The sequence below is a fragment of the Streptomyces xanthochromogenes genome (assembly GCF_014650455.1).
In the GTDB taxonomy this organism is placed as follows: Bacteria; Actinomycetota; Actinomycetes; order Streptomycetales; family Streptomycetaceae; genus Streptomyces; species Streptomyces xanthochromogenes.
The window spans coordinates 1-85,996 of record NZ_BMUZ01000021.1; the positions used below are offsets into that span (position 1 = coordinate 1).

At 72.3% G+C, this 85,996-nt stretch carries 72 protein-coding genes; 37 read left to right on the forward strand and 35 right to left on the reverse strand.

Annotated elements, in window-relative coordinates:
• Positions 1–142: 142 nt before the first annotated feature.
• Complete coding sequence (locus tag IE267_RS36825) at positions 143–535, reverse strand: VOC family protein (protein ID WP_189766244.1); 393 nt, start codon at positions 533–535, stop codon at positions 143–145.
• Positions 536–616: 81 nt separating this feature from the next.
• Between IE267_RS36825 and IE267_RS36830 the strand changes: the two genes are divergently transcribed.
• From IE267_RS36830 to IE267_RS36840, 3 genes are all read left to right on the forward strand, one after another.
• Positions 617–1,249, forward strand: coding sequence for a nucleoside/nucleotide kinase family protein (locus IE267_RS36830; protein WP_189766245.1), 633 nt, complete (start codon positions 617–619; stop codon positions 1,247–1,249).
• Between the two features lie 41 nt (positions 1,250–1,290).
• The gene (locus IE267_RS36835) at positions 1,291–2,244 is read left to right on the forward strand and encodes a DUF1444 domain-containing protein (protein WP_161245678.1); all 954 of its coding nucleotides are present in this window, start codon (positions 1,291–1,293) and stop codon (positions 2,242–2,244) included.
• Positions 2,245–2,331: 87 nt separating this feature from the next.
• A complete protein-coding gene (locus tag IE267_RS36840) occupies positions 2,332–3,462 on the forward strand; it encodes an aminopeptidase P family protein (RefSeq protein ID WP_189766246.1) in 1,131 nt (376 codons plus the stop codon).
• 66 nt (positions 3,463–3,528) lie between these two features.
• Here IE267_RS36840 and treZ read toward each other — a convergent pair whose 3' ends face one another.
• Positions 3,529–5,268: a malto-oligosyltrehalose trehalohydrolase gene (gene treZ, locus IE267_RS36845; RefSeq protein ID WP_189766247.1), complete on the reverse strand. Its 1,740-nt coding sequence runs from the start codon at positions 5,266–5,268 to the stop codon at positions 3,529–3,531.
• A 73-nt stretch (positions 5,269–5,341) separates the two neighbouring features.
• On the reverse strand, positions 5,342–6,295 hold the full coding sequence (locus tag IE267_RS36850) for a GNAT family N-acetyltransferase (protein ID WP_189766248.1): 954 nt from the start codon (positions 6,293–6,295) through the stop codon (positions 5,342–5,344).
• A 190-nt stretch (positions 6,296–6,485) separates the two neighbouring features.
• On the opposite strand from IE267_RS36850, the gene IE267_RS36855 reads away from it, so the two are divergent.
• From IE267_RS36855 to IE267_RS36865, 3 genes are all read left to right on the forward strand, one after another.
• Complete coding sequence (locus IE267_RS36855; protein ID WP_189766249.1) at positions 6,486–7,043, forward strand: DUF1707 and FHA domain-containing protein; 558 nt, start codon at positions 6,486–6,488, stop codon at positions 7,041–7,043.
• Positions 7,044–7,124: 81 nt separating this feature from the next.
• Entirely contained in the window at positions 7,125–7,388 is a 264-nt protein-coding gene (locus IE267_RS36860; protein WP_189766250.1) for a hypothetical protein, read from the forward strand.
• 79 nt (positions 7,389–7,467) lie between these two features.
• Positions 7,468–8,508: a cytochrome P450 gene (locus IE267_RS36865; RefSeq protein ID WP_189766251.1), complete on the forward strand. Its 1,041-nt coding sequence runs from the start codon at positions 7,468–7,470 to the stop codon at positions 8,506–8,508.
• Here the strand turns inward: IE267_RS36865 and treY are convergent.
• Positions 8,468–10,837 (reverse strand): malto-oligosyltrehalose synthase, encoded by a 2,370-nt coding sequence (gene treY / locus IE267_RS36870; protein ID WP_189766252.1) that lies wholly within the window; start codon positions 10,835–10,837, stop codon positions 8,468–8,470. The two genes, IE267_RS36865 and treY, sit on opposite strands and share 41 nt — an antisense overlap.
• Before the next feature lie 81 nt (positions 10,838–10,918).
• Here treY and IE267_RS36875 point away from each other — a divergent pair, with 81 nt between their 5' ends.
• Positions 10,919–12,184, forward strand: a complete 1,266-nt coding sequence (locus IE267_RS36875; RefSeq protein WP_229861641.1) for an MFS transporter — start codon at positions 10,919–10,921, stop codon at positions 12,182–12,184.
• Between the two features lie 99 nt (positions 12,185–12,283).
• Here IE267_RS36875 and glgX read toward each other — a convergent pair whose 3' ends face one another.
• Positions 12,284–14,404, reverse strand: a complete 2,121-nt coding sequence (gene glgX / locus IE267_RS36880; protein ID WP_167152687.1) for a glycogen debranching protein GlgX — start codon at positions 14,402–14,404, stop codon at positions 12,284–12,286.
• Between the two features lie 325 nt (positions 14,405–14,729).
• Between glgX and IE267_RS36885 the strand changes: the two genes are divergently transcribed.
• Positions 14,730–15,965, forward strand: a complete 1,236-nt coding sequence (locus IE267_RS36885; RefSeq protein WP_167152686.1) for a DUF5919 domain-containing protein — start codon at positions 14,730–14,732, stop codon at positions 15,963–15,965.
• 109 nt (positions 15,966–16,074) lie between these two features.
• Entirely contained in the window at positions 16,075–16,797 is a 723-nt protein-coding gene (locus IE267_RS36890; RefSeq protein WP_189766253.1) for a 3'-5' exonuclease, read from the forward strand.
• Positions 16,798–16,837: 40 nt separating this feature from the next.
• On the opposite strand, the gene IE267_RS36895 is transcribed toward IE267_RS36890, so the two are convergent.
• The gene (locus tag IE267_RS36895; protein ID WP_189766254.1) at positions 16,838–17,767 is read right to left on the reverse strand and encodes a phosphotransferase enzyme family protein; all 930 of its coding nucleotides are present in this window, start codon (positions 17,765–17,767) and stop codon (positions 16,838–16,840) included.
• Between the two features lie 127 nt (positions 17,768–17,894).
• On the opposite strand from IE267_RS36895, the gene IE267_RS36900 reads away from it, so the two are divergent.
• The 5 genes from IE267_RS36900 (at position 17,895) to IE267_RS36920 (ending at position 23,168) form a co-directional block, all read left to right on the forward strand.
• Positions 17,895–18,854 (forward strand): carbohydrate ABC transporter permease, encoded by a 960-nt coding sequence (locus IE267_RS36900; protein WP_189766255.1) that lies wholly within the window; start codon positions 17,895–17,897, stop codon positions 18,852–18,854.
• The gene (locus tag IE267_RS36905; protein WP_189766256.1) at positions 18,851–19,690 is read left to right on the forward strand and encodes a carbohydrate ABC transporter permease; all 840 of its coding nucleotides are present in this window, start codon (positions 18,851–18,853) and stop codon (positions 19,688–19,690) included. The genes IE267_RS36900 and IE267_RS36905 overlap by 4 nt, the downstream gene beginning before the upstream one ends.
• Entirely contained in the window at positions 19,690–21,000 is a 1,311-nt protein-coding gene (locus IE267_RS36910; RefSeq protein ID WP_189766257.1) for an ABC transporter substrate-binding protein, read from the forward strand. Before IE267_RS36905 ends, IE267_RS36910 begins: the two co-directional genes overlap by 1 nt.
• Before the next feature lie 300 nt (positions 21,001–21,300).
• Positions 21,301–22,506, forward strand: coding sequence for a S8 family peptidase (locus IE267_RS36915; RefSeq protein ID WP_167152680.1), 1,206 nt, complete (start codon positions 21,301–21,303; stop codon positions 22,504–22,506).
• Positions 22,507–22,595: 89 nt separating this feature from the next.
• On the forward strand, positions 22,596–23,168 hold the full coding sequence (locus IE267_RS36920) for a DUF1697 domain-containing protein (RefSeq protein ID WP_189766258.1): 573 nt from the start codon (positions 22,596–22,598) through the stop codon (positions 23,166–23,168).
• Here the strand turns inward: IE267_RS36920 and IE267_RS36925 are convergent.
• Positions 23,156–24,007 carry an aldo/keto reductase gene (locus IE267_RS36925; RefSeq protein WP_189766259.1) on the reverse strand — a complete coding sequence of 284 codons (852 nt, stop codon included), beginning with the start codon at positions 24,005–24,007 and terminating at the stop codon, positions 23,156–23,158. The genes IE267_RS36920 and IE267_RS36925 overlap by 13 nt on opposite strands.
• Before the next feature lie 124 nt (positions 24,008–24,131).
• On the opposite strand from IE267_RS36925, the gene IE267_RS36930 reads away from it, so the two are divergent.
• Positions 24,132–24,764, forward strand: a complete 633-nt coding sequence (locus tag IE267_RS36930; RefSeq protein ID WP_189766260.1) for a mycothiol-dependent nitroreductase Rv2466c family protein — start codon at positions 24,132–24,134, stop codon at positions 24,762–24,764.
• A 268-nt stretch (positions 24,765–25,032) separates the two neighbouring features.
• On the opposite strand, the gene IE267_RS36935 is transcribed toward IE267_RS36930, so the two are convergent.
• From IE267_RS36935 to IE267_RS37000, 14 genes are all read right to left on the reverse strand, one after another.
• The gene (locus IE267_RS36935; RefSeq protein WP_189766261.1) at positions 25,033–25,773 is read right to left on the reverse strand and encodes a sirohydrochlorin chelatase; all 741 of its coding nucleotides are present in this window, start codon (positions 25,771–25,773) and stop codon (positions 25,033–25,035) included.
• A 6-nt stretch (positions 25,774–25,779) separates the two neighbouring features.
• Positions 25,780–26,706, reverse strand: coding sequence for an ABC transporter permease (locus IE267_RS36940; protein WP_189766262.1), 927 nt, complete (start codon positions 26,704–26,706; stop codon positions 25,780–25,782).
• On the reverse strand, positions 26,693–27,511 hold the full coding sequence (locus IE267_RS36945) for an ABC transporter ATP-binding protein (protein WP_189766263.1): 819 nt from the start codon (positions 27,509–27,511) through the stop codon (positions 26,693–26,695). Before IE267_RS36945 ends, IE267_RS36940 begins: the two co-directional genes overlap by 14 nt.
• 44 nt (positions 27,512–27,555) lie before the next feature.
• Entirely contained in the window at positions 27,556–28,668 is a 1,113-nt protein-coding gene (locus IE267_RS36950) for an ABC transporter substrate-binding protein (protein WP_161256201.1), read from the reverse strand.
• A 236-nt stretch (positions 28,669–28,904) separates the two neighbouring features.
• Entirely contained in the window at positions 28,905–30,254 is a 1,350-nt protein-coding gene (locus IE267_RS36960) for a sulfate adenylyltransferase subunit 1 (RefSeq protein ID WP_189766264.1), read from the reverse strand.
• Position 30,255: 1 nt separating this feature from the next.
• Positions 30,256–31,191 carry a sulfate adenylyltransferase subunit CysD gene (cysD, locus tag IE267_RS36965; protein ID WP_189766265.1) on the reverse strand — a complete coding sequence of 312 codons (936 nt, stop codon included), beginning with the start codon at positions 31,189–31,191 and terminating at the stop codon, positions 30,256–30,258.
• A gap of 118 nt (positions 31,192–31,309) precedes the next feature.
• Entirely contained in the window at positions 31,310–31,855 is a 546-nt protein-coding gene (gene cysC / locus IE267_RS36970) for an adenylyl-sulfate kinase (protein WP_189766266.1), read from the reverse strand.
• 32 nt (positions 31,856–31,887) lie between these two features.
• A complete protein-coding gene (locus tag IE267_RS36975; protein WP_189766267.1) occupies positions 31,888–32,658 on the reverse strand; it encodes a phosphoadenylyl-sulfate reductase in 771 nt (256 codons plus the stop codon).
• Positions 32,655–32,834 (reverse strand): hypothetical protein, encoded by a 180-nt coding sequence (locus IE267_RS36980; RefSeq protein WP_161256214.1) that lies wholly within the window; start codon positions 32,832–32,834, stop codon positions 32,655–32,657. Before IE267_RS36980 ends, IE267_RS36975 begins: the two co-directional genes overlap by 4 nt.
• Positions 32,831–34,528, reverse strand: a complete 1,698-nt coding sequence (locus IE267_RS36985) for a nitrite/sulfite reductase (protein WP_189766268.1) — start codon at positions 34,526–34,528, stop codon at positions 32,831–32,833. The genes IE267_RS36980 and IE267_RS36985 overlap by 4 nt, the downstream gene beginning before the upstream one ends.
• Before the next feature lie 114 nt (positions 34,529–34,642).
• A complete protein-coding gene (locus tag IE267_RS40560) occupies positions 34,643–34,726 on the reverse strand; it encodes a putative leader peptide (RefSeq protein ID WP_310591794.1) in 84 nt (27 codons plus the stop codon).
• Between the two features lie 92 nt (positions 34,727–34,818).
• Positions 34,819–35,385 (reverse strand): GNAT family N-acetyltransferase, encoded by a 567-nt coding sequence (locus IE267_RS36990; RefSeq protein WP_189766269.1) that lies wholly within the window; start codon positions 35,383–35,385, stop codon positions 34,819–34,821.
• Between the two features lie 43 nt (positions 35,386–35,428).
• Positions 35,429–36,682, reverse strand: coding sequence for a helix-turn-helix domain-containing protein (locus IE267_RS36995; RefSeq protein WP_167156066.1), 1,254 nt, complete (start codon positions 36,680–36,682; stop codon positions 35,429–35,431).
• Positions 36,683–37,013: 331 nt separating this feature from the next.
• Positions 37,014–38,660 carry an acyl-CoA dehydrogenase family protein gene (locus tag IE267_RS37000; protein ID WP_189766270.1) on the reverse strand — a complete coding sequence of 549 codons (1,647 nt, stop codon included), beginning with the start codon at positions 38,658–38,660 and terminating at the stop codon, positions 37,014–37,016.
• A gap of 17 nt (positions 38,661–38,677) precedes the next feature.
• On the opposite strand from IE267_RS37000, the gene IE267_RS37005 reads away from it, so the two are divergent.
• Both IE267_RS37005 and IE267_RS37010 read left to right on the forward strand, forming a co-directional pair.
• Positions 38,678–39,904 carry a YihY/virulence factor BrkB family protein gene (locus tag IE267_RS37005; protein ID WP_189766271.1) on the forward strand — a complete coding sequence of 409 codons (1,227 nt, stop codon included), beginning with the start codon at positions 38,678–38,680 and terminating at the stop codon, positions 39,902–39,904.
• A gap of 37 nt (positions 39,905–39,941) precedes the next feature.
• Positions 39,942–40,664 (forward strand): helix-turn-helix domain-containing protein, encoded by a 723-nt coding sequence (locus tag IE267_RS37010; protein ID WP_167152666.1) that lies wholly within the window; start codon positions 39,942–39,944, stop codon positions 40,662–40,664.
• On the opposite strand, the gene IE267_RS37015 is transcribed toward IE267_RS37010, so the two are convergent.
• On the reverse strand, positions 40,604–40,996 hold the full coding sequence (locus IE267_RS37015; protein WP_189766272.1) for a VOC family protein: 393 nt from the start codon (positions 40,994–40,996) through the stop codon (positions 40,604–40,606). The two genes, IE267_RS37010 and IE267_RS37015, sit on opposite strands and share 61 nt — an antisense overlap.
• Before the next feature lie 98 nt (positions 40,997–41,094).
• Here IE267_RS37015 and IE267_RS37020 point away from each other — a divergent pair, with 98 nt between their 5' ends.
• The gene (locus IE267_RS37020; protein ID WP_167152664.1) at positions 41,095–41,499 is read left to right on the forward strand and encodes an ArsR/SmtB family transcription factor; all 405 of its coding nucleotides are present in this window, start codon (positions 41,095–41,097) and stop codon (positions 41,497–41,499) included.
• 54 nt (positions 41,500–41,553) lie between these two features.
• Here IE267_RS37020 and IE267_RS37025 read toward each other — a convergent pair whose 3' ends face one another.
• Together IE267_RS37025 and IE267_RS37030 are read right to left on the reverse strand one after the other, a co-directional pair.
• Complete coding sequence (locus IE267_RS37025) at positions 41,554–42,972, reverse strand: ABC transporter ATP-binding protein (protein WP_189766273.1); 1,419 nt, start codon at positions 42,970–42,972, stop codon at positions 41,554–41,556.
• Between the two features lie 27 nt (positions 42,973–42,999).
• The gene (locus tag IE267_RS37030) at positions 43,000–44,748 is read right to left on the reverse strand and encodes an ABC transporter permease (RefSeq protein ID WP_189766274.1); all 1,749 of its coding nucleotides are present in this window, start codon (positions 44,746–44,748) and stop codon (positions 43,000–43,002) included.
• Positions 44,749–45,273: 525 nt separating this feature from the next.
• On the opposite strand from IE267_RS37030, the gene rsgA reads away from it, so the two are divergent.
• From rsgA to asnB, 4 genes are all read left to right on the forward strand, one after another.
• On the forward strand, positions 45,274–46,419 hold the full coding sequence (gene rsgA, locus IE267_RS37035) for a ribosome small subunit-dependent GTPase A (protein ID WP_189766275.1): 1,146 nt from the start codon (positions 45,274–45,276) through the stop codon (positions 46,417–46,419).
• A gap of 388 nt (positions 46,420–46,807) precedes the next feature.
• Positions 46,808–48,199 carry a bifunctional transcriptional activator/DNA repair enzyme AdaA gene (locus IE267_RS37040; RefSeq protein ID WP_189766288.1) on the forward strand — a complete coding sequence of 464 codons (1,392 nt, stop codon included), beginning with the start codon at positions 46,808–46,810 and terminating at the stop codon, positions 48,197–48,199.
• Between the two features lie 42 nt (positions 48,200–48,241).
• Entirely contained in the window at positions 48,242–49,342 is a 1,101-nt protein-coding gene (locus tag IE267_RS37045; protein ID WP_161246771.1) for a calcium:cation antiporter, read from the forward strand.
• A 284-nt stretch (positions 49,343–49,626) separates the two neighbouring features.
• Positions 49,627–51,468 carry an asparagine synthase (glutamine-hydrolyzing) gene (asnB, locus tag IE267_RS37050; RefSeq protein WP_161246769.1) on the forward strand — a complete coding sequence of 614 codons (1,842 nt, stop codon included), beginning with the start codon at positions 49,627–49,629 and terminating at the stop codon, positions 51,466–51,468.
• Positions 51,469–51,539: 71 nt separating this feature from the next.
• Here the strand turns inward: asnB and IE267_RS37055 are convergent, their stop codons facing one another.
• The 3 genes from IE267_RS37055 to IE267_RS37065 all read right to left on the reverse strand — a co-directional run bounded on the left by IE267_RS37055 (position 51,540) and on the right by IE267_RS37065 (position 53,627).
• Positions 51,540–51,923: a PPOX class F420-dependent oxidoreductase gene (locus tag IE267_RS37055; protein ID WP_167152659.1), complete on the reverse strand. Its 384-nt coding sequence runs from the start codon at positions 51,921–51,923 to the stop codon at positions 51,540–51,542.
• 78 nt (positions 51,924–52,001) lie between these two features.
• Positions 52,002–52,484 (reverse strand): DUF456 domain-containing protein, encoded by a 483-nt coding sequence (locus IE267_RS37060; RefSeq protein ID WP_189766276.1) that lies wholly within the window; start codon positions 52,482–52,484, stop codon positions 52,002–52,004.
• Positions 52,485–52,646: 162 nt separating this feature from the next.
• Entirely contained in the window at positions 52,647–53,627 is a 981-nt protein-coding gene (locus tag IE267_RS37065) for a helix-turn-helix domain-containing protein (RefSeq protein WP_167156062.1), read from the reverse strand.
• 213 nt (positions 53,628–53,840) lie between these two features.
• Here IE267_RS37065 and IE267_RS37070 point away from each other — a divergent pair, with 213 nt between their 5' ends.
• From IE267_RS37070 to IE267_RS37090, 5 genes are all read left to right on the forward strand, one after another.
• Entirely contained in the window at positions 53,841–57,620 is a 3,780-nt protein-coding gene (locus IE267_RS37070; protein WP_189766277.1) for a S8 family serine peptidase, read from the forward strand.
• Positions 57,621–57,764: 144 nt separating this feature from the next.
• Positions 57,765–59,501, forward strand: a complete 1,737-nt coding sequence (locus IE267_RS37075; protein ID WP_189766278.1) for a protein phosphatase 2C domain-containing protein — start codon at positions 57,765–57,767, stop codon at positions 59,499–59,501.
• Positions 59,502–59,528: 27 nt separating this feature from the next.
• Positions 59,529–61,271 (forward strand): pyruvate dehydrogenase, encoded by a 1,743-nt coding sequence (locus IE267_RS37080; protein ID WP_189766279.1) that lies wholly within the window; start codon positions 59,529–59,531, stop codon positions 61,269–61,271.
• Between the two features lie 177 nt (positions 61,272–61,448).
• On the forward strand, positions 61,449–63,353 hold the full coding sequence (locus tag IE267_RS37085; RefSeq protein WP_189766280.1) for a serine/threonine protein kinase: 1,905 nt from the start codon (positions 61,449–61,451) through the stop codon (positions 63,351–63,353).
• A gap of 1,074 nt (positions 63,354–64,427) precedes the next feature.
• Complete coding sequence (locus IE267_RS37090; protein ID WP_308428884.1) at positions 64,428–64,796, forward strand: ATP-binding protein; 369 nt, start codon at positions 64,428–64,430, stop codon at positions 64,794–64,796.
• A 51-nt stretch (positions 64,797–64,847) separates the two neighbouring features.
• Here the strand turns inward: IE267_RS37090 and IE267_RS37095 are convergent, their stop codons facing one another.
• Positions 64,848–65,909, reverse strand: a complete 1,062-nt coding sequence (locus tag IE267_RS37095; RefSeq protein WP_161245504.1) for a DUF2637 domain-containing protein — start codon at positions 65,907–65,909, stop codon at positions 64,848–64,850.
• 193 nt (positions 65,910–66,102) lie between these two features.
• Positions 66,103–66,939: a (2Fe-2S)-binding protein gene (locus IE267_RS37100; RefSeq protein WP_189766282.1), complete on the reverse strand. Its 837-nt coding sequence runs from the start codon at positions 66,937–66,939 to the stop codon at positions 66,103–66,105.
• Between the two features lie 122 nt (positions 66,940–67,061).
• Here IE267_RS37100 and IE267_RS37105 point away from each other — a divergent pair, with 122 nt between their 5' ends.
• Positions 67,062–67,862: a GntR family transcriptional regulator gene (locus IE267_RS37105; protein WP_189766283.1), complete on the forward strand. Its 801-nt coding sequence runs from the start codon at positions 67,062–67,064 to the stop codon at positions 67,860–67,862.
• A gap of 99 nt (positions 67,863–67,961) precedes the next feature.
• On the opposite strand, the gene IE267_RS37110 is transcribed toward IE267_RS37105, so the two are convergent.
• Both IE267_RS37110 and IE267_RS37115 read right to left on the reverse strand, forming a co-directional pair.
• Complete coding sequence (locus IE267_RS37110) at positions 67,962–68,735, reverse strand: hypothetical protein (RefSeq protein WP_167156059.1); 774 nt, start codon at positions 68,733–68,735, stop codon at positions 67,962–67,964.
• Between the two features lie 141 nt (positions 68,736–68,876).
• Positions 68,877–70,547, reverse strand: coding sequence for a PucR family transcriptional regulator (locus tag IE267_RS37115; protein WP_167152650.1), 1,671 nt, complete (start codon positions 70,545–70,547; stop codon positions 68,877–68,879).
• Between the two features lie 263 nt (positions 70,548–70,810).
• Between IE267_RS37115 and IE267_RS37120 the strand changes: the two genes are divergently transcribed.
• From IE267_RS37120 to IE267_RS37150, 7 genes are all read left to right on the forward strand, one after another.
• The gene (locus tag IE267_RS37120) at positions 70,811–71,707 is read left to right on the forward strand and encodes an FAD binding domain-containing protein (protein ID WP_161258155.1); all 897 of its coding nucleotides are present in this window, start codon (positions 70,811–70,813) and stop codon (positions 71,705–71,707) included.
• A gap of 2 nt (positions 71,708–71,709) precedes the next feature.
• The gene (locus IE267_RS37125) at positions 71,710–72,303 is read left to right on the forward strand and encodes a (2Fe-2S)-binding protein (protein ID WP_189766284.1); all 594 of its coding nucleotides are present in this window, start codon (positions 71,710–71,712) and stop codon (positions 72,301–72,303) included.
• 2 nt (positions 72,304–72,305) lie between these two features.
• On the forward strand, positions 72,306–74,711 hold the full coding sequence (locus IE267_RS37130) for a xanthine dehydrogenase family protein molybdopterin-binding subunit (RefSeq protein WP_167152648.1): 2,406 nt from the start codon (positions 72,306–72,308) through the stop codon (positions 74,709–74,711).
• Between the two features lie 352 nt (positions 74,712–75,063).
• The gene (locus IE267_RS37135) at positions 75,064–76,527 is read left to right on the forward strand and encodes an NCS2 family permease (protein WP_161258147.1); all 1,464 of its coding nucleotides are present in this window, start codon (positions 75,064–75,066) and stop codon (positions 76,525–76,527) included.
• A 46-nt stretch (positions 76,528–76,573) separates the two neighbouring features.
• Complete coding sequence (locus tag IE267_RS37140; protein ID WP_189766285.1) at positions 76,574–77,722, forward strand: XdhC family protein; 1,149 nt, start codon at positions 76,574–76,576, stop codon at positions 77,720–77,722.
• A gap of 92 nt (positions 77,723–77,814) precedes the next feature.
• Complete coding sequence (locus tag IE267_RS37145) at positions 77,815–79,047, forward strand: GNAT family N-acetyltransferase (RefSeq protein ID WP_167152646.1); 1,233 nt, start codon at positions 77,815–77,817, stop codon at positions 79,045–79,047.
• 374 nt (positions 79,048–79,421) lie between these two features.
• The gene (locus IE267_RS37150) at positions 79,422–80,327 is read left to right on the forward strand and encodes a polysaccharide deacetylase family protein (protein WP_229861642.1); all 906 of its coding nucleotides are present in this window, start codon (positions 79,422–79,424) and stop codon (positions 80,325–80,327) included.
• A 10-nt stretch (positions 80,328–80,337) separates the two neighbouring features.
• On the opposite strand, the gene IE267_RS37155 is transcribed toward IE267_RS37150, so the two are convergent.
• The 4 genes from IE267_RS37155 to IE267_RS37170 all read right to left on the reverse strand — a co-directional run bounded on the left by IE267_RS37155 (position 80,338) and on the right by IE267_RS37170 (position 84,487).
• On the reverse strand, positions 80,338–81,909 hold the full coding sequence (locus IE267_RS37155) for a carboxylesterase/lipase family protein (protein WP_229861643.1): 1,572 nt from the start codon (positions 81,907–81,909) through the stop codon (positions 80,338–80,340).
• Entirely contained in the window at positions 81,902–82,540 is a 639-nt protein-coding gene (locus IE267_RS37160) for a GOLPH3/VPS74 family protein (RefSeq protein WP_189766286.1), read from the reverse strand. The genes IE267_RS37155 and IE267_RS37160 overlap by 8 nt, the downstream gene beginning before the upstream one ends.
• Before the next feature lie 142 nt (positions 82,541–82,682).
• Entirely contained in the window at positions 82,683–83,339 is a 657-nt protein-coding gene (locus IE267_RS37165) for a response regulator (RefSeq protein WP_167152643.1), read from the reverse strand.
• Positions 83,336–84,487 carry a sensor histidine kinase gene (locus IE267_RS37170; protein ID WP_229861644.1) on the reverse strand — a complete coding sequence of 384 codons (1,152 nt, stop codon included), beginning with the start codon at positions 84,485–84,487 and terminating at the stop codon, positions 83,336–83,338. The genes IE267_RS37165 and IE267_RS37170 overlap by 4 nt, the downstream gene beginning before the upstream one ends.
• Positions 84,488–84,797: 310 nt before the next feature.
• On the opposite strand from IE267_RS37170, the gene IE267_RS37175 reads away from it, so the two are divergent.
• Both IE267_RS37175 and IE267_RS37180 read left to right on the forward strand, forming a co-directional pair.
• On the forward strand, positions 84,798–85,001 hold the full coding sequence (locus IE267_RS37175; RefSeq protein WP_100580096.1) for a cold-shock protein: 204 nt from the start codon (positions 84,798–84,800) through the stop codon (positions 84,999–85,001).
• Between the two features lie 381 nt (positions 85,002–85,382).
• Positions 85,383–85,996: DEAD/DEAH box helicase (locus IE267_RS37180; RefSeq protein ID WP_189766287.1), on the forward strand; the 614-nt coding region annotated here is incomplete at its 3' end.

Consider the following 85,996-nt stretch of genomic DNA (forward strand, 5'->3'; position numbering starts at 1 on the left):
TTTGGGGAAAGCCCCGCATCATGATCTGTAGAAATACGGGTCACGGTGCGGGGCTTTTTCGCGTTCGGAAAGGGTTACCCCGGCCGGACCCGCCCCTCCGAAGGGCGAGCCGGGCCGACCTCCATGGGCAGCCGGGCCGGGCCTAGGCCGGCTGGAGCAGGTCCCAGCGATTCCCGTACAGGTCCTCGAACACCGCCACCGACCCGTACACCTCGTGACGCGGTTCCTCCAGGCAGTGGACGCCGGCCGCCAGCATGCGCGCATGGTCGCCCGCGAAGTCCTCCGTGTGCAGGAAGAAACCGACCCGGCCGCCCGTCTGCGCGCCCACGCTCGCCAGTTGGGCGTCGTCCTTCGCCCGGGCCAGCAGCAGCGAGGCCGCCCCGCCCGTGGTGCCCGGCGGGCGGACCACAACCCAGCGCGAACCGTCCCCGCGGTCCGTGTCCTCGGCCAGTTCGAAACCGAGCGCCCGGGTGTAGAAGTCGATGGCCTCGTCGTAGTCGCGCACGACGAGAGTGATCAGTGCGATGTGCGGCATGAGCCACAGGTTATACGCGCGCGGGTGACCAGGGTTATACGTACTACGTATGCGTGGGGCCACTGGTGGAAGAATGCGGATATGGATCTCGACCTCGACCGGCTCGCCGGGCGCGCCCGCAGCCTCGTCGTGCCCGGCCGCCGGCGCATCCTCGGTATCGCGGGGCCGCCCGGCGCCGGGAAGTCCACGCTGGCGGGGGAGTTGGTGGCACGGCTCGACGGGGAGGCCGTCCTCGTGCCGATGGACGGGTTCCACCTCGCCAACAGCGAGCTGCGACGGCTGGGACGTACCGAGCGCAAGGGCGCGCCCGACACCTTCGACGCCGCCGGGTATGCCGCGCTCCTCGCGCGGCTGCGCTCGCCCGAGCCCGGCACGGTCGTCTACGCGCCCGACTTCGACCGCTCCCTGGAGGAGGCACTGGCCGGGAGCATCCCCGTGTCGGCGGAGGTGCCGCTCGTCGTGACCGAGGGCAACTACCTGCTGCACGACGACGGGCCGTGGGCTCAGGTCAGGGATCTCGTCGACGAGATCTGGTACCTCCACCTCGCCGACGGGGAGCGGGTGCGCAGACTCGTCGAGCGCCACGTGCGGCACGGGAGGCCCCGGCCGTACGCGGAGCGCTGGGTCGACGAGTCCGACGAGGTCAACGCCGCTCTGGTGGCCACCGGACGCGCGCGGGCGGACCTTGTCATCACCGCCGCGCTCACTGGGTAGGCTCGCAGCTCTGGCGACCGTGCGAGGGGAAGGCAGCAGACGTGGGGATATTCCGACGAGGCCCCAGGCGGGATGCGAGCGACGTCCCGAGGGACCCCGAGTTCGGCTTCTTCTCGAACGACGAGGGCGCCCGCTTTCGTGCTGTGGTCAGGGAGGCCTTTGCCGAGCTGGGCCTGGAGGTCACCGTCTACGCGGACTCGGTGAAGGACAGCGGCGGCCGGCGGTTCGGGCTCGGCAACCTCGCGGCGGTCTGCCACAACGAGCCGCGCGGTCCGCGTGTCTGGCCCGAGCTGATCCGCAGACACGTCGGGATGGTGCTGCGCACCATGGACGCGCCCTCCGCGCTCGACACGATGGCGCCCGAGCAGATCCGGGCCCAGCTCTACCCGCGGGTGATCAGCGGCGACGGGCTCGATCCGCAGAGCTTCGGCTATGCGCGCAGTGTCGCGCCCGGCCTCTACGAGATCCTCGCGCTGGACCTCCCGGAGAGCGTCATGATGCTCACCGACGAGGCGCTCGAACCTCTCGGCAAGGTTCCGGATCTGCGGGAACAGGCCCTGCGCAACCTTCGGGAACTGCCCGTCGAGGGACATGAGACGGTCAAGGGCGACGACGGGACGCGCTTCGACATCGTCGTCGGCGACTCCTTCTACACGGCCAGCCGGGTGCTCGCGCTGGAGGCCGTCGTTCGCCAGGTGACCGGCCGCGAGCTGCCGCCCGAAGGGGCTCTGGTGGCGATGCCCTTCCGGCACCAGCTCGCCTTCCACGTCATCCGGGACTCGGGGATGGTCCTCGCGCTCAACGCCATGGCGTCGTTCGCCGCCTCCGGCTACGAGGACACGCCCGGGTCGATCAGTCCGTACGTCTACTGGTGGCGCGGCGGCACCCTCACCCAGCTCAGCGACCGGGACGGCGAGGGGCTGCGGATCGTCGTCGGTGAGGACTTCGGCGAGCTGCTGGAGAAGCTGGTCGACGACGAGACGGACGGACTGTGACGGCCTGGTCCCGCGCGGTGGCTGCGGTCCGAAGGTCGCCGCGCCCATCCACTCGCGTGCCAACGGGCGTACGGGCAGGATGAGGCCATGCCGACGACGCCTGCCCCCGCGCCCTTCACCGCCGACGACTACCGGGCCCGGATGGCCCGCGCCGCCGAGTCCGCCGCCGACGCCGGACTGGCCGGCGTGCTCGTCGCGCCGGGTCCCGACCTCGTGTACCTCACCGGATACCAGCCGACCGCGATCACCGAGCGGCTCACCGTCCTGGTGCTGGCCGCCGGGCAGGAGCCGGTCCTGGTCGTGCCGACCCTGGAGGCACCCGACGCCGAGCACGCGCCCGGCTCCGCCGCCCTGACCCTGCGGGACTGGACCGACGGCAAGGACCCGTACACCGTGACGGCCCCGCTCCTCGATGTCGACGGCCGCTTCGGGGTGAGCGACAACGCCTGGGCGATGCATCTGCTCGGGCTGCAGAAGGAGCTGCCCGGCACCTCGTACGTGTCGCTGACCGAGGCCCTGCCGATGCTGCGGGCCGTCAAGGACGAGCACGAGCTGGCGCGCCTGGCTGCGGCGGGAGCCGCGGCCGACGAGGCGTACGGCGAGATCGTGAAGGTGCGCTTCGAGGGACGCAAGGAGACGGAGGTCGCCGCGGATCTGGCCGGGCTGCTCCTCAAGTACGGCCATTCACAAGTGGACTTCACCGTCGTCGGGTCGGGGCCCAACGGTGCCAATCCGCATCACGAGGCCGGGGACCGCACGATCGAGCGCGGCGACATGGTGGTGCTCGACTTCGGGGGCCTCAAGCACGGTTACGGCTCCGACACCACGCGTACCGTTCATGTCGGCGAGCCCAGCGCCGAGGAGCAGCGCGTCCACGACGTGGTGCGCGAGGCGCAGCAGGCGGGCTTCGACGCGGTGCGGCCCGGTGCCGCCTGCCAGGACGTCGACCGGGCCTCGCGCGCGCTGATCGCGGACGCCGGGTACGGCGAGTACTTCATCCACCGCACCGGTCACGGCATCGGGGTGACCACCCACGAGCCGCCGTACATGATCGAGGGGGAGGAGCGCCCGCTGGTGCCCGGGATGTGCTTCTCGATCGAGCCGGGGATCTATCTGCCCGGCCGGTTCGGCGTCCGCATCGAGGACATCGTCACCGTGACGGATGACGGCGCCCGGCGTTTCAACAACACCGACCGCGCCATGGCGATCGTCGAGTAACCCGCCGTCGCGACAAGGGAGTTGAGGGCGGTGGCGGGGGTCGGCGCCCGCGAGGCCCCCACCCCCTCAGCGCCCGAGGACCGCGCAGGACTCCGGGGGCATCAGGACGAGCCCGTCCGCGCCCGGTGCCTCGACCGGCTCCCAGGCCGCGAGGATGCGGCCGCCGCCCCCGAGCCTGATCCTGACGGGCTCCTTGCCGAGGTTGACCACGACCCGCAGGTCGCCGCGCCGGTAGGTGAGCCAGCGCGCCTCCTCGTCATGGGCGACCTTGACGGCCGCGAGGTCCGGATCCGTCAGGTCGGGCCGTTCGCGGCGCAGCGCGATGAGTTCGCGGTACCAGGCGAGCAGCCGCGCGTGCGGCTCGGCCGCGGGCTCCGCCCAGTCCAGGCAGGACCGCTGCCGGGTGGCCGGGTCCTGCGGGTCGGGGATGTCCTCGGCGGACCAGCCGTGGGAGGTGAACTCCCGCCGCCTGCCCTCCCGTACGGCCCGGGCGAGGTCGGGGTCGGTGTGGTCGGTGAAGAACTGCCAGGGGGTGCGGGCGCCCCACTCCTCGCCCATGAACAGCATCGGTGGGAACGGGCTCGTCAGCGTCAGCGCCGCCGCGCAGGCGAGCAGGCCGGGCGACAGGGTGGCCGAGAGGCGGTCGCCCTGGGCGCGGTTGCCGATCTGGTCGTGCGTCTGGGCGTAGCCGAAGAAGCGGTGGGCGGGGGTGCGGGAGCGGTCGACGGGGCGGCCGTGGGTGCGGCCGCGGAAGCTCGAGTACGTGCCGTCGTGGAAGAACACCCGGGTGAGGGTCTTGGCGAGTGCGGAGAGCGGGGCGCGGGCGAAGTCGGCGTAGTAGCCCTGGGACTCGCCGGTGAGTGCGGTGTGCAGGGCATGGTGGAAGTCGTCGTTCCACTGGGCGTGGAGGCCGAGACCGCCCGCGGCGCGCGGCGCGGTGGTGCGCGGGTCGCAGCTGTCGGACTCGGCGACGAGGAAGAGCGGCCGGCCCAGTTCCGCGGCCAGCACGTCCACGGCCGTCGAGAGCTCTTCGAGGAAGGGGTACGCCCGGGTGTCGGCCAGCGCGTGCACCGCGTCCAGGCGCAGTCCGTCCAGGCGGTAGTCGCGCAGCCACGCCAGAGCGCTCTCCAGGAGGAAGGCGCGGACCTCGTCGGAGCCGGGCGCGTCCAGATTGACGGCCGCGCCCCAGGGCGTGTGGTGGGTGTCCGTGAAGTACGGGCCGAAGGCGGGCAGGTAGTTGCCGGACGGGCCGAGGTGGTTGTGCACGACGTCCAGGACGACACCGAGGCCGTGCGCGTGCGCCGCGTCGACGAACCGCTTCAGGGCGTCGGGCCCGCCGTACGGCTCGTGGACCGCCCAGAGCGAGACGCCCTCGTACCCCCAGCCGTGCCGCCCCGGGAACGGGCACACCGGCATCAGCTCGATGTGCGTGATCCCCAACTCGGCCAGATGGGGCAGCTGTTGGACGGCCGCGTCGAGGGTGCCCTCGGAGGTGAAGGTGCCGATGTGCAGCTCGTAGAGGACGGCCCGTTGCAGCGCGCGGCCCTCCCAGGGCTGCTGCCAGGCGAACGTCTCGTGGACCACGACGGCGCTGAGGCCGTCCGGCCCGTCGGGCTGGTGGCGCGAGCGGGGGTCGGGCAGGACGGGGCCGTCGTCCAGGACGTATCCGTACCGGTCGCCGGCGTGGCCCTCGGCCTCCGTCAGCCACCAGCCGGCGCGCACCGGATGGGGGCGCATGGGATAGGTCGCGCCCTCCAGGAGTAGGGCGGTCCGGTCGGCATGCGGTGCCCACACTTCGAACAGCACTGGCGTGTCCCCCTGTCGTGGCCGGTTGTGACCATGGTGCGACAGACGAGGGGGACACGCCCGCAATTCCCGACTACTTCCAGACCATGTTGATCGCGCGCTCGAAGACGACGTAGCCCGCACGGGCGAACGCCGCGGCCATCGGCACGTTGGGCGGGTCGGTGGCGGCGCGGATGCGCGGCACGTCCTGTTCGGCCAGGACGCGTGTCCCCTCGGCCAGGATGTCGTCGATGTAGCCGTGGCCGCGGTGGGCGGGCAGTACCCCGATGTACGCGATGATCGGGTTGTAGCTGTTGCGGGCGGGGATCACGAAGCCGACGGCCCCGCCGCCCTCACGGAGTTCGGCGATCCGCCACCATGCGCGCGGGGTGCGGTACCTCTCGAACTCCTCCTCGTACATGAGCTCCGCCGACTCGCGCGGGCTCATGGTGAGCAGTTCCGCGCGGGTGTGCTCGTCGAGCGAGCCCTCCACGACGAGGGTCATCAGGGAGATGAGTTCCTCGCGGTCGGTGGCCGGGCGGAACGTGAGCCGGGTGGAGGCCTGCGGGAGCGGGGTTCCCGGCCGCCACTCCAGGCGCAGCCGCTCGACGAGCGGGGTCGCGCCCGAGGCCGCCACGATGTTCAGCCGGGTCTCGACGACCTCCCGGGCGGCGGGGTCCTCGCGCCAGTCGCCGGGCAGGAACCGGCCGTACTCGGGGCGTTCCGTGCCCGCGGGCACCACCGCCGCGGTCGCGGTCTCCAGGAGGCGCAGCCCGATCTCGTGCCGCTCGGCCGGGGGCAGCGAGTCGTCGACGTCGAAGAAGTCGAGGGCCTCCGGCGCCGCGCCCTTGGCGCCGGTCCACCAGGAGAGGCGGGCGAGTACGCGGTCGCCCCGCACGGCCACCCACATCCATTCCGGTATGCGGCGGCCGGTCGTCAGATCGTCCTCGACCTCGTGGTCGAGGACGTAGGAGAGCTGCTGGAAGAGCCCGAGTTCTTCGGGCCTGGCGAGCGGACGGTAGTTCGTGTCCGACGCGTTGTTCGTCAAGAGAGGGTCCCCACGGTGGTGGTACGAGTTGGGGGACCCTAACAGCGCAGGTGGGCGGCCGGGCAAGGGGATTTGGCGACCGGTGCCTCCGCGACGCAGGTCAGCGGTGGGGCACCCGGGGACGGTGGCCCGCCGAGGAGGGAAGCCTTCTGCTGGACACGTCCGGTGCCGGGGAAGGACAATCGCCGGTGTGACGCCCTCCTTCGAGTCCCAGACCTCCTCGGCGCCCGCGCGGCTCTCCGACGCGGAGCGCGACCGGGTGCTGGACGTACTGCGGGAGGGTGCGGCCGAGGGCAAGCTGTCGCACGACACGTTCCTGCGCCGCATGGAGCTGGCCCTGGCCGCCCGCCGCTCCGACGAACTGATCGTGCTCACCGCCGATCTGGAGCAGGGCGGCAACCGCTGGACCAGGGCCGTGTTCGGCGCGGTCAGCCGGGTGTCGGAGTTCTCCGTGTCGCTGCGTCGGGCCTGGCAGAGCGAGCGGCTGCCCAAACTCCTCTTCCCCGCGCCGGGCCCCTACCCGCTGCGGATCGGGCGCGACCCGGCCAACGGGCTGCGCCTGAGCCACGAGACGGTGTCGCGGGTGCACGCCGAACTCCTCTTCCAGGCCGGGACGTGGCAGCTGCGCGACCTCGGCTCCACCAACGGGACCTGTGTCAACGGGCGCCGGGTGACGGGGGTCGTGGCCGTGGCCGACGGCGACCAGGTCAGCTTCGGCCGGATGTCCTTCCGGCTCGCCAACCACTGAGGCGGTTGCGGGCGGACCAACCTCCGTACGTCTGACGGGAGTTGGCCTCGCGCGCTGCTGGTGCATGCTGGTGACGACCACGTGGATGCCGGGTACCGCCGTCTGCGGACGGGCCCGGTCGGCCGGGGTGGCGAAGCCCCGCCCGGCAGCATCCGGGGCCGCGAGACGGCCTCCGTCGATTCCTCCTGGAAGCGGGCCCCGACCGTGCTCTCGCGGGTCGAGCTCGCCGGCGCCGCGGCGGCGTCCACCGAACTGCTGCACCGGTCGGCGCCGTACGGGAGGGGCGGGATCTCACCCGTACGGCCGAACGCGGATCGCGACGGCCCCGCCGAAGTGGTCCGCTGAGAGCAGTCACCGGGCCCGGCGGACGGCACCACCGCGGGGCCGCGACCGCGCCCCTCGGGCGCCGACCGGGAGGCGCGCCATGACGACGGTCGAGCCGGCCGGGACGGCCGCGGCCCCCGGGCCCGGCACCCCGCAGGGCACGCTCTCGCTGCTCGGCGCAGCAGCCCGCCACGACCCGTACGCCTTCTACCGGACCCTGCGCGAGGAACACCCCCTGCTCTGGGACCCCCGGCTTGAGGCCTGGCTGATCAGCCGGTACGCGGATGCCGCTCCCGCGCTCGCCGGCCGCGGGCTCGCCGGGCCGCGCCGGGGGTCCTGCTGCGGGCCGGGGACGGTGCGCTGCGCACAGGAGTACGCCGCGCCGGAGAGCGCCTTCGCGCTATTGCGCGAGGTGTGTGCTCGCACCGCCTATGTGCTGGCCCGCCGGCTCGCCGGGCGCCGGGAGGCCGACCTCGTCGAGGAGTTCTGCCGGTGGCTGCCGACCGGCACCATCGCCGCGGCGACCGGCCTGTCCTACGCGGCCGTGATGGGCCGCGCCGGATCGGCCCCCACCCGCAGCCGCGCGAAGGCCCCCGCGGCCACCGACCTGGGCCGCGGCCGGGGCGGCACCGGCGTCGCCCTGCTCGCCGCGCGCTGCGCCGACCAGGCGGTGCTCACCGGCCGGGCCCTCGCCTCGCTCCTGGCCAACCTCCTGGCGCACCCGGAGCAGTTGGCGCTGATACGGGCGGTGCCGGCGCTGACGGGGCAGGCCTGGGAGGAGTCCCTGCGGCGCAATCCGCCGGTCCATGTGGTGCTGCGCAGGGCCACCCGGGACCTCGCGATATCCGGCGGTACCGTCCCGGCCGGGGCGGCCGTCGCCCTGCTCGTCGGTTCCGCGAACCGCGACCCCGGCCGGTTCGCCGACCCCGACCGCTTCGATCTGCACCGCGCCGCCCCCGGCGCCCTCGCTCTGGGGCCCGCCGACTGCCCGGCCGCGCGGGTCGCCGAGCTCCAGGCGGAGTGCGCGGTCGACGCGCTGCTCACCGCCATGCCGGGCCTGCGCGCGGCGGACGCCTTCGACCCGGCCGAGAGCGGCCTGCTCACCCGGGCCCCGCACCGCCTGCTGGTACGGCCCTCCTGAGCAGGGCCACCGGCCGCTCGGCGAACAGCTCGTCCAGCGGCACTGCGCCGCCGAACTGCCTCTCACCACCGATGACGTCGACCCACCGGCCATCGGGCAGAACCAGCTCCGTCCCGGCCCAGCCGCCCGCCTCGGCGAGGCGCAGCGAGAGCCGGGTCACCGCCGTCACCACCTCGCCCGAGCGGCTGAACGCCACACAGTGCCCGGCGCGGGGGCCGCGTGCGGTCAGCGGCTCATACGTCGCGGATTCGCCGAAGGCGGCGGGGAGTTCACGGCGCAGCCGCAGGGCCGCCAGGGTCACCCGCAGCTTGTCGCCGGGCTCGGCCAGGGCGGCCGCCTCGAACCGGACCGGGCGGCGGTTGTCCGGGTCGACCAGGGCCGCGTACTCGGCCTCCGTGCCCTGGTAGAGGTCAGGCACGCCCGGCATGGTCAGATGCAGCAGCGCCGCGCCGAGGCTGTTGGCCCGTGCGGCGGCCTCGGTCTCCCGCGTGAACTCCCGTACGTGTGTGGCCGGTTCATCGCCCGGCCCCGCGGCGACGAAGTCGCTCACGGCCTTCTCGTAGCCGGGGTCCTGTTCCGTCCAGCAGGTGTGCAGGCCCGCCTCGCGCACCGCCTTGAGCAGCGCCCCTTCGAGCCGCTCCCGCTCCGGCAGCCCGCCGAGCCCGACCGAGGTCTGCCAGGCGACCCAGGCGAGATGCGCATCGGGCGCCGGGGCGCCGGGCCCGTCGCCGAGCCGGTCGAGCAGCTCCGCCCATCGCTGGGGGCACTCGGAGAGCACCGCGATGCGGGCCCGTACCTCCGCGCTGCGCTTGGTGTCGTGGGTGGACAGGACGGTTCCGGTGGCCGGCCAGTCCCGGGCGAGATGGGTGCAGAACGCGTGGAATTCGGTCGGGTCGACCGAGGGCCGCCCAGGGTCTCCGCCCACCTCGTTGACCGACAGCAGCGGCGTGTAGCGGTAGAAGGCGGTGTCCTCGACCGACTTGGCGTGCAGCGCCGACGACGTCTGCGCGAAACGGGTACGGAAGCGGGCCCGGTCGGCGTCCTCGCCCAGCTTGCCGAGCGCCAGGTCCCGCACCACGTCCACCGCCGCCGACTCCTCCGGGACCGGGAAGGCCGCCTTCGCCTCCAGGGCCGCCGATGCCGGAAGCACCAGCTCCGCCCCGAAGCGATAGGGGCGGTAGACGGGGACGCGGACCAGGAGCTCGCGCAGGGCGAGCCGCAGCGCCCACGGGGCGTGGTCGCGCAGCTCGGGGCCACCGCTCGCACAGATCCGGCCGGCCAGACGCACCAGGTATTCGGTCTCGGCCACCAGCTCATGGGTCAGGACGCGGTAGGCGGCGCGGCGCACCGTAGGCTCCCAGCGCCCGCCCCGGTCCCCGCTCACCGCGGTGAACTCCCGGTACTGGGACTGGAGTCGGGCCGTGCCCTCCGGGTCCGTGAACAGGCCGTCGATGTGGCGCAGTGCGTCGTACCCGGTCGTCCCGGCGACGGCCCAGCCGGCCTGCAGCCGCTCGTCGCCGGTGAGGATCTTCTCGACGACCGTCCAGCGGCCGCCCGTCGCCTCGTTCAGCCGGCGCAGATACGCCTCCGGGTCCGCGAGGCCGTCCGGGTGGTCGACCCGCAGCCCGTCCACCACGCCGTCGGCGACCAGCTCCAGGATCTTGGCGTGCGTCGCGGCGAAGACGGCCTCGTCCTCCACCCGGACGCCGATCAGCTCCGCGATGGTGAAGAAGCGCCGGTAGTTGAGCTCGGTCCTGGCCAGGCGCCACCAGCCGAGCCGGTAGAACTGCGCGTCGAGCAGATCCGCCAGCGGCAGGCCCGCCGTGCCCTCCCGCAGGGGGAAGCGCTGCTCGCCATGGCGCAGTACGTCGCCCTCCACCGTCAGACGGTCCAGCTCTGATCCCAGCGGGCCGGCGAGCACCGGCAGCAGGACCCGTCCGTCGCCCCCTTCCCAGTCGATGTCGAACCACGAGGCGTAGGGCGAGGCGGGGCCCGCGCGCAGCACGTCCCACAGTCGGCGGTTGTGGAGCGCGGCGGCCGACATGTGGTTCGGCACGATGTCGAGGATCAGGCCGAGACCGAACTCCCGTGCCCGCGCGGCCAGTTGGCGCAGACCGGACTCGCCGCCCAGCTCCTCGCGGACCTTGGCGTGGTCGGTGACGTCGTATCCGTGGGTGGAGCCGGGCACGGCCTCCAGGACCGGGGACAGATGAACGTGGGAGACACCGAGACCGGCGATGTAGGGCAGTGCCCCCTCGGCGGCGGCGAACGGGAACCCGGGCTGGAGCTGGAGCCGGTAAGTCGCGATGGGCTGGGTCAGCTGGGTCATATGAACGTACGTACCCCGTCGGACGGCTTCTGTGCCTTCGGCCCATGCGTATGCCCCGGTCGGCCGCGTTAGCTTCGCCTGATGGCCGGATCCCTGCAGACCTATCGCAACGTGCTCAACCTGACCGGTCCGCTGCTTCCCGTGATCTCCTTCCTCGGGCGGCTGCCGACGGCCATGTGCCAGCTCGGCAGCGTCCTCCTGGTCGCCGAGACCAGCGGCAGCCTGGCGACGGCCGGGCTCGCCGGCGGCGCGCTCGCCGCCGGGCAGACCGTGGCGGGCCCGCTCCTGGGACGCGCCGCCGACCGGTACGGCCAGCGCACCGTGGTGCTCGCAGCGGCGATCGTCAACGCCGCCGCGGTGACCGGCCTGGTGCTCGCCGCGCTCGCCCGTCTTCCGACCGGCCCGCTCGCCCTGCTCGGTGCCCTCGCGGGGGCGAGCGTGCCGCAGGTTGGCCCGCTCGCCCGGAGCAGGACCGTCGCCCTGGCGCACCGGGCCGGCGCCGACGAGCGGACCGTGGCCGGCGCGCTGTCCTTCGAGGGCACCCTGGACGAGATCTCGTTCGTCCTCGGCCCGGCCCTGGTGGGCCTGGCGGCCGCCCTCGCCCAGCCGGCCGCCGCCCTGCTCGCGGCGGCGGCCCTGCTCGCCGTCTGCGGCACGGCCTTCGCCCTCCATCCGACGGCGCGTCAGATGACCGCGGCCGAGCGCACCGGGACGCCCCGCGGCCGGCTGCCCGGCGCGGTCCACGCGCTGCGCGTCACGATGGTGCTGCAGGGCGCCATGTTCGGCGCGTCCCAGGCCGGCATCACGGCGCTGACGGGCGAGCTCGGCCGGCCCTCGCAGACCGGGCTCGTGTACGCGGCGATGGGGGTGATGAGCGCGGCCGCGGGACTCGCCATGGTCGCCGTCCCCGAGCGGCTCGCCCCGCTGGCCCGCTGGCGGATCGCCACCTCGGCACTCGTCGTGCTCTCGGTGCCGCTGCTGTTCGTCCACACCCTGCTCGGCCTGTACGTCACGGTGACCGTGCTCGGGGTGGCGTACGCGCCCCATCTGATCACCGTGTTCGGACTGACGGAACGGCTGGTTCCGGCAGGGCGGCTCGCCGAGTCCATGGCGTTCCTGACGAGCGGTGTCGTCGGCGGCCAGGCTCTGGCGCTCGCCCTGTCGGGGCGGCTCGCGCAGGACCACGGGGCGGTCGCCGCGTTCGCCGTCATGGTGGTGGCCGGGGCGCTGTGCGCGGTGCTCTCCTGGGCCGTGCGCGGGCTCGGCTCCGGGCGGCCGGACGCGACCACCGTCGAGGCCGTCGCACCCGGCGTCACGGTGGACCCGAGGGCCCCGGTCGACAGCTGACCGGGCTGGGCCCGCGTTCGTGGACCCATTGTGCCGGAGCCCCCTGACAGTCGAACTCCGGCACGGGTCAGGGGGGTTGGGGGCGCCGCGGCCCGCGGCCTAGGCGGGCCGCCGCAGCACGGTCATGCTCCGGCCGATCAGGCCGATGCGCTCGCCCCCCGTCACCTTCGGCCCGCCGCCCTGCGGCACACCGTCGGAACGTGCGGTGTCCACGACCACCTGCCACTGCCGGCCGTGGTTGACCGGGACGACGAACTCGATGTCCTCCGCGCTGGCGTTGAACATCAGCAGGAACGAGTCGTCGCCGATCCGCTCGCCGCGGGTGCCCGGCTCGGAGATGGCGTTGCCGTTGAGGAAGACCGACAGCGCCTTCGCGCTCGCCGACTGCCAGTCCTCCTCGGCCATCTCCACGCCCTCGGGCGTGAACCAGGCGATGTCCGAGAGCTCGTCGTGGGTGCCCTGTACCGGCCGGCCGTGGAAGAAGCGCCTGCGCCGGAAGACCGGATGGTCGCGGCGCAGCCACACCATGGCCCGGGTGAACGCGAGGAGCGAGCCGTCCACGTCCTCGCCCGGCTCCGGCCAGTGCACCCAGGACAGCTCGGTGTCCTGGCAGTACGCGTTGTTGTTGCCCTGCTGGGTGCGGGCGAACTCGTCGCCGTGGCTGATCATCGGCACGCCCTGCGACAGCATCAGGGTGGCGATGAAGTTCCGCATCTGGCGGGCGCGCAGCTCCGTCACCCCGGCGTCGTCGGTGGGGCCCTCCGTACCGCAGTTCCAGGACCGGTTGTGGCTCTCGCCGTCCCGGTTTCCCTCGCCGTTGGCGTCGTTGCGCTTGTTGTTGTAGGAGACGAGGTCGTTGAGGGTGAACCCGTCGTGGCAGGTGTGGAAGTTGATGGAGGCCAGTGGCCGCCGCCCGTCGTCCTGGTAGAGGTCGGACGAGCCGGTGAGGCGCCCCGCGAACTCGGCGAGCGTACGCGGCTCGCCGCGCCACAAGTCCCGCACGGTGTCGCGGTACTTGCCGTTCCACTCCGTCCACAGCGGCGGGAAGTTGCCCACCTGGTAGCCGCCCTCGCCGACGTCCCACGGCTCGGCGATCAGCTTGACCTGGCTGACCACCGGGTCCTGCTGGACCAGGTCGAAGAAGGACGAGAGCCGGTCGACCTCGTGGAACTGACGTGCCAGTGTCGCCGCGAGGTCGAAGCGGAAGCCGTCCACGTGCATCTCGGTCACCCAGTAGCGCAGCGAATCCATGATCAGCTGGAGGACGTGCGGGGACCTCATGAGCAGGCTGTTGCCCGTGCCGGTGGTGTCCTCGTAGTAGCGCGCGTCGTCGGCCAGTCTGTAGTACTGCGCGTTGTCCAGGCCCCGGAAGGAGAGCGTGGGGCCGAGGTGGTTGCCCTCCGCCGTGTGGTTGTAGACGACGTCCAGGATCACCTCGATGCCCGCCTCGTGCAGCGCCCGCACCGCCTGCTTGAACTCCAGGACCTGCTGGCCGCGGTCGCCCCAGGAGGCGTACGCGTTGTGCGGGGCGAAGAAGCCGATGGTGTTGTAGCCCCAGTAGTTGGACATCCCGGCGTCGGCGAGCCGGTGGTCGTTGACGAACTGGTGCACCGGCATCAACTCAAGAGCGGTGACGCCGAGTTGGGTGAGGTGGTCGATGATCGCCGGATGCGCCAGCGCGGCATAGGTGCCGCGCTGCTCCGGCGGGAGCTCCGGGTGGAGCATGGTGAGGCCCTTGACGTGGGCCTCGTAGAAGACGGTGTGGTGGTAGTCGGTGCGGGGCGGCCGGTCGTCGCCCCAGTCGAAGAAGGGGTTCACCACCACCGAGGCCATCGTGTGCGGCGCCGAGTCCAGGTCGTTGCGGCTGTCGGGCCGCCCGAAGTGGTAGCCGTACACCGCCTCGTTCCACTCGACCTGGCCGCTTATGGCCCGCGCGTAGGGGTCGAGGAGCAGCTTCGCCGAGTTGCAGCGATGCCCGTGCTGGGGCTCGTACGGTCCGTGCACCCTAAAGCCGTACCGCTGGCCCGGCAGCACACCGGGCAGATAGGCATGGCGTACGAACGCGTCGGACTCGCGCAGTTCGACGGCCGTCTCCGAGCCGTCGTCGTGGAGCAGGCACAACTCGATCCGACGGGCGGCCTCGGAGAAGACCGCGAAATTGGTCCCGGCGCCGTCGTACGTGGCGCCGAGTGGGTAAGCCTGTCCCGGCCACACCTGCATGGGCAAGACTCTTCCACTTCCACTCGGGTTACTGGAGGGCTGTTCGGCCAGATCCTCCCCGAAAAAACGACCGTCACCCGGGACGTCCGCGTGCGCCAATGGGTGACCCGGGTCCGGCCGACGCGGCGCAAGCGCTATGAATCCGCTCACCCCGTCAGATAGTGCCCATCAGAACAGGCCGTATCCTCGGGCCAGTTGGCAAACTCGACGCGTGATCCGGCTGCAGCGCCTCCTGCTCCCGGAGTACCCTTCCTTGATCGTTGAAGGGCGTGCGGGGGCGGGCCGGGCCCGCAGGGGTGTGCCGGGGGCGGAAGGCGGTGCGTGGGTGAGCTCGGGAGGCCTTGAGCTGCCCCCTGGTGACACGGGTCATGAGGGGGAGTCCGGCGACATCCCGCCCGGAGCGGTATCCCTGGCGCGTCCGATGGAGATCGGGGCGGAGCTGGACTGGGGCGCGGACGCCTGGAGCGAGGTGCGTACGCGCGCGCAGCGGGCCGGGCGCGCCTACATCTGGCTGAACCTGGTGGAGCAGCGGCTGCGCGCCGTGGTGGCCGCCGTGCTCCGGCCGATCTACGAACCGGTCCACGGCGACGACTGGGTGGTCGCCGCGGCGGGACCGGCCGGCCAGGAGTGGGTGCAGCGGGCCGTCGCGGTGCGCGAGGTCTCGCGCCGCAAGGGCTATCTGCTCGACCCCGCCGACGACAACGTGCTCAGCTTCCTCACGCTCCCGCAGCTGCGGGAGCTGATGGTGCAGCACTGGCCCTGCTTCGAGCCGTACGTGGACGACCGGCGCGATGTCGAACTCGCCCTGGACGAGCTGGAGGTGGCCCGCAACGTCGTCTCCCGCAACCGGGCCCTGAACGAGGCCGTGCTCGCCCAGGCCGAGCGGGCCTCGGCGCGGCTCCTGGACGTGCTCGGCGGCGCCGGCGGTGCCCCCGCCGCGCACCGTCTGCCCATCGACGCCGTCGAGGACCTGGTCGGCGACCGGTACGCCGATGTCGTCTCCGTGCACTCCGACCGGGTGCGCCTCCAGCGCCAGCTGCCCGCCGAGGACCTCTTCGGCGGCGCCCGGCGCCTGGACGCGATAGGCATCGGCCTCAATCTGCTCGTGCAGAACTATTCGGGCCGCCGTCTGGTGCGGCTCGCCGAGACCGGCTGCCGCGTCCGGCTGCTCTTCCTCAACCCGGCGAGCAGCGCGGTCAAGCGGCGCGAGCGTGAACTCGGCCTGAAGAAGGGCGAGTTGAGCAGGTCGGTGGAGATGAACATCCTGCACATGCGCCGGGTGCGGACGGCGCTGCGCGACCCGGGGGCGTTCGAGATCCAGGTCTTCGACGAGACCCCGCGCTTCACCGCCTACCTCGTGGACGGCGACGGGGCGGACGGCCTCGCGGTCGTCCAGTCCTATCTGCGCCGTGCCCGGGGGATGGAAGCGCCGGTGCTCGTCCTGCGCGGCGGGGGCCGGCGGGGCGTGGTGCGACCGGGCCAGGACGTGGAGCACGGCCTCTTCGAGACCTATCGCGAGGAATTCGAATCGGTATGGGTTGATTCGCGCCCAGTGTCCTGATTCATGGTGGGAAGTCCCCGGCGGATTCCGGCCGCCCGGCCGATTGTCAGTGGCGCGTGCGAGGGTGGTCGTCAACTGGGGGAAAGCACCACGAAGGAGGGGCAGCACCATGAGCTGGCACCTGGAACCGCTGGTCGGGTTCGACCTGGAGACGACCGGCACCGAGCCGCGCGAGGCCCGCATCGTGACGGCGGCGATCGTCGAAGTGCGGGGCGCCGGTGTGGTCGGGCAGCGCGGCTGGCTCGCGGATCCGGGGATACGGATTCCGGCGCAGGCCTCCGCGGTCCACGGGATCAGCAGTGAACACGCGGCGGCGCAGGGCCGCCCCGCGGCCGAGGTGGCCGACGAGGTCGCCGAGACCCTCGCCGCCCACTGGCGTCTGGGCGTGCCGGTGGTCGCCTACAACGCGGCCTTCGACCTGACGCTGCTCGCCGCCGAGCTGCGCCGCCACCAACTGCCGTCGCTCAGTGAGCGGCTGGGGGGCGCGCCGATAGGCCCGGTCGTCGATCCGTACACGATCGACCGCTCGGTGGACCGCTACCGCAAGGGCAAGCGCACCCTGGAAGCGGTGTGTGCCGAGTACGGAGTGGTCCTGGAGTCGGCGCACGACGCGGGGGCCGACGCGCTGGCGGCGGCCCGGGTGGCGATGGCGATAGCCGAGCGCCACCCCCAGGTGGCGCGGCTCGAACCGGCGGAGCTGCATGCCCGTCAGATCCAGTGGTATGCCGACTGGGCGGCCGACTTCCAGCAGTTCCTGCGCGCGAAGGGCACCACGGACGCGGTGATCGACGGCTCCTGGCCGCTGCGCGAACTGACTCCGGCCCACGGCTGAGCCCGCCCGCCGTGGCGGCGGCCCGGCCCGCCCCCCGCGCTCAGAAGGGGTACCAGCGCACCTCGGCGTCCTCGTCGCGCAGCGAGGCGACCCGGCGGCGGAACTCGTCGCGTGCCTTGGGGTTGGCCGGAGCGTGCTGGGCGACCCAGGCGCAGCTGGCCGTCTCGCGCGCACCGCGCAGAACGGCGCAGCCGTCCCACTCGCGTACGTCCCAGCCGTAGGCGCCGACGAACGCGTCGTACTGCTCGGCGGGCAGCCCGTACCGGTCGCGCGAGAGCGCCATCACGACCAGGTCGTGCTCACGGAAGTCGGCGGAGAAGGTCTCCAGGTCGACCAGGACCGGCCCTTCGGGGCCGATGTACACATTGCGGGGGAGGGCATCGCCGTGGATGGGACCGACGGGAAGATGCGGGGTGAGCGCGGCGGCCGCCTCGGCGAAGCCGTCCCTGCGGGCGCGCAGATACGCGGCGTCCGCCGGGTCGATCGCCTCGCCGGCCAGGTCTAGCCATCGCTCGACCCCGCCCAGCAGTTCGCGGCGCGGCAGCGGGAAGGCGGGCGGCGGCAGGGCGTGGACGCGCCGGAGCAGTACGGCCAGATCGGCGGGCGTGGCCGGACGTTCGGCCGCGGGCAGCCGGTGCCACACGGTCACCGGGTGGCCCTCGACGAGCCGGGGCTTCGGCTCGGCGGCCCGGACCGCGGGCACACCGGCCTCGGCGAGCCAGGTCGCGACGGCGACCTCACGCTCGGCGCGCTCCAGGAGTTCCGGGTGGCGCGTGGCGTCGCGGCCGACCTTGACGACCAGGCCGTGCCCGGTGCCGGTGCCGGTGCCGGTATAGGTGTTCGTGCCGGGCAGGGCGAAGACGGCGTTCTCGCCCAGGGCCAGCAGCTCGGCGGCCACGGTTCCGGCAGGACCGCCGGGACCGTCCAGCGCCGTCGCGGCCAGCAGTTCGCGTGCCCGTGCCTCGTCCATAGATGTCTCCCGGTGATCGTCTGTTCCGGGCAAGTCTTGCATTCGCGCAGGTCGTCTTGACGAACGGACGGACCGTCAGCACGATGACGGAGGCTGTTCGGCCTTACTGGACAAAGGGGTTGAAAAGGTGACATCAGCGACCGCGGGTGCGCGGTCAGCCACCACAGAGCCGACGAACAGACGCACCGGCGGACGGGACAGAAACAGGAGCGGGGGCGGGCACGCCGGTGGCGCCTGGTTCCTCGTGCTCCCGGCCCTCCTGCCCATTCTGGTGCTCAGCGTGGGGCCCCTGCTGTACGGCATCGCGCTGGCCTTCACCGACTCCCAGTCCGGCCGCACCACCGCCACCCGTTGGGTGGGGCTGCTCAACTTCCGTGATCTGGTGCACGACGGGCTGTTCTGGGAGTCGTTCCGGATCGGCCTGCTGTGGGCGGCCGGCGTCACCGTGCCCCAGTTCCTGCTCGCCCTCGGCCTCGCCCTGCTCCTGAACCAGAAGCTCCGGCTGCGCTGGCTGGCCCGGGCGCTCGCGATCATCCCCTGGGCGATGCCCGAGGTCGTCGTCGGCATCATGTGGCGCCTCGTCTACCAGCCGGACGCGGGCATCCTGAACGAGACGCTGCGCACCCTGGGGCTCGGCGGCGGCCACGACTGGCTGACCGGCCTCGCCACCGCGCTGCCCGCCGTGATCCTGGTCGGCGTCTGGGCCGGCATGCCCCAGACGACGGTCGCGCTCCTCGCCGGGCTGCAGAACACCCCGCGCGAGCTGCACGAGGCCGCCGCCATCGACGGCGCCGGCGCCTGGCGCCGGTTCCGCACCGTCACCTGGCCCGCCCTGAAACCGGTGGCCCTCGCGATCACGGCGCTCAATTTCATCTGGAACTTCAATTCCTTCGCCCTGGTCTACGTCCTGACCAACGGCGGCCCGGGCGGCCGCACCCGACTCCCCATGCTCTTCGCCTATGAAGAGGCCTTCCGCTACGGCCAGTTCGGGTATGCGGCCGCCATGGGCTGTGTGATGGTCGCCGTGATCGCCGCCTGTCTCGCCCTCTTCCTGGTGGGCCGCATCAACGAAGGGAGGGACACGTGAGCACGCGTACAAGGGCATGGGGCCGGACGGGGCAGTACCTGGCACTCCTCGGCTATCTCGCCTTCCTCGCCTTCCCCTTCCTCTGGCTGATCTCCACCGCCTTCAAGTCGCCGCGCGAGCTGGGCTCACTCCATCCGACCTGGATTCCGCGCCACCCCACGCTCGACAACTTCCGCCAGGGCTTCGACGAACAGCCCTTGCTGCACGCCGGGTTGAACAGTCTGGTCGCGGCCGTCTCCGCCGCCGTGATCGCGGTGCTGATCGCCACGCCGATGGCCTACGTCATGGCCCGCCACCGGGGCCGGCTCGCGGCCGCCGCCACCGGCTGGGTGGTGATCAGCCAGGCGTTCCCGTTCGTGCTGCTGATCATTCCGCTCTTCCTGGTCCTGAAGGACCTGCACGCGATCAACTCGGTCGGCGGTCTCGTCATGGTGTACGTGGTGTGGTCGCTGCCCTTCGCGCTCTGGATGCTGAACGGATACGTACGCGCCGTGCCCGCCGAGCTGGAGGAGGCGGCAGCCGTCGACGGCGCGGGACGCCTTCGCACCCTCGTCTCGGTCACCGCGCCGCTGCTCGCCCCCGGCATCGTGGCCACCGCGCTCTTCGCCTTCATCACGGCGTGGAACGAGTTCTTCTTCGCGCTCGTACTCCTCAAGACCCCCGAGAAGCAGACGCTGCCCGTCGTCCTCACCCACTTCCTCGGCGCGGAAGGCGTCGCTGACCTCGGGCCGCTCGCCGCGGCCGCCTTCCTCGCCACCCTGCCCTCCCTGGTGATCTTCGCGGTCATCCAGCGGCGGATCACCGGCGGCATGCTGACCGGGGCGGTGAAGAGCTGATGCGGAAGGATGAACAGGGGCCGCACACCGGCCTGTTGAGCGTGGCGGCGGCCCTCGTGCTCCTGCTGTCGCTGCTCACCGGATGCTCCGGCGGGAGCTCGGACGCCCAGGGGGTCGTCCGGCTCCGCTTCCAGTCCCTGGCCTGGCAGAAGGAGTCCGTCGATGCCACGAAGGCCCTGGTCGAGGAGTGGAACGCGACGCACCCCGCCGTCCAGGTCCAGTACGTACAGGGCAGTTGGGACACCGTCCACGACCAGCTGCTCACCGCCTTCGAGGGCGGTGAGGCGCCGGACGTCATCCACGACGCCTCCGACGACCTGGCCGATTTCGCCTACGGCGGCTACCTCGCGGACCTGAGCGGCCTGCTGCCGCCGCGGCTCAAGGCCGACATCCCGGCGCGGAGCTGGCAGACGACCACCTTCGGGAAGGGGGTGTACGGGGTCCCGTTCCTCCAGGAGCCGAGGGTGCTGATCGCCAACGCGAAGATCCTCAAAGCCTCCGGGGTCCGCATCGCGACCCCCGAACGGCCCTGGACCTGGGCCGAGTTCAGGCAGGTGACGAAGAAGCTGAGCGGGAACGGGAAGTACGGGGTGGCCTGGCCGCTCAAGGAGCCCGTCTCGGTCACGCTCAACCTGGGCCTCTCCGCGGGCGGGCGGCTCTTCACGCGTGACGGGGAGGGGAGGGCGAAGGTGGAGTTCACGGCGGGCGACGCGGTCGTCCCCGACACCGTCAACGCCCAGGTGAACACCGACAGGAGCGCCGCCCGTACCACCCTCGGCATGGGCGGCTCGGACACGCTGCCCGGCTTCTTCGGGGGCAAGTACGCGATGGTGCCGCTCGGATTCTCCTACCGCCAGCAGATCGTGCAGCAGGCGCCGCCCGGCTTCGAGTGGACGGTGCTGCCCGCGCCGGCCGGCAGCGCGGGCCTGGATCAGGGCGTCAGTCCGCAGACCCTGTCGGTTGCCCGGGACAGCCCGCACAAGAAGGAGGCGGCCGAGTTCGTCGACTTCCTGCTGGGCCCCGCGAACATGGTGCGCCTGGCCAAGGGCGACTGGATGCTGCCGACGGGAACGGAGGCGCTCAAGGACCCGGCCCTGGGCACCGTCGAGGACGGCTGGGCGACGGGCGCGGCACTCGCTCCGCATCTGCGCTCGGCCCCCGCACAGTCGGTGCGGGGCTACCCGGAGTGGAAGGACAAGGTCGCCACCCCCGCCCTGCAGGAGTACTACAGCGGGGCCATCGACGCGGCCGAGCTGAAGAAGCGCCTGGTCGAGGACGGAAACCGGGTGCTCGCGCGCTATCGGCGCTGACGGCCGGGCGGTGCTGCGCGGCTGGGGGCGCCGAACGGTCGGTCAATGCCACCTGAAATCAGGCTACTTGAGCGATGTGGGAACGGGTCGGCTTCACGCAGAGTGTCCACCGGCCCTCCATAACGTCCCAGTTGTGCGTCCCTGCATGGTTTTCGCATTACGAAACCTTGTTGGCTAAGTCACAGCCGTATGAAGTCCTTGATCTGCGCGCGTCAATCGGCAAGGGTTTCGAACCAGCCCCGGAAAGTTTCCTTCCGGTAGGCGAACCCCCCACACATAGTGACGAGGAGACCCCTCTTCATGGCAACTCACAAGCGCGCGAGCAGGACCAAACTCACCGCCGGCATAGCCGCCGTGGTGGCGACCGCCGGACTGACCACGCTGGGCTCCTCGTTCGCCGGAGCCGCCCCCGCCGAAGGCGCGGTCTACGGACTCGACGCCAAGGACGCGGTCGACGGAAGCTACATCGTCCTGCTGGACAAGTCGGCCACGCCCGACTCCAAGCGCAAGCTCGCCGAGGAATACGGCGGCAAGCTCAAGCGCGACTACTCCTCCTCGCTCAACGGCTTCTCCGCCGACGGGCTCACGCAGACCGAGGCCAAGCGGCTCGCGGCGGACCCGTCCGTCGGCACGGTCGTCCAGAACAAGAAGTTCCACATCAACGCGGAACAGGCGAACCCGCCGTCCTGGGGCCTGGACCGGATCGACCAGAGCGCCACCGCGGGCGACGGCAAGTACAGCTATCCGGACAGCGCGGGCGACGGCGTCACCGCGTACGTCATCGACACCGGAGTCCGCATCTCCCACAAGGACTTCGGCGGCCGGGCCTCCTACGGCTTCAACGCGGTCGACAACAACGACAAGGCCGACGACGGCAACGGCCACGGCACACACGTCGCGGGCACCATCGCGGGCGCCGAGCACGGCGTGGCCAAGAAGGCGAAGATCGTCGCGGTGCGGGTCCTCGACAGCCAGGGTTCCGGCAGCACCGACCAGGTCGTCGCGGGCGTCGACTGGGTCACCAAGAACCACAAGGGCCCCTCCGTCGCCAATCTGAGCCTCGGCGGAACCGCCGACCCGGCGCTCGACGCGGCCGTCCAGAAGGCGATCGCCTCCGGGGTCACCTTCGGTGTCGCGGCCGGCAACGAGTCCGCGGACGCGGGCAGCGGCTCGCCGTCCCGCGTCAAGGAGGCCATCACCGTCGCCTCCTCAACCAAGGACGACCAGCAGTCCGACTTCTCCAACTTCGGCTCCGTGGTGGATCTTTACGCCCCCGGATCGGACATCACCTCCGACTGGAACACCAGCGACACGGCCACCAACACCATCTCCGGCACGTCCATGGCGACCCCGCACGTCGTCGGCGCCGCGGCGGTCTATCTGTCCGGGCACAAGGACGCCACCCCCGCCCAGGTCTCCGACGCCCTCACCAAGGGCGCTACGGCCGACAAGATCTCCAACGCGAGTCCGGGCACCCCGAACAAGCTGCTGAAGGTCGTCGAGTAGACACCGCCCGGCAGCGCTGAACGACGGCCTCCGCGCCCGTCCCCCACGGGGCGCGGAGGCCGTCCTGCCGTGGGCCCTACTGTGGGCGCATGACGACGACGTACGCCGCTCTGCTGCGCGGCATCAATGTGGGCGGCAACAGGAAAGTTCCCATGGCCGAGCTCCGGAGCATCCTGGAAGAGCTGGGCCACGGCCGGGTGAAGACCTATCTCAACAGCGGCAACGCCGTCTTCACCAGCGCCTCCCGCGACCAGGACGCCCTCGCCGCGGAGCTGGCGGCCGCCATCGAGAAGCACTTCGGCTTCGGCGTCGCCGTCATGGTCCGCAGCGGCCGCTACCTGCGGTCCGTTCTGGAGTCCTGCCCCTTCCCGGCCGAGGAGCTGGCCGGCAAGCAGCTGCACGCCACCTTCTTCGCCGGTCCGGCCGTCACCGCGGAGCGGTTCGCCTCCATCGACCCGGCCGCCTACCTACCCGAGGAGTTCCGCCTCGGCGACCAGGTGCTCTATCTGTACGCGCCCGGAGGCCTCGGCACCTCACAACTGGGCGCCGCACTGTCCCGGCCCGGGCTGCTGAAGGGCATCGACGCGACCTCCCGGAACTGGAACACCGTGAAGGCGCTCGTCGAGATGACGCGGGACGAAGGGTCCGCTCAGGCGGGCTGAAGGGCGTCGAGCACCTTCGACTCGTCCTCGGAGAGCGCGACGTGGGCGGCGCGCAGATTCTCGTCCAGGTGGCCGACCGACCCGGTGCCGGGCGTCGGGCACAGGACGGGCGAGCGGTGCAGCAGCCAGGCCAGGGCGATCTGGCTCCTGCTCGCCCGGTGGCGACGGGCGATCTCGTCGAGCGCGGCCGCCGCGTCCCCCGTGAGCGCGCCGTTGGCCAGCGGGAACCAGGGCAGGAAGGCGATACCGCGCTTCTGGCAGAGGTCGAGGACCGCCTGCGACCCCCGGTCCAGCAGGTTGAAGCGGTTCTGTACGGAGGCGATGGGGGCCAGCGGCAGTGCCCGGGTCAGCTGTTCGGGGGTGATGCTGTCGAGGCCGATGTGCCGGATCTTGCCCTCCCGCCTCAACTCGGCGAGCGCGCCCAGTTGTTCGGCCATCGGCACGTCGGGGTCGAGCCGGTGCAGCTGGTACAGGTCGATGGTCTCCACGCGCAGCCGCCGCAGGCTCGCCTCGCACATCGCCCGGAGCCGCTCGGGTCGTCCCTCGATGTGCCAGGCGCTGTCGCTGGTGCGCACGACCCCGCCCTTGGTGGCGATCACCAGATCGGCCGGGTAGGGGTGGAGGGCCTCCGCGACGAGTTCCTCGGCCAGGTCCGGGCCGTAGTTGTCGGCGGTGTCGATCAGCGTGACACCCCGCTCGACCGCGCGGCGCAGCACGGCCAGTGCGTCCGATCGCTCGCCGCGCGGGCCCCAGTAGCCGGGGCCGGTGAGCTGCGCGGTGCCGAAGCCGAGACGCCGCACCGGTCGGTCCCCGCCCAGGAGGAAGGTCTCGGGGTTCATGCGGGGACGGTACCGGACGGGTTCACGCCGTCGGGCGACAGGGGTCGAGGGGTCGGGATTGGCCCATCCTCACCAGGACTCAATGGCCCACGACCGGGGGCCAATGCCGGGCTAGGGTCGGGCCATGACCGATACCGTGAACGCGCCCGCGCAGCCCACCGCCGTCGACTTCTACTTCGACCCCGCCTGCCCCTTCGCCTGGATCACCTCGCGCTGGATGCTGGAGGTGGAGCGGCACCGGGACATCGAGCTGAGATTCCGGCCGATGAGCCTGTATCTGCACAACATCGGCAATGAACTGCCCGACTGGTACCGGGACTTGGTCGACCGGTCCATCGGGCCGGTCCGGGTCGCCGTCGCGGCGGCCCAAGAGCACGGCGCCGGGGTGCTGCGCGGCCTCTACACCGCCCTCGGCACCCGCATCCACCAGGACGGGAACCAGGACTTCGACGTGGTGGTCGCCGAGGCCCTGGCCGAACTCGGGCTCCCCGCCGCGCTGGCCCGTGCCGCCCACGACCCGGCGTACGACGAGGCGGTGCGGCTCAGCCACGACGCCGGCAAGGACCCGGCCGAGGACGGGTACGTCGGCACCCCGACCATGCACCTCGACGGCAAGGTCTACTTCGGTCCGGTGCTCAGCTCGATCCCGCGCGGCGAAGAGGCGGCCCGGCTCTTCGACAGCGTGCGGACGATCGCGGCGTACCCGGACTTCTTCGAGCTGAAGCGGGCCCGGACGGGATCGCTGCGGTTCGACTGAGGTGCGTTCCGTCGCGCACGGGTGTCGGCCCCAATCCCGCCCCTCATGGTGGAGAACCGGACATACAGTCGCATCCGCTTGCCCCCCACGTGGGTGACGGAAGTCGCGCACCCGCAAGCCGCCCCGGTGGCGGGCATACAGCAGGGTTAGCCGTCACGCGAAAGGCGCAGCGGCAGGCGGGGCGCCGGGCTCGACGGCCCCAGGGACGGCGCCCCCAGGGACGGCGCCCCCGAGCCCTGCCCCTGCGCCCTGCCCCGGGGCTTCGCCCCTACGCGGACAGCGCCGGTATCCCGCCCCGCACCCGCGCCTCGTCGTAGCGGTGCAGGAGCAGGGTGGCCAACTCCGGTGCCGCGCCCAGCACTTCGGACAGGACGTCCGCCTCCTCGGCGCCCCGCGCGATGCGGTCGGGGAGGAAGCCGGGGGCGATGACGTAGGGGGCCACTGCCACGCGGCGCACGCCTTGGGATCTCAGGGCGCGTACCGCGTCCTCCGTGCGGGGCAGTGCCGCGGAGGCGAACGCAGGCCGCACGGCGCACCAACCGGTGTGCCGCAGCTCCCGCGCGATTTCAGCGATCACTGCGATCGCCTCCGGGTCGGTGGAGCCCGCCGAGGCCAGGACGACCCCGGTCGAGCATTTGTCGGCCGGGCTCAGGCCCGCCTCGTACAGCCGTCGCTCCAGTGCGGCGAGCAGCAGGGGAGAGGGGCCGAGGACATCGGCGAGGCGGATGTTCAGGCGGGCCGGGGCCCGGCCGAGGGCCGCCGGGATGTCGGCCTTCGCGTGGAAGGCGCGGGTCAGGAGCAGGGGCAGGGCCACCACGTCCCGGATGCCCTCGTCGGCCAGGCGGTCCAGGGCCTCGGGGACCGAGGGGGTGTTGAAGTCCAGGTACGCGGTCTCCACGCGCAGGCCGGGCCGCAGTGCCCGGGCCCGCCGGACCAGGGCGTGCACGGTCGCGGCGTGCCGCGGATCGCGGCTGCCGTGGGCGATGACGAGGAGGACCGGGCGGTGCACGGCGGCTCAGCCCTTCACGAGCAGACCGCGGCCGCGCAGCACCCTGCGCTCCAGCGGGCTGAAGATCAGCAGGTCGATGGCGATGCCCACGATCAGGATCAGGAAGATCGCCAGGAAGATGCCGGGCATGTCGGAGTTGTTGCGGCCGTTCTCCAGCAACTGGCCGAGCCCGAGGCCGAGATCGGGCGAGGAGGCGATGATCTCGGCGGCCATCAGGGACCGCCAGGAGAAGGCCCAGCCCTGCTTCAGGCCCGCGAGATAGCCCGGCAGCGCGGCCGGCATCAGGATGTGCCAGGCGCCGCGCACCCCGGTCGCGCCGAGCGTGCGGCCCGCCCGCAGATACAGCGGGGGCACCTGGTCGACGCCGGAGACCAGGCCGTTGGCGATGGAGGGGACCGCGCCGAGCAGGATCACGGCGTACATCATCGAGTCGTTGAGGCCGAGCCACAGCACGGCCGGCGGGACCCAGGCCACCGACGGCAGCGACTGGAGGCCGGACAGGATCGGGCCGATGGCCGCCCGCACGAACTTGACCCGGGCCACGAGCAGACCCAGCGGGGTGCCGATGGCCAGGGCGAGCAGGAAGCCGAGCAGACCGCGCGAGACGCTGGTCCACACGACGTCGAGCAGGGTGCCCTGGAGCCACATGTCGGTGAGGCTCGACCACACCGCGGACGGCGCGGGCAGCTTGTACTCGTCGGTGACCTTCGCCGAGACCAGGACCTGCCACACCACGAGGACGAGAACGACCGCGGACAGCGGGGGCAGGACCTTCTTGACCAGCACCTCGCGCACCGGGATGCGGTGGGCCTGGACGGTCTCGAGTGCGTCGAGACCCGCCTCCAGGCTGCCGAGCCCGGGGGAGTCCGCCGTGCCGTCGGGGCCCTTGGCGTCCCGGGAGTCCTTGACGTCGGTGGTCTCAGTGCTGGCCATGGCGGCGGATCTCCCCACGCAGTTGTTCAGTGATCTCGACGGAGAGCTCCGCCACTTCGGCGTCCTCGATGCGGCGCGGCTGCTCGATGTCCACCGTCCACTCGTGGGCGACCCGGCCGGGCCGCGAGGAGAGCAGCACCACGCGCTGGGCGAGCCGGACCGCCTCGCGCACGTTGTGGGTCACGAACAGCACGGAGAGGTTGCCCGCGACGGAGTCGCCAGTGTTCGCAGTGCGCCAGATGCGGGTCAGCTCGTCGTGCAGGACGTCGCGGGTGATCGCGTCCAGGGCCGCGAACGGCTCGTCCATCAAGAGGAGTTGGGAGTCCTGGGCGAGCGCGCGGGCCATCGCGACACGCTGGCGCATACCTCCCGACAGCTCGTGCACCCGCTTGCCGTACGCGCCCTCCAGGCGGACCAGGGACAGGAGTTCCTCGGCCCGGTCGCGCCGGTCGTTCTTGGCCACCCCGCGCAGCCGCAGGGCGAGTTCGATGTTCTTGCCCGCGGTCAGCCACGGGAACAGGGCGTGCTCCTGGAACATCAGGGCCGGCCGGCCGCCGGGCGTCTCGATGGCGCCGGCGGTCGGCGCGTCGAGCCCGGCGACCAGGTTGAGCAGCGTCGACTTTCCGCAGCCGGAGGCGCCCAGGAGGGTGACGAACTCGCCCGGAGCGACATCGAGGGTGATGTCGTCGAGGACGAGCTGCGGTCCCGCGGGACCGTCGAAGGACTTCGAGACGTGCTCGATGCGGGCGGCGTACTCGTGCGCTGCCGCCGTGCGGTCCGTGGCCTTGGCGAGTGCGGTGGCCATGGTCGTCACCTCCTGGGAAACCTGTAACCGGCCGGGTGTGGGGACTACTTGACGCCGAGACCGGCGTCGCCGACCTCGGGCTTGCCCAGGGACTTGAGGACCTTGTTGAGCGGAGCCAGGTCGTAGATGCCGTTCAGGTCGGGCTTCTTGAGGAGACCGGCCTTCACCGCGTGGTCGGCCTGCGCCTGGAGCGTGGCCGCCAGCGGGTCGTCCAGGGTCTTGAAGGACTTCCACGCCGGGTCGATGATGTCCGCCGGAAGCGCCTTGCCGGACAGCTTCTTGAGGGCCTCGTTCGCGGAGGCCTTCGCCTGGTCGGGGTGGGCCGAGATCCAGTCGTTGGTCTTCACCGAGCCGCGGAGCACGGCCTCGACGACGTCGGGGTGCTCCTTGAGGAACTTCTGCGACACGATGATGTTGGTGATGACGAACTGCTTGTCCGGCCACAGGTCGGACTCGTCGAGCAGCACCTTGCCGCCCTCGGACACCAGCTTGGACGCGGTCGGCTCGGGCACCCAGGCGCCGTCGATCGACCCGGACTTGAAGGCGTCCGGAGTGATCTTGTTGTCGGTGCGGACCACGTTGACGTCGCCCTTGCCGCTCTGCGCGTCGACCTTCCAGCCCTTTTCGGCGATCCAGTTGAGGAACGCCACGTCCTGGGTGTTGCCGAGCTGCGGGGTCGCGATGTTCTTGCCCTTGAGGTCGTCGAGCGACGTGACCTTGCCGGGGTTCACCACGAGCTTCACGCCACCGGACGCGGAGCCGCCGATGATGCGCAGGCTCTGGCCCTTGGACTTGGTGTAGCCGTTGATGGCCGGCGAGGGGCCGATCCAGCCGATGTCGATCGAGCCCGCGTTGAGGGCCTCGATCTCGGAGGGCCCCGCGTTGAAGGTGGCCGTCTTGACGGCCGTGCCGCCCAGCTCCTTCTGGAAGAGCCCTTCCTGGACGCCGATCAGCGGCGTGGCATGGGTCAGGTTCGGGAAGTAGCCGATCTTCACGGAGTCGGCGGAGAGCTTCTTGCCGTTGGCGGCGGGCGTGGCCTTCCCGGCGTCGTCCTTGTCGGACGAGGAGCCGTAGCCGCAGGCGGCGAGGGCGCCGAACAGCAGGGGCAGGGTGGCGGCGGCGACGAGGCTGCGCCTCAAGGTGGAGCTGGCAGGCACGGGAGGGTGTCCTCTCGGAGGCCCGGTGCTTACGTCCGGAGTCTCAACTCCGCTACGCGGCCGGGAAGTCGGCAGGTCTTCGGTGGTGTGTGGGGTGCTGGTGGTGCAGCCGGGCGCGCGAGCGGTGCGCGTACGTCATCGCGCACATCGCGACACCCCGCCCTGGCCGCTGCCGAGGGCGCCGCTGCCCACGCGGCCGCCCTCCTTCGCGAAGGTCGAGTAGACGTCGTTGGTCATCAGAAGTCCCAGCCTTCTTCGTCCTCGACCGTGGTGAGGACCTTGTGGGTGGCGAACGACTCGCCCGCCATGCCGGCGGCGAGCGTGGTGCCGTCCGCCGGGTCGATCAGGAGGAAGGAACCGGTGCGCCGGGAGTCGGCGTAGGAGTCGAGCGCCAGCGGCTCGGCGGTGCGCACCTTGACCCGGCCGATGTCGTTGGCGACGAGCTGGCCCGGGTGGGGGTGCTGGGAGAGGTCGTCCAGGGTGAGCCGGGACTCGATCTCCTTGACGATCGCCTTGACCGTGCGGGTGGTGTGCTTGAGCAGCACCCGCTGACCCACCGTCAGGGGCTGGTCGGCCACGTGGCAGACGGTCGCCTCGACGTCCTGGGTGGTGGCCGGCGCGTCCCCGCTCGGCACGATCAGGTCGCCGCGCGAGATGTCGATGTCGTCCGCCAGGAGGAGCGTGACCGACTGCGGCGTCCAGGCGACGTCGACGGACTCGCCGAGCAGGTCGATCCCCGCCACCGTGCTCGTACGCCCCGACGGAAGCACCGTCACCGGCTCGCCGACCCGGAAGGTGCCGGCCGCGATCTGGCCCGCGTAGCCCCGGTAGTCGGGGAGTTCGGCGGTCTGCGGCCGGATCACGTACTGCACCGGAAGGCGGGCGTGGCACGAGGTCAGGTCGTGGCTGACCGGGACCGTCTCCAGGTGTTCGAGGACGGTGGGGCCGCCGTACCAGTCCATGTTGGCGCTGGGCTCCACCACGTTGTCGCCGGCCAGCGCCGAGATCGGGATGGCGGTGATCTCAGGCACGCCCAACTCGCTGGCGTACGCGGTGAATTCCTCGGCGATCGAGGCGAACACCTTCTCCTCGTACGCCACCAGGTCCATCTTGTTGACGGCCAGGACCACGTGCGGCACGCGCAGCAGGGCGGCGACCGCGGCGTGCCGGCGGGTCTGCTCGATGATGCCGTTGCGGGCGTCGACCAGGACCACGGCGAGGTCGGCGGTGGAGGCGCCGGTCACCATGTTCCGGGTGTACTGCACGTGCCCGGGGGTGTCGGCCAGGATGAACCGGCGCCGGGGCGTGGCGAAGTAGCGGTAGGCCACGTCGATGGTGATGCCCTGCTCGCGCTCGGCCCGCAGGCCGTCGGTGAGCAGCGCCAGGTCGGGGGCCTCCTGGCCGCGCTTGAGCGAGGCCGCCTCGACGGCCTCCAACTGGTCGGTCAGGACCGACTTGGAGTCGTGCAGGAGCCGGCCCACCAGCGTGGACTTGCCGTCGTCGACGGACCCGGCGGTCGCGAAGCGCAGCAGGGTGGTGGCCGAGAGATCGGCCAACTGCACTGCTGTTTCAACGGAGTTGGACATTCTAGAAGTACCCCTCGCGCTTGCGGTCTTCCATCGCGGCCTCGGACATCTTGTCGTCGGCTCGGGTGGCGCCCCGCTCGGTGAGCCTCGATGCGGCGATCTCGGTGATGACGGCGTCCAGCGTCGTCGCGTCGGAGTCGACGGCGCCGGTGCAGGACATGTCACCGACCGTGCGGTAGCGCACCTGGCGCGTCTCGACGCTCTCGTCGGCCTTGGGACCGCCCCACTCGCCGGCGGTCAGCCACATGCCGGACCGCTTGAACACCTCGCGCTCGTGCGCGAAGTAGATCTGCGGCAGGTCGATGTCCTCGCGGGCGATGTACTGCCACACGTCCAGCTCGGTCCAGTTGGACAGCGGGAACACGCGGACGTGCTCACCGGGGGCGTGCCGGCCGTTGTAGAGCTGCCACAGCTCGGGACGCTGACGGCGCGGGTCCCACTGCGAGAACTCGTCCCGCAGCGAGAACACCCGCTCCTTGGCGCGGGCCTTCTCCTCGTCGCGCCGGCCGCCGCCGAACACCGCGTCGAAGCGGTGCTCCTGGATGGCCTCGGTCAGCGGGAGGGTCTGGAGCGGGTTGCGGGTCCCGTCGGGGCGCTCGCGCAGCTTGCCCGCGTCGATGTAGTCCTGCACCGAGGCGACGTGCAGCCGAAGCCCGTGCTCGGCGACCACGCGGTCGCGGTAGGCGAGGACCTCGGGGAAGTTGTGCCCGGTGTCGACGTGCAGCAGCGTGAAGGGAACCGCGGCCGGGGCGAACGCCTTCAGCGCCAGATGCAGCATGACGATGGAGTCCTTGCCGCCGGAGAACAGGATCACCGGCCGCTCGAACTCGCCCGCCACCTCGCGGAAGATGTGCACCGCCTCGGACTCCAGGGCGTCCAGGTGGCTGAGCGCGTACGGGCTGTCGATGCCCTCGCCCGCGGTGATTGCCGAGGTCATGCTGTGCCCCATTCGTTCTCCCCCGAGGACTTCGTCCAGGGGGTGCCCCCACCACCCGCGCGGCGCGCCGGTGCGGCTGTCGCGGTCGTCTGCGGCCCGGTGGCCGCGCGTGCGTCGCTCACGCCAGGCCCCTCTCGGTGAGCAGCGCAAGAAGCGCGGCCGCGGACTCCTGCACGGTCTGGGTGTGGGACTCGATCCGCAGATCCGGTGACTCGGGTGCCTCGTACGGGTCGTCGACGCCGGTCAGGCCGCTGATCTCACCGGCCGCCTGCTTGGCGTACAGGCCCTTCACATCGCGGACGGAGCAGACCTCCACGGGAGTCGCGACGTGTACCTCCAGATAGGCGGTGCCCTCGCTCTGGTGGCGCTTGCGCACCGCATCGCGGCTGTCGGCGTACGGGGCGATCACCGGGACCAGGGCCTTCACGCCGTTGGCGGCGAGCAGTTCGGCGACGAAGCCGATCCGCTGCACATTGGTGTGCCGGTCCTCGCGGCTGAAGCCGAGGCCCGCCGAGAGGAACTCGCGGATCTCGTCGCCGTCGAGCACCTCCACCCGGTGCCCGGCCGCGCGCAGCCGGCCCGCGAGCTCGTAGGCGATGGTGGTCTTGCCGGCGCTCGGCAGACCGGTCAGCCAGATGGTGGCTCCCGCCTCCGTCACGCTCATCGAAGTCTCCTGATCACTGTTCTGACGGCCCGTCATCCGTGCAGCCCGCACTCGGTCTTGTTGCGCCCGGCCCAGCGTCCGGCGCGCGCGTCCTCGCCCTCGGCGACCCGGCGGGTGCAGGGGGCGCAGCCGATCGAGGGGTAGCCGTCCATGAGGAGGAGGTTGGTGATCACACCGTGCTCGGCGACATAGGCGTCCACGTCGTCCTGCGTCCAGCGGGCGATCGGGGACACCTTGACCTTCCGGCGCTTCTCGTCCCAGCCGACCACCGGGGTGTTCGCCCGGGTCGGGGACTCGTCGCGGCGCAGCCCGGTGGCCCAGGCGGCGTACGAACTCAGGCCCTGCTCAAGGGGCTTGACCTTGCGCAGCGCGCAGCACAGGTCGGGGTCGCGGTCGTGCAGCTTCGGGCCGTACTCGGCGTCCTGCTCGGCGACGCTCTGCCGCGGGGTGAGGGTGATGACGTTGACGTCCATCACCTCGGCGACCGCGTCCCGGGTGCCGATGGTCTCGGGGAAGTGGTAGCCGGTGTCCAGGAACACCACGTCCACGCCGGGCATCGCACGGGAGGCGAGATGGGCGACGACCGCGTCCTCCATGGAGGAGGTGACGCAGAAGCGGTTGCCGAAGGTGTCGGCGGCCCAGCGCAGGATCTCCAGGGGGGAGGCCTCTTCGAGGTCCCGTCCCGCCTGCTCGGCGAGGGCCTTGAGCTCTTCGTCGGTGCGCCCGCCCGGGTCCCGGTCCGCGGCGCGGGCGGGCGCCTCGCGCTCCCCGGCGGTTCCGGCGCCGGTCTGAGTGGCCGTCATATCGCTTCCCCTCCACCGTCGTTGCGCTGTACTCCGCGGGCGAGCAGCCCGAGGAACTTCAGCTGGAAGGCCCGGTTGCACGCCGCGCACTCCCAGGCGCCGTGACCGGTCTCGTTGGGCCGCAGGTCCTCGTCGCCGCAGTACGGGCAGTAGAAGGGGGCCGCGCGCTCGCTCATGACAGGGCCTCCTCGTCGGCGCGCGCCGCCCAGGTTGCGAACCGCTCGCCCTCGGCGCGCTCCGCCTGGAAGCGCCCGAGCACCCGCTCGACGTAGTCGGGCAGCTCGGCCGAAGTGACCTTCAGGCCGCGGACCTTGCGGCCGAAGCCGGCCTCCAGGCCGAGCGCGCCGCCCAGGTGCACCTGGAAGCCCTCGACCTGGTTGCCGTCGCCGTCCAGGACCAGCTGGCCCTTGAGGCCGATGTCGGCGACCTGGATGCGGGCGCAGGAGTTGGGGCAGCCGTTGATGTTGATGGTGATCGGCTCGTCGAACTCCGGCAGGCGGCGCTCCAGTTCGTCGATCAGCGAGGCGCCGCGCGCCTTGGTCTCGACGATGGCGAGCTTGCAGAACTCGATGCCGGTGCAGGCCATCGTGCCGCGCCGGAACGGCGAGGCGTCGACCTTGAGGCCGAGCGCCTCCAGGCCGGTCACGAGCGAGTCGACGCGGCCCTCCTCGACGTCGAGCACGATCAGCTTCTGCTCGGCAGTGGTGCGCAGGCGCCCCGAGCCGTGCGTCTCGGCCAGCTCGGCGATCTTGCTCAGGGTGGCGCCGTCCACGCGGCCCACGCGGGGCGCGAAGCCGATGTAGAAGCGGCCGTCCTTCTGGCGGTGCACCCCGAGGTGGTCGCGCCAGACCTCCTTGGGCAGCTCGGGCGCCGGCCCGTCGACGAGCTTGCGCTTCAGGTACTCGTCCTCCAGGACCTGACGGAACTTCTCCGCGCCCCAGTCGGCGACGAGGAACTTCAGGCGGGCGCGGGTGCGCAGCCGCCGGTAGCCGTAGTCGCGGAAGATCGAGATGACGCCCTCGTACGCGTCGGGCACCTCGTCGAGCGGCACCCAGGCGCCGAGGCGCACCCCGAGCTTGGGGTTGGTGGAGAGCCCGCCGCCGACCCACAGGTCGAAGCCGGGGCCGTGCTCGGGGTGGTCGACACCGACGAAGGCGATGTCGTTGATCTCGTGCGCGACGTCGAGCTGCGGCGATCCGGAGACGGCGCTCTTGAACTTGCGGGGCAGGTTGGAGAAGGCCGGGTTGCCGATGTAACGGCGCTGGATCTCGTCGATGGCCGGGCTGCCGTCGATGATCTCGTCGGCGGCGATGCCGGCGACCGGCGAGCCGAGGATGACGCGCGGGGTGTCGCCGCAGGCCTCGGTGGTGGACAGGCCGACCGCTTCGAGGCGGTTCCAGATCTCCGGGACGTCCTCGATGCGGATCCAGTGGTACTGGACGTTCTGCCGGTCGGTGAGGTCGGCGGTGCCGCGCGCGAACTCCTGGGAGATCTCGCCGATCACCCGCAGCTGCTCGGTGGTCAGACGGCCGCCGTCGATGCGGACGCGGAGCATGAAGTACTCGTCGTCCAGCTCCTCCGGCTCCAGGATCGCCGTCTTGCCGCCGTCGATGCCCTGGCGGCGCTGGGTGTAGAGGCCCCACCAGCGCATCCGGCCGCGCAGGTCGTTGGGGTCGATGGAGGCGAAGCCCCGCTTGGAGTAGATCGTCTCAATGCGTGTCCGCACATTGAGACCGTCGTCGTCCTTCTTGAACTGCTCGTTCCCGTTGAGGGGCGTGAAGTGGCCGACGGCCCACTGGCCTTCACCACGGTGGCGGCCCGGCTTGCGGCGGGGCGTCGTGGGGGCAGGGTTATCTGGGCTGGCGGCCATGGCATATGTCCTTCGGGACTGCGGGTGGGCGGCTCTGACCTGCACACTCGCGCTTCGGCGCGGCGGTGCGCAGTCAAGACAGAGGGCAGGGGGATCGCGGCGTGGCTGGAGGAGTCAGCGTGCCGGACAGATGGCGCTGGACATGCGGCCGAGGTCGACGTGCCGCCGACTCACCAAGGCGATTCCAGTTCCAGACATGACGGAAGCGTGTCACGGGACTTTGGACCCAGTCCACCACTATCCAGATAGTGGACAAAGCTGTCCCGCATCATAAGACGCTGTGGTCCGCGTCACTGGCCCGCGCCCGGCCAGGGGCCGGGCGCGGGCACGTCCTCGGCCTGCTCCTCCTTGGTGTCGAAGAGCTTGAATCCGCGCCGCAGGTAGTTGTCCATGGCGTGCTCGCCGTCCAGCGAGCAGGTGTGCACCCACACCCGCTCGGTGGCGGGCAGTCCCGGCCACCGAGCGGCCAGGTCCCAGGCCCGGCGCAGCCCCTGCGTCAGGAGGTGGCCGCCGATGCGCCGGCCGCGGAAGGCGGCGATCAGACCGAAGTAGACGATCTCCACCGAGCCGCCCGGCTGGGCCTCCAGCTCGACGTACCCGGCGGGCGTGCCCCGCTCGTAGGCCACCCAGGTCTCGGTGCCGGGCCGGTCCAGCGTCCGCTGCCACTCGGCGTAGCTCCAGCCGAGACGGTCGAGCCAGGTGATGTCCCCGCCGACCGCCGTATAGAGGAAGCGGCTGAACTCCGGCGAGGGCACCTCGGCGCGCACGATCGTGACGTCGTCCGCGGGCTCGGCGGCCGGGCGCAGATCGTCGGGGGAGGTCTGTTCCAGGGACCAGGTGGTCACGGTGATACTCATGGACGCCAGGCAATCATGCGGCCCCCGATGCCTCCAACGCAGGTCAGGGCAGCCGGCCCCGGGCCGTCGCGACCGCCGGGGACAAGGAGTGGGGGAGCAGGTCCGCCGGGTGGTCGGGCCGGACGACCTCCACCCGTACGTCCTCGCTGAAGCGGTACGGGCGGTGGGCGAGCACCTCCGCGAGACGGCGGCGCAGCCGGGACATCTCCGCCCGTACGGTCACCGTGCGCGTCGGGTCCTCGAAGATGTCCTGGGCGAGCTGGGCGGCGCTGCGGCCCTCGCGGTTCAGGGCGAGCACGAGGAGCAGCTCGGCGTGGCGGGGGCTGAGCTCCTGCGTCCAGTCGCCCGCGTCCCCGGAGACGGTCACCGTGCAGCGCCGGGGCCTGGAGAGGTCGAGCACGACCCGCCGGGCCGTGGCCGGGCCGGGTCCTGCCGCCTCGTCGCCGACCCGCACGAGCCGGCCGCCGGGCAGCGGCTCGATGGTGCACATGCCGAGCGAGGGCAGCCAAATGCGCCCCGCCCGGGGCGACTTGGGCAGGGCGAGCCGGTCGGTGGGCGGCATGCCGGTGACCGCGGCGACCCAGCCGTTGTCGTCGACGGCAAGCGCCCGGCCGCCCACCCGGCACAGCACCGGCGCGGCGACCGTGCGCAGCCGCTCCAGGGCGGCGAAGTGCCGGCCGCGCAGCTCGGCCGCGGCGAGCCGGGCCACCGAGGTCACGAAGGAGAGCGTGGCCGGGTGCATGGTGCTCAGCGGCCCGCTGACGTCCACCACGCCGAGCAGCCGTCCGTCGCGCGGGTCGACGATCGGCGCGCCCGCGCAGGTCCAGGTGTGATGGGCGGCGACGAAGTGCTCGGCCGAGAACACCTGCACCGGACGCCCGGTGACGAGCGGGGTGCCCACCCCGTTGGTGCCGGCGGCGCTCTCGCTCCAGTCGGCGCCGACCTCGAACCCCAGGGTGTCGGCGAGCTTCAGGACGGAGGGGTGGCCCTCCCGCCACAGCAGCCGGCCCTCGGCGTCCGAGACGACCATGATGTGCTGGGCCGCGTCCGCGACCGACACCAGGGCGTCCCGCAGGACCGGCAGGACCTCCGCCAGCGGCGAGTGCTGCCGGCGCCGTTCGACCTCGGACAGCGCGAGCAGCCCCGCGTGGTTGTCCCCGTCCGGGTCGAGCCCGCTGCTCAGCGCCCGCCGCCAGGACTCCCCGATCTCCGCCCGGGGGCCGACCGTGGAGCTCCGGCCCGCGAGCGCGGCCGCGCGCACGCCCTTCAGGAGCCGGGTCGCCTTCTGGGCGTCCATGGCGGCCAGCCGGGCCACGTCCAGCGTGGTGGTGTGCACGGAATCCTCCTGCCGTCGACACCGGCGCCCGGCGGGGCCGGACCCGGATGTCCTGAATTCATCGTGCCCGCCCGGTAGTTGGCGCGCGGCGATATGCCCCACATGGTTGCAACCCTTTGCAACTCTCGCGAACGGCCGTGCGTGCGTACGAAGGTGGCAGTGCACCGGAAGTCCGGTCGTCATGCTCCGTCCTCGGACGCATGAGAGTGCGGGGGTGGTGCCGTGTCGGCGCAGCACCGCCCCCGACGGACCGCCCGGGACACCGCTTTTCGGCCGCGCCCCGGGCTCCCGCTCACACCTCGACGCGGGCCCGCTCCACCACGGACGCCAGGTCGAGCGAGTGCGGCAGCGTGCCGAACGCCGCTCCCCAGTCACCGCCGAGCCGCGAGGCGCAGAACGCGTCCGCGACCTCCGGCGGCGCCCAGCGCACGAGCAGCGAGCCCTGGAGCACGAGGGCCATCCGCTCCACCAGACGCCGCGCCCGCCCCTCGATGCCGTCCAGATCGGCGAGTTCGGTCAGCAGGCCCTTGATCGCCCCGTCGAGCCGGTGGTCCGCGCCGCGCGCCCTGCCGACCTCCTGGAGGAAGGCGTTGATGGCCGCCGGCTCGCGCTGGAGCGCCCGCAGCACGTCCAGGGCCTGGACGTTGCCCGAGCCCTCCCAGATCGAGTTCAGCGGCGCCTCCCGCAGCAGCCGCGGCATCCCGGACTCCTCGACGTAGCCGTTGCCGCCGAGGCATTCGAGGGCCTCGACGGCCACCGGCGTACACCGCTTGGTGACCCAGTACTTGGCGGCCGGCACCGCGAGCCGCAGGAACGCCCGCTCCTCCTCGGTGTCGGCGTCGTAGGCGGCGGCGAGCCGCAGCGCCAGCGTGGTGGCGGCCTCCGACTCCAGGGCCAGATCGGCCAGCACGTTGCGCATCAGCGGCTTCTCGATGAGCACCCCGCCGAACGCGCTGCGGTAGGAGGCGTGGTGGACCGCCTGGGTCACGGCCTGTCGCATGAGCGCGGCCGAGCCGATCACACAGTCGAGGCGGGTCGCGGCCACCATCTCGATGATGGTGCGCACCCCGCGGCCCTCCTCGCCGACCCGGCGTGCCCACGTCCCGTCGAACTCGACCTCGCTGGAGGCGTTCGACTTGTTGCCCAGCTTGTCCTTGAGGCGCTGGATCGCGAAGGCGTTGCGGGTGCCGTCGTCGAGGACCCGCGGCACCAGGAAGCAGGTGAGGCTGTCCTTGTGGGAAGGGGATGCCTGCGCGAGGACCAGGAACCCGTCGCTCATCGGCGCCGAGCAGAACCACTTGTGCCCGGTCAGGACGTACTCGCCGTCGGCGCCGAGCGGGGCCGCGAACGTGGTGTTGGCCCGTACGTCGCTGCCGCCCTGCTTCTCCGTCATCCCCATGCCGAACAGGACACCGCCCTTCTCGGCGGCGGGCCGCAGCCCCTGTTCGTACACGTGCGAGGTGAGCCGCGGCTCCCACTCGGCGGCCAGCGCCGGGTCGGTGCGCAGCGCGGGGACGGCCGCGTGCGTCATGGAGACCGGGCAGCCGTGCCCGCCCTCCGCCTGCGTCCACACCAGGAACCCGGCGGCCCGGCGCACGTGCCCGGCGGGCCGCCCCCAGGCGTCGGTGAGGCCCGACGACACGGCCTTGCCGAGCAGCCGGTGCCAGCTCGGATGGAACTCGACCTCGTCGATCCGGTTGCCGTAGCGGTCGTGGGTGCGCAGCGTCGGCGGGTTCTCGTTCGCCAGCACACCCCACTCCTGGGCCTGGGCCGATCCCGCCGACCGTCCGAGGACCGCGAGCTCCTCCTGGACGCCGTCGAGGAGCTCCGGCGCTACATGCCGCTCGACCGCCTCGCCAAGGGCCCGGTCGGCGGTGAAGACGTCGTACCCGACCAGGGGCGGAGGCTGGTTGGTCACTGTGTGGGTGGTGGCTGCCATGCCGATACGGTAAGGACGTGCAGCCAGCAAATGAAACACCCGAGCGGACATCCGGCCGCCTCCATCGGGCCCGCGTCCTCTACCGCAACGTCTCCAAGCGGCAATTGGGCTGGCTGCTCCTCAAGGACACCGTCAACTCCTGCGTCGAGTACCGCATTCTCGGCCTGGCCGCCGAGGCCGCGTTCTTCACGCTGCTCTCCCTGCCTCCGCTGCTGCTCAGTGTCATCGCGCTGCTCGGCTACGTGGACGGCTGGACCAGCACCCACACGGTCGCCAGCATCGAGCAGAACATCCTGAACGCGGCCGGAACCGTGCTGTCCGACCGTGGGGTCCACGAGTTCGCGCAGCCGCTCCTGGACGACGTCACCAAGGGCAAACGCCCGGAAATCGTCTCCATCGGCTTCGCCATCGCGCTGTGGTCGGGCTCGCGCGCGGTCAACGTCTTCATCGACACCATCACCGTGATGTACGGGCTGGACGGGCACCGCGGGATCGTGAAGACCCGGGCGCTCTCGCTGGTGCTCTACGTCGTGGCGCTGCTGATCGGCGCGGTCGTGCTGCCGCTCGCGGTGGTCGGCCCGGACCGGGTGGTGGAGTGGATTCCGTGGGGCACGGACGTGATCAGCTTCCTGTACTGGCCGACGATGATCCTGCTGTCCATCGCCTTCCTCACCACCCTCTTCCACGTCTCGGTGCCGGTCCGCTCGCCGTGGATCGAGGACGTGCCGGGCGCGCTCGTGGCCCTGGCGATGTGGGTGCTCGGCTCGTTCCTGCTGCGGATCTACCTGACCAGCACGGTGGAGGGGCCCACCATCTACGGCTCGCTCGCGGCCCCCATCGCGGTGCTGCTGTGGATCGGCATCTCGGCGTTCGCGGTGCTGGTCGGCGCGGCCGTCAACGCCGCCATCGACCGCGTCTGGCCCTCGGTCGCCACGGCCGCGGCCCGCGAGGCCGGCGAGCGGGTCAAGGCCGCGCAGGCCGCGCAGATCGTGGCCCGCTCCCAGCCGATGCAGGCGATGCTCTTCGACGGCATGGAGGACATGGAGGACGCGGACGAGGCGGGCGACCCGGGCATGCCGTCCGAATTCCCCGAGCGCTGGTCGAAGTTCCTGCCCCCCGAGGACGTCAAGTCCCGCCTGCACACCGTGCGCAAGCACGAGGAGAAGCCGCAGGACAAGACATCGGACAAGGCGCCGGAGAAGCCCCCGCGCGGCCACGAGAAGTCCCCGCGCGACCAGGACTGACCGGCGGTCCGCCGCGCCGGCGCACTACCCTCGAAGCATGTACCGAGAGCGGCCCTCGCGGCTGTCCGGAGCCGTCCTGTGGACCCGGACCGTGGAGGGCGGCGCGCCCCGGCCCGTGCTGCCCGACGGCTGCATGGACCTGCTCTGGTGCGAGGGCCGCCTCCTGGTGGCGGGCCCCGACACCCGTGCCCACGTCCCCGACGCGCCTCCCGGCACGCACTACGCCGCGATCCGCTTCGCCCCCGGCGCCGCTCCCGCGCTCCTCGGCGTCCCGGCCCACGAACTGCGCGATGCCCGGGTCCCGCTCGACGCGCTCTGGCCGGGCGCCGAGGTGCGCTCGCTCGCGCTGCGCGTCGGGGACGCGGCCGAGCCGGCCGCCGCACTCGAAGCCGCGGTCCTCGCGAAGGCGCCCCCGCAGGACCCGCTGACGCGGGCGGTCTCGGCGCGCCTGGCCGCCGGGTGGAGCGTGGGCGCCACCGCGGCCGAGGCCGGGCTCGGCGCCCGTCAGCTGCATCGGCGCTGTCTGGACGCCTTCGGCTACGGACCCAAGACGCTGGCCCGCATCCTGCGCCTGCGGCGCGCCCTCGCCCTGGTGACGCGGGGCGTGCCGTACGCGGAGGCGGCCCTCGTCGCAGGGTGCGCCGACCAGGCGCACCTCGCCCGCGAGATGCGCGCGCTCGCCGGGATGACGCTGACCGCCTACGCCAAGGCGGCGAACAGCGACACCTCCGTGCCGTCCGGGTCGTGGACGGTCGCGTAGCGCTGGCCCCAGAAGGCGTCCCAGGGCTCCAGGTGCCCGTGGTGTCCGGCGGCCGTCAGCGACTCGTACACCGCGTCCACTTCGGCGGGCGAGTCACAGGCGAAGGCGAGCCCGGTGCGGCCGCCGTCCTCGGGCCGTTTCCAGCCGGGATCGAAGGAGCGGACGGTGTCCTCGGTGTCCCACAGGACACGGGTGCCGCCGGGGAGCGTGCACTCCACGTGCGGCTGGGTGTCGGCGTCGGCCGGGAGGTCCAGGCCGAGGCGGCGGTAGAAGGCGAGGGATGCGGCCATGTCGGCCACTACCAGGCCGATGGCGTCGAGTCGTGGAGTCATGGCCTCACCGTAGGCAGCACGCCGGGCGCGGGTCTTGAACGAAACGGACACGGCGGTCGGCCGTGCGCGGCACCCCGTGCCCCCGTTACGCTATTTGCATGGGAGCGCAAATGGACAGCTGGGACGCGGAGCGGGCCGACCGGGCGGTCGCCGTACTGAAGGCGGTGGCCGACCCCTCGCGGTACCGCCTGCTGTGGGCGCTCGGCGGGGCCGAACTGCCGGTGAGCGCGCTCGCCGAGATCCTGGGCGCGCATGTCGCCGCGACCTCGCAGCACCTGGCCAAGCTGCGCGCAGCCGGGCTCGTCAGTTCGCGGCGCGAGGGCACCCGGATCTTCTACCGCGCGGCTCACCCGGGGGTGCGGGGGCTCCTTGAGGAGGCGTCCGTGGTGGCCCTGGCGGTATCGCCGGACGCCACCGCTGCCACCGCCCCCGTCCCGGCGGCCGAGCCGGCCCCGGCCAGGGCCACCCGCAGGGCCGGGGCCCCACGTCCGGTCACCGACTAGGTCCGGCCGGCTTTCAGGGGCCCGGGGAACCGGGAGGCGCCCGCCGGGCCGGGGCTACGCCGCGGCGCTGTCGTCGAGCCCGTACTCCTCGCGCTCCGCGTCGTACCCGAACAGCTCGGCGTAACGGCCCCAGTCCGTCGCGGTCTCCAGCTGCTGGGTCACCTGCTCGCTCGTGTAGTGGTGGGCCAGGACGTCCCGGAAGAAGCCCGCCCGCAGCGCGGACTCGGGGCTCTGGCGCAGGCTGGTGGTGATCAGGCGGACCAGGGGCGCGTCCACCGCGGCCTCCGCGAAGATCTCCTTGGACCGGCGCACGTCCGCGCCCGCGAACGTGCTGCCCCGGTCGGTCAGGACCAGGTCGTCACCGGTGACGACCGCGAAGCCGAGCAGGTCCAGGGCGTCGACCAGGGGCAGTACGTCGTCGATCTCCAGGCCCAGATCGTCGGCGAGGTCCGCCAGATCGCAGCTCCCGCCGCGGTGGGCGACCATCTCGGCCAGGCCCGACAGGCCGTCCACGCTCGCACCCGGCAGCGGGGTGTTGGCCGGGGTGCGCCGGTCGGGCCCGAGGCCTTCGGGGCGGCCCGGGAGCGGGGCCTGACCGCCCCGGACGGAGCTGGGGCCCGCCCCGTGGGTCTCCTTCACGCGGCCCGTCATCGTGCGGTAGACCCGGTCGATGAGCTCCTCGAACGCGGGCGCGTCACGGTCGCGCGGTCGCTCCAGACCCACCTCGAACGTCTCGCGGATCGTGCCGTAGGGCCGGGAGCCGAGCACCACGATCCGGTCGGCCATCAGGACCGCCTCCTCGATGTTGTGGGTCACCAGGACGATCGCCCGGGTCGGGAACTGGCCCGACTCCCACAGCTCCATCAGCTCGCCGCGCAGGTTCTCCGCGGTCAGCACGTCGAGCGCCGAGAACGGCTCGTCCATCATCAGGACGTCGGGCTCGACGACCAGGGCCCGGGCGAAGCCGACGCGCTGGCGCATGCCGCCCGACAGCTCCTTGGGGTAGGCGGACTCGAAGCCGTCGAGCCCGATGAGGTCGATGGCCTGGCGGGCCGCCTGCGACCGCGCGTCCGCCGGTACGCCCCGCGCCTCCAGGCCCAGTTCGACGTTCTGCAGCACGGTCAGCCAGGGCAGCAGCGCGAAGGTCTGGAACACCATGGCGGTGCCCGGGTTGGCGCCGGTCAGCGGGGCGCCCCGGTAGGACACCGTGCCCGAGCTCGGCGGCACGAGCCCGGCCAGACAGCGCAGCAGCGTCGACTTGCCCGACCCGGACTTGCCGAGCAGCGCGACCACTTCACCGGCCCGCACCTGGAGGTCGATGCCGCCGAGCACGGGCAGCTCGCCGTCGGCGCCCGCGTACGCCTTGGTCAGGCCGACCGTTTCGAGCAGGACCTCACCGTCGGCCGGGCGGGGCGCCCGCGGGGCGACGGCGTGCCGTGCGGTGCGCAGGGTGCGCAGGGCGTTCAGAACCATGGGGGGCTCCAGGAAGGTTCAGGGGTGTCAGAGGGCGAAGCGGGTGTCGGCGAGCCGGTAGAGGCGGCGCCACAGCAGGCGGTTGAGGCCGACGACGTACAGGCTCATCACCGCCACGCCCGCCAGCAGGTGCGGGAAGTCGCCGGAGGCGGTGGCCTTCGCGATGTAGGCGCCGAGGCCGGTGGCCGTCAGGGTGGTGCCGCCGAAGGTGACGACCTCCGCGACGATCGAGGCGTTCCAGGCGCCGCCCGACGCGGTGATGCCGCCGGTGACGTACGCCGGGAAGATGCCGGGCAGGATCAGCCGCTTCCAGCGCTGCCATCCGCGTACGCCCAGGTCGTCCATGGCCTCGCGCAGGTCGCTCGGGATCGACATGGCGCCCGCGATGGTGTTGAAGAGGATGTACCACTGGGCGCCGAGCGCCATCAGGAGGATGCCGCCGATGTTGATGGACAGGCCCGTCTTCAGGAAGAACCAGACGGCCAGCGGGAAGAGGAAGTTGGCGGGGAAGCTCGCGAGCACCTGCACGACGGGCTGGGCGATGCGGGTGAGGCGCGGCGAGAAGCCGATCCGCACGCCGATCGGCACCCAGATGACGGTGGCCGCGGCCACCAGGACCACCACCCGGGCCAGCGTGGCGAGGCCGAGCAGCAGCGGCTCGCCGAAGACGCCGAGCCCCGTCTGGTCGTGGAGGTAACGGCCGAGGTCGAACAGGCCCCACAGGATGAGGCCGCCCGCGACCACGGTGAACGTGATGTCCCCGGTGCGCCGGCGTGCCCCGTCGACGCTCAGCGGACGGTCGTCGGTGCCGAAGACGCGGCCCGCGCGGCTCAGGCCCCGGCCCAGCGGGCGCAACGCCTTGCCGAGCAGCTGGGGCCAGTGCGAGCGGCGCAGGAAGTCCAGGACGACCGACCGCTGGATCTCGCCGGCCTCGGACTGCTCGTTCTTGAACTTCTCGGCCCAGGCGGTCAGTGGTCGCCAGAAGACGAAGTTCACGCCGATGACCATCACGGCCATCGTGAGGATGGCCCAGCCGATCTTGCCGAGGTCGCCGTCGGTGATGGCGGCACCCGCGTACGAGCCGACCCCGGGCAGCGCGTAGTCCTTGTTGTTGACGCTGATCGCCTCGGACGCGACGAGGAAGAACCAGCCGCCGCCGAAGCTCAGCATCCCGTTCCAGACCAGGCTGATCATCCCGGACGGCAGCTCGACCTTCCAGAACCGCATCCACCGCGTGAACCCGAACGACCTTGACAGCTCGTCGAGTTCACGCGGGAGCGAGGTCAGGGAGTGGTAGAAGCCGAACGTCATGTTCCAGGCCTGCGAGGTGAAGATCGCGAAGATCGACGCGCATTCGAGGCCCAGCATGGAGCCGGGGAACAGGGCGATGAACCCGCTGACGGCGACGGTGAGGAAGCCGAGCACCGGCACCGACTGGAGGATGTCGAGTGCCGGGATCAGGATGCGCTCCAGACGCCTGCTCTTGGCGGCGGCCAGCGCGTACACGAAGGTGAAGACCAGCGAGGCGGCGAGCGCGATGAACATGCGCAGGAGCGAGCGCGCGGCGTCGTAGGGCAGCTGGGCCGGATCGGTGTCGACCTTGATCGACTGATCGGTGGAGAACCGGACCGTGGTGCCGTGGCCGACCTGGAGCACGACGTAGAAGAGTACGAGCACGGCCGCGGCGACCACCGCGTCGACCCAGCTCAGCCGGGCCAGGCGCCCTGCGAAGCGGGAGGTGACCCGCGGTGCGGGGCTGCTCGTCCGGAACGACATCACAAGAAACCTCCGACCACACTGTGGACACAGGAGTCCCGGAGGCGCGACCGCGCACCCCGGCGCGGCGGTGCCCGACGTGGTGAGAAAGAAAGAGGTGAGGAAGGGTCAGCGACGCCCGGTGGGGCGCTGCGGACTGGGAGGCTCCGCGTCCATGGCTGCCCCCTTCGGTGATGCGGTTTCCAGCGACTCGTGCAGTCTGCCGCTTCTTGCGCTCATACGCAAATAAGGGGGTGGGTGCGTTCCGGGGGAGCGGGGCGGGGTTCCGGGCCGGCCCCAACTCGCTTTATTCGCTGGCGCCGTCGGTCCCGGTGCATTTAAAGTCGGGACTGTTCGAGCGGGGCGACGCAACGTCGTCGCCGGTACCGAGACGTGGTTGGGGAGGTGTGAACGATGGCTGTCGTTGCGAAGGGCGCTGCCCGCATCCCGAAGTCCATCCACACCATGCCCGCGGTCTCCGGCTGACCGACTTCTTCCACCACGCCTGTGCGCGTGGCGCCGGGGCCGCCCTTCGAAGGGTTCCCCTTGTCTTCCTCGTTCGCTTCCCCGCAGGACACCTCCGAGTTCTCCACCTCCGGGGTCAACAGCTCCGCTCCCTCGCGCCCCCTCGCCGCGTACGGCTGGGACGACGCCTGGGCCGCGGAGTTCGCCCCGTACGCCGCGCAGGGCCTGGTGCCCGGCCGGGTCGTACGGGTCGACCGCGGCCAGTGCGACGTCGTGACCGCCGACGGCACGCTGCGCGCCGACACCGCGTTCGTCACCCCGCACGATCCGATGCGGGTCATCTGCACCGGCGACTGGGCGGCCGTCGAGCCGGTCGGCGATCCCCAGTTCGTCCGTACGTACCTTCCGCGGCGCACCGCGTTCGTGCGCAGCACCTCGTCCAACCGTTCCGAGGGGCAGATCCTCGCCGCCAACGTCGACCACGCGATCATCGCGGTGTCGCTCGCCGTCGAGCTCGACCTCGGCCGGATCGAGCGCTTCCTCGCGCTGGCCTGGGAGTCGGGGGCCCAGCCGCTCGTCGTGCTCACCAAGGCCGACCTGGTCCCCGACCCGGTCGGGCTGTCCTACCTCGTCCAGGACGTGTCGACGGCCGCGCCCGGGGTCCAGGTGCTGCCGGTCAGCGCGACCGGCGGGGAGGGCGTCGAGGCCCTGGCCGCGGTCGTCGCGGGCGGCACCAGCGTGCTGCTCGGGCAGTCCGGTGCGGGCAAGTCCACGCTGGCCAACGTGCTGCTCGGGGACGAGGTGATGGCGGTGCAGGCCGCGCGTGAGGTGGACGGCAAGGGCCGCCACACCACGACCACTCGCAACCTGCTGGTGCTGCCGGGCGGGGGCGTGCTCATCGACACGCCCGGTCTGCGCGGGGTCGGCCTGTACGACGCGGAGTCCGGGGTGGGGCAGGTCTTCGCCGAGATCGAGGAACTGGCCGCCGACTGCCGCTTCCACGACTGCGCGCACGAGGCGGAGCCGGGCTGCGCGGTGCTGGCCGCGATCGAGGACGGTTCGCTGGCCGTGCGCCGCCTGGACAGTTACCGCAAGCTGCTCCGCGAGAACCAGCGGATCGTGGCGAAGACGGACGCGCGGCTGCGGGCGGAGATCCGGCGGGACTGGAAGGCGAAGGGCGCGGAGGGCCGTGCCAACGGCGCCCTGAAGCGGGGCCGCCTGCGCTGAGCCCTCGGGTGCCCGCCCCGGCCCGGGGTCGGTTGGTTCCGGCCCCCTGGGGCTCCGCCCCGGACCCCGTTCGCGCCTTGAGGGGCGCTCGTCCTCGAACTCCCCCCAGGCCTCAAGGGCCTGGGGGGACCCCATGACGGGCTGAGGATGCCGTTGCGCCCGGCGCTTTCAGGGGCGCGGGGAACCGCGCGACCGGCCAGGGACGGCGCGAGGACGAGATCGGGGTTGGGGGCGCGGGGAACTGCGCGAGTGGGTCCGGTCGGGGCGCGGCCGGACTGCGGTGGAGCGGGGGGCGGGGCCGCATCCAGGGGGTGGGCCGGCCCGCGAGGGTTAGGTGTCCGAATGCCGCCAGAGACCCCGCAGGCGACCGCGCACACTGGAAGGCGTGATGCACCCAGACGCGCAGTACGAGGCGGTCAGCAGCAGGGACGCCCGGTTCGACGGGGAGTTCTTCTTCGCCGTGGCGACGACCGGGATCTACTGCCGGCCGAGCTGCCCCGCCGTCACCCCACGCCGTAAGAACGTCCGGTTCTTCCCCAGCGCCGCCGCCGCCCAGAGCCACGGCTTCCGGGCGTGCCGCCGCTGCCGCCCGGACGCCGCGCCGGGGTCGGCCGAGTGGAACACGCGGGCCGATGTCGTCGGCCGGGCCATGCGCATGATCGGGGACGGCGTCGTCGACCGCGAGGGCGTGCCGGGGCTCGCCACCCGGCTCGGCTACAGCACCCGGCAGGTGCAGCGGCAGCTCACCGCCGAGGTCGGCGCCGGCCCCGTCGCCCTCGCCCGGGCGCAGCGCGCCCACACCGCGCGCGTGCTGCTCCAGACCACCCCGCTCCCGGTCACCGAGATCGCCTTCGCCGCCGGCTTCGCCAGCGTGCGCCAGTTCAACGACACGATCCGGCAGATCTACGCCCGTACCCCCAGCGGCCTGCGCGAGGAGGCCGGGACCCGGGCCGCCGGACCCGGTGTCGCGGCGAGCGCCGGCATCCCGCTGCGGCTCGCCCATCGGGGCGCGTACGCCGTGAAGGAGACCTTCGACCTCCTCGCGGACGAGGCCGTCGCGCATGTCGAGGAGGTCGTCGGCGAGAGCGGAACCCGCGTCTACCGGCGCACCCTGCGGCTGCCCCACGGCACTGCCGTCGTGGCCGTCGACGAGGCCGCCCCCGCGCACACCACGGCCCGCCAGGGCTGGCTCGACGCCCGGATCCACCTCACCGATCTGCGCGACCTCACCACCGCCGTTCAGCGCCTGCGCCGGCTGTTCGACCTGGACGCGGACCCGTACGCCGTCGACGAACGGCTGAGCGCGGACCCCGGGCTCGCCCCGCTCGTCGCGCGGACCCCGGGCCTGCGCTCGCCCGGCGCCGCCGACCCCGAGGAGTGCGCGGTGCGGGCGCTGGTCGGGCCGCAGGCGGCGGCCGGCCTCGTCGAGACGTACGGCAAACGCCTCGACGCGCCCTGCGGGGCGCTCACCCACCTCTTCCCCGAGCCCGCCCTGCTCGCCGCCCACCCCGACCCGCGCCTCGCCGCGCTGGCGACCGCGCTCGCCGACGCCACCCTGCGCCTGGACGCCGGCGCCGACCGCGAGGAGGCCGAACGGGTGCTGCGGGGGCTGCCCGGCCTGGACGAGGGGACCGTCCAGGTGATCCGCACGCGTGCGCTCGGCGACCCGGACGTGGGCGCCGACGGGGAGGAGGCCTGGCGGCCCTGGCGCTCCTACGCGCGCCGCCACCTCGCGCTCGCGGCGGCCCGGAACCGGCAGGCGACCGCCGGGCCGCAGTAGTCCGACGGGCGGGGCCGGGCCACTTCTGCGAACGTCGAAGACATGATCCGTCTCGCGCGCCTGCCCCTGGACCGCTGGTCGGCGCTGCTGCCGCCGCTCGCCCTCGTGCTGCTCGCGCTGACGTGGGGGCGGTCGCTGCCCGCCTGGCTCGTCGCCGTGGTCGCCTGTTTCCTGGCCGGTGCGGTGCTGGCCGCCGTGCACCACGCGGAGGTGGTCGCGCACCGGGTGGGCGAGCCGTTCGGATCGCTCGTGCTCGCGGTCGCGGTCACCGTCATCGAGGTCGCCCTGATCGTCACCCTGATGTCGGACGGCGGCGACAAGAGCGCCTCGCTGGCCCGGGACACCGTCTTCGCCGCCGTGATGATCACGTGCAACGGCATCGTCGGGCTCTGCCTCCTGGTCGGCGCCCTGCGGCGCAGGCTCGCCGTGTTCAACGCCGAGGGCACCGTCACGGCCTTCGCGACGGTCACCACCCTGGCGGGCCTGAGCCTCGCCCTGCCGACCTTCACCACCAGCAAGCCGGGCCCCGAGTTCTCGCCCGCCCAGCTGATCTTCGCCGCGATCGCCTCGGTGTTCCTGTACGGACTCTTCGTCGCGACCCAGACCGTGCGCCACCGCGACTACTTCCTGCCGGTGACCCAGCAGGGCGAGGTGATGCGGGACGACGACCACGCCAACCCGCCCTCCGCGCGCACCGCCTGGACCAGTGTCGCGCTGCTCGGGGTCGCGCTGGTCGCGGTCGTGGGCCTGGCCAAGGGGGTCTCGCCGACCATCGAGCGGGGGGTGGCCGCGGCCGGCCTGCCCGCCTCCGTCGTGGGTGTCGTCATCGCGCTTCTCGTGCTGCTGCCCGAGACCATCGCCGCCGTGCGGGCCGCCCGGCGCGACCGCGTGCAGACCAGCCTCAACCTCGCGCTCGGCTCGGCCATGGCCAGCATCGGCCTCACCATTCCGGCCGTCGCGCTCGCGACCATCTGGCTGTCCGGCCCGCTGGTGCTCGGGCTCGGCGCCAGCCACATGGTGCTGCTCGCCCTGACGGTCACCGTCGGCATCCTGACCGTCGTACCGGGCCGCGCCACCCTGATGCAGGGCGGGCTGCACCTCTCGCTGTTCGCCGCGTACATCGTGCTCGCGGTCAGCCCGTAGCCCCTGGTGGACGCCCCGTGCGGCACCCGCCGCCCGCGCGGTGCCCGCGATGCCCGCCCGTCCGGCCGTATGCGGTCCCTGCACGCCCTGTTCGTGTTCTGTTCGTATACGTTCCCCGTGCGTTCCGGCCGACTGGGCGCTGCATTCAAGCCACCTGTGTTACGGACGTGTTGACGGATGACCCTGCCGAGTCACACGATCGAAAGGTAGGTAGTTGCTCAATACATCTGATTCGGCCGGTGGAACGTCCCCCCTCCGGTCGAAGAGGCCAAGCAGGAGGCACCATGTGTGGCATCACCGGCTGGATCTCCTTCGAACGTGAACTGCGCGCCGAGCGGGACACCCTGGACGCGATGACCGAGACGATGGACTGCCGCGGTCCCGACGACCGCGGCGTGTGGGCCAACGGGCCGGCCGCGCTCGGCCACCGCAGGCTCGCGATCATCGACCTTCCGGGCGGGCGCCAGCCCATGAGCGTCGAGGCGGGCGGCCGGACCGTCGCCCTCGTCTACTCGGGCGAGACCTACAACTTCACCGAGCTCAAGGCCGAACTCGCCGCCCGCGGGCACCGGTTCACCACCGACTCCGACACCGAGGTAGTCCTGCACGGCTACCTCGAATGGGGAGAGGCCGTCGCGGAACGCCTCAACGGCATGTACGCGTTCGCGATCTGGGACGAGCGCGTCCAGCGCCTCGTCATGATCCGCGACCGGATGGGCATCAAGCCCTTCTACTACTACGAGACCGCCGACGGCGTGCTCTTCGGCTCCGAGCCCAAGGCGATCCTCGCCAATCCGCTGGCCCGCCGCTCGGTCTCGCTGGACGGACTCCGCGAGCTGTTCACCATGGTCAAGACGCCGGGCCACGCGGTGTGGGACGGCATGAAGGAGGTCGAGCCCGGCACCGTCGTCACCGTCGACCGCGGCGGCCTGCGCACCCACACCTACTGGACGCTCGAAACCCGTCCGCACGAGGACGACCGCGCCACCAGCATCGCCCACGTCCGCGAGCTGCTCGACGACATCGTCCGCCGCCAGCTCATAGCCGACGTGCCGCGCTGCATGCTGCTCTCCGGCGGCCTCGACTCCTCCGCGCTCACCGCGCTCGCCGCCCAGCAGCTCGGCGAAGTGGGCCACCAAGTGCGCAGCTTCGCGGTGGACTTCGTCGGCCAGACCGAGAACTTCGTCGCCGACGAGCTCCGCGCCACCCCCGACACCCCCTACGTCCACGACGTGGCCCGCACCTCCGGCACCGTCCACCAGGACATCGTCCTGGACGCCCAGGCACTGGCCGACCCCGAGGTGCGGGCCAAGGTCATCAGGGCCCGCGACATCCCCATGGGCTTCGGAGACATGGACGCCTCGCTCTACCTGCTGTTCAAGGCGATCCGCGAACACTCCACGGTCGCCCTGTCCGGCGAGTCCGCGGACGAGGTCTTCGGCGGCTACAAGCAGTTCTTCGACGAGGACGCGCGGGCCGCCGACACGTTCCCCTGGCTCGTCAAGTTCGCCGAGCAGTTCGGCGACGACTCCGGCCTGCTGCGGCCGGACCTGACGGCCGCCCTGAACGTCCCCGCCTACGTCAAGGACTCCTACGACACCGCCGTCGCCGGCGTCCAACGCCTCGACGGCGAGAGCGACTTCGAGTACCGGATGCGCAAGATCTGCAATCTCCACCTCACCCGCTTCGTGCGCATCCTGCTCGACCGCAAGGACCGCGCGAGCATGGCCGTCGGCCTGGAGGTGCGGGTGCCGTTCTGCGACCACCGGCTCGTCGAATACGTCTACAACGCGCCCTGGTCGGTGAAGTCCTTCGACGGCCGCGAGAAGAGCCTGCTGCGCGAGGCGGCCAGGGACGTCCTGCCGCAGTCCGTGTACGACCGGGTCAAGAGCCCCTACCCCTCGACCCAGGACCCGAAGTACGCCATCGCCCTCCAGGGGCACGCCAAGGACCTGCTCGCCCAGCCCTCGCACCCGGTCTTCGACCTCGTCGACCGCGAAGGGCTCCGCCGGGCCGCCGAAGTGAGCGGTCCGCAGATCCACCAGGCCTCGCGGCGCGGTCTGGAGCGCACCCTGGACCTGGCGATCTGGCTCGATCTGTACAAGCCGGAGGTGAAGCTGGCCTAGCGGCAACGGAGTTGGTGCCCGGGTCGCTCAACTGCGGCTCGGGCGCTCGCCAGTTGCGGCTCGGCCTCCCGCTAGTCGCGGCTCGGCAGGTCGTCCAGTCCCCAGCTGTGGATCTTGTCGGGGTGGATGCGGATGATCTCCTCGCTGAAGTGCGGTCCCAACTCGTGCGGACCGGTGAGGAGTTCGGCCGTACCGCGGATCTCCACGCCGCGCACCTTCCACGGCCGCACGCTCACGACGTCGTCGACCACCAGGGCGGCCTTCGGGTTGCCCTGGAGGTTGCGCCACTTCTTCGTCGTGCCGAGCGCGTATCCGCCGATGAGGATCGTGCCGTCGTCCTGTGGGAAGAAGCCGACCGGGTTGGCCTGCGGCTGGCCCTTCCGGTCGACGGTGGCGAGCCGGCCAAGCCGCTGGCTCTTGAGGTACACACGCTCGGCCTCGCTGAATTCGCTCATGGGGTCACCCTCACATGCCCGCCGCCACCTCGTCATCGGAAGGTGGCCCCAGGCCCCGGGGACCGTCCCCGGGCCCGTTCAGCCCCAGACCACCGCGCCCAGCCAGGCCCCGGCCACCAGCAGGCAGGCGAACAGCTCGGCCATCACCGAGTAGCCGCCGGCGCGCAGCGCCGTACGGGCCGAGGCCACGGCGTCCGCGCGGCTGCCCAGGCGCATCCGCTCGGCGCCGTACAGGCCGCCGAGGAACCCGGCGATCCCGCCGACCACGGGCAGCACGAAGAACCCCACCGCGGACGCCGCGCCCGCCGTCAGCACCGAGCGCTTCGACACCCCGGCCCCCTTGAAGCGGCGCGGCGGCAGCAGGGGTCTGAGGGCCTGGTTCAGGAGAAGTACGCCGGTGGCCCCGGCCAGGACGGCCCAGGCGAGGCCGGTGGTGTCGTCGAGCGCCCACCACGCCACGGCGGCCCATACGATCGCCGGCCCGGGAACGCCGGGGACCAGCACGCCGCACAGGCCCATCAGCATCACCGCCCCGACCGCGAGGAGCTGCCACACACCCATCTGCCAAGGGTGCAGGAAACGCGGCGTTCCCGCAGTTCCACGCGGTTGCCCCGGCCCCGCCGAGGATGCGGGAGACGGCGCGGGCCGCAGTGCGGTGCCGTTGCCTCCGGCCCCGCCGAGCGACACGGGAAACGGGCGGGTCCCGCGGGTTCGCCGTGGGCCTCAGCGGGCCACCCAGCCCCGCTCGTAGGCGTGCCAGCCCAGCTGGAGGCGGGTGGTGACGCCGGTCAGCTCCATCAGGCCCTTGACCCGGCGCTGCACGGTCCGCAGGCCGAGATCCAGCTGCTTGGCGGCGCTGGCGTCGGTCATCCCGGCGAGCAGCAGCGACAGGATCTCCAGATCGGTCGCGTCCGGGCCCCGGCCCTCCTCGAACACGCCCCGGCCCCCGCCGCCCAGGCGCAGCGGCAGCGCGTCCTTCCACACCGCCTCGAAGAGGCCCATCAGCGATTCGAGCAGCCCGCTGGCGTGCACCACGAGCGCGGCCGGCTCGGCGCCGCGCCCGGTCAGCGGCACCATCGCCAAGGCGCGGTCCGCGACGACGAGCTTGGTCGGCACCCGCTCCACCGTGCGCACCTGCTCGTCCCGGCCGAGCGCGGCGGACAGCTCGACGATCCCGGCGGGCAGTGAGAGCACCTCGCGCTCGACCACCACCCGATAGCTCACCCCGCGGATCGAGGCCCGCTCCTCGGACTCGTTGTCCATCCCCGTGACCGCGACCGGCTTGCCCGTCACCAGGGCGCACACCTCGTCGGCCGCGCCCAGCTGCAACTGGTGGAAGCGGTGGGCCACCGCGCTCGCCCCGGTCACCACCTCGACCAGGTCGTGCACGGCCGGCTCGGCCGCCTCGGCGCGGTACTCGGTGGCGAGCAGCGCCGCCGCCAGCTCGGCCTGGTCCAGCTCGTGGCGCTGCTGGGTGAGCAGCGCGCCGAGCGCGACCCCGGGCGGCGCCGCGACCCACCGCCCGGTACGGGCCGAGGACTGGGCGGCAAGGCCGTGCCGCTCCAGACGGCGCAGGGCACGCTCGGTCTCGTTCTCCGGCAGCGCGAGCCGGTGCGCGAGGTCGCTCACCTCGGCCGCGCCCACCGCGACCAGGGCGCGGTACGCCGACTCCTGCGTCTCGTCGAGACCTATCGCTCCCAGCACCACGGACCGCCTCCCTCGAAGCCTGTGTCCAGGCCCTCACCTGCGCGCTGGCGGGAAACCGCCCCGGCGCAAACCCGCCGCACAACATCATCCCCGGATCGGCCGCCGCTCTGCCAATGTCGAGCCACCGCAGCACCAACAGCCTCTGGATACAGGGCATTTGCGCACTTCCGGCGCGGGTGCCTTTTGTTCCGGATTGATCTGGGGAGAGCGATGCGCCCGATATCGCGTACGGCACTGGGGGTGGCGACCGCCGCCGCCCTCGCCGTCACCGCGGTGGCGCCGTCCGTGGCAGCGCCACGAACCGACGGCACAGCCGACACCGCCAAGAGACCGCTCGTCGGCAGCGCCGCGAGCAGCACGGGAACACCGGCCACCGTCACCCTCGTCACCGGCGACAAGGTCGTGGTGAGCAGGGACGGCTCCGGCACGCCCACCGGCGTCACCGCGCTGCCGCGCGCGGACGGTTCCGTACCGCTCGTCCAGACCAGGCGGTCGGGGAACGAGCTGTACGTGTACCCCGACGACGCGGCGGGGGCGCTCGCCGCCGGCCGGGTCGACGAGGAACTCTTCAACGTCTCCGGGCTCATCCGCCAGGGCTACGACGACGCGCACACCAAGTCGCTGCCGCTCATCGCGGTGTACGGCGACGCCGCGACGCGCTCGGCGGCCCCGGCCGTGCCGCGCGGCGCCAAGGCGGGCCTGAGTCTGCCCGCCGTCAACGGGATCGCCCTGAGCGCGGACAAGACGAAGGCCGCCCAGGTGTGGGCGGACGTCACCAACTCCCGGACCCGGTCGGCCTCCGGGATCAAGAAGCTGTGGCTCGACCGCAAGGTGACGGCCTCCCTCGACCGGTCGGCCAAGCAGATCCGCGCCGACCTCGCGTGGGCCGCCGGATATGACGGCAAGGGCACCAAGGTCGCCGTCCTCGACACCGGTGTGGACGCCGAACACCCCGATCTCAAGGGCCGCATCACCGCCTCCAAGAACTTCACCGACTCGCCCGACACCGAGGACCGCCAGGGCCACGGCACCCACACCACCTCCACGGTGGGCGGCTCGGGCGCGGCGAGCGACGGCAAGAAGAAGGGCATCGCACCCGGCACCGACCTGCTGGTCGGCAAGGTCCTCAACGACTCGGGTTCCGGCGACAGTTCGTGGATCATCGCCGGCATGCAGTGGGCCGTCGACAACAAGGCCGACGTCGTCTCCATGTCGCTCGGCAGCCCCGTCCCGACCGACTGCACCGACCCGATGAGCACCGCCGCACAGGAGCTCGCGACCAGCGCCACGCACACGCTGTTCGTCGTCGCGGCCGGCAACTCGGGACCGGCCCTGAACACCGTGTCCTCGCCCGGCTGCGCGCCCGGCGTCCTGACCGTCGGCGCCGTCGACCGCGACGACACCACCGCGAGCTTCTCCAGCCGCGGCCCGGCCCCCTTCACGCACACCCTGAAGCCGGAGATCACCGCCCCCGGCGTCGGCATCTCCGCCGCCAACGCGGGCGGCCGGGGCGTCTACGCGTACCAGACGATGTCCGGCACCTCGATGGCCACGCCGCACGTCGCGGGCGCCGCCGCCATCGTCAAGCAGCGCCACCCCGACTGGACCGCGCAGCAGATCAAGGCCGCGCTCGTCTCCTCCGCCAACAGCGGCATACCCGGCGACGTGCGCGAGACCGGAGGCGGTCGCCTCGACGTCAAGGCCGCCATCGACGAGACCGTGCTCGGCGCGCCCGCCGTGCAGGGCGGCACCTTCGACTGGCCGCAGGACAAGAGCGACCGCACCACCGTCCAGGTGCCCTACACCAACGTCTCCGGCAAGTCCGTGAAGCTCGACCTCACGGTCGCGGGCGTCACCGGAAACGACGGCTCGGCCGTCAACTCCGGTGTGGCGAGGCTCGGTTCGCGCTCGGTCACGGTCCCGGCCGGAGCCACCGTCAAGGTGCCGCTCGCCGTCGACCCCACCGCCCGCCTCAAGGCCGCCCAGTACGGTGACGTCACCGGCCGCGTGCTCGCCACGGCGAACGGTGTCAAGGTCTCCACCCCGTTCTCGCTGTACGTCGAGCCCGAGACGGTCACCCTGCGCGTCAAGCTCGTCGACCGCCAGGGCAAGCCCGCCGCCGGCCCCTCGTCCCTCGACGTCATCGGCACCGACACCGCGACCGGTGAGCGCCGCTTCAACGAGGGCGCCGCCGACCAGGTCTACCGGCTGCGCCCCGGCGCCTACTTCGTGTCGTCGTTCGTCGCCTCGGCCGACCCGGCGGACGCCACCGGCGCGAACATCGGCTCGGTCAGCTACCTCGGCCGTCCGCAGCTCGACCTGAAGAAGGACACCACCCTGGTCCTGGACGCCCGCAAGGCCCACCGGCTCGCGGTGAAGACGGACAAGCCCAGTGAAGTCCGCACCACGACACTGGACTTCGCCCGCTCCTGGGGCGGCCAGTGGCTGCACTCGGGCTCGATCAGCGGGTCCCGTCTCATCCAGGACTACTTCGCGGACGTCCAGGGCGACGCCCGTACCGGCGACTTCGAGTTCGGCAGCTACTGGCGCGCCTACGCCCCGCAGTTCGAGACGCTCGGCGCGGTCGGCGGCCCGGAGCTGCACCCGCTCACCGCGAGCGTGGGCTCCGACAACCTCGACGGCACCGGCCGGGCCCAGCTCGTCGACGCGGGCAAGGGCAGCCCCGACGAGCTCAAGGCGGCCGGGGTCAGCGGGAAGATCGCCTTCGTCGCGGTGCCGGACGACGACGCCTCGGTCCTGACCCTGGGCAAGGACGCCAAGGCCGCGGGCGCCACCGCGCTCGTCGTGCACCGCCCCTCGGCCGGCCGCTGGCTGCCCACGTACGGCTTCGCGGGCGGCCCGCTGCCCACCCTCGCCGTCGAGGCCACCGAGGCCAAGGCGCTGGCCGACCGGCTGTCCGCGGGCCCGGTCACCCTGCGCTGGAAGGCCACCGCGAAGAGCGGCTACGTCTACAACCTCGGCTTCCAGGAGGACGGCCGCATCGGCTCCGACCGCACCTACCGGGTGCGCGACGCACAGCTGGGCCGCAACGTCTCGACGTACCACTCGATGGGCGTGCCGGCCGACTTCGTCGACGGCGTCGCCGCCTACCGCCCGAACGGCGCCGGACCCGTCAGCGTCTCCGGCATCGACCTGGTGGCCGTCCCCTCCACCCGCACCGAGTACTACACGGCGGGCACCACGACCTGGGACCACTTCGTCTCGTCCAGCTTCCCCTTCGGCGAGTTCATGCTGTCCCCGGCCAAGGCGTACCGGGCGGGCAAGCAGACCAGCGAGAGCTGGTACGACGGGGTCGTCGGCCCCGACGCCGGACGGGACGCCACGGGCGAGCCGCTGCTCGCCGCCGAGCGCCAGGGCAACCTGATGGGCTTCGCCCCGGGCATGTGGAGCGACTCCCGGCACAGCGCCCAGCCGGGTTCGTTCGGTGACATCGGCTCCCTGCTGCTGCGCCGCAACGGCGAGGACTACGACAGCACCGGCTGGCCGTCGGGGGTCTTCACCGTCCCCGCGGACGACGCGGCGTACGAGCTCATCAGCGACAACCAGAAGATCGGGCCCTCGGGTTCGGTCTGGAAGCGGTCCCAGGAAGTCGTGACGAGCTGGAAGTTCCGCTCGCACCTCGACGACCAGGTGTACTCGCAGGGCATCCCGCTGCTCTTCCCGCACTACGGCATCCCCGAGGACGGCCTCAAGACGGTCCCGGCGAGCGACGGCCAGAAGATCGTCCTCACCGCCACGGGTCACGCGGGCTACACCCCCGCCGCCCTGACCTCGGCGAAGCTGTCGTACTCCTACGACGGCGGAACCACCTGGACCGAGGCCAAGTCGCGTCTCCAGGGCGGAAGTTGGACCGCCACGGTGAACCATGCGGGCGCGGCCGCGAAGGACGTCACGCTGAAGACCGAACTGACCGACGCCAACGGCAACTCGGTCACCCAGACCGTGGTGAACGCGTACGCGGTGCGCTGATCCACGAAGGCGGTCCGCCGGGTGTCCTCCCCGTGGGGGGTGGGGGCGCCCGGCGGACTTTTTCTGTCGTTGCGACACTTGTCCGTTGAGCACATTTTCCCGATGCCCCGTTTTCGTATGCCTCCGGCGGTGGACAATAAGGGCATGAGTCAGCAGGGGGAGAGGCCGACCCGGGACGACGACTGGTGGCACCGGCTGTACGACGAGTCGGCCCCGGACGCCGGTCCCGACGGTTCGCGCGACAGCCTCGACGACCGCTTCAACTCGGCGTCGGACACGGTGGGTTCACCCTCCCCGGAGGCGCCCGCACCGCAGGCACCGGTACCGGAGCCTGCCGCAGCGAAGCCGCCCGTACCGGAGCCTGCGGCATCGAAGCCGCCCGTACCCGAGACTTCCGTACCGAAGGCGTCGGTCCCGGAACCCCACGTTCCCCCGGCCGCACCGGAACGCCCCACCGCACAACCCGCCCCGCCCCCGGACGCATCGCCCGCATCGCCATCGGCCGCGCAACCCGCCCCGCCCGCCGCCCCCGAGTCCCGCCCCCGTGCTCCGTGGGAGCCGCCCGAGAGCGCGGCCGGGCCGCGCAGGCCCGCCGCCTGGTGGGAGTCCGTGCCCGCGGCCCCGCCGCCGCCGACGGAACCCGTGCCCGAGTTGCCGCCGGGCTGGGCGGAGGAGGCGGCGCCGGACCCGGCGGACCGGCCCCCGGCCCGGCCGGGCACGGCGCCGGTCACCGCACCGCCCGAGCCGCCCCGCGGCGCCGAGGACGGGCAGCGCGTCGCGAACGCCCCGAGCAGTCTGCGCACGCCCGCCACCGGCGCCTCGGGGCCGCCCGCCACCGCGCCCGACGAGCAGTTCGCGGCGCCCGTGACCGCGCCGCCCGAGCGGTTCGCGCCCGTACCCCGGCCGCGTACCGGCCATGTGGGTGACGGGCCGCCCACCTACGACGCCGAGCCCACCGCGCTGCCCGTCGCGCGACCCGACGAGCTGGACGACCTCGTCGCCGACACCGTCCTCGACGGCGCCCGCTACGGCGCGTACGTCCTGCGCGCCGTCTCCTCGCGCGGGGACTCGGCCCGCTACCGGGGCGAGCCGCGCCGCGACGCACTGCTCACCGCCCGCTTCGGCACCGGCGAGAACGCCCTGGTCCTGGTCGCCGTGGCCAGCGGCGTACGGACCAGCGAGCGGGCGCAGCTCGCCGCCGCCGACGCCTGTCACTGGATCGGCGGTGCCATCGGCCGCAGCCAGGTCCGCCTCGCCGAGGACATCAGGGCGGGCCGGCGCGGCGACCTCAAGTCGGGCCTGCACCGGCTCACCGACCGCAGCTACGGCATGCTGCGGGCCCGCGCCGCCGAGCTCGGCGCCGAGCCGGAGGAGTACACGGCGAACCTGCGCTGTCTGCTGCTGTCCGCCGATCCCGCCTGCCGCACCCGGGTGTTCTTCGGCGTCGGCCACGGCGGTCTGTTCCGGCTGCGCGGCGGCGTGTGGCAGGACATCGAGCCCGCCGTGCCCGAGCCGGGACAGGCCCGCGGCGAGCCGGTGGTCGGCTTCGGCTCGCCGCCCGCCGAGACCCCGGAGGGCGACCGTCTCACCATGGACCTCGGCACCGTCGAGCCCGTCCGCCCCTACATCGACCCGCCCGCCCCGCCGCCGGGCGAACCGTTCCGCTTCAGGGCCTCGGTGGCCCGACCGGGCGACACCCTGCTGCTGTGCAGCGGGGGCCTGGCCGAGCCCCTGCGCGGCGAGGCCGCCCTCGCCAAGGAACTCGCCGAACGCTGGGCCGCCCCCGAGCCGCCCGGCCTCGCCGCGTTCCTCGCCGACGTACAGCTGCGGGTGAAGGGGTACGCCGACGACCGTACGGCGGTCGCGGTCTGGGAGGCGTAACGGCGAAGGCCGTGGGTTGATGGACCCATGGCCAAGCAGAACGTTGCAGAGCAGTTCGTCGACATCCTGACCCGCGCCGGCGTGAAGCGGCTGTACGGAGTCGTCGGTGACAGTCTGAACCCCGTCGTCGACGCCATTCGCCGCACCCCCGCCATCGACTGGATCCAGGTCAGGCACGAGGAGGTCGCCGCCTTCGCGGCCGGCGCCGAGGCCCAGCTCACCGGGAAGCTGGCCGCGTGCGCCGGGTCGTGCGGGCCCGGCAACCTGCACCTCATCAACGGCCTGTACGACGCACACCGCTCGATGGCCCCCGTGCTCGCCCTCGCCTCGCAGATCCCGTCCTCGGAGATCGGCCTCGGTTACTTCCAGGAGACCCATCCCGACCAGTTGTTCCGCGAGTGCTCCCACTACAGCGAGCTGATCTCGAACCCGCAGCAGATGCCCCGCGTGCTGCAGACCGCGATCCAGCACGCCATCGGCCGCGGCGGGGTCAGCGTCCTGGCGCTGCCCGGTGACATCGCCTCCGCGCCGGCCCCCGACAAGCCGATCGACCACGCCCTCGTGACGTCCCGGCCCTCGGTGCGGCCCGGCGACGCCGAGATCGACCGGCTCGCCGCCCTCATCGACGGGGCGAAGCGCGTCACGCTGTTCTGCGGCAGCGGCACCGCCGGGGCGCACGCGGAGGTCATGGAGTTCGCCGAGCGGATCAAGTCGCCCATCGGACACGCGCTGCGTGGCAAGGAATGGATCCAGTACGACAACAGGTACGACGTCGGCATGAGCGGGCTGCTCGGGTACGGGGCGGCCTACGAGGCGACCCACGAGTGCGATCTGCTGATCCTGCTCGGCACCGACTTTCCGTACAACGCCTTCCTGCCCGACGACGTGAAGATCGTCCAGGTCGACGTGCGGCCCGAACACCTGGGCCGCCGCTCGAAGTTGGACCTCGCGGTGTGGGGCGACGTCAAGGAGACCCTGCGCTCGCTGACACCGCGGGTCAAGGAGAAGACGGACCGCAGGTTCCTCGACAAGATGCTGAAGAAGCATGCCGACGCCCTGGAGGGCGTGGTCAAGGCGTACACCCGCAAGGTCGACAAGCACGTCCCGATCCACCCCGAGTACGTGGCGTCCGTCCTGGACGAACTCGCCGACGACGACGCGGTGTTCACGGTGGACACCGGCATGTGCAACGTCTGGGCGGCCCGCTACATCTCGCCCAACGGCAGGCGCCGCATCATCGGTTCGTTCAGCCACGGCTCGATGGCGAACGCGCTGCCGCAGGCCATCGGCGCCCAGTTCATCGACCGCGGCCGTCAGGTCGTCTCGATGTCCGGCGACGGCGGCTTCTCCATGCTGATGGGCGACTTCCTCACCCTGGTCCAGTACGACCTGCCCGTGAAGGTCGTGCTCTTCAACAACTCCTCGCTCGGCATGGTCGAGTTGGAGATGCTGGTCGCCGGTCTGCCCTCGTACGGGACGACCAACCACAACCCCGACTTCGCGGCGATCGCGCGGGCGGCCGGAGCGTACGGGGTGCGGGTCGAGAAGCCCAAACAGCTCGCGGGTGCGCTCAAGGACGCCTTCCGGCACAGGGGCCCGGCCCTGGTCGACATCGTCACCGACCCCAACGCCCTGTCCATCCCGCCGAAGATCAGCGCCGAGATGGTGTCGGGCTTCGCGCTCTCCGCCGGCAAGATCGTCCTGGACGGGGGAGTGGGGCGCATGCTCCAGATGGCCCGCTCCAACCTCCGCAACGTGCCGAGGCCCTGACGGCCCTCGCGCCCCGTCCCGGCCACGGAGAAGCGGACGCCCGCGCTCCACCGGACCGCACGGAACCGCCCCGCCCGCCCCGTGCGTCCTCGCCTTCACTCGGGTCGTCAACAGCGGCTACGCTCAGCGCAGTTGCGCCGATGACCAGGCGTGAAGGGCCGGGGGAGCCACACCATCATGAGCGGTACGAACGGGGACGGACGCGTCGAGAAGGACGATTACGCGGACGGGGGCATCAAGCCGCTCGCGGCCGGTGACCCCGCGCGCATCGGGCCGTACCTGCTGCTGGGACGGCTCGGCGCGGGCGGTATGGGGCGGGTGTTCCTGGCCCGGTCGGACAGCGGCCGCACGGTCGCCGTGAAGGTCGTGCACGAGGAGCACGTGTCCGACGAGCAGTTCAGGGCGCGGTTCCGCAGGGAGATCGAGGCGGCCCGCAAGGTCGGCGAGCGCTACACGGCGCCGGTGCTCGACGCGGGCCCGGGCGACGAGCCGCCGTGGGTGGCCACGGGGTACGTTCCCGGGCTCTCGCTCGAACAGATCGTGCGGCGGTACGGGCCGCTGCCGGTCGCGTCGCTGCACGCCCTCGCCGAGGGGCTCCTGAAGGCGCTGGGGGACATTCACGGCGCGGGAATCGTGCACCGTGACCTGAAGCCGTCCAACGTGATGCTCACCGTGGACGGCATGAAGGTCATCGACTTCGGGATCGCCCGGGCGCTGGAGACGTCCGTCGAGTCCCTGCTGACCAGTACGGGGATGGCGGTCGGCTCGCCCGGTTTCATGTCGCCCGAGCAGGTGCGCGGGCAGAGCGCCGGGGTCAAGAGCGACGTGTTCACCCTCGGGTGCGTGCTGACCTACGCGGCCACCGGACAGCTGCCGTTCGGGCAGGGCGCCAGCAACCAGCACGCCGTGATGTTCCAGATCGTGGAGGGCGAGCCCGATCTGACGGGGGTGGAGGACGAGGCGCTGCGGGCGCTCATCACCCGCTGTCTCGCGAAGGACATCGACCAACGCCCCTCCGTGGACGAACTGTTGACCGACCCGGAACGGACCCGGCCGAGCGGCGGGCGAGGCGCCTGGCTGCCCGCCCGCGTCGTGGCGCGCATCGCCCAGCAGTCCGCCCGGCTGCTCGACGCCGAGGCGACGCCCCTGCGGGAGCAGCCCGTGGACCGGGCGACCATCGGGCTGCGGCCGCCGGCCGGGACCCCCGAAGGCGTTGTGGCGGTCGGCGCCGTCACGGCACGGGAGCCCCAACGGCCCCGTCGCCGCCGACGGATCGTCGTGCTGCCCGTCATCGCCGTGCTCGCCGTCGGCGGCGGCACGATCGCCGTGCTCCAGCCCTTCGCGAGCGACGGGGGCAACGAAGCCCACGCCCAGCCGCCGAGCAGCAGCGCGAGCGCGGGTGCCAGTGCGGGTGCCCATGGGGGTGCGAGTGCCGGTCCCGGCGCCAGCGCCACACCGTCCACCAGCAACTCGCCATCCGTGCAGAGCAGTTCGCCTTCTCCGGGAGCGAGCGACCAGGCCAAGGGCGACGCGAAGGGCCCGGACGGCAAGGGCGCCGACGGGCAGAACGCGGCGGCGAACGGCGGGAGTTCGGCCGGAACCGGCAGCGGCCCGGGAAGCCCGCCCGGTGGCGGCTCCGCCAAGGGCGCCGGTAGCGGCTCCGGCTCCTCGGGAGCGTCCGGCGGTTCCGGGTCCTCCGGCTCGTCGGGGTCCTCGGGCTCGTCCGGCTCGTCGGGGTCCTCGGGGTCCTCCGGGTCTTCCGGATCGACCGCGGGCTCGCCGCCGGCCGACATGAAGGCCTACAAGCTCGCGTACACCAACAGCTGCGTCGGCGCCTGCTCCATGCCGATCGCGGTGACCTGGCCGACGGTCTCCGGCGCGACCCGCTACGACATTCACTACACCAACAAGGGCAGCAACTTCACGAAGAAGAGCGTCGACACCATCTACTCCACCGGGGGCACCAACTACACGATCAACGGGCCCTTCTCGGGTGACGAGATCTGTGTGTCGATGCGTGCGGCCAACAAGTACGGGCCCTCCGCCTGGGCGGAGACCTGGTGCGGCACCGTGCCGTACTGAGCGGGCCGCGTCCGAGGGGTGCGCCGCCGCCCGGGTGAGGCCGCCGTTGACGACGCCGGACCCCTGGCGCGGCCCGGCGCGATCCTGCGCGCACGCGGCGTCGGGACGGTGCCCGTGACGACGCACTCCGGCTCCTCGCGTAGCCGCGCGTACGCCTCGGGCGTACCGGGGCGATGGCCGAGCCGGGCGGGTCGTCGTGGGGCGGATGCGACAGTACCGGCTTCCACAACCGTCGCGCCCGCGCACCGGTTCCGCCGGTACCGCCACCTCCGGCGCCGTGCTCCCCGACTCGGCCCGGAATACGCCGGGTTCGGCAGGCGTGCGTCGGCGGATGGGCCGAGGCACGCCGGTCGGGGTGTCCGCGCGCGGGGTCGGTCCGATGGCGTGCGGCACCGCCGGACCGGCGGCCACGGCCCGGGGGAGTGCGACCCCCTGCCCGGCCGTGGCCTGCGCTGCCTCCGGGATATGCCGGTTGCGAGCGGGGACGCCCCTGGGCGGGGCCCCTGTCCCGTCGTACGCCGGGCCCTTTGTCCCCGAGCCCGGACGAGCCCCGGGGAAACCGGGGTGGAGAACCGCCGCGACCTCACCTCCGGCCCACGCCCCGGCCGCCTTCCCTTCGATCCCGCACCGGCTCACCCGAGCGGGGCCGCTCCTTTCCCGTACCGCCTCGAACGCCCCGTATGCCGCCGTCAACGCGTAGGGGAGCGGCTCCGGATCCCCACGGCGGGTGCCGGACGGCCCGGGACCGGCGGCAGCCGGGCGGCGTGCTGCGCGGGGCGCGCGAGGCGGCGCACGGCCCGCTCGGGGCGGTGATCGCCGGGCCCGCGGCTGTCATGTCCGGGCTCCCCGTCGGCGGCCCCCGCGGGCAATCCCTTTCGGTTGTTGTGGAATCACCATGCGTGACCGTGGCCCGGTGGGGCATGCATCCCGTGTGCATGTTCGAGGGGGAAAGGTCGTCACAGCGTGCAGGTGGGGGTTATGACAAGGCATCAGGCAGGACTCGGCTCCGCGGGGAGCGGGCCCGTCCGGACACCTGATGCGCAGCAGGGGGACCAGCGTCTGCTGTGCAGGAGAGTGGGGCAGTCGGATCTGGGTGCCGTACGGGAAGTGCGCCACGCACTGCGGGAGCTCCTCGGGGCTTCGCCGCAGGCGGAGGCGGCCGACGTGGCCGAACTGCTCACCAGTGAGCTGGTCACCAACGCCCTCGTCCACACCGGCCACGGGGCCGTCGTGACGGTGGCGGTCGGCGAGGCCGGACTCCGCGTGGAGGTGAGGGACTTCATGCCGACGCTGCCCACGCCGTACGCGCCGTCGTCCGACGACGGCACGCACGGCAGGGGCCTGCTGCTCGTCCAGGCACTCGCGGACGCCTGGGGCGTCCACGAGCACGACCGGGGGAAGGTCGTCTGGTTCGAACTCGGTGACGGGGTGGCGCGGTACTAGGCCGCGGAGGCGCGAGCCGGGAATTCCGCCGCGCCCGGGTGCCTCCGCCGACTAGCCGAACTGCTGCTCCAGGTCCTTCAGTTTGCGCTCCAATGAGTCGAGCCGGGGCAACGCCTGGGTGTCGTCCTCGGCGGTGAGGTCCACGGTCCTGGCCGGCGTGGACTCAGCGGTCCCGACGGCCTGGAGGGAGGGCCGGTTGCGCAGGGGCAGCTGTCCTGGCTCTGCTATGGCCGGCTCCGCGACAGCTTTGGGCTGCGCGGAGCCCGGGCCAGGACCGATGCCCTGGACGTCGACCTGGCGGCCGCCGCCCCTGCCGCGTCCCCAGGAGCGGTTCTGCCGACTGAGCGCCTTGAAGTGCGCCCGGTCCAGCTTCTCCTGGTCGCGCCTGCGGAGCTTGTTCTCCTCCTTGGTGCGTTTGTCCTCGCGGACCTCGTCGACCGCCTCGTCCAGGGTGCGCACGTTCTCCAGGAGCATCAGCGACCAGGCGCCGAAGGTCTCCCGGGGAGCGCGCAGCCACCGCACGATCCGGATCTGCGGCAGCGGACGCGGCACCAGACCCTGCTCACGCAGGGCGGCCCGGCGGGTCTGCTTCAGCGCGCGGTCGAAGAGCACCGCGGCCGAGAGCGACATCCCCGCGAAGAACTGCGGGGCACCCGCGTGGGCCATGCCGCGCGGCGCGTGCACCCAGTTGAACCAGGCGGCGGCGCCCGCGAACGTCCACACGAGCAGCCGCGAGCCGAGCGCCGCGTCACCGTGGCTGGCCTCGCGCACCGCGAGCACGGAACAGAACATGGCCGCGCCGTCGAGGCCGAACGGCACGAGGTACTCCCAGCCGTCCGTCAGGTTCAGGTTCTGCCGGCCGAAGCCGACCAGACCGTGGAAGGAGAGCGCCGCGGCCACCGCCGCGCAGCAGAACAGGAGCACATAGGAAGCGGTGCCGTACACCGCCTCCTTCCTTCTGCGGCGCTCCTCGCTGCGCTCCCAGGAGTCGTCCCCGGCGGCGTTGTCAGCGGTGCGCTTGCCGCGCGCGAGCACTACCAGAGCCACAACGACCCCCACGATCATCACGCCGCCCGGAAGCAGCCAGTCCAGCGATATGTCGGTCAGTCGCATGCGGTGTCCCTTGCATCGCGTAGGGCGTATCGGCCGCCATACTGCTCCAGCCGCGCGAGGCGGCAGGGGGTTTCGGGGCAAGAGGACGCCAACGGAGTGCGAGGGCAGCCGGATAGGGGGCGATCGCTCGAACTGCCGTGCCCGGCGCGCGAGTTGGGTTCGACTGGCGCTCACCCGTATGGGTGGCATGGAGTCAGGATGCGGCGCTGAGCCTCTGCACGCGGTCGGCGTCGCAGGTGCGCGGACAGGTGACGCAGGTGTCGTCGGGCCGCACCGTGTAGAAGAAGCAGCAGCTCGCCCGGTCCCGGGTGGGCAGGCGCCGCCCGTCGGGCGCGGTCAGCTCGCGGAAGCCGGGGGTGCCGACGTACGGCTTCGCCGTGCCGGGGAGCAGCGCGTCCAGCTCGGTCATCGCGCGGGACTCCTCGCCGAGCAGCGCGCCGACGTACCAGAGGCCCTCGACGATCTCGTCCGTCGCCATGCCCCACAGCGCCCGCCGGCCGCGCCGCATGCGCGGCCCGAAGCCTTCGAGCACCGGCCCGAGGTGCTCGGCCACCGCGTCCCGCACCTCGCCGCGCAGGGCCTCCTCGTCGGCCACGACGCGGGCGCCGGGGAGTTCGGCGGCCGGGTCGTCCGGCAGGCAGGCGAACTCCCTTGTGCGGAGGGCGATTTGGCCGCTGCTGCGCTGGAAGGCGACATCGGCAACCGGGACGCGCGGCACCCGGCGGTGCAGGAACCACGGCACCGTCACCAGCAGGCAGGCGGGCCAGGCATAGCGGTGGAAGCCGAACGAGGCGATGACGTCGGGGCGGGCCTGGTGCCCGTAGTCCCGTACGACCTGGGCGTTGTCCCAGGCGAGGAAGGCGTCCAGGGCGGTTCCGCCGGCCGCGAGCTGCGCCGCGCCGACCCAGCCCGCACCGCTCGGCAGCTGCTCCGCCGCCGTCAGCTCCCTGATCCCCAGGCCGGAGTACGCCTCGGCGAGCCGGGCATAGGAGGGGGTGACGGGGCTGGGCAGCAAGGTCGAGACGGTCATGCGGGACCACCGAATCACGATCGTTGACAGGTAAGGCTTACCTTATCCGATGTCGCCGATGTTTGAACTCGCGCTTTGTCCGCCTATGGTCTGTGGGGGCAGTGGAGCCGTAGGAGGCCGGGGTGGAGCAGGGCAGAGGGCGCGGGGCGACCGTGCCTCCGTATGGGTCACCCAGGGTTCCCGGCCAGGCCCGGGCCGTCGAGCCGCTCTCCGGCGCAGCGGACGAGGACGCGCGCGGCGAGCACACCCACTGCGAGCCCCCGGCTCCCCGCACCGTCGGGTCCCCGGCCCCCCGTACCGCCGTTCACCGCCACTCCGTGCGCGGCCAGATACTGGCCGCCCTGCGCACCGCCCTGGTCGACGGCGAGCTCGTGCCCGGCGAGGTGTACTCCGCGCCCGCGCTCGGTGAGCGGTTCGGGGTGTCCGCGACCCCCGTGCGCGAGGCGATGCAGCAGCTCAGCATCGAGGGCGCCGTCGAGGTCGTGCCCAACCGGGGCTTCAGGGTCACCGAGCGGAGCCCGCGCGAACTCGCCGAGCTCGCCGAGGTGCGGGCCATGATCGAGGTGCCGGTGATGCTGCGCCTCGCCCGTACCGTCCCGGCGGCCCGCTGGGCCGAGCTGCGCCCGCTCGCCGAGGCCACCACCGAAGCAGCCGCGACCGGCGACCGGGCGGGCTACGCCGAGTGCGACCGCGCCTTCCACCGGGCGGTCCTCGCACTGGCCGGAAACCAGCAACTGGTGCAGGTGGCCGATGACTTGCACCGCCGCGCGCAGTGGCCGCTGACCGCGGCGCCGGTCGCCCGCCGCGGCGACCTGGTCGCCGACGCCGCCGAACACCTGGCCCTCCTGGACGCCCTGTGCGCCCAGAACCTGCCGGTCGTCCAGTCGCTGGTACGGGAACACTTCACGGGCTCGACGCTCTGACGTTCCGCCCGGGGCGAGCGCCGGGAGCGGGGAGGGCGGCTGCCGGGGCGGCCCGGCTCGGGCCGAAATGCCGTGCGGGGCAAGCCGGGTGACGGTCCGTCACATCGCGGCAGGGTGTGGGGGAGTCGCCCCCAGATGGGCCGCGAGCCAGGTCGGAACGCCGAGCAGGCGCACCAGGCGGGCCGCCTCCGTGCGCAGCCGGGTCGAGACGGGCTCTTCCTCGGTGTCGGCGAGCGCGGCGAGCGCGGGGGCCGTGCCGATGAGGTAGCCGAGCTCCTCGCGGATGCGCAGGGACTCGGTGAAGCCGTGCCGCGCCTCCGTCAACTCCCCGTCACGCAGGGCGAGTCCGGCCAGATGGCGCCAGGTGAACGAGAGCAGCAGGGTGTCCCCGTGGGCGGCGGCGCCCTCGTGGGCGCGGCGGTAGGCGGAGCGGGCGGCCTGGGGCGCGTCGGCCACGTTCTCGGCGAGCAGCCCGCGCCGGAAGTCGAGCAGCGCCCGGCCGCGGCCGGCCGGTTCGATCAGGGCGGCGGCCCGGCCGAATGCCGAGCGTGCCTCGTCCGCCCGGTCGCGCACCCCGAACAGGGTCGAGGCGTAGGCGAGATAGCCGCGCTCGCAGGCGGCGGCGCCGCGCTCCTCGTCGCTGCGGGCTATGGCCTCGGCGCCCCGCAGTGCTTCGTCGGCCTCCGCCCAGCCGGTCTCGGTGTACACACAGCGCTCGGTGAGCAGCGCGGTGCGCTGAAGGGCGCCGGCCGGTACTCCCGCGTGCGGTTCGAGCAGGGCCGCGGCGTCGGTCCAGCAGCCGCGCGAGCGCAACCGCCATATCGCCGTCTGGAGCGGATCCCCGTCATCTGCAGTCGTTCCGGAACCAGACATGGCGGTGTACGCCACGTTGCCCTCCCCGAGCGCGCCATCGAGCTGCTGAGTAGATCCGCATCTCAGCACGGAATGGCACGCCGGGCCAAGGGGGGTGCGTGAATGAGTTCACAATCGTCCGACACTGGCCGGGAACGACTGTCAGCTCATCCGAAGCGCCAGGAAGAAGTCCAGCTTGTCCTCCAGACGGGACAGGTCACGGGCCGTCAACTGCTCGATCCTGCCCACCCGGTAGCGCAGCGTGTTGACGTGCAGATGCAGTCGTGTGGCGCACCGGGTCCACGAGCCGTCGCAGTCCAGGAAGGCCTCCAGGGTCGGGATGAGCTCGGCCCGGTGGCGCCGGTCGTAGTCGCGCAGCGGGTCGAGCAGCCGGGCCGTGAAGGCGCGCCGCACATCGTCCGGCACGAACGGGAGCAGCAGCACGTGCGAGGCCAGCTCGTGGTGGCCGGCCGCGCACACCCGGCCGGGGCGGGCGGCGGCGACCCGGCGGGCGTGCCGGGCCTCCTCCAGGGCGCCGCGCAGGCCCTCGGCGGAGTGCACCGCCGCGCTGACCCCCAGGGTCAGGCGGCCGTCGTCGGCGAGGCCCGCCGCGAGCGGCGCGCGCACCGCGGTCAGCAGCGCGTCGGCGTGCAGACCGCCCTCGGCACCCTCGGCCGTGGCCGCGGACAGCGGGACCAGTGCGATCGCCTCGTCGCCGGCGTGGGCCACCGCGATCCGGTCCGAGGACTCGGCGCCGACCACCGCCGGGTCGACCAGGATCTCCTCCAGGAGCGACTGGGCGACCGGGCCGCCCGCGATCTCGGCACCCGAGTCGCGCTCCCAGTCCACCCGGGCCACCACGACCTGCCAGTGCGGCGCCGAGCCGAGGCCGGGCAGCAGCACGGGGGCCGCGACCCGCAGCCGGGCCGCGATCTCGGCGGGCGCGGCGCCGGTCTGCACGAGTTCGAGTACTTCCTGGGCGAGCCGGCGGCGCACCGTGCGGGCCGCGTCGCGCCGGTCGCGCTCGACCGCGATCAGCTGGGTCACGCCCTGGAGGAGGTCGAGCCGGGCGGCCGGCCAGTCGCTCGCGTCGGCCTCGACGGCCAGCAGCCAGTCCGAAAGCACCGTCTCGCGCACATCGCGGGCGGCGGGCGCGGCGCCCCGGCCGTTGTTGCGGATGGGGAACAGCGAGTAGGTGACCCCGTCCACGGTGGCCCGGTGCGGGCCGCGCCGCCCGGTGCGCGTGGCGCCCAGGTGCTCGGCGGCCAGCGCGGCGCCGACCGCGGGGGTCAGGGCGTCGCCGGCGCCCGCGATCTGGCGGCCGGTGGGCGAAAGCACCCAGGCCCGCAGGTCGAGGTCGGAGCCGAGCAGGTCGAGGACCACCTCGGGGCCGCCACCGGCCGGGCCGGACGTCATCAGGCGGCGGTGACGGTCCACGACCGCCGCGAGGTCGCCCGCCCGCTCGCCCGAGACCTGGCGTACGACGTGCTCGGTGATGGTTGCGAACGCGACCGACTCGTTCACCGCGAACAGCGGGAGCCGATGGCGAGAACAAGCCAAAACAAGATCGTCGGGAATGGCGCCCAGCTCCGCCTCGCCCGCCGCCAGACCCGCCACGCCCGCGCTCGCGAGGATGCGTACGAATGGCTCGGAATCTTCGGCGTCCCGGCGCCAGGCGAGGCCCGTCAGGACGAGCTCGCCGCCCGCCAGATAGCGACTCGGATCCCGTAGGTCCGTAGTCATCACACCCCGCACCGTGCGGTCCAGCTCGTCCTCGCCGCCGAGCAGCCGCAGCCCCAGCGCGTCGGTTTCCAGAAGTGCGCGCAGCCGCATCGCGTGTCGCCGCCGATCTGTCTTGATGTTGCCGTTGGAAAGCGGTGAGGTAACGGAGCACCGCCTTTCATACGAATCTACAAGACGTGAGCGGAGACCAGCCAACTCCTTCATGGTTTCGGTGACTGCACCCGAGGGATCGGGACTTGTGTACTGATTCCACACCGCGTTAACAGCACATGAACGACTGAGATGTCGAGGGCCTGCCGTCCCCGGGACCCGCGCGAACGACCCCGAATTTGAGAATCGGAAGAGAGCCACTCATGGACTTCCTTCGCCCCGCCAGCTGGGAGGAGGCGCTCGCCGCCAAGGCAGAGCACCCCACAGCTGTGCCTATTGCGGGTGGCACCGATGTGATGGTCGAGATCAACTTCGACCACCGGCGGCCCGAGTACCTCCTGGACCTGAACCGCATCAGCGAGCTGGCTCAGTGGGAGGTAGGGGCGGACAGCGTCCGGCTTGGCCCCTCCGTCCCGTACACCAAGATCATGGAGAACCTGCGGACGGAGCTGCCGGGCCTCGCGCTCGCCTCGCACACCGTCGCCTCCCCGCAGATCCGCAACCGCGGCGGTGTCGGCGGCAACCTCGGCTGTGCCTCGCCGGCCGGTGACGCCCACCCGTCCCTGCTGTCCTCCGGCGCCGACGTCGAGGTCGAGTCCCAGGCGCGCGGCGTCCGGCTCATCCCCATCGACGAGTTCTACAAGGGCGTCAAGCGCAACGCCCTGGAGGCGGACGAGCTGATCAAGGCCGTCCACATCCCCAAGGCGGACGGCCCTCAGCAGTTCTCCAAGGTCGGCACCCGCAACGCCATGGTCATCGCGGTCTGCGCGTTCGGCCTGGCCCTGCACCCCGAGACCCGCACGGTCCGTACCGGCATCGGCTCGGCGGCCCCGACCCCCATCCGGGCGAAGGCGGCCGAGGAATTCCTGAACGCGGCGCTCGAAGAGGGCGGCTTCTGGGACAACGGAAAGATCATCACCCCGTCGATCGCGAAGCAGTTCGCCCAGCTCGCCTCGGGTGCGTGCAACCCGATCGACGACGTCCGCGGCACCGCGAACTACCGCCGTCACGCCGTGGGCGTCATGGCCCGTCGCACGCTGATGTGGACCTGGGAGTCGTACCGCGGCGACAACGGCCGCACCCTTGAAGGAGCTGCATAACCATGCGCGTGAATTTCACGGTCAATGGCCGTAAGCAGGAGGCCGACGACGTGTGGGAGGGCGAGAGCCTCCTCTACGTCCTGCGCGAGCGCATGGGCCTTCCGGGTTCGAAGAACGCCTGCGAGCAGGGCGAGTGCGGTTCCTGCACGGTCCGCCTCGACGGTGTACCCGTGTGTTCCTGCCTGGTCGCGGCCGGTCAGGTCGAGGGCCGCGAGGTCGTCACCGTGGAGGGCCTGGCCGACTACGCTGCTCACCGCACCGACGCCCACCCCGGCGGCGGCTGCGCCTCCGGCGCCTGCGGCACCTCGGTCGACGCCGCCAAGCGCTGGCAGGCGAAGCCGCAGGACGGGCAGACTGGAGAAGCGGGCGGGCTCTCCCCGATCCAGCAGGCCTTCATCGACGCCGGCGCCGTGCAGTGCGGTTTCTGCACCCCGGGTCTCCTGGTCGCCGCCGACGAGCTCCTGGAGCGCAACGCCGAGCCGTCCGACGCGGACATCCGCGAGGCGCTCTCGGGCAACCTGTGCCGCTGCACCGGCTACGAGAAGATCCTCGACGCGGTCCGCCTCGCGGCCGCCCGTCAGGAAGAGGCGGTCTGATCATGGCGCAGAACACCCGCACCACGCCGGCCGGTACGCCCACCAACGTCACCCAGAACCACACCAAGGGCGGCATCGGCGAATCCACGCTGCGGCCCGACGGCACCCTCAAGGTGACCGGTGAGTTCGCGTACTCCTCGGACATGTGGCACGAGGACATGCTGTGGGGCCAGACGCTGCGCTCCACCGTGGCCCACGCGCTGATCGAGAACATCGACATCTCCGAGGCCGTCGCGATGCCCGGCGTGTACGCCGTGCTCACCTACGACGACCTGCCGGCCAAGATGAAGAACTACGGCCTCGAGATCCAGGACACCCCCGTCCTGGCCAACGGCCGGGTCCGCCACCACGGTGAGCCGGTCGCCCTCGTGGCCGCCGACCACCCGGAGACGGCCCGCCGCGCGGCCGCCAAGATCAAGATCGACTACAAGGAGCTGCCGCTCGTCACGGACGAGGCCTCGGCCCTCGCTCCCGACGCGCCGCTGATCCACGAGGGCCGTGACGACCACCACTCCGGTCACGTCCCGCACCCCAACATCGTGCACCGCCAGCCGATCATCCGCGGCAACGCGGACGAGGCCGCCAAGCGCGCCGACGTGATCGTCAAGGGCGAGTACACCTTCGGCATGCAGGACCAGGCGTTCCTCGGCCCGGAGTCCGGTCTCGCGGTGCCCGCCGAGGACGGCGGCGTCGACCTGTACGTCGCCACCCAGTGGCTGCACTCCGACCTCCAGCAGATCGCCCCGGTCCTCGGCCTGCCGCCGGAGAAGGTGCGCATGACGCTCTCGGGCGTCGGCGGCGCCTTCGGTGGCCGCGAGGACATCTCGATGCAGATCCACGCCTGCCTCCTGGCGCTGCGCACGGGCAAGCCGGTCAAGATCGTCTACAACCGGTTCGAGTCCTTCTTCGGCCATGTGCACCGTCACCCGGCGAAGCTCTACTACGAGCACGGCGCCACCAAGGACGGCAAGATCACGCACATGAAGTGCAAGATCGTCCTGGACGGCGGCGCGTACGCCTCGGCCTCCCCGGCCGTCGTCGGCAACGCCTCCTCGCTCTCCGTCGGCCCGTACGTCATCGACGACGTCGACATCGAGGCGATCGCGCTCTACTCGAACAACCCGCCCTGTGGCGCGATGCGCGGCTTCGGCGCGGTCCAGGCCTGCTTCGCCTACGAGGCCCAGATGGACAAGCTCGCGGCGAAGCTGGGCATGGACCCGGTCGAGTTCCGCCAGCTCAACGCCATGGAGCAGGGCACGATCATGCCGACCGGCCAGGTCGTGGACTCCCCGGCCCCGGTCGCCGAGCTGCTGCGCCGGGTCAAGGCCCGCCCGCTGCCGCCCGAGCAGCAGTGGCTGGCGGCCGGCGAGGAGGCGGACGTCCGCGCCCTGCCCGGCGGCCTCTCCAACACCACGCACGGCGAGGGCGTCGTCCGCGGCATCGGCTACGCGGTCGGCATCAAGAACGTCGGCTTCTCCGAGGGCTTCGACGACTACTCCACCGCCCGGGTCCGTCTGGAGGTCATCAACGGCGAGCCCGTCGCGATGGTCCACACGGCCATGGCGGAGGTCGGCCAGGGCGGTGTCACCGTGCACGCCCAGATCGCCCGTACGGAGCTGGGTGTCACGCAGGTGACCATCCACCCGGCCGACACCCAGGTCGGCTCCGCCGGTTCCACGTCCGCCTCCCGGCAGACGTACATGACCGGTGGCGCGGTGAAGAACACCTGCGAGGCCGTCCGGGCCAAGGCCCTGGAGCTCGGCCGCCGCAAGTTCGGCTCCTACCACCCCGCCTGGGCCACCGCCGAGCTGCTGCTCGAAGGCGGCAAGGTCGTCACCGACGGCGGCGAGGTCCTCGCCGACCTGGCGGACGTCCTGGAGGGCGAGGCGATCGACGAGGAGCTGGAGTTCCGGCACCGTCCGACCCAGGCCTTCGACCTCGTCACCGGCCAGGGCAACGGCCACGTCCAGTACACGTTCGCCGCGCACCGCGCGGTGGTCGAGGTGGACACGGAGCTCGGCCTCGTCAAGGTCGTCGAGCTGGCCACCGCCCAGGACGTGGGCAAGGCCCTCAACATGCTCTCCGTCGTCGGCCAGATCCAGGGTGGTACCACCCAGGGCCTCGGCGTCGCGGTGATGGAAGAGATCATCGTCGACCCGAAGACCGCGAAGGTGCGCAACCCGTCCTTCACGGACTACCTGATCCCGACGATCCTGGACACCCCGACCATCCCGGTCGACGTCCTGGAGCTCGCCGACCCGAACGCGCCGTACGGTCTGCGCGGTCTCGGCGAGGCCCCGACCCTCTCGTCCACCCCGGCCGTCCTCGCGGCGATCCGGGCGGCGACCGGTCTGGAGCTCAACAAGACCCCGGTCCGCCCCGAGCACCTCACGGGCACCGGCGCCTGATCCCTCCCCGGGGATCCCCCGATCCCTCCGGGCGGTGCGTGCCTCCCAGGAACGTCACACTTCCGATGCCCGCACCGCCCGGAGCACATCAGTACCGCACCGCTCGCGGTCCTCGCAGCACCCGTAGCACCAGCAGTACGAGCACCACTGGCACAACCGAGTCACACCAGCAACACCCGTAGCCATCTGCACTGCGGTACCGCCTCCGGTACCCCGGCAGGAGCAGACACCGTTCGTCTCGGGCCGTCCCCCGGGTCGTGCAGCCCACGCACCATCCCAAATCCCGCAGCTTGTCTGACCTGAGGATTCAAGTCTTATGCGGGTGCCCCTGTGAACCTTGGGAGTAGGCACCATGACCCAGCAGTCCCTGGAGCCGAAGACCACCGCCGAGGACGCGGGCTCCGGCTCCCGTCCCCCCGCCGGCAGGTCTTGGCTCGACCGGTACTTCCACATATCCGAGCGAGGATCGACGTTCGCGCAGGAAGTGCGCGGCGGCATCACCACCTTCATGGCGATGTGCTACATCCTCCTGCTCAACCCGCTGATCCTCTCGACGCCCGATGTCGACAAGCATGTGCTGGGCCACGCGGGCCTGGTCACCGCCACCGCGCTCGCGGCCGCGGTCAGCACCCTGCTGATGGGTTTCATCGGCAAGGTCCCGCTCGCTCTGGCCGCCGGACTCAACGTCTCCGCGGCCCTGACCACCCAGGTGGTCCCGAACATGACCTGGCCGCAGGCCATGGGCATGTGCGTCATGTACGGCGTCGTGATCATGCTTCTGGTCGTCACCGGCCTGCGTGAGATGATCATGAACGCCATCCCGCTGGCGCTCAAGCACGCGATCACCATGGGCATCGGCATGTTCGTCGCCCTGCTCGGCCTGGTGAAGGCCGGATTCGTGGGCAAGGGACCCGAGAACGGACCGCCCGTCACCCTCGGCCTGACCGGCCAGCTCGTCGGCTGGCCCGTCTTCTTCTTCGCGATCACGCTCCTGCTGATCTTCGCCCTGCAGGCCCGCAAGGTGCCCGGCGCGATCCTCATCGGCATCGTCTCGGGCAGCGTCCTGTCCTTCGTGGTCACCAAGGCGGCCGGCCTGACCGACGCCGACTGGGGCGGCGCCGCTCCCGGCCTCAAGGGCAGCGCGGTCTCCTCACCCGACTTCGGCCTCTTCGGCCACGTCGAGTTCGGCGGCTGGGGCTCCATCGGCGCCATCAGCGTCGGCATGATCGTCTTCACCCTGGTGCTCGCCGGCTTCTTCGACGCGATGGCCACCATCATCGGCGTCGGCCAGGAGGCCAAGCTCGCCGACGACAAGGGCCGCATGCCGGGCCTGTCCAAGGCGCTGTTCATCGACGGTGCGGGCGGTGCGATCGGCGGTGTCTCCGGCGCCTCCGGCCAGACCGTGTTCATCGAGTCCGCCTCCGGCGCCGGTGAAGGCGCCCGTACCGGCCTCTCCTCGGTCGTCACCGGTCTCTTCTTCGCCGCCTGCCTCTTCTTCACCCCGGTCACCCAGCTGGTCCCGGCCCAGGTCGCCTCCGCCGCCCTGGTCGTCATCGGCTCGATGATGATGAGCGCCGCCAAGCACGTGGACTGGAGCGACCGGTCCGTCTCCATCCCGGTGTTCCTCACCGTGGCCCTGATGCCGTTCACGTACAACATCACCGCCGGTGTCGGCGCGGGCGTCGTCGCCTACACCGTGATCAAGGCAGCACAGGGCAAGTGGCGGGAGATCGGCGGGTTCATGTGGGCCCTGACAGCCGTCTTCACCATCTACTTCGCCCTCCATCCCATCGAGAACTGGCTCGGCGTCAAGTAGCGGCCGCGCCGCTGACGCCCTCCACACGTCGTTAAGGAGACCGAACATGCTGGACATCGCCGAAGAGCTGAACCGGTGGGTCGAGCAGGGACGCGAGTTCGCCGTGGCCACCGTGGTGGCCGTCGGCGGCAGCGCGCCCCGGCAGCCGGGTGCCGCCCTCGCCGTCGACAGCGACGGCACGGCGATCGGTTCGGTCTCCGGCGGATGTGTGGAGGGCGCGGTCTACGAACTCTGTCAGCAGGCGCTCGAAGACGGCGAGACCGTCCTCGAACGCTTCGGATACAGCGACGAGGACGCCTTCGCGGTCGGCCTGACCTGCGGCGGCGTCATCGACATACTCGTCACCCCGGTCGGTGGTAACGCCCCCGCCCGCACGGTGTTCGCCGCCGCCCTGGCCACCGCCGCGCGCGGCGAGGCCGCCGCGGTCGCCCGGGTCACCGACGGGCCGGCCGAGCTGATGGGCCGCGCCCTGCTCGTCCACCCCGACGGCCGTTACGAAGGCGTTCTCGGCGGACACCCCGAGCTGGACCGTGCCGTGGCCGACGAGGCCACCGCCCTGCTCGACGCGGGCCGCACCGCCACGGTCTCCCTCGGCGCCGACGGCCGCCTGTGCGGGCAGCCGCTCACCGTGCTCGTCGAGTCGAGCGTCCCGGCCCCCCGGATGATCGTCTTCGGCGCCATCGACTTCGCCGCCGCGCTGGTCAGGGTCGGCAAGTTCCTGGGCTACCACGTGACCGTGTGCGACGCCCGGCCCGTCTTCGCGACGAAGACCCGCTTCCCCGAGGCGGACGAGATCGTCGTGGAGTGGCCCCACAAGTACCTGGAGCGCACCGACACCGACTCCCGTACGGTCCTCTGCGTCCTGACCCACGACGCCAAGTTCGACATCCCGCTCCTGGAGACCGCGCTGAGGCTGCCGGTCGCCTACATCGGCGCGATGGGCTCGCGCCGCACCCACCTGGACCGCAACAAGCGGCTGCGCGACGTGGGCGTCACCGAGCTGGAACTGAACCGCCTGCGCTCCCCGATCGGCCTCGACCTCGGCGCGCGTACGCCCGAGGAGACGGCCCTGTCCATCGCCGCGGAGATCGTCGCCAACCGCCGCGGCGGCAGCGGGGTCGCCCTGACCGGCGCCCACACCCCGATCCACCACGACGGCTCGACGAAGGTCGGCCGCATCGGCTCGGTCGCCTAGCTCCCGCCGGCTCCGACGCCGCCCGGGGTGACCGTCCCCGACCCGGGCGTTATGCGGGTGACTGCCCGTTTCGGTCGGGTTAGGGTCGCCGCATGAGCGAGCTGGAGTTCCGCGACGTGCCCGAGTCCGACGTCGACCGCGCCCTGGAGCTCTGGTGGCTGGTCTTCCACGACCGCCCCGACGAGAAGGAGAAGCGCGAGTACCACCGCGCGATGGTGCTGCGCTGCGACCGGGTGGGCGCCTACGACGGCGACGCACTCGTCGGCTTCCTCGTCGCCCACCGCTTCACGCTCTCCGTCCCCGGCGGTGAACTCCCGTGCCCCGGGCTCACGTTCGTCTCCGTCGCACCCACCCACCGCCGCCGCGGCGTGCTCTCCGGCATGATCGCCGAGGTGTTCCGCCGCTGCGCCGCGCACGGCCGTCCCATCGCCGCGCTGTGGGCCTCGGAGGCAGCCATCTACGGCCGCTTCGGATTCGGCGCGGGCACCTACGGGACCACGGTCGAGATCAACTCGACCCGCCCGCTCGACCTGCGCATCGCTCCCGACCCGCGCCCCCTGCGTCTGATCGACCCCGCCGACGCGCCCGCCCAACTCGGCCCCTCCTACGAGACGACCCGCACCCGCCGGGCCGGACGCGTCGCGCGCGACGCGGAGCGCTGGCGCGGCGAGTGGCTGCCCGAGACCGACGAGGACGACGAGGAGCTCGGCCCGCCCCGGGTGGTGGGCCTCGGCGCCGTCGGCGAGCCGCTCGCCGGTTACGCCGTCTACCGCACCCGGCGCGAGGACGACCCCGCCAAGCCCGGCACCGTCCAGGTCGCCGAGCTGGAGGCGGACACCCCGGCGGGCGAGGCCGCGCTGTGGAACTACCTGGCCGGCATCGACCTCACCGGTACCGTCCGCGCCTGGGGCCTGGCACCGGACGACCCGCTGCTGCTGTTCGCGACCGACCGGGACCAGGTCAGGGTCGTCGCCGAGTTCCCCGCACTGTGGGTGCGCCTGGTGGACGTCGGCGCCGCGCTCACCGCGCGTTCCTGGGCGGCCGAGGTCCTCCTCGTCCTGGAGATCACCGACGACCGCGTCCCGGCCAACGCCGGCCGCTTCCGCCTGGCCGCCTCCCCGCACGGCTGCACCTACGAGCCGACCTCGGCCGCGCCCGACCTCGCCCTCGACGTGCGCGACCTGGCGGCCTGCTACCTGGGCGGCACCGAGGTGCGCCGCCTGGTGCTCGCGGGCCTGGTGACGGAACACACCCCGGGCGCGGCCGATGCCCTGGACGCGGCGCTGCGCACCACGCAACTGCCGCACACCGTCGACGAGTTCTGACCCACCGGGGGAGCGGGGCGGGGGCATGCGCGGGCCGGAGTGACGAGGCTCTCGTAGCCGGGCGGGCGGGGCCGGGACGAACGTCCCGCGGTGAACTCCCTGCTCGGAGCGGGAACCGGACGCGCCCTTGGCTCCGTCTTTGCCTGCGCGTTAGGGACCAAAGTCCCGGCACGCGGCGCCCGCACCGGACCTCTCGTACCACTGATGGCGCGTCAACCCCCTTGGATGTCAAGAAGGTTGTCGGTATTCGGGTATTTTCTGTCGATACCCGGCCGGGGAATTCACATTTCGGGATTCGAGCGCGATCGTGCGATCGTGGCCGACTGGTGAAGCTCCGCTGCCGTACCGGCACGTACCGAGGGGATGGGGAATCCATGGCGCGACCGACTGCCCACACACGCCGCATCGCGATGGCCACGGCTGCGGCCGTGGTCCTGACGGGCGGCGTCGCCGCCGCGGTGTTCCTCGGCAGCGACACCTCCGCCGACGGTCCCGGCCCAGCCCTCGCGCATTCCTCCGCCAAGTCCCATGCCCCCGGAAAGTCCGACGACAAGCCGGCCGGTGGGCCCTCCGGCCCCGCCCGGCCGTCGGGCCCCGGCGGCGACGACAGTGCGCCGGACGGCTCGGACGGCTCGGCCGACGCCACCGGCGCCGCCGGGCCCCCCGGCTCCGGCGGGATATCGGAAACGATCGACCACGCCACCGAGAGCGGCGGGAAGTCCGTCTCGATCACCATCGACGACGGCCCGAGCCCGGTCTGGACGCCGAAGATCCTCGCCGTCCTCAAGCAGTACGGCGTGAAGGCGACCTTCTGCATGATCGGCCCCCAGGCCAAGGCCGACCCCGCCATGGTCAAGGAGGTCGTCGAGGCCGGTCACCGGCTCTGCGACCACACCGTCAGCCACGACGAGGCCATGAACAAGAAGCCCGTCGCCTACCAGAGCGCCGAGATCCTCGACGCCCAGAAGATGATCGAGCAGGCGGCCGGCGGCGCCAAGGTCCAGTACTTCCGGGCGCCCGGCGGCGCCTTCACGCCCGACAACCGCCACATCGCGGCCGGCCACGGGATGCGCCCGCTCGGCTGGAACGTCGACACCAAGGACTGGAAGCAGCCCGGCACCGGGACGATCGTCAAGACGGTGAAGCAGGAGCTCAAGAACGGCCCGATCGTGCTCTTCCACGACGGCGGCGGCTCCCGCGGCCAGACGGTCGAGGCACTGAAGGAGCTGCTCCCGTGGCTCGCCAAGGAGGGCTACACCTTCAGCTTCCCGGCCGTCTGACGCGCGCCGCTCACGGCATCGTCGCCCACAGCCCGCAGTGGTGGACCCCGCCCGGCCGCACCGGGCCCGTACGGTCCGGCGCCAGGCCCTGCACCTGTGAGCGCGTCCAGCGCGGCGCCCCGCCGCCGCCCGGGTCCCCGAAGCGGGCGAACCGCGTCCAGTACCCGATCATCGTGTCCGCGAGCCGGTGCTGACCTTCCGTCATATTTCTTGGCCTGCCGCCCAGATCGAACAGGTACGGCAGCTCGGTGGTGTGGGTCGCGCCCAGCGGGAACGGCGGGGGAGCGGGCGTCGGGCGCGGCGGGTCCGGGTCGGCGAACTCGTAGCGCCACACCGGCTGACGCGCCGCGAGCAGTGACCCGGTGCGCAGCGTGGGACAGGCGTAGTTCGCGTCCCCGACGACCGCGCCGAACACCGGCCCGCCGTCCGTGCCGTGCACCGGATACGCTGCCACGACCTCCGCGGCCCGCGCCGGGTCGGGCACGAACTCCCGCACCACATCGGGCCAGTTGGCCGGATTGACGGACGTGCCGGCCGCGATGATGCCGGCCGCCCAGACGGTGCCCTCGTCGTGGTTGGCCCCAATGAGCACCGGTACCCGCGCCACCCGCCCCGAGGCGACCGCCCCGGCCGGGTCGCGCGGCAGCAGAGGAGTCCCGTACTCGGGCTGTGCGTCCGCCCCCTGCGCCGCCAGCAGCCGGGCCACCGGAACCCGGCGCAGACAGCCGAGCACATCCGCCCGCCGTGCGCAGCCGACCGCGTCGGCGAGCTTCGCCCCGGCGGCCTCCGCCGCCGCAGGTCCCACCGCATAGGGGGCGAACGGGCGAGCCGGACCACCCGTACAGGGCCCGCTCTCCATGATCGCCCGATGGAACAGCCCGGCCGCCGCGGGCGAGGCGAGCTGGGCGCAGACCGCGTAGGACCCGGCCGACTCCCCGGCGAGCGTCACGTTCCGCGCGTCCCCGCCGAACGCGCCGATGTTCCGCCGTACATAGCGCAGCGCCGCCTGCTGGTCGGCGAGGCCGAAGGTGCCCGAGCCGGGCAGGCCCGCGCGGCCGAGGAAACCGAGCGCGCCCAGGCGGTAGTCGACGGTGACCACGACCACATCGCCCCGCACCGCCATCCGGTGCGCGTCGTAGGAGCTTCCGGCACCGGAGGTGAAACCGCCGCCGTGCAGCCACACCAGCACCGGCCGGGGACGGCTCGGGCTCGCGTCGGAAGGGGCGGTCACGTTCAGGTGGAGACAGTCCTCGCCGGTGCTGCCGCCCGGCACCTCGCCGGCGGGCTGCGCGCACGCCGGTGCGGGCCGCGTCGCATCGCGGACGCCGTGCCAGGCGGCGGCCGGCCTCGGCAGCGCCCAGCGCAGAGCCCCGACGGGCGGAGCGGCGTACGGGACGCCGAAGAAGACCCGGTATCCCTCGTGGTCCGCCCCGCGCACCGCCCCGGCACCGGTCCGCACCACCGGTGCCGACCCCGCGGCCGATGCGGATGCGGCTGGTGCGGGCGGGGGCGCCACGGCGGAGGGAACCAGCACGGCCACCGCGCTCGCGGCGACCGCGGCGAGCCACCGCACCTCAGCCACCCCCCATTCCGCCCTGAGCCGCGACCATGGTGGTCCGCAGGCCGCGCACCGCGTGGCCGAGCCCGGGCGCGATCGCGTCGAGCCGCCCGGTCATCGCGTCGAGACGGCCCTGGTGGGCGCGGGCATCCGCCGCCGGAACGAGGTGCCGCACCCGGCCCGCCGCGCCGAGCGCCAGGACCACGGCGTCGTACGCCTCGACGGGCCCGGTACCCCGCAGCACGGCGGTGAGCCGCGCCTGAAGGGCCCGTACGTCCGCCGCGTGCCGCACGGTCACCTCGCGCCGGGCGGAACGCCTGAACGCGGGCCGCTCCGCGACGGTGACCAGGCCGAGGGCCGCGAGCCGGTCCTCGACCGCGCCCAGGGTCTCCCCGCGGTCGGCGCGCACCCACGCCTTCCAGGTGCGCCGGTGCCCCCCGACGCGGGACAGGACGAGATCGAGCACAAAATCCCCGGTGCTGCCGGTGTCCGTCACCGCCACCTCGCCCGAGGTGTCGGCGACGCGGCCCAGGCAGGCCAGCTCCGCGAGCAGCGCCGCGCGCAGCAGGAAGCCGGTGCGGGTGCGGCCGTAAGGGGCCCCGGCGTCGGTGTCGTAGGCCGCGAGATACATCCGGCCGTACAGGGTGTCGGTCATGGCACCGACGCTAGGCAGGCCGCCCGGCGCGGGGCATCCACCAGCCGGACCGAACCGCGCCCCGACCACGGGATGAGTACGCGGCCGCCTCATCCCACGGGATGACCGGGGCGGCGGGCAGGGGTACGGGCGGGGCCGTGGCTCAGCCGCGGCGCGGCTCGACGAGACCGTGGTCGTACGCCGCGACCACCGCCTGCACCCGGTCGCGCAACCCCAACTTGCGCAGTACCGCGGACACATGGGACTTCACCGTCGCCTCGGACAGGTGCAGCCGGCGGGCGATCTCGGAGTTGGAGAGGGCCTGCCCGATCAGGGTGAGCACCTCGCGTTCGCGCGGCGAAAGACCGGCGAGGGCGGCGGGCGCCGGGGGCGTCGTGGTGTGCGCGAACCGGTCGAGCATGCGCCGCGTCACGGTCGGCGCGAGCAGCGCGTCCCCGCGCGCGACCACCCGCACGGCCTCGGCGAGTTCGGCGGGCCGGATGTCCTTGAGCAGGAAGCCGCTGGCCCCGGCCCGCAGCGCGGTCAGTACGTGCTCGTCGAGGTCGAAGGTGGTGACGACGAGCACCCGGGCCGCGCTGCCGGAGGCGACGATGGCCCGGGTCGCGTCGATGCCGTCCATGACCGGCATCCGCACATCCATGAGGACGACGTCCGGCCGCAACTCGCCCACCAGGCGGACCGCGTGCTGCCCGTCCGCGGCCTCGCCGACCACTTCCAGATCGTCCCGCGCGTCGATGATCAGACGGAAACCGCCGCGCACCAGCGCCTGGTCGTCGGCCACCACCACCCGGATCGTCACGACGCGTACCTTATCGGCAGCACCGCGCGTACCTCGAAACCCCCGTCGGGCCCCGGGCCCGCCTCCAGGGTGCCGCCGAGCAGCGCGGCCCGCTCCCGCATCCCCGCGAGCCCCCGCCCCGACCCGGCAGAGCGCCAACTCCGGCCTCCGGGGCGGCCGTTGTCGCTGACGTGGATGCGGACGGACTCCTCGTCACGGCACACCGACACCCGCGCCCGGCTCGCCCCGGCGTGCCGCAGGGTGTTGGTCAGGGCCTCCTGCACGATGCGGTAGCCCGCGAGGTCAACGGCGGCCGGCGGTGTCGGGCCCCGGCCCTCCTCGTGCAGCTCGACGTCCAGCCCGGCGGACCGCGCGCCCGCGGCCAGCTCGGCCAGGTCGCCGAGCCCGGGCCGCGGACGCCGGCCGTCGCCGCCCGCGCCGCCCTCCTCGCCCGCTTCCGCCCGCAGCAGCAGCCGCAGCTCCCCGAGCGCGGAGCGGCCGGCGCCGTCGATGGCCCGCAGGGCCTGCCTCGCCTGCTCCGGATCGGCGTCGAACACGTCGTCGGCGGCGCTCGCCTGGATCACCATCACCGACACGGTGTGGGCGACCACGTCGTGCACCTCCCGGGCGATCCTGGCCCGCTCCTCGGCCACCGCACGCCGGGTCTCGGCGGCGAGGTGCTGCTGCTGCGCCCGGCGCCACTGGCCCGCCGTCCAGGCCAGCGCGGCGGCAAGCAGCTGGGTGACGAGCGACAGGACCCCGCCGCCCACGAAGGCGAGCGGCGCGAGCGCGAGCATCCCGAGCAGCCCCCACCGGGAGGTGCGCACCGGCCGCAGCGCGGACAGGACGCACAGCGCGAGCTGCGCCCCGAGCAGTGCCCCGGTCAGGCTCAGCGCCGGGAAGAGCAGCCACATGGTGGACCCGAGCAGCGCGCTCACCAGGAGCACCACGGCGGGTCGTCCCACCACCCACCACAGGACCGCGGCCTGCACCACGGCGAGCGCGAGGGCGGCGGCGGGCCGCCAGGCGGCACCGGCCTCCGCCCCGGCCGCCAGACAGACGGGCACCGCCACGCCGAGCACCAGAACCGCCGACCCCGCACGCAGCACCTCGACCGCCCGGGTCGGGGGAGGGCTGCCGGTACCGCCGAGAACGCGCGTAAGACCCACGCTGCGACGCTACCAACCCCTGCCGCAGCGGAAATATTCGTGCCCGTGGCCCCGGAAATTTGCCGAAAGTACGGCGGGGCCTCCTGGCGACGCGCGCAAAATAGTAGTATTTGCCGTGCCACCTTGTCAGATCCGTGCTACTGTTGATCCCAGTTGCAGTTGTGGTTCCCAAAGACTTCAAGTGCCTTGATGGTTTTATGCCGTCGGGCGCTTTTGTATTTCCGGTGTTTTCCGGACGGGGCAATCATCGCGGTAACGACGGGGTCAGCACAGTGCGGACCCCCGGGCATTGCCCCGAAGGAGATATGACATGGCTACTGGCACCGTGAAGTGGTTCAACGCGGAAAAGGGCTTCGGCTTCATTGAGCAGGAGGGTGGCGGTCCGGACGTGTTCGCCCACTACTCGAACATCGCCGCCCAGGGCTTCCGTGAGCTTCAGGAAGGCCAGAAGGTGAACTTCGACGTCACGCAGGGCCAGAAGGGCCCGCAGGCCGAGAACATCACGCCTGCCTGACGCTGAAGCGTTTTCTGCACGCGGCTGGGGCTCGCACCTTGGGGTGCGGGCCCCAGCCCGTTGCTGTGCCACCGGGCCACCGTCACCCCATGACGGAATTTTCACGGCCCGCGGGACACCGGGCACCGCCCGCGTCCCGCCACGCAGCGGACGAACCGCCACGGCCACGGCCGGGGCGGCATCAGCCCGCTGTCCTGATCCGGCCCGCCCGCCCCACCAGGCGGCGGCTGCCCGGCATTCCGACATCGGGCGGGGGATTTCCGCGCCCCCGTGCGGCCGGATCGGAATTCAACTTCTGTTTTCGGCTCGTTCTTGCGATGCCCCGGCTGATCGAATTCGCCGGGCGTCCCTCGATACGTGCCATATCGAGGAAGGTTCTCCTTGAACCGTTCAGCTCGCACGAACGACCGCTACTCCGCCGCTCGCAAGGGCGGCGCCGACCGTGGGGCCCGCTTCCGGCCCCAGGGGCCGAACCGCTCCGGCGGCGGCCGCAGGCCCGCCGCACCGCAGGGTGAGTTCGCCCTCCCCGTCACCGTGACCCCGGCGCTGCCGCCCGTCGCGAACTTCGCCGACCTTGAGCTGCCCGCCGAGGTGCTCGAACTCCTCGCGAGCCTGGGCATGAACGAGCCCTTCCCGATCCAGTCGGCCACGCTGCCGAACTCGCTCGCGGGCCGTGACGTGCTCGGCCGTGGCCGCACCGGCTCCGGCAAGACCCTCGCCTTCGGCCTCGCCCTCCTGGTTCGCACCGCGGGCCGCCGCGCCGACTCCAAGAAGCCGCTCGCGCTGATCCTGGTGCCCACGCGTGAGCTGGCCCAGCAGGTCACCGATGCGCTGACCCCGTACGCCCGTGCCCTGCGGCTGCGGCTGGCGACGGTCGTCGGCGGGATGTCGATCGGGCGGCAGGCGGGTGCGCTGCGTTCGGGTGCGGAGGTCGTGGTGGCGACGCCGGGCCGGCTCAAGGACCTGATCGAGCGCCGGGACTGCCGTCTGGACCA

Bases quoted from the DNA above. Each gene is read 5' to 3' on its own strand.
- IE267_RS36825 (WP_189766244.1), bottom strand. From the start codon at position 535: ATGCCGCACATCGCACTGATCACTCTCGTCGTGCGCGACTACGACGAG.
- IE267_RS36830 (WP_189766245.1), top strand. From the start codon at position 617: ATGGATCTCGACCTCGACCGGCTCGCCGGGCGCGCCCGCAGCCTCGTC.
- IE267_RS36840 (WP_189766246.1), top strand. From the start codon at position 2,332: ATGCCGACGACGCCTGCCCCCGCGCCCTTCACCGCCGACGACTACCGG.
- IE267_RS36865 (WP_189766251.1), top strand. From the start codon at position 7,468: ATGACGACGGTCGAGCCGGCCGGGACGGCCGCGGCCCCCGGGCCCGGC.
- treY (WP_189766252.1), bottom strand. From the start codon at position 10,837: ATGACCCAGCTGACCCAGCCCATCGCGACTTACCGGCTCCAGCTCCAG.
- IE267_RS36875 (WP_229861641.1), top strand. From the start codon at position 10,919: ATGGCCGGATCCCTGCAGACCTATCGCAACGTGCTCAACCTGACCGGT.
- glgX (WP_167152687.1), bottom strand. From the start codon at position 14,404: ATGCAGGTGTGGCCGGGACAGGCTTACCCACTCGGCGCCACGTACGAC.
- IE267_RS36890 (WP_189766253.1), top strand. From the start codon at position 16,075: ATGAGCTGGCACCTGGAACCGCTGGTCGGGTTCGACCTGGAGACGACC.
- IE267_RS36895 (WP_189766254.1), bottom strand. From the start codon at position 17,767: ATGGACGAGGCACGGGCACGCGAACTGCTGGCCGCGACGGCGCTGGAC.
- IE267_RS36910 (WP_189766257.1), top strand. From the start codon at position 19,690: ATGCGGAAGGATGAACAGGGGCCGCACACCGGCCTGTTGAGCGTGGCG.
- IE267_RS36915 (WP_167152680.1), top strand. From the start codon at position 21,301: ATGGCAACTCACAAGCGCGCGAGCAGGACCAAACTCACCGCCGGCATA.
- IE267_RS36920 (WP_189766258.1), top strand. From the start codon at position 22,596: ATGACGACGACGTACGCCGCTCTGCTGCGCGGCATCAATGTGGGCGGC.
- IE267_RS36925 (WP_189766259.1), bottom strand. From the start codon at position 24,007: ATGAACCCCGAGACCTTCCTCCTGGGCGGGGACCGACCGGTGCGGCGT.
- IE267_RS36930 (WP_189766260.1), top strand. From the start codon at position 24,132: ATGACCGATACCGTGAACGCGCCCGCGCAGCCCACCGCCGTCGACTTC.
- IE267_RS36940 (WP_189766262.1), bottom strand. From the start codon at position 26,706: ATGGCCAGCACTGAGACCACCGACGTCAAGGACTCCCGGGACGCCAAG.
- IE267_RS36945 (WP_189766263.1), bottom strand. From the start codon at position 27,511: ATGGCCACCGCACTCGCCAAGGCCACGGACCGCACGGCGGCAGCGCAC.
- IE267_RS36960 (WP_189766264.1), bottom strand. From the start codon at position 30,254: ATGTCCAACTCCGTTGAAACAGCAGTGCAGTTGGCCGATCTCTCGGCC.
- cysD (WP_189766265.1), bottom strand. From the start codon at position 31,191: ATGACCTCGGCAATCACCGCGGGCGAGGGCATCGACAGCCCGTACGCG.
- cysC (WP_189766266.1), bottom strand. From the start codon at position 31,855: ATGAGCGTGACGGAGGCGGGAGCCACCATCTGGCTGACCGGTCTGCCG.
- IE267_RS36975 (WP_189766267.1), bottom strand. From the start codon at position 32,658: ATGACGGCCACTCAGACCGGCGCCGGAACCGCCGGGGAGCGCGAGGCG.
- IE267_RS36980 (WP_161256214.1), bottom strand. From the start codon at position 32,834: ATGAGCGAGCGCGCGGCCCCCTTCTACTGCCCGTACTGCGGCGACGAG.
- IE267_RS36985 (WP_189766268.1), bottom strand. From the start codon at position 34,528: ATGGCCGCCAGCCCAGATAACCCTGCCCCCACGACGCCCCGCCGCAAG.
- IE267_RS40560 (WP_310591794.1), bottom strand. From the start codon at position 34,726: ATGTCTGGAACTGGAATCGCCTTGGTGAGTCGGCGGCACGTCGACCTC.
- IE267_RS36990 (WP_189766269.1), bottom strand. From the start codon at position 35,385: ATGAGTATCACCGTGACCACCTGGTCCCTGGAACAGACCTCCCCCGAC.
- IE267_RS36995 (WP_167156066.1), bottom strand. From the start codon at position 36,682: ATGGACGCCCAGAAGGCGACCCGGCTCCTGAAGGGCGTGCGCGCGGCC.
- IE267_RS37000 (WP_189766270.1), bottom strand. From the start codon at position 38,660: ATGGCAGCCACCACCCACACAGTGACCAACCAGCCTCCGCCCCTGGTC.
- IE267_RS37010 (WP_167152666.1), top strand. From the start codon at position 39,942: ATGTACCGAGAGCGGCCCTCGCGGCTGTCCGGAGCCGTCCTGTGGACC.
- IE267_RS37015 (WP_189766272.1), bottom strand. From the start codon at position 40,996: ATGACTCCACGACTCGACGCCATCGGCCTGGTAGTGGCCGACATGGCC.
- IE267_RS37020 (WP_167152664.1), top strand. From the start codon at position 41,095: ATGGGAGCGCAAATGGACAGCTGGGACGCGGAGCGGGCCGACCGGGCG.
- IE267_RS37025 (WP_189766273.1), bottom strand. From the start codon at position 42,972: ATGGTTCTGAACGCCCTGCGCACCCTGCGCACCGCACGGCACGCCGTC.
- IE267_RS37030 (WP_189766274.1), bottom strand. From the start codon at position 44,748: ATGTCGTTCCGGACGAGCAGCCCCGCACCGCGGGTCACCTCCCGCTTC.
- IE267_RS37040 (WP_189766288.1), top strand. From the start codon at position 46,808: ATGCACCCAGACGCGCAGTACGAGGCGGTCAGCAGCAGGGACGCCCGG.
- IE267_RS37045 (WP_161246771.1), top strand. From the start codon at position 48,242: ATGATCCGTCTCGCGCGCCTGCCCCTGGACCGCTGGTCGGCGCTGCTG.
- asnB (WP_161246769.1), top strand. From the start codon at position 49,627: ATGTGTGGCATCACCGGCTGGATCTCCTTCGAACGTGAACTGCGCGCC.
- IE267_RS37055 (WP_167152659.1), bottom strand. From the start codon at position 51,923: ATGAGCGAATTCAGCGAGGCCGAGCGTGTGTACCTCAAGAGCCAGCGG.
- IE267_RS37060 (WP_189766276.1), bottom strand. From the start codon at position 52,484: ATGGGTGTGTGGCAGCTCCTCGCGGTCGGGGCGGTGATGCTGATGGGC.
- IE267_RS37070 (WP_189766277.1), top strand. From the start codon at position 53,841: ATGCGCCCGATATCGCGTACGGCACTGGGGGTGGCGACCGCCGCCGCC.
- IE267_RS37075 (WP_189766278.1), top strand. From the start codon at position 57,765: ATGAGTCAGCAGGGGGAGAGGCCGACCCGGGACGACGACTGGTGGCAC.
- IE267_RS37080 (WP_189766279.1), top strand. From the start codon at position 59,529: ATGGCCAAGCAGAACGTTGCAGAGCAGTTCGTCGACATCCTGACCCGC.
- IE267_RS37085 (WP_189766280.1), top strand. From the start codon at position 61,449: ATGAGCGGTACGAACGGGGACGGACGCGTCGAGAAGGACGATTACGCG.
- IE267_RS37095 (WP_161245504.1), bottom strand. From the start codon at position 65,909: ATGCGACTGACCGACATATCGCTGGACTGGCTGCTTCCGGGCGGCGTG.
- IE267_RS37100 (WP_189766282.1), bottom strand. From the start codon at position 66,939: ATGACCGTCTCGACCTTGCTGCCCAGCCCCGTCACCCCCTCCTATGCC.
- IE267_RS37110 (WP_167156059.1), bottom strand. From the start codon at position 68,735: ATGTCTGGTTCCGGAACGACTGCAGATGACGGGGATCCGCTCCAGACG.
- IE267_RS37115 (WP_167152650.1), bottom strand. From the start codon at position 70,547: ATGCGGCTGCGCGCACTTCTGGAAACCGACGCGCTGGGGCTGCGGCTG.
- IE267_RS37120 (WP_161258155.1), top strand. From the start codon at position 70,811: ATGGACTTCCTTCGCCCCGCCAGCTGGGAGGAGGCGCTCGCCGCCAAG.
- IE267_RS37125 (WP_189766284.1), top strand. From the start codon at position 71,710: ATGCGCGTGAATTTCACGGTCAATGGCCGTAAGCAGGAGGCCGACGAC.
- IE267_RS37130 (WP_167152648.1), top strand. From the start codon at position 72,306: ATGGCGCAGAACACCCGCACCACGCCGGCCGGTACGCCCACCAACGTC.
- IE267_RS37135 (WP_161258147.1), top strand. From the start codon at position 75,064: ATGACCCAGCAGTCCCTGGAGCCGAAGACCACCGCCGAGGACGCGGGC.
- IE267_RS37140 (WP_189766285.1), top strand. From the start codon at position 76,574: ATGCTGGACATCGCCGAAGAGCTGAACCGGTGGGTCGAGCAGGGACGC.
- IE267_RS37145 (WP_167152646.1), top strand. From the start codon at position 77,815: ATGAGCGAGCTGGAGTTCCGCGACGTGCCCGAGTCCGACGTCGACCGC.
- IE267_RS37150 (WP_229861642.1), top strand. From the start codon at position 79,422: ATGGCGCGACCGACTGCCCACACACGCCGCATCGCGATGGCCACGGCT.
- IE267_RS37160 (WP_189766286.1), bottom strand. From the start codon at position 82,540: ATGACCGACACCCTGTACGGCCGGATGTATCTCGCGGCCTACGACACC.
- IE267_RS37175 (WP_100580096.1), top strand. From the start codon at position 84,798: ATGGCTACTGGCACCGTGAAGTGGTTCAACGCGGAAAAGGGCTTCGGC.